Here is a 113116-nt window from a genome sequence, read left to right on the forward strand (position 1 = left end):
TACGAAGACCTGATGAAGGTTGCGTCCAGCCATTGCGCACCGAAGGAAATGGGCGCCGAAGAGGCGCTGTTCATCCTTTATACCTCCGGCTCCACCGGCAAGCCCAAGGGGGTGCTGCACACCACTGGCGGTTACATGGTGTATGCCGCATTGACTCACGAGCGGGTGTTCGACTACCGCCCAGGCGAAGTCTACTGGTGCACCGCGGATGTGGGCTGGGTCACCGGCCACAGCTACATTGTCTATGGCCCGCTGGCCAACGGTGCGACCACTGTGCTGTTCGAAGGTGTGCCGAACTACCCGGATATCACCCGCGTGTCGAAGATCATCGACAAGCACAAGGTCAATATCCTCTATACCGCGCCGACTGCCATCCGCGCGATGATGGCCGAAGGTCAGGCCGCCGTCGCTGGCGCTGACGGTTCAAGCCTGCGCCTGTTGGGTTCGGTGGGTGAGCCGATCAACCCGGAAGCCTGGAACTGGTACCACCAGACCGTCGGCAAAGGGCGTTGCCCGATCGTCGACACCTGGTGGCAGACCGAGACCGGTGGCGTGCTGATCAGCCCGCTGCCAGGTGCGACTGCGCTCAAGCCGGGGTCTGCGACCCGTCCGTTCTTTGGCGTGGTGCCGGCACTGGTGGATAACCTTGGCAACCTGATCGAGGGCGCCGCTGAAGGTAACCTGGTGATCCTCGATTCCTGGCCGGGCCAGTCGCGTTCGCTGTATGGCGACCACGACCGCTTCGTCGACACCTACTTCAAGACCTTCCGTGGCATGTACTTCACCGGTGACGGTGCCCGTCGCGACGAAGACGGCTACTACTGGATCACCGGCCGGGTCGACGATGTGCTCAACGTTTCCGGCCACCGCATGGGTACCGCCGAGATCGAAAGCGCCATGGTTGCCCACCCGAAAGTCGCCGAGGCCGCCGTGGTGGGTGTGCCGCACGACATCAAGGGGCAGGGTATCTATGTCTACGTCACCCTCAATGGTGGCGAAGAGCCGAACGAGGCGCTGCGCCTGGAGCTGAAGAACTGGGTGCGCAAGGAAATTGGCCCGATTGCTTCGCCGGATGTCATCCAGTGGGCGCCTGGACTGCCGAAAACCCGTTCGGGCAAGATCATGCGCCGTATCCTGCGCAAGATCGCCACGGCCGAGTACGACGGCCTGGGTGATGTCTCGACCCTGGCTGATCCGGGTGTAGTGCAGCACCTGATCGATACCCACAAGGCCATGAACCTGGCCTCGGCCTAAAGAGTGATCGCGGGGCAAGTCGAGTCGTCGCACCGCCGCTCCCACAGTGGGAGCGGGCTTGCCCCGCGATCTGGTCCACGCAAAGCCCTGCCGGCTGACTTCGGCGGGGCTTTGTGCATTCTGTTACTTCGACAATCATCGGTAACCCTTCTGTCACCGCTTTCGCACAAAAGCGGGGCAAAGCGAAACGCCCGGGTGCCTTTTCTGTGCATTTTTGCGCGGATTTCCCACCTGCTGAAACGCTACGCTTGCCGGATTAGAAGGCTTTGCCAATAATAGGCCCGCTTATTGCTTCATTGATTGGTTATTTGTCTTTTGCTTTTGCATATTCCGTGAAAGCTGTCAATATCTCCGCCCCCGCGTTCCTGCGCTTCTGTAACTAGTTGTCGCATTGAAGAAATATCGGCTTCGGAGCTGTCGTTAAAATGCCGATCACTCGCTCGTCGCGTCTGCTTCAATGCCGACCCTGCGCAGCTCGCGTTGTACCCATTTGCATGCCGGGCAGTCGCTAACCCTGCCTTGTCTTGCCCTTTACCGATGGAGTTCCAGATGAAGAAACTCGCACTGCTTGGCGCCCTGGCGCTGTCCGTGTTTTCCCTGGCGGCGCTGGCTGATGAGAAACCGTTGAAAATCGGGATCGAGGCCGCCTACCCACCGTTCGCATCGAAAGCACCGGACGGCAGCATCGTCGGCTTCGACTACGACATCGGCAACGCCTTGTGCGAAGAGATGAAGGTCAAGTGTACCTGGGTCGAGCAAGAGTTCGACGGTCTGATCCCGGCACTCAAAGTGCGCAAGATCGACGCCATCCTGTCGTCCATGTCGATCACCGATGATCGCAAGAAGTCCGTGGACTTCACCGGCAAGTACTACCTGACCCCGGCGCGCCTGGTGATGAAGGAAGGTACTGCTGTCAGCGACAGCCTGACCGAGCTCAAGGGCAAGAAGATTGGCGTTCAGCGTGGTTCGATCCATGACCGCTTCGCCAAGGAAGTCCTGGGTGCACAGGGCGCCACCATCGTGCCGTACGGCACCCAGAATGAAATCTACCTGGACGTCGCCGCTGGTCGTCTGGATGGCACCGTGGCCGATGCTACGCTGTTGGAAGACGGTTTCCTGAAAACTGATGCTGGCAAGGGCTTCGCATTTGTCGGCCCGGCCTTCACCGACGCCAAGTACTTCGGTGACGGCATTGGTATCGCTGTACGCAAAGGCGACGCGCTGAAAGACAAGATCAACGCTGCCATCGCCGGCATCCGTGCCAACGGCAAGTACAAGCAGATTCAGGACAAGTACTTCAACTTCGACATCTACGGCCCAGAAGCCAAGTAAATCGTCGACGTTTCACCTGTTCAATGGTGCAAGCAGCAGAGACTCTGAGGTTTGCACCATTTTTTCATCCCTAAGGTCGAGGACCTCATCATGTTGAAAGGCTACGGGGCAGTCATCCTCGACGGAGCGTGGCTGACGCTACAGCTCGCCTTGTCGTCCATGGCCCTGGCCATCGTGCTCGGTCTGATCGGTGTGGCGCTGCGTTTGTCGTCAGTGCGCTGGCTGGCCTGGCTCGGCGATCTGTATTCCACCGTGATCCGCGGGATTCCCGATCTGGTGCTGATCCTGCTGATCTTCTACGGCGGTCAGGATTTGCTCAACCGCGTCGCGCCGCTGCTCGGCTTTGACGATTACATTGACCTCAATCCGCTGATGGCGGGTATCGGCACCCTGGGTTTCATTTTTGGTGCCTATCTGTCAGAAACCTTCCGCGGTGCGTTCATGGCCATTCCCAAGGGGCAGGCCGAGGCCGGTATGGCCTATGGCATGAGCAACCTGCAGATTTTCTTCCGGGTGCTGGTGCCGCAGATGATTCGCCTGGCGATTCCTGGCTTTACCAACAACTGGCTGGTCCTGACCAAGGCTACCGCACTGATTTCGGTGGTCGGCTTGCAGGACATGATGTTCAAGGCCAAGCAGGCGGCAGATGCCACCCGCGAGCCTTTCACCTTCTTCCTGGCGGTAGCGGCGTTGTACCTGGTGATCACCAGTGTTTCGCTGCTGGCCCTGCGTTACCTCGAGAAGCGCTACTCGGTAGGCGTAAAGGCGGCTGATCTATGATTTTCGACTACAACGTCATCTGGGAGGCGCTGCCGCTGTACCTGGGCGGCCTGCTGACCACCCTCAAGCTGCTGGCCCTGTCGCTGCTGTTCGGTTTGCTGGCGGCGATCCCGCTGGGGCTGATGCGGGTCTCCAAGCAGCCGCTGGTGAACATGAGCGCCTGGCTCTACACCTATGTGATCCGTGGCACGCCGATGCTGGTGCAGCTGTTCCTGATCTACTACGGCCTGGCCCAGTTCGAAGCGGTGCGCGAAAGCTTCCTCTGGCCGTGGCTGTCGAGCGCAACCTTCTGCGCCTGCCTGGCCTTCGCCATCAATACCAGTGCCTACACCGCCGAAATCATCGCCGGCAGCCTCAAGGCCACGCCCCATGGCGAGATCGAGGCGGCCAAGGCCATGGGTATGTCGCGGGTCAAGATGTACCGGCGCATCCTGCTGCCATCGGCCCTGCGCCGCGCGCTGCCGCAGTACAGCAACGAAGTGATCATGATGCTGCAGACCACCAGCCTGGCGTCGATCGTGACCCTGATCGACATCACTGGTGCGGCGCGCACGGTCAACGCTCAGTACTACCTGCCGTTCGAGGCTTACATCACTGCCGGCGTGTTCTACCTGTGCCTGACCTTTATTCTGGTGCGCCTGTTCAAGCTGGCCGAACGCCGCTGGCTCGGCTACCTGGCGCCGCGCAAGCACTGAGCCTGCGCCCACTTTTTCGCCCCGAGCGTTAGCTCAAGACTGACTGCTTTGTGAGAATCGACAGCATGTACAAACTCGAAGTCCAAGATCTGCATAAACGCTACGGCAGTCACGAAGTGCTCAAGGGCGTGTCCCTGGCGGCCAAGGCAGGCGACGTGATCAGCATCATCGGTTCCAGCGGTTCGGGCAAAAGTACCTTCCTGCGCTGCATAAACCTGCTCGAGCAGCCGCATGCGGGCAAGATCCTGCTCAACAACGAAGAGCTCAAGCTTGTCGCCAACAAGGACGGCGCGCTCAAGGCCGCTGATCCCAAGCAGTTGCAGCGCATGCGTTCGCGCTTGTCGATGGTGTTCCAGCATTTCAACCTGTGGTCGCACATGACCGCGCTGGAAAACATCATCGAGGCGCCGGTGCACGTGCTGGGCATGTCGAAAAAAGATGCCCTGGAGAAAGCCGAGCACTACCTGGCCAAGGTCGGTGTAGCCCACCGCAAGGACGCCTATCCTGGCCATATGTCGGGCGGTGAGCAGCAGCGTGTGGCGATTGCCCGGGCGCTGGCCATGGAGCCGGAGGTGATGCTGTTCGACGAACCGACCTCGGCGCTGGACCCTGAGCTGGTGGGTGATGTGCTCAAGGTCATGCAGTCGCTGGCCCAGGAAGGCCGGACCATGGTTGTGGTGACCCATGAAATGGGCTTTGCCCGCGAGGTCTCGAACCAGTTGGTGTTCCTGCACAAGGGGCTGGTGGAAGAGAGCGGCAACCCGCGCGAGGTGCTGGTCAACCCGCAATCGGAGCGCCTGCAGCAGTTCCTTTCGGGCAGCTTGAAGTAAGATTGCCGCTTTGCACCAAAATGGGTCATGCTGCGTCATAAGCGCAGCCTGACCAGGCTCTAACGTCTTGACCTCTCTCAGGTTTCGGATCGCACCCCATGACCACCCAGCGAATCGGTTTTCTCATCTGGCCAAGCACCAAAGCCCTGACCCTGGCGCTGGCTGAAGAGGTTTTGCGGGTTGCCCAGAAGGTCCACCCGGAGGTGGTCTACGAGCTGTCGTTCCTCCAGGCCGAAGCACCTGGCGAAGAGGAGTGGCGTCTGCCCGGCGAGCCCTGGGCCGGCAAGCTTGAGGGCTGCCAGAGGTTGTTCCTGCTGGCTGACGAACCGCCAGCGGCGGTGGGGTCGAGCCTGGCCAGCGCGCTCAAGCAACTGGTCCGCTCCGGGTGTGTGGTTGGCGGGCTGTCGGCCGGGGTCTATCCGTTGGCGCAACTGGGTTTGCTCGACGGTTATCGGGCCGCGGTGCACTGGCGTTGGCAGGACGATTTCGCCGAGCGTTTTCCCAAGGTCATCGCCACCAGCCATCTGTTCGATTGGGACCGTGATCGCCTGACTGCATGCGGTGGCATGTCGGTGATCGATCTGCTGCTGGCGGTGCTGGCCCGTGATCACGGCGCCGAGCTGGCCGGCGCGGTCTCCGAAGAGCTGGTGGTCGAGCGGATTCGCGAGGGCGGCGAGCGCCAGCGCATTCCGCTACAGAATCGCCTCGGCTCCAGCCATCCGAAGCTGACCCAGGCGGTGTTGTTGATGGAAGCCAACATCGAAGAGCCGCTGACCACCGACGAGATTGCCCAGCATGTCTGTGTCTCGCGTCGCCAACTGGAGCGTATCTTCAAGCAGTACCTCAATCGCGTGCCGAGCCAGTATTACCTGGAGCTGCGCCTGAACAAGGCGCGGCAGATGCTGATGCAGACCAGCAAGTCGATCATCCAGATCGGCTTGTCCTGTGGCTTCTCTTCGGGGCCGCACTTCTCCAGCGCCTATCGCAATTTCTTTGGCGCAACACCGCGCGAAGACCGCAACCAGCGACGTAGCAGCAGCCCGTTCGAGCTGTCTTCGGTGCCGGCCGAGCGCGGCTGATTTTTGCTCGCGCATCCCCCGCACCGTTTAAACTGCGCCTTTGCGACCCTATTTGTCGCATTGCCGAAAGCCTTGGTAAAACAGGGTTTGGCGCTATAAGAAGTTGTCGCTTGGCGGCAAGGCCAGGCGCCGATCTGTCCTTACAATCCCCCCATCGCTCGCCAGTTTCAGGCAGGCGTTCCTCTTCAGGAGACTCCGATGTCCGCTCCGCACGATCCGGTACAACGCGCCGATTTCGACCAGGTGATGGTCCCCAACTATGCACCGGCGGCTTTCATTCCCGTCCGTGGGGCGGGCTCCCGCGTCTGGGATCAGGCGGGCCGCGAGCTGATCGATTTCGCTGGCGGCATCGCCGTGAACGTCCTGGGCCATGCTCATCCGGCGCTGGTTGGCGCCCTGACCGAGCAGGCCAACAAGCTGTGGCACGTGTCCAACGTGTTCACCAACGAGCCGGCCCTGCGCCTGGCGCACAAGTTGGTCGATGCGACCTTCGCCGACCGCGCGTTCTTCTGCAACTCTGGTGCCGAAGCCAACGAGGCCGCATTCAAGCTGGCCCGTCGTGTTGCCCACGACCGTTTCGGCCCAGAGAAGCACGAGATCATCGCCACCGTTAACAGTTTCCACGGTCGTACCCTGTTCACCGTCAGTGTCGGTGGCCAGCCTAAGTACTCCGACGGTTTCGGGCCGAAAATCACCGGCATCAGCCATGTGCCGTACAATGACCTCGAGGCGCTGAAAGCGCAGATCTCCGACAAGACCTGCGCCGTGGTCATCGAGCCGATCCAGGGCGAAAGCGGTGTGGTCCCGGCTGACGTTGCCTACCTGCAAGGTGCCCGCGAGCTGTGCGACAAGCACAACGCGCTGCTGATCTTCGACGAAGTGCAGACCGGCGTTGGCCGTACTGGCGAGCTGTTCGCCTACCAGCACTATGGCGTGACCCCGGACATCCTTTCCAGCGCCAAGAGCCTGGGCGGCGGTTTCCCGATCGGCGCCATGCTGACCACCAACGAGCTGGCCAAGCACCTGACCGTCGGCACCCACGGCACCACTTACGGTGGCAACCCGCTGGCTTGTGCTGTGGCCAACGCGGTGCTGGATGTGGTCAACACCCCTGAGGTGCTGGCTGGCGTCAAGGCCAAGCATCAGCAGTTCAAGACGCGCCTGGAGCAGATCGGCGAGAAATACGGCCTGTTCACCCAGGTGCGTGGCGTTGGCCTGCTGATCGGTTGTGTGCTGTCCGAGGCCTGGAAAGGCAAGGCCAAGGACGTCTTCAATGCCGCTGAGAAAGAAGGCCTGATGGTGCTGCAAGCCGGCCCTGATGTGGTGCGTTTCGCCCCGAGCCTGGTGGTTGAAGAGGCTGATATCAAAGAAGGCCTGGATCGCTTCGAACGTGCAGCGGCAAAACTGACTCAGGCCTGATTTGCCTGCAGTCCTGTCACCGGCCCTGTGGGGCCGGTGAACCGAATTCCAGAGCAGGTGCCTGCGGGCGCCTGTTGTTTTCTCTGTGCCGACAGATGTCGGCCTGTTTTCCCGAAAGGAGTGACACCATGCTGGTGATGCGCCCCGCGCAAATGGCTGATCTGGGCGAAGTACAGCGTCTTGCCGCAGACAGCCCCATTGGTGTCACGTCCTTGCCGGATGATGCCGGTCGTCTGAGCGACAAGATTGCCGCCTCAGAAACCTCCTTCGCTGCCGAAGTCAGCTTCAACGGTGAAGAGAGTTATTTCTTCGTCCTTGAAGACAGCAGCAGCGGCAAGCTGGTCGGCTGTTCGGCCATCGTTGCCTCGGCCGGTTACTCCGAGCCGTTCTACAGCTTTCGTAACGAGACCTTCGTGCATGCGTCGCGGGAGCTGAAGATCCACAACAAGATTCACGTGCTCTCGCAGTGCCACGACCTCACCGGCAACAGCCTGCTGACCAGCTTCTATGTGCTGCCGGAACTGGTCGGCAGCGGCTGGTCCGAACTCAACTCCCGTGGCCGCCTGCTGTTCATGGCCGCCCACCCGGAGCGCTTTGCCGAGTCGGTGGTGACCGAGATCGTCGGCTACAGCGACGAGCATGGTGAATCGCCGTTCTGGGACGCCATCGGCCGCAACTTCTTCGACCTCAACTACGCCGCGGCCGAGCGTCTGTGCGGGCTCAAGAGCCGGACCTTCCTGGCCGAACTGATGCCCCATTACCCGATCTACGTGCCCTTGCTGCCGGATGCTGCGCAGGAGGCCATGGGGCAGGTGCATCCGCGGGCGCAGATCACCTTCGACATCCTGATGCGCGAAGGCTTCGAGACCGACCACTACATCGATATTTTCGACGGCGGCCCGACCCTGCATGCGCGGGTTTCCGGCATCCGTTCGATTGCCCAGAGCCGGGTGATGCCGGTCAAGCTGGACGATACCGCGAGCAAAGGCGGGCGCCCCTACCTGGTCAGCAACGGCCAGTTGCAGGACTACCGCGCGGTGCTGCTGGAGCTCGATTGGGCACCCGGCAAGCCGGTCAGCCTGAGTCATGAAGCCGCCGAAGCCTTGGGCGTCGGTGAAGGCGCCAGTGTGCGCCTGGTCGCGGTTTGATCCCTGCGGTTCGATAACCGAGCACCCAGGTCGAGTTTTGCGGCAGGCCCCAGGCCGCCGCCCGAGGAGATAGCATGATCGTTCGTCCCGTACGCAGCAGCGATTTACCCGCGCTGATCGAGCTGGCGCGCAGCACCGGCACCGGCCTGACCACCTTGCCGGCCAATGAGGAGCGCCTGTCGCACCGGGTCAGCTGGGCCGAGAAGACCTTTCGTGGCGAAGCCGAGCGTGGCGATGCCGACTACCTGTTCGTGCTGGAAAACGACGAAGGCGTGGTGGTGGGGATTTCTGCCATCGCAGGTGCCGTCGGCCTGCGCGAGCCCTGGTACAACTACCGGGTCGGCCTGACCGTCAGCGCTTCCCAGGAGCTGAATATCTACCGGGAAATCCCCACCCTGTTCCTGGCCAACGACCTGACCGGCAATTCCGAGTTGTGCTCGCTGTTCCTGCGCGCCGATCACCGCAGCGGCCTCAATGGCCGTCTGCTGGCCAAGGCGCGGATGCTGTTCATTGCCGAATTCCCGGAGCTGTTTGGCAACAAGATCATTGCCGAAATGCGCGGCATGTCAGATGAGCAAGGCCGCTCGCCGTTCTGGGAAAGCCTGGGCCGACACTTCTTCAAGATGGAGTTTAGCCAGGCCGACTACCTCACCGGGGTCGGTAACAAGGCATTCATTGCCGAGCTGATGCCCAAGTTTCCGCTGTACACCTGCTTCCTCTCGGAAGCGGCGCGCAACGTCATTGGCCGGGTGCACACCGACACGGAGCCGGCGCTGGCGATGCTCAAGGGCGAAGGTTTCAGCTACCAGGGCTATGTCGACATCTTCGACGCAGGCCCGGCGGTAGAGTGCGAGACCGCCAAGATTCGTGCGGTGCACGACAGCCAGGCGCTGGTGCTGGCGGTCGGTACGCCGGGCGACGACGCTACCCCCTTTATCATCCATAACCGCAAGCGCGAAGACTGCCGCATCACCGCCGCACCTGCGCGGCTTGCTGCCGGTACCCTGGTGGTCGATCCACAGACCGCTAAACGCCTGCGCCTGAGCGCCGGTGACCAGGTGCGTGCGGTACCCCTGTCTGCAGCCCGGGAGGCCAAATAATGACGACTCACTTTATCGCCGGCAGTTGGCAGGCAGGGCAGGGCGAGGCGCTGCAATCGCTCGATCCGGTCAGCCAGAAGGTTGTCTGGCAGGGCCAGGGCGCCAACGCCGAGCAGGTCGACGAGGCGGTCAAGGCTGCCCGTCAGGCATTTGCCGGCTGGGCGCTGCAATCGCTGGAAGCGCGCATCAGCGTGCTCGAGGCCTTCGCCGCCGCGCTCAAGGCCAATGCAGACGAACTGGCGCACTGCATCGGTGAAGAAACCGGCAAGCCGCTGTGGGAAGCTACTACCGAAGTGACCAGCATGGTCAACAAGGTGGCGATCTCGGTGCAGAGCTACCGCGAACGCACGGGCGAAAAGAGCGGCCCGCTCGCCGACGCCACTGCCGTGCTGCGCCACAAGCCCCATGGTGTGGTTGCCGTGTTCGGCCCGTACAATTTCCCGGGTCACTTGCCCAACGGGCACATCGTGCCGGCGCTGCTGGCGGGTAACACCGTGGTGTTCAAACCCAGCGAGCTGACCCCGAAAGTCGCCGAGTTGACGGTGAAGTGCTGGATCGAGGCTGGTTTACCGGCCGGCGTGCTCAACCTGGTCCAGGGCGCCCGTGAAACCGGCGTGGCCCTGGCGGCCAACCCGGGCATCGATGGTTTGTTCTTCACTGGCTCCAGTCGCACTGGCAACCTGTTGCATCAGCAGTTCGCCGGGCGTCCGGACAAGATCCTCGCGCTGGAAATGGGCGGCAACAACCCGCTGGTGGTCGATGAGGTCAAGGATCTGGACGCGGCGGTCTACACCATTATCCAGTCGGCGTTCATTTCCGCCGGCCAGCGCTGCACCTGCGCGCGCCGCTTGCTGGTGCCGCAAGGCGCCTGGGGCGATGCGCTGCTCAAGCGCCTGGTTGAGGTGTGCCGAAACATCTCGGTTGGTGCTTTCGATCAGCAGCCAGCGCCGTTCATGGGCTCGGTGATTTCCCTGGGCGCCGCCAAGGCATTGCTCGATGCCCAGGCCCGGTTGCTGGCCAACGGTGGCCTCTCGTTGCTGGAGATGACTCAGCCGCAGGCTACTGCCGCGTTGCTGACCCCTGGCATCATTGATGTCAGCGCAGTCGCCGAGCGTCCGGACGAAGAGTTCTTCGGCCCGCTGCTGCAGGTGATCCGCTACAGCGATTTCGATGCGGCCATTGCCGAGGCCAACAACACCCAGTACGGCCTGGCGGCTGGCTTGCTGTCCGATTCCCATGCACGCTATCAGTACTTCTGGCTGCAAAGCCGCGCCGGCATCGTCAACTGGAACAAGCAGCTGACTGGCGCTGCCAGCAGTGCGCCATTTGGTGGTGTGGGTGCCAGCGGCAACCATCGCGCCAGCGCCTACTACGCCGCCGATTACTGCGCCTACCCGGTAGCCTCGCTGGAGACCGCCAGCCTGACCCTGCCTGCGACACTGACGCCAGGCGTCTCCCTATAACAAAAGGTCTACGGAGCCTTGCCGATGAAATCGTTTGAAGTGAATTTTGATGGTCTGGTCGGACCGACGCATAACTACGGCGGGCTGTCTTACGGCAACGTTGCTTCGCAAAGCAACAGCCAGCAGGCGTCCAACCCACGCGAAGCCGCGCTTCAGGGCTTGGCGAAAATGAAAGCGCTGATGGAAATGGGTTTCCAGCAGGGCGTGCTGGCCCCGCAGGAGCGTCCGGATGTCGCTGCGCTGCGCCGCCTGGGCTTTGCCGGCACTGATGCGCAAGTGATCGAGCGGGCTGCCAAGGAGGCCATGCCGCTGCTGGTTGCCAGCTGCTCGGCGTCTAGCATGTGGGTGGCCAATGCCGCCACTGTCAGCCCGAGTGCTGACACCGCTGACGGTCGTGTGCATTTCACCGCTGCCAACCTCAATTGCAAGTACCACCGTAGCATCGAGCACCCGACCACCAGCCGTGTGCTTGGGGGCATGTTCGCCAATCAGCAGCACTTCGCTCACCATGCCGCCTTGCCGGCAGTGGCGCAGTTCGGCGATGAAGGGGCGGCCAACCATACGCGTTTCTGCCGCAGCTACGGTGAGCCCGGCGTCGAGTTTTTCGTCTATGGTCGCAGCGCGTTCGACGCTCGCTACCCAGCACCGCAGAAGTACCCGGCACGCCAGACCCTCGAAGCTTCGCAGGCGGTTGCTCGCCTGCACGGCTTGAGTGAGGAAGGTGTGGTCTACGCCCAGCAGAACCCGGCAGTGATCGACCAGGGCGTGTTCCATAACGATGTGATCGCGGTGGGTAACGGCGAAGTGCTGTTCTACCACGAAGACGCCTTCCTCGAGACCGAGGCGATGCTTGGCCAACTGCAGGCTAAACTGGCTAAACGGGGCGGCAACTTCAAGGCGATCTGCGTGCCGCGCTCGGCTGTCACGGTAGAGGACGCAGTGCGTTCGTACCTGTTCAACAGCCAGTTGCTGTCTCGCGCCGATGGTTCGATGCTGCTGATCGTGCCCGAAGAGTGCCGCAACAACGAGCGGGTCTGGGCGTACCTGTCGTCGCTGACCCGCTCTGGCGGCCCGGTCGGCGAGGTCAAGGTCTTCGATCTCAAACAGAGCATGCAGAATGGCGGCGGGCCGGCATGCCTGCGCTTGCGCGTGGCACTGAATGAAACGGAACTGGCGGCGGTCAATCCAGGCGTTATCATGACCGCACCGCTGTACGACACCCTGACCCAATGGGTCGAAAAGCACTACCGCGATCGCCTGAGCGAAACCGACCTTGCCGATCCGCAGCTGTTGCTGGAGTGTCGTACGGCACTGGATGAACTGACCCAGATCCTCAAACTGGGTTCGGTCTATCCATTTCAACTCCAACCTTGAGAGAGAATTCGACTATGTCCGACGCCCTGCAGCTGATCCTTGAAGATGACGATGGTACCCAGCTGGAAACTTCCTGCACCCGCTTTGCGGTGGTCTGGCAAGGCAAGGAGGTATGGATTCAGCAGGATGGCCGCGGTCAGTTGCTGATCGGCGTCGATGTCGAAGAAGGCGACGCCGAATACGCCAACCTGTTGCTGCGTCCGCTGGCCACCAACCTGGTAAGCCTGCAGCTGGAAATGGAACCGGCCGATGCCGGCGACGATGAAGATCACGTCCATGGTCCCGATTGCGGCCACCATCACTAAGGAATAGCCCATGCTCGCCCTCGGCAAACTGCTTGAACTGACCCTGGCCGGTCGCGAACCGGCAGAGAAGACCCAGCTGACTGTCGACGGCGTGCGCATGCGCTGGCTCGGCGAGGGCGCCCTCGAAGTGCGCCCGCCCGAAGCTCGTGATAATGGTCTGGACCTGCTGCTGTCAGCGGGTATCCATGGCAACGAAACCGCACCGATCGAGCTGCTCGACCGGTTGCTGCACGACATTGCCAGCGGCGATCTCAAGCCGCGGGCACGTATTCTTTTCCTGTTCGGTAACCCCGAGGCGATCCGCCGCGGTGAGCGTTACCTCGAGCTGGACGTCAACCGCCTGTTCAATGGCCGTCACGATCAGGTCAGCGGTGCCGAGGCACTGCGCGCCTGTGAGCTGGAGCGCCTGGCAGCGACCTTCTTCAGCATCCCTGGGCGCACCCGCCTGCATTACGACCTGCACACCGCCATTCGCGGTTCGAAGATCGAGCAGTTCGCCCTCTATCCCTACAAGGAAGGCCGCCAGCATTCACGTCGCGAACTGGCACGCCTGCATGCGGCCGGTATGGATGCAGTGCTGCTGCAAAGCAAGGTGTCGGTCACCTTCACCGCCTATACCTATGAAACGCTCGATGCCGAAGCCTTTACCCTGGAGCTGGGCAAGGCGCGGCCGTTCGGGCAAAACGCCCAGGTCAATGTCGAGCGCCTGGAAACTCGCCTCAAGCAGATCATTGAAGGCAACGAGCCCGAGCAGCCAGAGGCGCTGGACGGTTTGCAACTGTTCAGTGTGGCGCGCGAAATCATCAAGCACAGCGACAGCTTTCAGCTGCACCTGGCTGCCGATATCGAGAACTTCTCTGAGCTTGAGCCAGGCTATTTGCTGGCCGAGGACATCGCTGACACCCGCTGGATCGTAGAGGAAGAGGGCGCCCGCATCATCTTCCCCAACCCCAAGGTCAAGAATGGCTTGCGGGCGGGGATTCTCATTGTGCCTGTCACGGTTGAGCGGTTGGACGCAAGTACCTGACACAAGGCCAGGTATCAACGAAGGGGAAGGGGCGGCGCTTTGGGCTATGGGTAGCTTATGCGGGGCGCGAGGCCGAGCTCTTTGCGCAAGGCATTTTCATTGAAAGGCGCAGGGTTGGTGTTGGTGGGCGGGGTCGACGGATCGGCGTCGAAATCAAACGGCGATTCCCCGGTTGGTAACCCTACAGCCTGCCGTTCATGATCGCTCAGTACAGTGCCGTAGGCATGGTTCCAGGCATGGCAGAGCTCGTGATAGAGCATGACAATCGCCGGTGTCTGGTCCCTCATGGCTGCCGGATTGTAGTGAATGACGGCAGTCTTTACAGCGATTCCCGGGTTGCCATTGCTGATGTGCGGGTCGCCTCGGGTCAGGTCCGGGTCATAAAACGCGTTGTCTGGTGCCGGGCTTTCGACGATCTGGATCGATGTACCGGAGTCGTCCAGGGAGCGCAGGAGGGTGTAGGCAGTCGGACTGGTTCTGAGGGTGCGAAGGTCATCTTCCACCAGGGCCTTGAATTTGACTGTGCCGTCCACGCGTAAGGCGCGGGTGCCCGCGTCGTTGTCTGCGATCAGTGTATGCCGATGGGCAAGGTGTCTGGCTGCTTCTGGTGGTTCGACAACACTCGTGCGGGCCGCTGGGGGGAGGTGGGCATATACATCATCCTGCTCATTGGCGCCGATGACCTCGCCGAAGTCCGTGTCCAGATAGAGAACGTCCTTGCCCGGGCCGGCAACGATCAGGTTCTCTCCACTCAGGGCTTCGACGTCGCTGGTGCCGCCGCCAATGATGAGTGTGTCATTGCCAGTTCCTGCTTGCAGGAAATTATGCTCGGCAGCACTGTAGATGAAGTCATCGCCAGCGCCGCCATGGATGATTGCCTGCTTCTGGCCAATTGCCAGAACGCGATCATTGCCTGGGCCCGCGTCTATCCAGGTGCTGCCGTTGGTAATACGTACAGAGTCATCGCCCGGGCCACTCATTACGAGCGAGGTTGTGCCCTCCACATGGATGGTGTCGTCGCCCGGCCCGGTATCAATGATGATCCGGTTGCTGAGGGCTGACTCGACACGCACCGTGTCATTGCCTTCTGCGGTGCTGATCGTGAGCGATTGCTCAGGTAGTAGAGAAAACTCATAGTTGTATTCGCCCACCTGCATCAGCAGGCCTGAGGCGCTGTCATGGATGCGCAGGTCAGCGGGAGTGGCTGTTGCGCTAATGGACAGGCAGTCGTCTTGGCGGATGATATGGATGCGTGCGTCGCGAAACGGTAACCGATGGTCGACGGGCTCCGGACGCAGGCGGCTGGAAATTTTGATGATGTCAGGGGCTATCATGGTGTTTGTCCTCAAGGTTCGAAGGTCAGCAGCGTGGCTGAGGTTCGACTATGGCGAGGGGCAAACTCCGGGGTGTGGTAGTTGTGTATTGCCCGGACGCAGTTGCAAGCAACTGGCCGGGCAGCAGGTGATTAGCCCGCGCGCTGCTGTGGCGCGTTCCCTCGGCGCAGGCCGCGCAACTTGAACAGGGTATCAGCGCAGGTGCGTGCCGCTTCGGCGCCCTTGACCAGGAAGTGCTCGAAGTAGAAGTTCTGATGTTCGTCGCCGGCATGGAAGTGGTGCGGGGTCAGTACCACCGAGAATACCGGTACTTCGGTTTCCAGTTGCACTTGCATCAGGCCGCTGATCACTGACTGGGCGACGAACTCATGACGATACAGGCCGCCATCGACCACCAGGCCGGCGGCAACGATACCGGCATAACGGCCGCCTCGGGCCAGCAGCTTGGCATGCAGGGGGATTTCGAAGGCGCCGCCGACTTCGAAGAAGTCGATATCACCGGCCTGATAGCCTTGTTTACCCATTTCCTCGACAAAGGCCTTGCGCGCCTGGTCGACAATATCCTTGTGCCAGCAGGCCTGGATGAATGCGATGCGCTCGTGGGTAGGGTGCTTGCTATCGATTGCGGTAGGTTGCATTGAAACGGACTCCTGTTTGGATAAGAAACAGGGCGCTGGATCGAAAGGGATTTCGCCATGAAAGACGTAGGCGCAACGCCGCCTATCCCGTTCTCTCTTTATCCGGACTATGACCGTCGGCCCCGGAATCACACCGGGTCTGCTGACCTTGCAGGCAGGCCTGCAAGCGCTCGCGGGCTATGCGCAGTGCGCGCAATTACCGCCGGTGGGGAATTGCACCCCGCCCTGAGAACGTTGCCATCGTTTGGCCGATGGCGAGGAATTATTAGCACAGATGTCAGGTAAACGTATAGGCTGCTAACGATTTTTTCAGGATGAACGACGTTTCATCCGGGAAACCTTGCCAATTGCTTTGTGCGGCCCCAGTAATACCGTGTCACTAGATAAAAACAGGCCCTGAGAGGCTGGGTAGGCTGGCTGTGGGCGGCTTTACGCTGTCGTTGTCGTAACAGGCCGTCCAATTGACGGCTTCTATAGCATAAACACACTGCATCCAAGCCTAAGGCCCGATATAATGCGGCCCTTTGCCGTCGTTTCGTCAATTTGCCGCAAGCATTTGCCTTAAGGCCGCCGTTTCCGTGGAAGAACCTATGAAAAGCGCAGAAATCCGTGAAGCCTTCCTTCGCTTCTTCGAAGAGCAGGGACACACCCGAGTTGCCTCCAGCTCCTTGATCCCGGGCAACGACCCGACCCTGCTGTTCACCAACGCGGGGATGAACCAGTTCAAGGACTGCTTCCTTGGCCAGGAAAAACGCGCCTACACCCGCGCGACCAGTAGCCAGAAGTGCGTGCGCGCCGGTGGCAAGAACAGTGACCTGGAAAACGTCGGCTATACCGCACGTCACCACACCTTCTTTGAAATGCTGGGCAACTTCAGCTTCGGTGACTACTTCAAGAAGGACGCCATCACCTACGCCTGGACCTTCTTGACCGGCGTGCTGCAACTGCCGAAAGACAAGCTGTGGGTCACGGTCTATGCCACCGACGACGAGGCGTACGATATCTGGACCCAGCACATCGGCGTTCCGCCTGAGCGCATGGTGCGCATCGGCGACAACAAGGGCGCGCCGTACGCTTCCGACAACTTCTGGACCATGGGCGACACCGGTCCGTGCGGCCCGTGCACCGAGATCTTCTATGACCACGGCGCTGACATCTGGGGCGGCCCACCCGGCTCGCCGGAAGAAGACGGTGACCGTTACATCGAGATCTGGAACAACGTCTTCATGCAGTTCAACCGCACTGCCGACGGTGTGCTGCACCCGCTGCCGGCGCCGTCGGTGGACACCGGCATGGGCCTTGAGCGCATCAGTGCGGTCATGCAGCACGTGCACTCGAACTATGAGATCGACCTGTTCCGCAGCCTGCTCGACGCCTCTGCCGCCGCTATCGGTTGCAAGAACGAAGAACAGTCGTCGCTCAAGGTGGTATCCGACCATATCCGTTCCTGCGGTTTCCTGATTGCCGACGGCGTGCTGCCGTCCAACGAAGGCCGTGGTTATGTGCTGCGCCGCATCATTCGCCGCGCCTGCCGTCACGGCAACAAGCTCGGTGCCACCGGCAGCTTCTTCTACAAGATCGTCGCCGCCCTGGTGGCCGAGATGGGTGAAGCCTTCCCCGAGCTCAAGCAGCAGCAAGCCAACATCGAGCGCGTGCTCAAGGCTGAAGAAGAGCAGTTCGCCAAGACCCTGGAGCAGGGCCTGAAGATCCTCGAACAGGACCTGGCCGAACTCAAGGGCAGCGTAGTGCCGGGTGATGTGGTGTTCAAACTGTATGACACCTACGGCTTCCCGATGGACCTGACCGCCGACATCGCCCGCGAACGCGAGCTGACCATCGACGAAGCAGGCTTCGAGCGCGAGATGGAAGCCCAGCGTGAGCGTGCCCGCTCCGCCAGCGCTTTCGGCCTGGACTACAACACCCTGGTCAAGGTCGATGTCGCCACCGAGTTCACCGGGTACAGCGCCACTGCAGGCAGCGCCAGCATTGTTGCCCTGTACAAGGGCGGCAAGGTTGTTGAGCAGTTGGGTGAAGGCGAGGAGGGTGTAGTGATCCTCGACCGCACACCGTTCTATGCAGAATCCGGCGGCCAGGTGGGTGACACCGGCTACCTGCAGGCCGGCAACGTGCGTTTCGACGTGCGTGACACCACCAAGACCGGTGGTGCCTTCCTGCATCACGGGGTGGTTGCCAGCGGCACCCTGACAGTCGGCGCCCAGGTGCAGACCCAGGTAGACGCCGACGTCCAGCACGCCACCTCGCTGAACCACTCTGCCACTCACCTGCTGCACGCGGCGCTGCGTCAGGTGCTGGGCGATCACGTACAACAGAAGGGCTCGCTGGTCGACAGCCAGCGCCTGCGCTTCGACTTCAGTCACTTTGAGGCTGTCAAACCAGAGCAGCTCAAGGCCCTGGAAGACATCGTCAACCGCGAAGTGCGCAAGAACTCCGAGGTGCAAACCGAAGAGACCGATATCGAAACTGCCAAGCGCAAAGGCGCCATGGCGCTGTTCGGTGAGAAGTATGGCGACAGCGTGCGTGTGCTGAGCATGGGCGGCGATTTCTCCGTCGAACTGTGCGGCGGCATCCATGCCAAGCGTACCGGTGATATCGGCCTGCTCAAGATCATCAGCGAAAGCGGCGTGGCCTCCGGTGTGCGCCGGATCGAAGCGGTCACTGGTGCTGCCGCGCTGGCTTACCTGAACGCTGCTGAAGAGCAGCTCAAGGAAGCTGCGCAACTGGTCAAGGGCAGTCGCGACAACCTGATCGACAAGCTCTCGGCAGTGCTTGAGCGCAACCGCCAGCTGGAAAAACAGCTGGAGCAACTGCAGGCCAAGGCTGCCAGCGCCGCAGGCGACGATTTGTCCAGTGCGGCGGTCGAGGTCAAGGACGTCAAGGTCCTGGCCGCACGACTCGATGGCCAGGACGGCAAGGCGCTGCTGGCGCTGGTTGATCAACTGAAGAACAAACTCGGCCGCGCAGTGATCCTGCTCGGCAGTGTCCATGAGGAAAAGGTCGTACTGGTTGCCGGTGTGACCAAGGACCTGACTGGCCAACTCAAAGCCGGTGATTTGATGAAGCAAGCCGCTGCTGCAGTGGGTGGCAAGGGCGGTGGTCGTCCGGACATGGCGCAAGGTGGTGGCGTAGACGCCGCCGCGCTGGACAACGCGCTGGCCCTGGCCGTGCCATTCGTGGAGCAGGGCGTTTAAGGCGGGCATCGGCCCGTCGTCTAGTGGCGGGCCATGGCGCCGTTTGAATGTTTATTGGGTGCCCTTCATGGGCTGAGGCGGCTTTGAAATGGCGTTGATCGTACAGAAATTTGGCGGTACCTCGGTCGGCACAGTCGAGCGAATCGAGCAGGTTGCCGACAAGGTCAAGAAGTTCCGTGAAGCCGGCGATGACCTGGTGGTTGTGTTGTCGGCGATGAGCGGTGAAACCAATCGCCTGATCGAGCTGGCCAAGAAGATCACTGATCAGCCGGTTCCGCGTGAGCTGGATGTGATTGTCTCCACCGGCGAGCAGGTGACCATTGCCTTGTTGGCCATGGCCTTGATCAAGCGCGGTATTGCGGCGGTGTCCTACACCGGTAACCAGGTGCGGATTCTCACCGACAGCGCACACAACAAGGCGCGCATCCTGCAAATCGATGATCAGAAGATTCGCGGCGACCTCAAGGCCGGTCGCGTGGTTGTGGTCGCAGGTTTCCAGGGTGTCGACGAGCACGGCAACATTACCACCCTTGGTCGTGGCGGTTCCGACACCACCGGCGTGGCCCTGGCGGCGGCGCTCAAGGCCGACGAATGCCAGATCTACACCGATGTCGATGGTGTCTACACCACAGACCCGCGCGTGGTAGCCCAGGCCCAGCGCCTGGACAAGATCACCTTTGAAGAGATGCTGGAAATGGCCAGCCTCGGTTCCAAGGTGTTGCAGATCCGCGCCGTCGAGTTCGCCGGCAAGTACAACGTCCCGCTGCGCGTGTTGCACAGCTTCCAGGAGGGTCCGGGTACCCTCATTACCATTGATGAAGAGGAATCCATGGAACAGCCGATCATTTCCGGCATCGCCTTCAATCGCGATGAAGCCAAGCTGACCATTCGTGGCGTACCGGATACTCCGGGCGTTGCATTCAAGATCCTCGGGCCTATCAGTGCCGCGAACATCGAGGTCGACATGATCGTGCAGAACGTTTCGCACGATAACACCACCGACTTCACCTTCACCGTGCACCGCAACGACTACGACAAGGCCCACAAGGTCCTGGACAAGACTGCTCTCGAGCTGAACGCGCGCGAAGTGGTCGGTGACACCAACATCGCCAAGGTCTCGATCGTTGGCGTCGGTATGCGTTCCCACGCCGGCGTGGCCAGTCGCATGTTCGAAGCACTGGCCAAGGAGAGCATCAACATCCAGATGATCTCCACCTCCGAGATCAAGGTTTCGGTGGTTATCGAAGAGAAGTACCTGGAGCTAGCGGTGCGCGCCCTGCACACCGCGTTCGAGCTGGACGCCCCTGCCCGACAGGGCGAGTAAGGCGGCTGCCTCAGGGGGCGCGGCTTGGCCGCGCCCTTCGTTTTTCTGGCTGGCGTGAGAAATCTGTGCTTTTGCTCGCGCTAGTCAATACTTAGGCATAGGTCAGCAGCCGTCACGGGTTGTAGGCTGAAGCCCTTTTTTTTGCAGACTGTTATCCCTGAACTGAATTGCGTGAGGAGAAAGCTATGTTGATTCTGACTCGTCGGTGCGCCGAGAGCCTGATCATTGGCGACGGCGAAATCACCGTGACCGTGCTCGGCGTCAAAGGAAACCAAGTGCGGATAGGGGTAAACGCCCCTAAAGAAGTGGCCGTTCACCGCGAGGAAATCTACCTGCGGATCAAGAAAGAGAAGGACGAAGAACCAACCCATTAATTTTTATCGAGTTTTTTTCAAAAAAGAGTTTGCAAACGGGGAAGGGTCTGGTTATTATACGCCCCGTGTTGCGGAGAGGTGGCCGAGTGGCCGAAGGCGCTCCCCTGCTAAGGGAGTATACCTCACAAGGGTATCGGGGGTTCGAATCCCCCCTTCTCCGCCATTATTCATGTAGGACGCTGTAATCTGCCTTAATCGCCTAAGCCGTTGAAATTAAACGAAAAAGTGGTTGGCAAAATGATTTAGCGGCCTATAATGCGCGGTAACAAATGCACTCATAGCTCAGCTGGATAGAGTACTCGGCTACGAACCGAGCGGTCGGAGGTTCGAATCCTCCTGAGTGCACCATACGACGAAGCAGTTTTCAACGTGAATACTGCTTCAGCTGCAACCAGAGGTGATCTGGTCTATCAAGCGCCAACCCTGCACTCATAGCTCAGCTGGATAGAGTACTCGGCTACGAACCGAGCGGTCGGAGGTTCGAATCCTCCTGAGTGCACCATACATCGAAGCAGTTTTCATTTTGAAAGTTGCTTCTGCTGTAACCAGAGGTGATCTGGTCCATCAAGCGCCAACCTGCACTCATAGCTCAGCTGGATAGAGTACTCGGCTACGAACCGAGCGGTCGGAGGTTCGAATCCTCCTGAGTGCACCATACAACAGAAAGCCCGCCTATCAAGGCGGGCTTTTTGCTTTCCGGCTTTCATCTTCCGGTAAGGCGTGATGAATAAACTGTCATCACTGCCGTGCCGGCCTCGCGCTATTTTCTGCCGACCCTGATGTGTTTTTTTTCGCGTAGCCGCCGTCGCACTGTTGCCTGTATACGTTGTCACAAGTATGTCGCGCAAACGATTGTTCTAGCCGCGATTTTTTCAGCACCCAGACAGCTCAAGCGGTGTATGATTGCGCCCGTCAGCCCCGCCGGGGCTTGTGGAATACCACCATGGACTTACCCAGTAGTTACTCAATAGCAAGTTTTGCCAATCAAGAATTGACTGATTGATCCTCCCGGCGTGCTCCGCTGCTGGGAGTGGAGTTCGCCTATGACTGAAATCGAAGTAAAAAAGACTCAAGATAGCCTGCAGGATCGCCTGGCCCAGGTGGTCGAACTGCTGCAGCGTCAACGCGTGGTCGAAGACCTGACCCACCGTCAGGAAGGTCATCACCATGACCTGGTAGAAAACCTCGTTCACCGCCAGAACCTGGTCGAGCTGCAGCGCAAGCTCGACGATCTGCACTCCGCCGACGTCGCCTATATCCTAGAAGCCTTGCCCCTGGACGATCGTCTGACCGTCTGGCAGCTGGTCAAGGCCGAGCGCGACGGTGACATCCTCCTGGAAGTGTCCGACTCGGTCCGTGAGACCCTGATCGCTGACATGGACGATCACGAGCTGCTCGCCGCCGCCAAGGAAATGGACGCCGACGAACTGGCTGACCTTGCGCCTGAGCTGCCCCGTGACGTCGTCCACGAGCTGATGGAAAGCCTCGATGCCCAGCAGCGCGAGCGCGTGCGTTCGGCCCTGAGCTACGACGAGGACCAGGTCGGTGCGCTGATGGACTTCGAGATGGTCACCATTCGCGAAGACGTCAGCCTGGAAGTGGTCCTGCGCTACCTGCGCCGGCTCAAGGAGCTGCCAGGCCACACCGACAAGCTCTTCGTGGTCGATTACGACGGCATCCTCAAGGGCGTGCTGCCGATCAAGCGCTTGCTGGTCAATGACCCTGAGAAGAAAGTCGCCGAGGTTATGGCCAGCGATCCGGTGAGCTTCCATCCGGACGAAAACGCCTACGATGCCGCTCAGGCGTTCGAGCGATACGACCTGATTTCTGCCCCTGTGGTGGACAAGAGCGATCGCCTGATCGGCCGTCTGACCATTGACGAGATGGTCGACCTGATCCGTGAAGAGAGCGAAAGCGAAGTACTGAGCATGGCCGGTCTGCGCGAAGAAGAAGACATCTTCGCCTCGGTTTGGCGCTCGCTACGTAACCGCTGGGCGTGGCTGGCGATCAACCTGATCACCGCCTTCGTCGCCTCGCGGGTGATCGGCCTGTTCGAAGGTTCGATTGAAAAGCTGGTGGCCCTGGCGGCGCTGATGCCGATCGTTGCCGGAATTGGCGGCAACTCCGGTAACCAGACCATCACCATGATCGTGCGCGCCATGGCCCTTGACCAGGTCAGCCCCGGTAACACCTCGCGGTTGATGCGCAAGGAACTGGCAGTGTCATTGATCAATGGCCTTATCTGGGGTGGGGTGATTGGCCTGGTCGCCTACCTGCTGTACGACAGCTGGTCGCTGGGCGTGGTCATGACCGGGGCCATGACCCTCAACCTGCTGCTGGCGGCATTGATGGGGGTGCTGATCCCGATGACCCTGGTACGCATGGGGCGCGATCCGGCGATGGGCTCCAGCGTGATGATCACGGCGGTGACCGACAGCGGTGGCTTCTTTATCTTCCTCGGCCTTGCGACCATCTTCCTGCTCTGACTACTTGTAGGAGCGGGTTCGCCCCGCGATGAGGCCAGTGCAGCCACCAGGCTGGCATTGAGCGCATGGCGGTTAAGCAGCCAATAAAAAAGGCCAATGCGCAAGCATTGGCCTTTGATGTTTGTGCCCCGGAATCAGGAAGCGTCAGCTGCCATCTCGGCGTCATGGGCAATCAACGACACCAGCGCATTCTGCTGGCGATGGGAAAGCTGGCGGAAACGTTGCAACAGTTCGCGCTCGTGCAGGGACAGTTCCGGGCTGTCCAGGCGCATGCTCAGTTCTTCACCCAGCGCACCTTCCTGAATAAGGCTCTGTTCCAGGCGAGCGATGATCTCCGAGTTCATGCTGCGATGGTGGTTGCGCGCTACCTCGGCAATGCGCTCACGCATTCCGTCGGGGAGGCGAACGACGAATTTGTCAGCGGTGCGGCTTGAGTAAATAGCCTGTTTCATTGGGCGCATATAATTGACCGGTTTAGTTCAGGGGAAGCGGTTCTCGAAATTGGCCGCACGATGTCACTACGACCATCCCGGCGTCAAAATGTTCAACCTGAATTGTGAATGAGGTGTGAATCATGCCTCATTCTCGCCGGTTCCTTGGCGTCAATTCTGTGACAAATATTGAACCGGATAAAGGCTTTTTGCCAGTACCAATTATCAGAAATGAGCACTGGTTTGAAAAGTTTTCATTTTATCAATTTCCGGTTTTGCAAGCCTTCGTCGGCAACCGCAAGCTTCAGGCAGAAAAGGCCCTGGAAAGCGTCTAGAATGCGCGTGCTTTCCTACCATTGAGCATAGTGGCTATGCAGCATGACGCAAGCGCATCGCAGCGTACAGCGAACCGGGGTCGTCTGGTGTACCTGATGGGACCTTCGGGTGCCGGAAAAGATTCGCTGCTTGATGCGGCGCGCTCAGCGCTGCAGTGCCAGCATGTCGAAATCGCTCGCCGGGTCATCACCCGTTCAGCTGAGGCCAAGGGTGAAGACGCACTGGCAGTTTCCCCTGAACAGTTCGAGCAGATGAGTGCCGGGGGTGCTTTCGCCTTGCAGTGGCGGGCCAATGGCCTGGCGTATGGCATCCCGGCGCAAATCGATGCCTGGCTAGCCGAGGGGCGCACCGTGGTGGTCAATGGCTCGCGGGCGCATTTGCCGTTGGCGCGTGAGCGTTATCCGCAGTTGCTGCCGGTACTGCTGAGTGTTGCGCCACAGGTGCTGCGCCAGCGTTTGCTGAGCCGTGGGCGGGAAAGCCAGGAGGACATCGAGCGGCGCCTGGAGCGTGCGCAGCAGGTGCAAGTGGCCGACTGTGATGTACAGGTGCTGGATAACTCCACGTCGCTGAGCGCTGCGGTACAAGGTTTGTTGGCGTTGTTGCGTGAACAGGGCTTGCTCGGCGCTGGCTAGAACACTAGCCGTTCGTCATCGGCCACCGCTGTGCTGTGGCTGGCGAACACTGCCAATTGCGCCTGGGCTGTCGACGTTGCAGGTGCCTGCACTGACACGGCATTGCTGTCCGGTTGCAGTGCCAGGCCAACCAGGATGGCCAGTGCCAAGGCATTGAGCAGAAGCAGGATGCTGTTCATGGGCACACTCCGCAAAAGTTGGGGCTGACCCCGCGCCGCGTTTTATGAAATGCGCGATGCACACCCTGTGCCAGTGAATTTTCCCTTTTAAATCAGCTATTCATGACCATTTTTCGAACGTTTGTCCGGGCAGTCTGCAAGGCTAGCCGACTGTCTCATTGCAGATTGCACGATTAAGCCGTCGCGGTGCACAAAGCCCACAGGCAAAAAGCCCCACGGATGACATGACAAACGCCGGCTTGGTGGTTAACATGCACGCCGTCCCTGCCGCGCGACGCTCGTTGCCGGCCCTGCGTCTCAGTAGCTCAATTGGATAGAGCATCCCCCTCCTAAGGGGAAGGTTGGCAGTTCGAACCTGCCCTGGGACACCACGCTTTCCCCCTACCAATCCTGCCTCAACGGCAACGCCCCCTCGTGGGACGAAAACAGCGGCAGCACCTCTTCTGCCAGCTCCTGAATCACCTCGGCCGCTGGCCGCTGGCAGAACTGAATGCCCAGCGCCGCATGATTGACCCCGGCGTCTTGCCATTCTCCCAGCAGATCAATCAGGCCCTTGCGCCCGGTTTTCAGCACGTACCCGCTTTGCATGGCCGTACGTGGAAAATCGGGGTCGGCATCCAGGTCGATCCACTCGTTGGTCACGTGCGGGCGAAAGCCGCCACCGGGAATGCAGTCGCGCCAGGCACGGACTTTCTCGGCCAGGCGCCGTGGGCCAAGGATGTTTTCGGTGGTATCAGGAAAGGTCAGCCATCCGTCAGCCTGTTCGCCCAGCCACTGCATGGATTGGCGCGAGCTGCCGGTGACCAGCAGGGGGATGTTGCCGGTGGCGGGTTTGGGCAGCAATTGTGCGCCGCTCAGTTGGCCTAGGGTTGATTCAATTGGCCGGTCGCCAACCTGCAGCAGTTGGCGGAAGTAACGCACGGTCTCGGCAAAGCGTTCGCCACGCTCACTGTGCGCCAGGCCATAGGCCGGAAATTCTATGGGACGGTCCCCTGAAGCGATGCCCATCACCAGGCGCCCGCCTGACAGCTGGTCGAGGGTGGTCGCGGCCTTGGCCAGGTCGATCGGGTGGCGCAAGGTGAAGATTGCGCTTCCCGTCGCCAGGGCGATGCGCCTGGTTTGCGCGGCCAGGTAGCTCAGGTAGGCAAAGGGGTCGAACAGCTGGCCGGCATCGCCAAAGTGCGGGTCGTACAGCGGCACATCCCGTACCCAGATGCCGGCAAAGCCCAGACGATCGATCTCGCTGACCAGCGCGGCCTGCCCGTTGAGCACTGCTATGTCGCCACGGTAGAAACGCAGGGGCAGGAAGACACCCAAGGTCAGTTTGTCCGGGGCGAACATGCGCTGATAGCCAGGATGGTGGGCAAATGCATGGGCGCTGGCGCCGAGGAGGTTGGGGTTCATAGGCAAGTTCCTTTTGGCGGTTCAGGGGCCAGTGGCAGGGGCTGGTAGACGGATGCCACGTTGCACAGCCGGGCGCTGGGTGACCCGGTCATGCCAGGCAGTCAGGTGTGGGTACTGGCTGAAATCGAAGTCGATGATTCGCAGGATATGGGTCCAGCCGAAGGTGGCGATGTCGGCGATCGAGTAGCTGTTGCCCGCGAGCCAAGGATGATCGGCCAGGCGCTGGTCGAGGGTGCTGAACAGTTCTTCGCTCAGGCGCCGGTAACGGGTGATGGCCTCGGGGCAGGTCTGCTCGGCGAACAGTTCGAAATGCACGCGCTGGCCCAGAATCGGCCCCATGCTTGCGGCGTGAAACTGCAACCAGGTAATGGCCGCCCAGTGTTCGCCGGGGTGCTCTGGCAGCAGGCGTCCGCTTTTTTGCGCCAGGTACAGGAGGATCGCCGCTGACTCGAACAGGGTGATATCGCACTCGTTATCAACCAGTACCGGGATGCGGCCATGGGGGTTGAGCTTGAGAAACTCAGCCTGACGATGTTCGCCGTGGTCGATCTGCACGTGCTTGAGGGTATAGGGCAGCCCGAGTTCTTCCAGGGCGATGGTGATCTTGAAGCCATTAGGAGAGCTATCGCTATAAAGAATCAACGGCATGTGCCTTCTCTTCAGGAGTGTTCAGAGAGGGGTTATGCTAGGGCGGTCTTGATTGGTTGAAAAACGATCAGTTCTGCCGTTATGAAATAGATTTTCTAAACCATGGAGGGGGTAACATGGGCGCGGTTCTACCGTTGCTGGCATTGCGGGCCTTCACTGAGGCCGCGCGTCTGGGCAGCCTCAAGGCGGCTGCCGCGCACATGGGCGTCACGCCGGGGGCGGTCAGCCAGCAGGTGCGCCTGCTCGAGGAGCGCATGGGTGTGGTGCTGTTCGTACGTGGTCGCCATGGCGTGCACCTGAGTGAAGCCGGCGCACGGGTGTATCCGGGGCTGCTCAAGGCCTTTGAGCAGATCGAGGCATCGTTGGCCTTGCTGGAGCAACTGGCGCCGGGCAAGACCTTGACCATCAGCACCGTGCCGTCGTTTGCGGCGTCGTGGCTGGTGCCGCGCCTGGGCCGGTTCAATGCCCTGCACCCGCAGATCGAAGTGCGCGTTGAGGCCTCGGCCAAACTGGTGGATTTTCAACGTGAGCGCATCGACGTCGCCTTGCGTCATGGGCTTGGGCAGTATCCGGGGCTGGAGTCTGTGCGCCTGATGGCCCCGGTTCTGCTACCGGTCGCCAGCCCGCAGTTGCTGGCGCAAGGGCCGGCCTTGAAGCGGCCCGCCGATTGCTTGAAGTACCCGCTGTTGCACGATGCCGATCGCGCCGACTGGATGCTCTGGTTGCAAGCTCACGGGGTTGTCGACGACCCGCGCACAGCACGCGGGACGAGTTTCGAGGATGACTTGCTGTTACTGCGTGCAGCGGCTGCAGGCCAGGGCATCGCCCTGGTGCAGGACACTCACGCAGCCGAGGACCTGGCCAGCGGCAAGCTGCAGCTGGCCCTCGACAAACCCTGGCCTGCGCGTTTTGCCTACTACCTGGTATGCCGTCAGGACGCCTTGCAGCGCCCCGAGGTTCAGGCCTTCGCCGATTGGGTCAGGGCTGAGGCGGACGCCAGGTCCTGATCCTGACCGTCAGCGCGGCCACCCTGGGTTGCGGTCAGGTTGGCCACCAGCTTGGCTGAAACCGCCGGGTCTTGCAGGTGGGCATTAAGGCTGGCGAGCGACTCCAGTTCGGTTTGCTTCTTCATCTGCTCGGCGATCTTGCGTTCGATCTTGTCCTTGTCGGCAGGTGGCAAGGCCTCGAACTCTTCCTGGGTGATGCCCAGTTCGTTCAGCAGCTTGAGCTTGATTTTCTCCGCCGGGCTCAAGGCCATGTAGTCGCGAAATTCCTGGGCCGCGCTCTTGCCGGTTTCGCTGGTTCCGATGCTGGCCTGCTCGCGCATTTGCACATCGGGGTTCTGCAACTGTACCTTGAGCTTGGCGAAGGCTTCCTCGCGAGCGTCGTCGGCACTTTGCTGCGAAGTGTTGGCCTGGCTGTGCTGTTGACGATTGCTGCTGCTGACCGGGACCGGCGGGCGGAACTGCGCCTGCTCGGTGGCGGCTTCAGTCACGCTACGGGTCGGGGGGATGGCTGGCGTCTGGATGCCGACCGCGTTGATGCTACTCACTTGATCTCTCTCCTTGATGGATGCAAGTTGACCTCTGATCTCTCCCTCTCCAATGGCAAGTCTTGTGCCAGCTCGGCTGGCTGGGCCACGCCCTAGTATTTCCGGGGTTGGCGCTGTACGGCGGGTAAGGATTTGGCGCATGCTTTGCCCTGAAGAGGAAAACCCTTGCCGCCAGCGGCAAGTCCATTCAAGCCGGCAGCACCAACTTCCAGCTGGGGCGCAGTTGCCTGGACCAAGGAGAATGTCCATGACTCAATCGTCAGATGCCCCCCCTTTGCAGGCCCCGCTGGGCGACTTTGCCGAACAACAGTTGCAAACCCTGCTGGAGCTGATCAGCGACGGGATCTGGGACTGGAATGCCAATACCGGTTACGTCTACCGCAACCCGGGCTGGTACAGGATGCTGGGCTACCCCAGCCATTCGCTGGACAACACTGTCCTGACCTGGGAAAGCGTGATTCACCCGCAGGACTATCCGCAGGTAATGGCGCATTTTGAAGACTACATCACCAGTCGCAGCGCCCGGTACTGCATCGAGTACCGCTGCCGTTGCCAGGATGGCAGTTACCTGTGGATCGAAGACAGCGGCCATATCATCGCGCGCAACGAGGACGGCTCGGTGGCACGCATGCTCGGTGCGCACCGCAATATCGATGACACCCGACGCCTTCTCGAGCGGCTGGAGCAGGAGAACCTGTCCCTGGAGGCGCAGATCGCCGAGCGTACCCGCGAGTTGTCGTGGGTCAACCAGCAACTGCAACGCCAGCTCGATGAGAACCGCGACCTGGCCGAGCGTGATGCGTTGACACTGGTGGCCAACCGTTACCGCCTGGAAAAGGTCCTGGAGCAGGAGTGCGAGCGGGCCCGGCGCTTTCGTCAGCCGTTGGCGCTGATCATCATGGACATCGACGATTTCAAGCCGATCAATGATCAGTACGGTCATGCCCAGGGCGATCGCGTCCTGATCGATTCGGTGGAGCGGATCAAACTGTGCTTGCGCGCGGGTGAGCTGCTGGCGCGATGGGGCGGCGACGAGTTCGTGGTGGTGTTGCCGGGCGCCCAGCGTGATGCAGCCTTGCACCTGGCACGGCAGATTCGTCAGGCGCTGGAGTTGGCACCGCCGGTAGGCGAGCGCGTGTTGACCATGAGCTACGGCGTGGTCGAGTGGCTGGAGGGAGAAGGGCAGGCGCAGTTGCTGTGCCGGGCGGACCAGGCGCTGTACCGGGCCAAGGCGGCCGGCAAGGATGAGATTGGTGAGTAAAAAGGACCCGCTGCACGGGGCAGCGGGTCAAATCGGCCTCAGCCGCTTCAGTGTCTACAGGTGCAGGGCGTGACCCAGGGCGCGTAGCGCCGCTTCCTGCACCGCTTCACCCAAGGTCGGGTGAGCGTGGATGGTGCCGGCGATGTCTTCCAGGCAAGCGCCCATCTCCAATGACTGGGCAAAGGCGCTGGACAGCTCCGAGACGCCAACGCCGACCGCTTGCCAACCGAGGATCAGGTGGTTGTCACGACGGGCCACCACGCGCACGAAACCGCTTTTCGATTCCAGGGTCATGGCCCGGCCATTGGCGGCGAACGGGAACTGCGCAACGATGCACTCCAGGCCCGCCTGCTCAACCTGCTCCGGGGTCTTGCCGACCACTACCAGCTCCGGGTCGGTGAAGCACACTGCGGCAATTGCCGTCGGCTCGAAGCGCCGTGACTTGCCGGCAATCAGTTCGGCGACCATTTCACCCTGGGCCATGGCCCGGTGAGCGAGCATCGGTTCACCGCTGATATCGCCGATGGCCCAGACGTTGAGCATGCTGGTTTTGCACTGCTCATCGATGGCCACGGCCGAGCCGTTCATCTTCAACGCCAGGCTTTCGAGGTTGAAACCCTGGGTGCGCGGCTTGCGGCCTACCGCAACCAGCACCTGGTCAGTGGTCAGTTGTAATAGCTCGCCTTCGCCGGTACGTACCTGCAAGGCCTGATGGCCGGCATCGAAACCTTCGACGCTGTGCTTGAGGTAGAGCTTGATCCCCAGCTTCTTGATCGACTCGGCCACCGGTGCGGTCAGTTCGCTGTCGTAGGTCGGCAGGATGCGCTCGCGCGCCTCCACCACGCTGACCTCGACGCCCAGCTTGCGATAGGCGATGCCCAGCTCCAAGCCAATGTAGCCGCCGCCCACCACGCACAGGTGCTTGGGCAGGGCTTTGGGCGCCAGGGCTTCGGTGGAGGAGATGATTGGCCCGCCCAGCGGCAGCATCGGCAGTTCGACGCTACTGGAACCGGTGGCCAGCAGCAGGTGTTCGCACTGAATGCGCTGGCCGTCGACTTCGACGAGCTTGCCATCGAGAATCTTCGCCCAGCCATGGATCACCTTGACCCCGTGCTTTTTCAGCAAGGCGGCAACGCCGCTGGTCAGGCGATCGACGATACCGTCTTTCCAGGCCACGCTCTGGGTGATGTCCAGGCTTGGCGGCGCGACCTTGATGCCCAGGTTCGAGTGCTGGCTGTGCAACTGGGTCTGGTGGAACTGCTCGGCGACATGGATCAGTGCCTTGGACGGAATGCAGCCGATGTTCAGGCAGGTGCCACCCAGTGCCTGGCCTTCGACCAGCACGGTGGGGATGCCCAGTTGGCCGGCGCGAATGGCGGCGACATAGCCGCCGGGGCCACCGCCGATGATCAGCAGGGTAGTGTTGAGCGTCTGTTGCATGGTCACTCCACAAACAGGCTGGCAGGTTGTTCGAGCAGGCCGCGGATGGCCTGGATGAAGAGTGCCGCGTCCATGCCATCGACCACCCGGTGATCGAACGAGCTGGAGAGGTTCATCATCTTGCGAATGACGATCTGGCCATTGATGACCATCGGCCGTTCAACCATGCGGTTGACCCCGATGATCGCCACTTCCGGGGTGTTGACCACCGGTGTCGAGACAATGCCACCCAGGGCGCCGAGGCTGGTCAGGGTGATGGTTGAGCCCGACAGTTCTTCGCGGCTGGCCTTGTTTGCGCGCGCAGCGTTGGCCAGGCGCACGATTTCGCCGGCATTGCCCCACAGGCTGCCAGCTTCGGCGTGACGCAGCACCGGTACCATCAGGCCGTTGTCACCCTGGGTGGCGATGCCGACATGCACCGCGCCGTGGCGGGTGATGACCTGGGCTTCGTCGTCGTAGGTGGCGTTGATTTGCGGGAACTCGCGCAGGGCCACGACCATGGCGCGTACCAGCAGCGGCAGCAGGGTCAGCTTGCCGCGGCTGTCGCCCCACTTCTTGTTCAGGTGCTGGCGCAGCTCTTCCAGGGCGGTGACGTCGATTTCCTCGACGTAGCTGAAGTGGGCGACGCGGCGCTTGGCGTCCTGCATGCGCTGGGCAATCTTGCGACGCAGGCCGATGACCGGAATCTGCTCGCTGTCGTTGCGCTTGGCATAGCCACCCGGGCTTTGCGTGGCGCGGGTCGGCTGGGTCAGGAAGGCATCCAGGTCTTCATGCAGGATGCGTCCGGCCGGGCCGCTACCGTGCACGTAGCGCAGTTCGATACCGGCATCCAGGGCGCGCTTGCGCACGGCCGGCGAGGCCAGGGGGCGCTCGTTGGCTTCGCGCGGGACGATGGCGGCGCTCTGGTGGGCCGATGCTGTAGCGGGTTTTACGGCAGGCTCTGGGGCCTTGGCGGTGATTGCCGGGGCCTCTTCGCGGGGCAAGCCCGCTCCCACAGGGGTAGGTGCGGGTGCAGAGGTACCTTGTTGAAGGTTGCCGGCGCCTTCGACTTCGATGCGGATCAGTTCGCTGCCGACTGCCATGACTTCGCCAGGCTGACCGCCCAGGGCCAGGACCTTGCCGCTGACCGGCGAAGGGATTTCCACGGTGGCCTTGTCGGTCATGACATCGGCCACGACCTGGTCTTCGGTGACGGTGTCGCCGACCTTGACGAACCATTCCACCAGTTCAACTTGTGCGATGCCTTCACCGATATCCGGCATCTTGATGACGTGCGTGCCCATTCAGACCTCCATGACCCGTTTCAATGCCGCGCCCACTCGCGAAGGGCCGGGGAAATACGCCCACTCCTGTGCGTGCGGATAGGGGGTGTCCCAACCGGTGACGCGCTCGATCGGGGCTTCGAGGTGATGGAAGCAGTGTTCCTGAACCAGTGCGATCAGCTCTGCGCCAAAACCGCAGGTGCGCGTGGCTTCATGGACCACGACGCAACGTCCGGTCTTCTTCACTGACTCGACGATGGTGTCCAGGTCCAGCGGCCAGAGGCTGCGCAGGTCAATGACTTCAGCATCGACACCGGTTTCTTCGGCCGCGACTTGCGAGACGTAGACGGTGGTGCCGTAGGTCAGCACGGTAACGTCCTTGCCCGGGCGGGTGATCGCCGCCTTGTCCAGCGGTACGGTGTAGTAACCCTCCGGCACAGCGGCGGCCGGGTGTTTCGACCACGGGGTTACCGGGCGGTCGTGGTGGCCGTCGAACGGGCCGTTGTACAGGCGCTTGGGCTCAAGGAAGATCACCGGGTCGTCGTTTTCGATCGAGGCGATCAGCAGGCCTTTGGCGTCGTAAGGGTTGGAGGGCATCACGGTACGCAGGCCGCAGACCTGGGTGAACATCGCTTCGGGGCTCTGGCTGTGGGTCTGGCCACCATAGATACCGCCACCGCAGGGCATGCGCAGGGTCAACGGCGAGACGAACTCGCCGGCCGAGCGGTAGCGCAGGCGGGCCATTTCCGAGACGATCTGGTCGGAGGCCGGGTAGAAGTAGTCGGCGAACTGGATTTCCACCACCGGGCGCAGGCCATAGGCACCCATACCCACGGCAGTGCCGACGATGCCACTTTCGGAGATCGGTGCATCGAAGACCCGCGACTTGCCGTACTTGGCCTGCAGGCCTTCGGTGCAACGGAAAACGCCGCCGAAGTAGCCGACGTCCTGGCCGTACACCACGACGTTGTCATCGCGCTCTAGCATGATGTCCATGGCCGAGCGCAGGGCCTGGATCATGGTCATGGTGGTAGTGGCCATGGCGGTTTCCAACTGGATTGAAGTGTTGTGATCGTTCATGTCAGATCCCCAGCTCCTGGCGCTGCCGGCGCAGGTGCTCCGGCATCTCCTTGTAGACATCCTCGAACATCGAAGCCGGGCTCGGCATCTGGCCGCCAGCCAGGGTGCCGTACTGCTCGGCTTCTTTCTGCGCCGTGATGATCTCGGCTTCGAGCTCGGCGGTGACCGCCTGGTGCTCTTGCTCGGACCAGTGACCAATGGCGATCAGGTGTTGTTTGAGGCGGGCGATCGGGTCGCCCAGGGGGAAGTGACTCCAGTCGTCGGCCGGGCGGTACTTGGACGGATCGTCCGAGGTCGAGTGCGGGCCGGCACGGTAAGTCACCCACTCGATCAGCGTCGGGCCCAGGCCACGGCGGGCGCGTTCGGCAGCCCAGCGCGAAGCGGCGTACACGGCGATGAAGTCGTTGCCGTCGACCCGCAGCGAAGCGATGCCGCAACCTACGCCACGGCCGGCGAACGTAGTCGATTCACCACCGGCGATGGCCTGGAAGGTCGAGATCGCCCACTGGTTGTTGACCACGTTGAGGATCACCGGTGCGCGGTAGACGTGGGCAAAGGTCAGGGCGGTGTGGAAGTCCGACTCGGCAGTGGCGCCGTCGCCGATCCAGGCCGAGGCAATCTTGGTATCGCCCTTGATGGCCGAGGCCATGGCCCAGCCCACGGCCTGGACGAACTGGGTCGCCAGGTTGCCGCTGATGGTAAAGAAACCGGCCTCGCGTACCGAGTACATGATCGGCAACTGACGGCCTTTGAGCGGATCGCGCTCGTTGGACAGCAGTTGGCAGATCATCTCGACCATCGACACATCGCGGGCCATGAGAATGCTTTGCTGGCGATAGGTCGGAAAGCACATGTCGCTGCGGTTCAGGGCCATGGCCTGGCCGCTGCCGATGGCTTCTTCGCCCAGGCTCTGCATGTAGAAGGACATTTTCTTCTGCCGCTGGGCAACCACCATGCGGCTGTCGAACAACCGGGTCTTGAGCATGGTGCGCATACCCTGGCGCAGGATCTCGGGGCTTACGTCCTCGGCCCATGGGCCCAGGGCGTTGCCTTGGTCATCCAGCACCCGGATCAGGCTGGAGGAGATGTCGGCGGTATCAGAGGCTTCTACATCGATGGGAGGTTTACGGACCTTACCGGCATCGTTCAGACGCAAGTAGGAAAAATCAGTCTGGCAGCCTGGCCGGCCTGTAGGCTCGGGCACATGCAAACGCAGGGGGGCGTACTCGTTCATGCTTTTTTACGCTCGCTCTGTCTTGTGTTTTTGTTGAGCTTTGAAGCGGTCGCTACTGACCCCCGGCTTGTGACCAGAGAGTCAGTCTTGTCCTACATGATATTCCGGCGCCTGAAGAATATTTTTCTCAAGTTCGTTGCCTTTGCTGCGGCTTGCGGATAAACATTCCTTATAAAGACAAAAAACAGGTGATTTTCTCTGATGCGCAAACTGGATCGTACCGATATCGGCATTCTCAACAGCCTGCAGGAAAATGCCCGCATCACCAACGCCGAACTGGCGCGCTCGGTGAACCTGTCGCCGACCCCCTGCTTCAATCGGGTCAAGGCCATGGAAGAGCTGGGGGTGATTCGCCAGCAGGTGACCTTGCTGGCGCCGGAGGTGCTGGGCCTGGATGTGAACGTGTTCATTCATGTCAGCCTGGAGAAGCAGGTCGAGCAATCCTTGCATCGATTCGAAGAGGAAATTGCCGAGCGCCCGGAGGTGATGGAGTGCTACCTGATGACCGGCGACCCCGATTACCTGCTGCGGGTGCTGTTGCCGAGCATCCAGGCGCTAGAGCGCTTTCTCGATTACCTCACCCGTTTGCCGGGGGTGGCCAACATCCGTTCGAGCTTTGCTCTCAAGCAGGTGCGCTATAAGACTGCGCTGCCGCTGCCGGCCAATGGCCTGACCTTGCCAGGCTGAGTGCTGTAGAAAATTACGATCACATGAGTAGCAGGCGCTTGAAATTTCGAACGCCGGGTGCCTATGTTGTCACCGTCGCCGTTCCCGGCATGCGAAAACAACAAGGATAGCGTCATGACGACCCATGGCCAAAGCTCTCTCGCCGAGCGATTGACGGGCATCGATGAGATCGAGTGCATTACCCCGGACCTCAATGGTGTGCCGCGCGGCAAGGTGATGACTGCCGAAGGTTTTGTCCAGGGCCGCCGCCTGCAGATGGCTCGCGGCGTGCTGTTGCAATGCATCATGGGCGGTTATCCGGCAGCGCGTTTTTATGGCAGCGATGATGGCGACCTGGCCCTGGTGGCCGATCCTCAGCATATCTATCGACTGCCGTGGAGCGATGAGCCCAGGGCCCTGGCCATTTGTGACGCGGTCGAGCTCAATGGTGAAAGCTCCGGGCTGTCCAGCCGTGGCCTGCTCAAGGCGGTGATCGCCCGGTACGTCGCCCGTGGCCTGGCGCCGGTGGTGGCGACCGAGCTCGAGTTCTTTGTCTTTGCCCCTAACCCCGACCCCGGCCAGCCGTTCCTGCCGCCGCTGGGCAAAGACGGTCGCCGCGAAGACGGCCAGTCGGCGTTCAGTGTCAGCTCCAACAATGGCCTGCGACCATTTTTCAACGAGGTCTATCGCTGCATGGCTGCCTTGGGGTTGCCACGCGATACCTTCATGCACGAGATGGGCGTCAGCCAGTTCGAGATCAATCTGCTGCATGGCGACCCGCTGCTGCTGGCCGACCAGACCTTACTGTTCAAGCATCTGCTCAAAGAGGTCGCGCTCAAGCATGGTTTGACGGTGGTGTGCATGGCCAAGCCGCTGGCGCATACACCGGGCAGTTCCATGCACATTCACCAGAGTCTGGTAGAGATTGGCAGTGGGCATAATGTCTTCAGCGATGCCGAGGGCAAGCCGACGCCAGCTTTCTATCACTTCATCGGCGGCCAGCAGGCGTGTATGGCTGACTTCACTGCCTTGTTCGCGCCGAACGTCAACTCTTATCAGCGCCTCTGCCATCCCTACGCCTCGCCCAACAATGCCTGCTGGTCCGAAGACAACCGCGCCGCTGGCTTGCGCATCCCGGCCAGTGCGCCAGTGGCGCGGCGGGTCGAGAACCGGCTGCCGGGCGCCGACAGCAACCCGTACCTGGCGATAGCCGCAAGCCTGGCGGCGGGTCTGCACGGTATCGAGCAGCAACTTGAACCGACCCCGGCGATTCAGGGTGAGTTCGAGGTGCCGGAACATTTGAGCCTGCCCTGTACCTTGCATGCAGCCCTGGAGCGTCTGAAACGAAGCCACTTGGCGCAGGAACTGTTTGGCAAGGAGTTCATCGAAGGCTACATCGCCACCAAGACCCTGGAGCTGACCAGTTTCTTCGATGAAATCACCCCGTGGGAGCGCCGCGTGCTGGCTGCCCAGGCATAACCGACGCGCTCGGTTTCAAGACAGGTGGCAGACATTTTCGACAATCGTCTGCCACCTGTTTTTTTATCCCCGACGCCTGCAAGGCCGTTATTTTCACTTATGCTTTCAAGCAGTTTTTCCACCAGCTCAAGGAGCCGTTCGGGACGCTGATGCGACAGATCTGGAAGTCTTTTCGCGCGCTGTATTTTGCCGCGCTGATGATGTTGATCGGCTCTGGCCTGTTGAGCACCTACCTGGCCTTGCGCCTGGCGGCCGACCATGTCGACAGCCTGTGGGTGGGTGCGCTGATGGCCGCCAACTATTTCGGCCTGGCTTTGGGCGGCAAGATCGGTCACCGGCTGATTGCCCGGGTCGGGCATATCCGCGCCTATGCCACCTGCGCCGGGATTGTCGGTGCGGCGGTGCTCGGTCATGGCCTGGTCAGTTGGCTGCCAGCCTGGGTGGTGCTGCGGGTGATTGTCGGTTTGGGGATGATGTGCCAGTACATGGTCATCGAGAGCTGGCTGAACGAGCAGGCCGACGCCAAGCAGCGCGGGGCGGTGTTCAGCGGCTACATGATTGCTTCTTACCTGGGGTTGGTGCTGGGTCAGTTGATCCTGGTGGCGCATCCGCAACTGGGCCTGGAACTGCTGATGCTGGTGGCCATGTGTTTTGCCCTGTGCCTGGTACCGGTGGCGCTGACCCGACGTATTCACCCGGCGCCGCTCAGGCCGGCACCCATGGAACCACGCTTCTTCATCAAGCGGGTGCCGCAGTCGCTAAGTACCGTGCTCGGTGCCGGGCTCATCGTCGGCTCCTTCTACGGCTTGGCGCCACTGTACGCAGCCAAGCAGGGGTTGAGTACCGAGCAGGTGGGGCTGTTCATGGGCTGCTGCATCTTCGCCGGTCTGTTGGTGCAGTGGCCGCTGGGCTGGTTGTCCGATCGCTACGACCGGGCGGTATTGATCCGCAGCGTTGCGGTGGGCCTGGCAATCGTGGCCTTGCCGTTGGCGATCATGCCGACCGTGCCGCTGGAGGTGCTGTTTGCCGCCGGTTTTGCCGTATCGCTGCTGCAGTTCTGTCTGTACCCATTGGCGGTGGCGTTTTCCAATGACCACGTCGAGAGCGAGCGCCGGGTTTCACTCACGGCGATGTTGCTGGTGACCTATGGCGTGGGCGCGAGTATCGGGCCGTTGGTGGCCGGGGTGCTGATGAAGGTGCTGGGCAATCAGATGCTCTATGCCTTCTTCGTATTTTTTGCCCTGGTGCTGGTCTGGCGGATTCGGCCGAAGGCGGTGACCGGCTTGCACCAGGTCGACGATGCGCCGCTGCATCACGTGGCCATGCCGGCGGCAGGTTCGCCACTGTCGGCAGCACTGGACCCACGGGTTGACGAGCAGGTGGTGCAGGATCAGATGCAGGCGCCGGTGGCAGCTGAGGATACCGAGGGGGAGGAGGGGGCTGAAGCTGAAGCGGTCAAGCCGACTCAGGTGTGATGCTATCGCGGGGCAAGTCGAGGCGTCGCACCGCCGCTCCCACAGGATCTTGTTGAACAGTGGGAGCGGGCTTGCCCCGCGATGGGCTACAACTCAGTAATCGTCTTTATCGAAGCGGCGCGCTTCACGCTGCAGTTGATAGACAAAGGTCTCGATCTTGCGCTGCATCTGCCCGTTGAGGTTGTGAAAGCGTACGCCGGCAAAGGTAGCGTTGATGCGTTCTTCGAAATGCAGATGGCGCAACTCCACCTCGACCATGGACAGGCCCAGCGGATTGCCGGTCCCGAACTTTTCATAGACCTGGCCCAGTTGCAGGCGCTCTTCAACGTTGCCTTCAAAGCGCAGCTTGCAGCCCGTGGCGGAAATATCCAGCAACTTGCCACGCATTTCGCCATTGCCCTTGAGCTTATCTCCGTCGAGCTTGACGTCTACCAGTTGGGTTAGCTTCAGTGCCGCGCGAAAGGCATTACGGCGTTGATGGTAGGCAATTTCAGTGGGCAGGCTGCCGTGGTAGCTGCGATGGCCGTCGGCCTCGACAATCTTCAGTGAGGTGTTGCACTCCCAGGCGATGCGTACACCATCATGAAAGCCTTCGACGCGAAACGGCTCACCATTTTCCAGGTAGCGCTCGCCGTCGCGGGGGATCATTTCATCAAGGGCCAGGCGGTTGCCTTCGCGGTCGACTTCGACCACATAGCTTTGAAAACGCTGGTTGCGTTCGTGGAAAGTGATGATCAGCGGGTCATGGCTCTCTTGCAGCGACCGCAAGTTGGCGGCAATTTCCAAAGGGGTAGTGAGCACCTTCGGAGGATGCGGAGCTTCTGCTTCATTGAACACGGTTAATCATTCTCCAGGCAAAAACGTCACACGCAAGTTACGGCATTTTGCCAGTATGTTCCGTGCCTTGATACAGGGAATCAAGCCTGGCTCAACGCCCGTGGCTTGTCGAGGGGAGAGGTGGCGCCGCGGCTGTCATAGAGCGAGGGTGCTTCGCCGCCCATGAGGATTCTGATCTGGTTGGCGGTGGTGCTCTGCTGGAGCTGGATCGAGCGGCCGTTGCGCTCGTTGACTGCCTGGCAATCAGCCATCAGTTGGCCCAGTACATCCAGTTGTTGCAGTAGCAGTTCGCCGAAAGATGAGTTGCTGGCCAGTTGGGCAACGCCTTCGCGGTCCTGGGACAGGCCCAGGCCGGCAAGCAGTTCACTGCGCTGGCGGCCATGCTGATCGAGAAGGATCACCAGCGACTGCTTGCGCGCCAGGATGTTCTCCAGCAGCGGCATGTCGCGACCGTGCAGGGCGACGTTCTCGGTCTGCAGCAGACCGAGCAGTTCTTGCGCTGGAGCAATATCGTTTTCGATCAGTTGCAGCAGAGTAGTGTCGTGCATGGCTGGCTCTTTGGTTCAAGCGTCCTGAAGTCAGCGCGCCAGTGGCTAGCGCTGGGCTTCGAAATTAAGCAGTTTGCTGGCGACGCGATTGCTGTCGACCTGGTAGCTGCCGTCGGCGATAGCCTGTTTCAACTCGGCCACCCGGGCGCTGTTGACAATCGGCTGGTCGCGCAGCTTGTCGCTGACCTTTTGCAACTGCTGTGCCTCGTGGCTCAGGTGTACGGTTTCCCCGCTGGCGCTGCTCTGGGCGACGCTGCCAGCCTTGGTGGAAGCCATGCTGGCGGTGCTTTCCTGGCTGCTGCCAGTGCGCACGCCGCCGGCAACGGACGGGGAATTATTCAAACGACTGAAGTCGATGACCATGATCAGAAAACCTCTGGGTGTTTGGACGCTTGCCTTGTTTTCGGCCAGCCCGAAAGAAACTTTAGGCGCAAATGCTCAACGGCATGCACGCCCGGTTCGGGGCATCCAATGGGACACAGTTTAGGAAAAGCAGTTCCTGATCGCCAGCGTTGTTATCGATTCAATTGCTTACATGGCCACTTCCACCTGGCCCGGCCCAGTCACCCTGGCCTTGACCACCCGTTTGGAGTTGAGGTTGCGCACTCGAATCTGTTCGCTCAGGCCGCCCTTGCTCAGGGCTTCGCCGGGCATGCGCACCGCCAGGCTTCCGCTGCGCGCGGTGATCACCACCTGATCGCCCTTGCGGACCACCTCGGCCTGTTCCAGGTGCTGAGGGGTAAGCACCTGGTCCATGACCGTTGGTCGGATAACCTTGAGCCCCACCGCCTGATCGAGGCTGCCCAGAAAACCCTGCTTGAGCATGCCTACGTCGCGCTCTCGCAGGGCTACGTCCTGTTCGCCGACGACGCTATCGCGCTTCAGTGGGCGGACGACGGTCACGACATTGCGAAAAAGACGTACCTGGGCGGGCACGAACACCGTCCATGGTGAACTGCCGTCGCAACGAACCCGCACGGTGACGCGGCCCATGGGCTGTGCCGGGCTCTCCAGCGAGGCGCCCAGTTGCTGGTCGCACAGCGGCATGCGCAGGCGCGGGTCGAGGTTGTTGACCTGGATCTCGTAACGACCCTCGGTCTGGCTGGTGGCCAGATAGTCTTCTACGGTGAATTCAAGAAACCCCTGGGTGACACCGATAAGCTGTTCGGGCAAGGTGAAAGCGTCAGCCAGAGTTCGAGCGCCAGGGGCCAGCAGGCACAGCGCAGCAAGGAAGCCGGGCAGGTGGCGGGTCAGGCGTCGGGAAAATGTCGTTTTCATGTTCATACGATTAAAAAAAGCAAAGCGCGTGCCGACTGGGTACGAAGCTCGAAGCGTTTGGTGAAGGAGTCTGGCATGGCTGGTGTAATGGATTCGGTAAACCAGCGCACGCAACTGGTAGGGCAGAACCGTCTGGAGCTGCTGCTGTTTCGCCTCAATGGCGAGCAGCTCTACGGGATCAACGTGTTCAAGGTGCGGGAAGTGTTGCAGTGCCCGAACCTCACCGTGATGCCCAAGTCCAGTCCCGTCGTGCGCGGTGTCGCGAATATTCGTGGGGCAACCATTCCGATCCTCGATCTGGCAATGGCGACCGGGATGCCCGGTCTGAGTGAAGAAACAAGCAAGAGCTTCGTCATCATCACCGAGTACAACACCAAGACCCAGGGGTTTCTGGTGCATTCGGTGGAGCGCATCGTCAACATGAACTGGGAAGAGATCCATCCGCCACCCAAGGGTACCGGGCGCGATCACTACCTGACGGCGGTGACCCGGGTCGACAACAAGATGGTCGAGATCATCGACGTGGAGAAGATCCTCGCCGAAGTAGCGCCAACCTCCGAGGCGATCTCCGCCGGTGTGGTCGATGCCGAGGTGCAGGACAAGGCCGTGATGCTGCGGGTGCTGACCGTCGATGACTCGTCGGTGGCGCGCAAGCAGGTCAGCCGTTGCCTGCAGACCGTCGGCGTCGAGGTGGTGGCGCTCAACGACGGCCGCCAGGCGCTCGAATACCTGCGCAAGCTGGTCGACGAAGGCAAGCGTCCGGAGGAAGAGTTCCTGATGATGATCTCCGATATCGAGATGCCGGAGATGGACGGTTACACCCTGACTGCCGAGATTCGCAGCGACCCGCGCATGCAAAAGTTGCACATCATCCTGCATACTTCGCTGTCCGGGGTGTTCAACCAGGCGATGGTCAAGAAGGTCGGCGCGGATGACTTTCTGGCCAAATTCCGCCCGGACGACCTTGCTCAGCGCGTTGTTGATCGGATCAAGGCCACGCACTAACGGCCAGGGGTATCGGCCCCTGGCAGTACATACGATTTAAGAGGCGGCATCAGTGTCTACGGGTAATTTGGATTTCGAACAGTTCCGGGTATTCCTGGAAAAAGCCTGTGGCATCCTGCTGGGCGAAAATAAGCAATACCTGGTCTCCAGCCGTCTCAACAAGCTGATGGAACAGCAGGGCATCAAGTCCCTGAGCGAGCTGGTGCAGCGTATTCAGAGCCAGCCGCGCAGCGGTTTGCGCGAGCAGGTCGTCGATGCCATGACCACCAACGAAACCCTCTGGTTTCGCGATACCTATCCGTTCGAGGTGCTGAAGAACAAGGTGCTGCCAGAGCAGATCAAGGCCAACCCCGGCCAGCGTCTGCGCATCTGGTCGGCAGCCTGTTCCTCAGGGCAGGAGCCGTACTCCATCTCCATGGCTATCGATGAGTTCGAGCGCAGCAACATCGGCCAGTTGAAGATGGGTGCGCAAATCGTTGCCACCGACCTGTCCGGTTCGATGCTGAACAACTGCAAGACCGGTGAGTACGACAGCTTGGCGATTGCCCGTGGGCTGTCCCAGGAGCGTCTGCAGCGTTACTTCGACGTCAAGGCGCCAGGGCGTTGGGCGGTCAAGGCGCCGATTCGCAGCCGCGTCGAGTTCCGTTCGTTCAACCTGCTCGACAGTTACGCGAGCCTGGGCAAGTTCGACATCGTGTTCTGCCGCAACGTGCTGATCTACTTCTCGGCCCAGGTCAAGAAGGACATCCTGATGCGCATCCACGGTACGCTCAAGCCGGGCGGCTATCTGTTCCTCGGCGCATCGGAAGCGCTCAATGGTTTGCCGGACCATTACCAGATGGTCCAGTGCAGTCCGGGGATTATCTATCAGGCAAAGTAAGCCGGCTAAATTGCCGCTTTGCTGACGCCAGGCGGAAACCCTTTGCCGCTTTTCTGGCATTGCCGCTGCCGGCAACCCCCTCAAAGCCCCGTATTTACGGGGTTTTGTTTTTTGGCATGGCTCTTGCTCTAGCTCAGTCAACGAAAAACCTTCGAAGGTTTCCCCGACATGAGCATCAGCTTCGACAAAGCGCTCGGCATCCACGAAAAGGCATTGGGCTTTCGCGCCCAGCGTGCCGAGGTGCTGGCCAACAACATTGCCAACGCCGACACGCCGAACTACAAGGCGCGCGACATGGACTTCGCTTCAGTCCTGGCAGCCCAGGCCGAGCAGACCAGCAAGGGTCATTTCTCGCTCGACCGGACCAATAGCCGGCACATCGAGGCAGAAGGCCTGAGCATGGGTGACGAAGCCCTGCAGTACCGCACACCCATGCAGCCGTCGATCGACCAGAACACCGTCGATGCCCAGCTCGAGCAGTCGAGCTACGCGGAAAACGCCGTGGGTTTCCAGGCCAGCTTTACGCTGCTCAACAGTAAATTCAAAGGGCTGGTATCGGCCCTGCGCGGAGAGTAATTCATGTCCCTCGCCAGTGTCTTCAACATTGCCGGTAGCGGCATGAGTGCCCAGACCACACGTCTGAACACCGTCGCTTCGAACATTGCCAACGCCGAAACCGTCTCGTCGAGCATCGACCAGACCTACCGTGCCCGTCACCCGGTGTTCGCCACCACCTTCCAGCAGGCCCAGGCCGGTGTCAGCCAGTCGCTGTTCCAGGACCAGGACGCCGCAGGACAGGGTGTGCAGGTGCTCGGCGTGGTGGAGGATCAGAGCAACCTTGAGGCGCGCTACGAGCCGAATCATCCGGCGGCGAACAAGGACGGCTACATCTACTACCCCAACGTCAACGTAGTGGAGGAGATGGCCGACATGATTTCCGCCAGCCGCTCGTTCCAGACCAACGCCGAACTGATGAACACGGCTAAAACCATGATGCAGAAGGTCCTGACCCTGGGTCAGTGATAAAGGACGAAGCCAATGGCAAGCGTTAACGACACCACTGCCGGCGTAAGCCTGAACGACGTCATCAAGGCGTCGGGCAAGAAGAACAGCGAAACCACCGCTAATAATGCCGCCGGTATCGCTGCGGCCACCAACAGCAAGACCGGCACCAACAAGCAGGCGCTGGGCAAGGACGCGTTCCTGCAGTTGCTGGTGACCCAGATGAAGCACCAGAACCCGCTCGATCCGCAGGACAACAGCGAGTTCGTGGCGCAGCTGGCGCAGTTCAGCAGCCTGGAAGGCATCACCTCGCTCAATGAATCGGTGACAGCGATTTCCGGCAACTACAAATCGTCGCAGGCGCTGCAGGCCTCTTCGCTGGTCGGTCGCTCGGTGATTGCCCAGACCGACAAGGCTGTGGTCGATACCACCAAGAGCTTCAATGGCTCGGTAGTGGTCCCTCAGGCGCTGAGCAACGCTACTGTCACCATTACCGACAAGGACGGCAAGGTGGTCAAGACCATCGACATGGGTGCACAGAAGGCCGGTAACGCTGCGTTCGTCTGGGACGGTACCAATGACAAGGGCGACAAGGTCGATCCGGGTACCTACACCTTCGCCGCCAAGACCACGATCGATGGCAAGAAGCTGGACATGTACACCATGCTGCCGGCCACCGTCAGCAGCGTCACCATCAGTCAGACTGGCGGCGAGATGATGCTCAATCTCGCAGGCCTGGGCAGCATTGCCCTGTCCAAAGTCCAAACCATCGGTATATAGAGCCGGCTAACGCGGCACAAGGAGTGAAAGATGTCATTCAATATCGGCCTTAGCGGTCTCTATGCAGCCAACAAACAACTGGACGTGACCGGCAACAACATCGCCAACGTCGCGACCACCGGTTTCAAGTCGTCGCGCGCAGAATTCGCTGACGTCTACTCGGCCAACAAGCTGGGTGTTGGTTCCAGCAACATTGGTAACGGTGTGCGCCTGGCGGCGGTATCGCAGCAGTTCACCAACGGCGATATCAACAACACCGGCAACGTGCTGGACATGGGTATCCAGGGGCAGGGCTTCTTCGTCCTTAGCGACAACGGCGCGCTCAGCTATACCCGTGCCGGTGCCTTCCAGACCAACAAGGACAACTATGTCGTCACCGCCGATGGCCTGCGTCTGCGCGGCTATGGCGTGGACGCAAACGGCAAGGTCATCAATGGCGTGCTGACCGACCTGAAAATCGATACCTCGGCGCTGGCGCCCAAGAGCACCACCGCGATTGATCAGGGCCTGAACCTGAACTCGTCGGACAAGACCATTCCGGCGACCGTCACCTTCAGTCCGACTGACGAAAACAGCTGGAACAAGACCTTCGCCACCAAAATCTATGACAGCCAGGGTAATGAGCACGTCATGGATCAGTACTACGTCAAGACCGGGACCAATACCTGGAAGTCGTACACCCTGGTCGATGGTCGCAACCCGCTGAACCCGGCTCAGGAGCCGCCACAACCGCTGGTGGGCAACATCGAGTTCAACTCCGATGGCAGCGTCAAGACCATGACCGCTGGTGCGGCAGGTTCGGGTTACGAAGTGGTGAACAAGGTCTTCAAACTGACGGGCTGGGTGCCTGCGACCGTGACCAATCCGAACGCCACGCCGCCGGTCTGGGGTTCCAATGGTTCGGCCGCCAATGCCGGTGGCATTTCCATCGACATGACTGCGACCACGTCCTACAACACCCCGACCACGCGCCTGTCGCAAAGCCAGGACGGTTACGCTACCGGTATCCTGTCGAACCTGAGCATCGACTCCAGTGGCGTAATGTTCGCAAGCTTCAGCAACCAGCAGTCTCGTGCCATCGGCCAGGTCGCGATCGCCAGCTTCGCCAACGAGCAAGGCCTGCAGCCAATGGGTGGTACCCGCTGGACTGAAACCTACTCCTCGGGCATTCCGGGTATCGATGCGCCGAAGACTGGCACCCTGGGTTCTATCCAGTCCAACTCGCTGGAGGCGTCCAACGTCAACCTGACCAATGAGCTGGTCGAGCTGATCAAGGCGCAGAGCAACTACCAGGCCAACGCCAAGACCATCTCGACCCAGAGCACCATCATGCAGACCATCATTCAGATGACCTGATGCGGGTTTGAAGTAGTCGGTGTGAATAGGCCCCTTTCTCGGAAGGGGTCTTGCATTTCAGGGGTATCGATCATGTTGCAACGATTGCTGATGGCGCTGTTCGCCGTTTTGCTGGTGGGGCAGGTCTGGGCTGATGCCGCGCCCTGGTATCGCTGGGAAAGTCAGGTGAGCGGTCGCCTGGTGTGCGCGCAATTCTCACCGGGGGAGGGCTGGAGGCGTTTTGCCGGTCCTTTCAATAATGCCGCCTGCCGCGACTATTGAGCTTGCCGCTAGCGGCAAGCCGGCGCCGTATTTTCGACGGCGTTTCTTTGGAGTGAGTGCTTTGGTGCGCCTCAAGCCCTTGTGAATCGGGGCTTTTCCGTCTTTTTTGAAAGTTGGTTTGAAACTTGCTAAAGACACTGCAGAGCAGCGGCGAACGGCAAGTGTTCGCCAGCGCAGCGGAGGATGACTGTGGACAAGATGCTATACGTGGCCATGACCGGCGCCAGCCAGAACGCGCTGGCGCAGAAGGCCCATGCCAACAACCTGGCGAACATTTCCACCAGCGGGTTTCAGCGCGACCTGGAGCAGGCACGTTCGATGCCGGTGTTCGGTGACAGCTTTCCGGCGCGGGCCTACGCCATGACCGAGCGCCCGGCCACCGATTTCAGCCCGGGTTCGATGCAGGAAACCGGTCGTGACCTGGACATCGCCATCGGTGGTGACGGCTTCATTGCCGTACAGACCCCGGATGGCGGCGAAGCCTATGTGCGTACCGCCAGCCTGAATATTGACGGCCTGGGTGTGCTGCGTGCCGGCAACGGCATGCCGGTGATGGGCAATGGTGGGCCGATTGCCGTGCCGCCAGAGCAGAAGGTCGAGATCGGCCAGGACGGCACCATCAGCATTCGCGCCATGGGCGAGGGGCCGCGGGTGATGGCCGAAGTTGACCGCATCAAGCTGGTCAATCCGGACCTCAAGACCATGACCAAGGGCCTGGACGGCATGATCCACACCAAGGACGGTCAGCCCGCCGTGGCTGATGCCAACGTTCAGGTGGTTTCCGGTTTCCTGGAGTCGAGCAACGTCAACGCGGTCGAGGAAATGACCTCGGTGCTGGCGCTGTCCCGTCAATTCGAATTGCACATCAAAATGATGACCACGGCCAAGGAAGGCGACGAAGCCATGGCTCGGGTTTTGCAAATCGGCTAATTACACAGACGTAGCGCCGTAAAACAGGCGCGCGAGGAGAACAGCATGCTTCCGGCTCTTTGGGTCAGTAAAACCGGTTTGTCCGCCCAGGACACCAACCTGACGACCATTTCCAACAACCTGGCCAACGTATCGACCACCGGCTTCAAGCGCGATCGCGCCGAATTCCAGGACCTGCTCTACCAGATCAAGCGTCAGCCAGGCGCCCAGTCGACACAGGACAGCGAACTGCCGTCGGGTCTGCAAGTGGGTACCGGTGTGCGTATTGTCGGCACCCAGAAAAACTTCAGTACCGGTAGCCTGCAGACCACCGATAACCCGCTGGACATGGCGGTCAACGGCCGTGGTTTCTTCCAGATCCTGCAGCCCGATGGCACCGTCTCCTACTCCCGTGACGGTACCTTCCACCTGAACTCCGATGGCCAGATCGTCACCGCCAACGGGTTTGCCCTGGAGCCTGCGATCGTCGTGCCGCCAGAGGCGAAGACCTTCACCGTTGGCCAGGACGGCACCGTGTCGATCACCACTGCCGGTAACCCGGCTGCGCAGGTCATCGGCAACATCCAGACCGCCGACTTCATCAACCCGGCCGGCCTGCAGGCCATGGGCAGCAACCTGTTCCTGGAAACCGCCGCCAGCGGCGCGCCGCAAATCGGTACCCCGGGCCTCAACGGTTTTGGTGTGATGCAGCAGCAGACCCTGGAAAATTCCAACGTCAGCACCGTGGAAGAGCTGGTCAACATGATCACTACCCAGCGTGCCTATGAAATGAATTCCAAGGTCATTTCCACTGCCGACCAGATGCTCTCGTTCGTTACCCAGAACCTGTAAGTAAAGTCTTCGAGGTCGCTTGAACGGCGCCTGTTTCACCGTGAGGTCAGAGTCATGAGTCGTGTGTTATCCGTACTTGCCCTGAGTGGGATCGCCTTGTTGGCCGGTTGCGTCGCGCCGACGCCCAAGCCCAACGATCCCTACTACGCGCCGGTATTGCCGCGAACGCCCTTGCCGGCGGCGGCCAACAACGGCTCGATCTACCAGGCCGGTTTCGATCAGAACCTGTACAGCGACCGCAAGGCTTTCCGGGTCGGTGACATCATCACCATCACCCTCAACGAGCGCACTCAGGCGAGCAAGAACGCCAACTCGCAGATCGCCAAGAACAGCAAGGCCGAACTTGGCCTGACTTCACTGTTCGGCAGTAGCGTGACCACCAACAACCCGTTTGGTGATGGCGACTTGAGCCTCAGTGCCGGCTACAACGGTGATCGTGCCACCAAAGGCGACAGCAAGGCGGCTCAGGGCAACACCCTGACAGGTTCGATCACCGTGACGGTGGCCGACGTGTTGCCCAATGGCATCATTGCCGTGCGTGGCGAGAAATGGCTGACCCTCAATACCGGCGATGAACTGGTGCGAATTGCCGGGATGATCCGTGCCGATGACATCGCCACCGACAACACCGTGCCTTCTACCCGTGTTGCCGATGCACGCATCACCTATTCGGGTACCGGCTCGTTCGCCGATGCCAGTCAGCCGGGTTGGCTTGACCGGTTCTTCATCAGCCCGCTTTGGCCTTTCTAGGTTCGGATGACCATGTTCAACTTCAAGCAGCTGATTGCCGCTACGATTCTGCTGTCCACTGCGTTCGCCGTGCAGGCCGAGCGTCTGAAGGACATCGCCAGTATTTCCGGCGTGCGTACCAACCAGCTGATCGGCTATGGCCTGGTGGTGGGGCTCAACGGTACGGGTGACCAGACCACCCAGACACCGTTCACCCTGCAGACCTTCAACAATATGCTCTCGCAGTTCGGCATCAAGGTGCCACCGGGGTCGGGCAACGTACAGCTCAAGAACGTCGCTGCGGTGTCGGTGCACGCCGACCTGCCAGCGTTCGCCAAGCCGGGCCAGGTGGTGGACATCACCGTCTCCTCGATCGGTAACTCCAAGAGCCTGCGTGGCGGTAGCCTGCTGATGACCCCGCTCAAGGGTATCGACGGCAACGTCTATGCCATTGCCCAGGGCAACCTGGTGGTGGGCGGCTTCGATGCCGAGGGTCGCGATGGTTCGAAGATCACCGTCAACGTACCGTCGGCCGGTCGCATCCCTGGTGGTGCTTCGGTCGAGCGCTCCGTGCCCAGCGGTTTCAATCAGGGCAACAGCCTGACCCTGAACCTCAATCGCCCGGACTTCACCACCGCCAAGCGCGTCGTCGATAAAGTCAACGAACTGCTCGGTCCTGGTGTTGCCCAGGCCCTGGATGGTGGCTCGGTGCGGGTTACCGCGCCGCTCGATCCAAGCCAGCGGGTCGACTACCTGTCGATTCTCGAGAACCTCGAAATCGATCCGGGCCAGGCGGTGGCCAAGGTCATCATCAACTCGCGCACCGGTACCATTGTGATCGGCCAGAACGTCAAGGTGTCGCCAGCGGCGGTCACCCACGGCAGCCTGACCGTGACCATTACCGAAGACCCGATCGTCAGCCAGCCGGGGCCATTCTCCAATGGTGAGACCGCAGTGGTGCCGCGTTCGCGGGTCAATGCCGAGCAGGAAGCCAAGCCGATGTTCAAGTTCGGCCCGGGTACTACCCTGGATGAAATCGTCCGGGCGGTGAACCAGGTGGGCGCAGCGCCCGGCGACCTGATGGCAATCCTCGAAGCCCTGAAACAGGCCGGCGCCTTGCAAGCCGACCTGATCGTGATCTGAGGGGGCTGGCCATGGATATGCCGAAAAGTGCATTCAATGCCGCCGACACGGGCGCCTATACCGACCTCAATCGCCTGAACTCGCTGAAGGTCGGTGATCGCGACAGCGATGCCAACCTGCGCAAGGTGGCCCAGGAATTCGAGTCGCTGTTCCTCAACGAAATGCTCAAGTCGATGCGCTCGGCCACTGATGTATTAGCCAAGGACAACCCGCTCAACACCGAGACCACCAAGCAGTACCAGCAGATGTACGACCAGCAACTGGCGGTGAGCATGTCCCGCGAAGGTGGCGGTATCGGCCTGCAGGAGGTGCTGATGCGTCAGCTGTCCAAGCAGAAGGCCAGCGCTGCGACGAACAACAGTCCGTTCCCGCGGGTGGATGTCGAGCAGCGTCCGTTGTGGGCGGCCAAGGTTGCCGAGCCTGTGCGCAGTGAAGAAACCGCCAGCACCCGCAATGACATGGCGGAGCTCAATTCACGCCGCCTGGCGCTGCCGGGCAAGCTCACCGATCGCCTGCTGGCAGGCATCGTGCCGTCGGCCGGCGCCGCCCCGGCCACCACCAATGCCGCGGCCATACCACAGCGCACCACGGCCATGACCGATGCCGTGGTCAAGGGCGACTGGCAGTCGGCGCAAAGCTTCGCAGCGCCAGGTTCGATGCGCATCTATGGCCGCGCCGTGGCGCAGCCGCCGCTGGCACCGGCCAAGCGGGCGTTCGGTAATTCCGATGAGTTCGTCGCCACCATGCTGCCAATGGCTGAGCAGGCCGCCAAGCGCATCGGTATCGATCCGCGTTACCTGGTGGCCCAGGCGGCGCTGGAAACCGGCTGGGGCAAGTCGGTCATGCGTCAGGCTGATGGCAGCAGCAGCCACAACCTGTTCGGCATCAAGGCCACCGGCAACTGGCAGGGTGGCCAGGCGCGGGCGATCACCAGCGAGTTCCGTGACGGCCAGTTCGTCAAGGAGACGGCGGCGTTCCGCTCCTACGACTCCTATCAGGACAGTTTCCACGACCTGGTCAGCCTGCTGCAGAACAACGCCCGCTATAAAGAAGCGGTCAAGTCTGCCGATAAACCGGAACAGTTTGTACGCGAGTTGCAGAAAGCCGGTTACGCAACCGACCCGGACTACGCGAGCAAGATTTCGCAGATCGCCAAGCAGATGAAATCGTACGAAAGCTACGCAGCGATTGGCACTACAACGAAACTATAAGGTTTGAACCATGGCGAGTTTGATCAACATCGGGATGTCGGGCATCAACGCCAACCAGGCGGGCCTGCACACCACGGGTAACAACATTGCCAATGCCGATGTTGCCGGTTATTCGCGCCAGCAGAACGTGCAGCGGTCCAACGGTGCCCAGCAGGTGGGCAACGTCTTCATTGGTACCGGCACGACCCTGTCCGATGTACGTCGGGTGTACAACAGCTACCTTGAAAACCAACTGCGCACCACCACCTCGTTGAGCAGCGATGCCGCCTCGTACCTGAAGCAGGTCGGGCCGGTCGACGAGCTGTTGTCCGGTGCCGATACGGGCATCACCGGCGCGCTGAAGAGTTTCTTCAGTGCTCTGCAGAGCTCTGCGGCCAAGCCTAATGAAGATGCTTCGCGTCAGTTGCTGCTGACCAGTGCGCAATCGCTGAGCAAGCGTTTCAATACCATCGCCAACCAGCTCAACGAGCAGAACCGCAACATCAATGGCAACCTCGCTTCCATGGCCGATCAGGTCAACAAGCTGACGGCGACCATTGCTCAGTACAACGACCAGATCTCCAGGGTAGCGGTGGTGCAGGGCTCCCCGAACGACCTGCTCGATCAACGCAACGAAGCCGTGCGCCAGCTTTCCGAGCTGGTCGGTACCCAGGTGGTCGAGCGCGAAGGCAACATCGACATCTATCTGGAAAACGGCCAGCCGCTGGTGTTGGGCAAGACCACCAACAACCTTGAGACTGCACCGAGCAAGACCGACCCGACTCGCTTCGTCGTCCAGCTCAATCGTGGCAGCACCACTATGGACGTCACCTCCAGCCTCAAGGGCGGCGAGATCGGCGGCCTGTTGCGTTATCGCAGCGAAGTGCTGGACCCGTCGCTGAACGAGCTGGGGCGTGTGGCCCTGGTCATGGCCGACCGCATCAACAGCCAGCTGGCCCAGGGTATCGACAAGAACGGCGAGTTCGGCGCGGCCTTGTTCAACAACATCAACAGCCCCGAGCTGATCAGCCAGCGCAGCATTGCCCAGGCGGGCAACAGCGTAGGCTCCGGCAACCTTGATGTGACTATCAAGGACACCGGCAAGCTGAGCATCAGTGACTACCAGGTAACCTTCACCAGTGCCACCGGCTACAGCGTCAAGAAGCTGCCGGAAGGTAACACCATCGGCTCGTACAATCTCAACGACGATCCGGCACCGGTCATCGACGGCTTCAGCCTCAACCTCAAAGGCGGTGCGGTACAGGCGGGTGACACCTTCAAAATCACCCCGACCCGCAATGCCGCGACCAACCTGGACACCGTCCTCACCGACCCCAAGCGCCTGGCGATGGCCTCGCCGCTGACCTCCACCAGCGGTTCGGGCAACGAGGGCACCGGCATCATCGGTCAACCTAACCTGACCTCGACCCTGGATATCTACGATCCGGTCCAGCGTCTTGACCTGCAGAACGGTCTGAAGTATTCGACCCCGGTCAAACTGGTATTCGGTGACGAAAAGGTCACCCCGCAAACCTACAAGTTGCTCGACGCCAAGGGTGATCCGCTGGGCAGTGGCACGATCATTCCGGGCCAGGAAAACAAGTTGCAGTTCTCGGTGCCGATGGTCAATGCCGCCGGCGCGCCGATCAACGACGCCAACGGCAATCAGAAATCCTTCACCTTCGAGATGAGCGTGTCCGGTGCGCCGAAGAAAGGTGACAACTACGTCATCGGCATGACCGGCTCGGGCTCGGACAACAATCGCAATGGTCAGGCGGTAATCGACCTGCAGACCAAGGGCACCGTCGAAGTTGGCGCCAATGGCAAAGGCATCAGCCTCACCGACGCTTACGGCAAACTGGTGGAAAACGTCGGCGGCAAGACCGCGCAGGCGAAGATGGACGTTGACTCCACAGGTGCGCTGCATACCGCGGCCAAAACTTCGCGCGATTCGTTGTCGGGCGTTCTGCTCGATGAAGAAGCCAGCAACCTGATCAAATACCAGCAGTACTACACGGCCTCGTCGCAGATCATCAAGGCGGCACAGGAAATCTTCTCCACGCTGATCAATGCCCTTTAAGGAGTGGTAGACCGTGCGTATTTCTACTTCCCAGTTTTACGAAACCAGTACCTCGAATTATCAGCGCAACTTTTCTAATGCGGTCAAGACCGGGCAGCAGGCCAGCGATAACATCCGCGTGCGTACCGCAGCCGATGATCCGGTGGGCGCCGCGCGCCTGCTGCAGTTGCAACAGCAGAGCAACCTGCTCGAGCAGTACAACGGCAACATCACCAATGTGCGCAACAGCCTGGGTACCTCCGAGTCGACCCTCAACGGCATCACCAATGTTCTGGCGCGGGCGAAGGAGCTGGCCATCAGCGCCGGTAGCGGTGGTTATACCGACGCCGACCGCAAGGCTGCCGCCCAGGAACTGACCCAGCTCGAAGAGCAGCTGTACAACCTGATGAACAGCCGCGACGAGAACGGCAAGTACCTGTTCGCAGGTTCGCGTGGCGACACTCAGCCGTATGTGCGAAATGCCGACGGTACCTACAGCTACCAGGGCGACCAGAGCACCTTGAATCTGCAGGTCGGCGATATGCTCAACATGGCCGCCAATGAAAGCGGTTACAGTGTGTTTGAGCAGGCCCTGAATACCAGCCGCAGCCAGACTAAACTGACCTCGCCGGCGGTGGATGATGGCCGAGTACACCTGTCCAATGGCCAGGTCTCCGGCAGCACCCAGTACAACGATCGTTTCCGGGGCGGTGAGCCTTATACCGTCACCTTTACCAGCAGCACGCAGTTCAAGATCACCGATGCGGCCAACAACGATGTGACACTGGAAACCACCGGCAACGGCGCTTTCGACCCGAAAAATCCGGGTAGCATCACCTTCCGTGGTGTCGAGATGGCGCTGGATATCAACCTCTCGGAGGCCGACAAGGCCAACCCTGATGCGGTGATCGCCGGCCATACCTTCACCCTGGCCTCAAAGCCCGACCAGGTCGGTGGATCGCGTAGCCCGGGCAACACTTCAATGGCGCAGATCAGCAGTGCCAACATCAGCAACCAGACCGACTACGAGAATGCCTTCCCGGGTGGCGGTGCAATTATCAAGTTCACCAGCCCAGGCGCCTATGAAGTATACGCCCAGCCCATGAACGCTGATGCGCGTCCGGTTGCCAGCGGCAACTTGACCGGCACGCCAGCGACCAAGGCGACCATTGCTGGTGTGGATTTTGATTTCTCGTCGGTGCCGGCTGCGGGTGATCAGTTCGCGGTCAAGGTCGATACCCACCAGACCCAGAACATCCTCGACTCCATCTCGGAGTTCCGCAAGGCGCTGGAGTTGCCGGTCGATAAAGACCTGCCATCGCGGCAGAAGTATCAGGCCGCCCTGCAGTCGGCGCTTGGCAATCTGGACAGTGGCGCCAACAAGGTCGCCGAGGCCATCAGCTCGATTGGTGCCCGCGGCGCGGCCCTGGATGTTCAGGCCGAAACCAACGAAAGCCTGAAAATGGCCAACACCAAGACCCAGAGTTCGATCCGTGATGCCGACCCGGCCGAAGTGCTGATTCGCCTCAACCTGCAGCAGACCATGTTGCAGGCCTCGCAACTGGCGTTTACCAAGATCTCCTCGCTGAGCTTGTTCAACCGGCTCTGATACATCTTCGCCCCACATCTGCGGGTGACGCCCATTGCCGGCGTCACCCGCATGCCTCTCCGGGTTTACCTCCATGATCGAACAGCCGCTCGTCAGTATCGCCATTCCTGCCTTCAACCCTGAGTTCTTCAGTCGTGCGCTGCTCAGCGCCATTTTCCAGCGCTACGCCAACCTGGAAGTCATTGTGTGCGATGACAGTCAGGGTGACGAGATCAAAACCATTTTCGATGAGTGGGCCGGGCAGGCGAAGTGCGAACTGCGTTATGTGCGCAACCCTGGGACACTGGGTTTTGCCGGCAACCTGTTGCAGTGCCTTGAGCATTCTCGGGGTGCCTACATCAAGTTTCTCTGCGATGACGACTGGTTGATCGATGGCTGTATTGAGCGGCAGGCACAAGTCATGTCCGATTGCCCGGAAGTCAACCTGGTAGTCAACCATCGGCTGATTTGCGCAGCGGATGAGACGATTTTGCCGTCACGCCCGGACAACTGTCTGATCGCCCCCTGCAGCGCGATTCTCAATGGCGGTGATTTGCTCGATGCAGTCGCCAGTAAGGTGCCCAACCTATTTGGTGGCATCAGCCATATGCTCATGCGCCGGGGCCCGGTAGAGCAATACCTTCCCCAGTTGGCACAGCCGGGTGCAGGATTTGTTGCGCGCCTGGATATGGCGCTTTACATCTGCCTGTTGCGTCACGGGCACTTGGCTTGCTTGTCCGACATGCTCAGTCTTGAGCGCGTTCACGCAGGTCGCCTGAGTCACCAGGCGGGTATGACCCTGGCCCAAAAGAGCGAGAGTGAATGGCTGCAGCAGATGCTCGAGGCGCGCACCTGCGAGCCGCCGCCCGCCGTTGGCTGGGTTCGCTATGTAGCGCTTGAGGACTATCGTTCGGGCCAGGCGCTGGAGTGGGAAGAATACGAACTGACCCGCCTGTATGCCGGGCAGTTGGGCAACTATCAACAACAGGTCGGCACCTATAGCCTGAGTTTTGCCGAGCTCTACGCCGAGTGGCTTGACTGTCGCACCTTGTCAGAGGCTCAGGTCCGGCTGTTGCCCAAGCGCATCGAGCAGTGGCCATGTCAGCCGCGCATCGTGATGGTGGTGTTCGATCCGCAAGCAGAGGCGCATGCACTGAAGGCGACGCTCGACAGCCTGGCCTGTCAGTCCTATCCAGCGCATCAGGTCTGGGTACTCGGTGCCCACGAGCAACGCGTGGATGACGCCGGCGTCGAGTGTATCCAGCTGCACGGCAATGGTTTTGAGCAATTGAATGCACGGATCGCGAGCGCCGAGACGGCGGACTGGGTCTTTCTCCTGCAGGCTGGTGATCGCCTGCATCCGCATGCGCTGGTGATCATGGCCGAGCGTATGGCCCTGCATCCGGACAGGTTGTGCCTGTACACCGACGAGGGTAGCGACGACAACCTGCAGGTCGGGCAACCGATCTTCAAGCCCGACTTCAATCTCGACCTGATGCGCAGTTTTCCCTTTGTCGGGCGCATGCTGGCTTTCCAGCGTACTCAGTTGCTCGCGTCAGGCGGATTCGCCACCGACTACGATGTGCTTGCACCTCAGGACCTGCTCTGGAGGCTGGTTGAGGCTCATGGTCTGCAGGTGGTCGAGCATGTGGCCGAACTGCTGGTGCAGTGTCAGTACAACTATACCGCTTGGCAGTCAGCGCCAGCCTGCATTGCCCAAGCGCCACGTATCCTGCAGGCGCACCTGCAACGGCTGGGTGTCGAGGCTGAACTGGTATCGGCGCAGAACAGCATGCTGACCCGGGTACTTTACCGGCACGGCGATACACCGGCGGTCTCTATCATCATCGCCGCCGGCCAGCATTTGCAGCCGTTGCGCCGCTGTGTCGAGTCGATTTTCGAACACACCGCATATCGCAACTATGAAGTCCTGATTGCGGTCAATGGCGAGGAGCCTGAAGATCTGCAGGGCTGGCTGGGTGCTATGAGTGAGCTCGGCAGTGACCAACTGCGCATCATCCGGATCAATGCCGTTGGCGGGCCACAACTGTATAATCTGGCTGTTGAACAGGCACGTGGCAACTATCTGCTATTGCTCGATGCTGGCTGCGTGATGTTTGACGCTCAGTGGCTGACTGAGATGATGAGCCAGGCTCAGCGCCCGGAAGTTGGTGTGGTCGGGCCGAAGATATGTAACAGCTCCGGCATGGTTGTCAGTGCTGGGTTGTTGCTCGGTTTGCACGGGCCGGCGGGGAGTCCCTTTTATGCCCAGTTGGTCGACAGCAGCGGATACATGAATCGTCTGGTAGCGGTACAGAACCTCAGTGCTGTCAGCGATGACTGCCTGCTGGTAAGACGTGAACTGTTCGTGGAGTTGGGTGGCCTGGCTTCAGAGGTGTTCAAATCCCAGCTCTTGGATGCCGATCTTTGCTTGCGAGTGCGGGATCAGGGTTACTTGGTGGTATGGACACCCTTTTCGCTAGTAGCGCACATGTCTGCCGATGTAAGCGCCGACCCCTCGCTCAAAGAGCGGGATCAGCATGCGTTCTATCAGCGCTGGCTGGCGCGAGTGGCCAATGACCCGGCCTACAACCGCAACCTCAGCCTGAAGCTTTCAAGCTACTACCTGGACCCAGGCTTGCGTACCGGTTGGGATCCGTTCATCGGCCGCCCGTTACCCTTTGTGCTGGGATTGCCGATCAACACCACAGCGGTCGGGCACTATCGGGTGGTCCAGCCTTTTATCGAGCTGGAGCGCGCAGGCTGGATTCAGGGGCAACTGGATTACTCCACCCCCAGCACGATCGAATTGGAGCGCTGCAAACCGGATTCCATCATCCTGCAGTGCCGCTATATGACCGCTTCAGCCCGGCAGATCGAGCTCATCAAAGAGTTCTCCAATGCCCGGCGTATTTACGAGATCGACGACTACATCATCGATGTGCCGCTAAAGAACGCACACAGACGAAACATGCCGGAGAACATCCGAGAGCTGGTGAGCTTTGGCATCGCCCTTTGTGACCGCGTGGTGGTTTCCACCCAGCCGCTGGCCGATGCACTGTCGAGCCTGCACCACGATATCCGGGTGGTGCCGAACATGCTTGCGACACAAATGTGGAGCGGCTTGAAGAGCTATCGCCAGACCTCCCTCAAGCCGCGCGTTGGATGGGCGGGTGGCACCAGCCATCGAGGCGATCTGGAGCTGATCGCCGATGTGGTGAAGGCGCTGGCGAATGAAGTGGACTGGGTGTTCTTCGGCATGTGCCCGGATCTCCTCAAGCCCTACGTCAAGGAGTTCCATACCGGTATCGCAATGTCGCTGTACCCGCAGAAATTGGCAAGCTTGAACCTGGACCTGGCGCTGGCACCGCTTGAGTCCAACTTGTTCAACGACTGCAAGAGCAACCTGCGCTTACTTGAGTATGGCGCGTGCGGTTTCCCGGTGGTTTGTGCCGATACCAAGGCCTATCAGGGCTACTTGCCTTGTACACGGGTGGTTGGCAACTCGACGCAGGCCTGGCTGGACGCGATCCGCATGCATCTGGACGATCCCCAGGCCAGTTATCGCCAGGGCGATGCCTTGCGCGAAGTGGTGTTGCGCGACTTCATGCTGACACCTGACAAGCTTCAGCACTGGGCTAACGCCTGGTTGGCCGATTAACGACAATGGCCGGCATTTTTGCCTGCCCATGACAAAAAATATGAGAACTAGGTGCACTATGGGCGAACAAGCAATCGGTTGTGCGGCGCTGCTGGATGACGTGACCGTCGTCTTGCTTGGTCAGGATGAGCCTGGCTATGCAGGGCGTGCCGCTCACTACTATCAGGCGCGCTTTGCGCATCTACGGACACTCGCTGCACCTTCGTCGCAAGGGGCAGTCGGTATCTGGTCCGAGCAGTTGCTGCAGGCCCTGGAGCAGGTCGATACCGGGTATGCGGTGCTGACTCTGGAGTGCGATTTTCTGCTGACCACTGGCATTGCCGGGGCGGTTGAAGCCTTGCGCGCCGACGCCGACTACGTGATGGCTCAAGGTTACTCGCTGGGTTACCAGCCCGGTAATGGTGAGGTGGCCTACTACAAGATCGGCTCGGCGCCCAAGGCGCAACTGCACGCCAGCAGCGCCCTGGGGCGTATTGGCGTGCATGCCGAGTTCGGTCTGCAGGCGTGGCGGGCAGTGGTCAGGATCGAAGTGTTGAAAGCTGCGGTGCGCAGTGTGCCGGCGCACCTGTCGTTCGATAGCTGGTGCATTGCGGTTTCCTACGCGCTGTTGGCCCAGGGCGCTTCCCGTTTACTGGCTCACACCAGTGTGATGGTCGAGTACCGTCCCTGGACGCTCTCTGAGCAGGCCTGCGAAGAGCTGCTGAGTCAGACTGTGCGCCAGCTCCAGCAGTGGGATAGCGAGCAGGCAGCGGTATTCGCCAGTGCCAGGGGGTTCGAGGTCCTCAATGCCTTCGTGCGCAATACCCACGAGCGCTGCGAGGCGCCGTTGCTGTTCACTTCGCGCTGGAACAGCCTGTCCTCCGAGCCGCAGCTGACGTTCGAGCCAACACAGTTTGTCGATATGCCGTACTACAACGCCGGCGTGTTCGGTCAACTGCGCTCGAGCGAGTTTATCCTGCATGCCTGGCCCGCCGGCCAAATCCACAGCCGGGCGCTGGAAGGTACCTGGGTGCAGCAACAGGCATTGCTCACCGAGCATTCCAACGATACTGCCGAGAGCCTGATGGCGCGCTACTGGCAGGCGTTTGCACTGGGTGTGTTCAACCCGCAGGTATGCCAGCACCTGCTGGCAGGTCTTGGTGAACAGGACCAGGGGCTGCGTCGCGACTTGGGTATCTGGCTGGAGCAGCTTGATTTGCTGCCGGCAACGAGCGTAGAGGCACAGCTGGCGAGCACGCCTTCGGGCAAGGTGCTCGAGGCAATCGCCGCTGCCAGCCCGAACAGCGCTGCCCGTGAGCGTATTTTTGCCCACCTGGGCAAGAATCCGGCGCCGCAGATGGCCTTTGTGGTGATCGATCTGGAGGACAACAACACCGGTTTGCAGAATACCTTCGACAGCCTGGTCGCCAGCGGTTTGCGCAACTTCAAGATTGTCGTGCTCAAGGCTGGCGAGTTGCCAGCTATTACCACGGCCAGGGATGCCCTGCACTTTATCAAGGTTACGCCCGCCAACATGGTTGCTCACCTGAATCAGGTGGTACGCCAGCTTTCCAGTGAATGGTTGCTGATGTTGCAGGCAGGCGATGTACTGGCCACCGGTGGCCTGCTGCGTTTGCAAGTCGAGCTGTCCGGCGCCCAGGCGTGCCAGGCTATCTGTGCCAACGAAGTCCAGCGCGACAGCGATGGGCGCTTGCTCAGTGTCGTGCGTCCTGGTTGCAGCCTTGACCTGTTGCGCAGCCGGCCTGACCTGATGGCGCAACATTGGCTGGTGCGTCGTCAAGCCATCATCGACCTGGGCGGCTACAGCGACGGTTGTGCGCAGGCGCTGGAATTTGATTTGCTTTTGCGTCTGGTCGAAGCCAATGGTATTGGCGGCATGGCTCATATGGATGAGTACCTGGTGGTTGGTCAGCAATCGCCCGCGTCGATGGCCGCAGATGCCCTGACTACCCTCAAGCGCCATTTGAGCGCACTGGGTTACCGTGGTCAGGTCAACGAAAGTGCTGACGGTACGTTCCAGGTTGACTACCGTCATCCGCAGACACCGCAGGTGAGCATCGTACTGGTCGCTGATTCCGATCTCGAGCAGCTCAAGCAAAGCCTGGCAAGCGTGGTCCAGCGTACTCGCTATGGCCGCTACGAGGTCATCGTCACCTGCGAGTCTGCCAATGCTGAGGCGGTTGCCGCAGGTCTCGCCACAGTCCAGGGGCTGGGCTCACGCGTCCGCTTGTTTGCCTGTGAGTCTTCGGTGCGGGCACAGATGGTCAATCAGGCTGCGGCTCTGGCTCAGGGCCAGTATCTGGTACTGATGTCCAGCCGCAGCGAGGTGGTGTCGCCGGCCTGGATCGAGTCCCTGCTCAACCAGGCTCAGCGTCCTGAGGTGGGGATTGTTGGTTGCCAGATGTTTGATCGCGATGGCGTCATCAGTCATGCCGGTTACGAGTTGCTGGGTAGCGGCCTGGTGAGCAATGCCAGGCAGGGCGCTTCGCGTCTGCAGGTGACGTTGCCGGGGCTGGAGGCGGTAAGAAGCTGCCAGGCAGTGTCGGCTGACTGCCTGATGGTGGGCAAGGCCCTGTTCGAACAGTGTGCCGGGCTGGATGAGCAACTCGCTGGCGGTGTTGATGTCGACATGTGCCTGAAGGCTGCGCAAGCTGGTTTGCTGGCGATTTGCGTACCTCAGGCGCAAGTGCTCAATAGCGCAGTGCCATTGCCGGCACCGGAACAGTGCCTGGCACTCGTCCAGCGGTGGCCGTCAGCCTTCAGCACCCGTGTTGTTGTCGATATCCAGCATGGCGTGGACGTTTCGCGTACGGCGGATGTCGCTGGCAATGTCGTGTTGGAGTGGTTGCCTTAACGGGCCACTGGCGCGAAAAATGCAGAGCCGGGCGCAAGGCCCGGCTTTTTTTTGCCCGCCCATTCGCCAAACCCAGAGTGTAGAGCCTTGCGCGCAGGCACTGGCAGGGTGGCGATGGCAGATTATTGACAGTTCGCCTTGATGGCCGCAGCCGTTGCCTGCTCAACGTGCTGGGGGTTGTCGGGTTTCTAACGAATACTGGAGTTTGAAGATGTCGAATACCCTGGGAGTCGATGGGTATAAGCTTGAGCAGGCGATGTCTCGCTTGCAACTGATCTATACCAAGCCGGCGCATCCCTACTATATCGCGGCGCCGGATTACCGGGAGACGTCTTCAGGAGTCTGCACGCTTCATTACCTGTGCCACGCTTTAAATCTGAGCGGGCGAGAGGCTTATATCTGTGGCGGCAAGGTGGTCAATCCCGAGCTGAAAACGCCGCTGCTCGACCAGGCCACTGCTGATCGCCATATCGCCAGTGGCAAGGTACCCATCACCGTCTATCCAGAAGTCACCAGCGGCAACCCTCTCAGCGGCAAAGTGGTCGTGCGCTACCTTTTGAACGTCGAAGGTTTCCTGACTGGCAGGGCGATGGATGAGGAGCCAGATGACCTGCTGTTCTATTACGATGCCCGGATCGCCGCCAAGAAGGGGGTTAGCGTCGCCGACCTGTTGTGCTTCCCGATTATCGATATCTCCCTGTTCAATGCTCCTGACCCGAGCGTGCAGCGCCAGGGGCATTACCTGTACCAGAACCGTCATCCACTGGATCAAGTGGACTATGCGTCCCTACCAGCAGACATCCGCCTGCTCAGTGTTGCCAACCCGCTGTCGTTGAGCGAGCTGGCCAAGGTTCTGCGCAGCGCCGAAGTGTTATACAGCTATGAGTGGTCGATGACCTGTGCTATCGCGGTGCTATGCGGTTGCCCAGTGATCTTTTTGGCCGGTCACGGTGTCGATCAGATGTTTCTCGACGGTATTTTCTTCGGCAGGCATGGCTTTGCCCTCTCGGATGAGGTTGATGCGCTGGAAGTCGCCCGTGCCGGGTTAAAGGGAGCCCTGCAACGTTACGTGGCGGTAACCGAGCCGTTCTGGCAACAGCTGGATGTCTTCATTGAGAAAACCCAGGCCGCAGCAGTACGGCAAGCGTTGGCAGACAAGCAGGGCATGCTGGCCTGGCTTGAGCAGCGCCGCCCTGATGAGCAGCAGCGTGCGGCATTGATGAAGCGCTTGGCAACTGGCCAGCCGCCGATGCTGGGGGTGTTGGTAGTCGATAATGGCGACGCTGGCCAGGCGTTGACGCGTACCCTTGAAAGTCTTGCGCCTACACAGTGCCTTTATCACAGCCTGCAGGTGGTGACCCTCGGGGGCGCGACACCTGCGGCACATGTGCCGGGCCTTTCGGTGCGCCACCTGCCTTGCCAGGCAGCGCAGCGTAGCGAGGTCATCAACCAGGTCGTGGCTGATAGCGACTTTGACTGGTTCGTGGTGGTCGAGGCGGATGTCGAGTTCACGTCTGGCGGTTTGCTGCTTGTGGCCCTGGAGCTTGCCAATGCGGCGGATGACTGTGTTGCCGTCTACGCCGATGAAGCCATGCGCATGGGCAATGGGGCATTGGGCATTTCGCTTCGGCCTGACCTTAACCTTGATCTGTTGTTGAGTCTGCCGGCCAGCGTCTCGTCGCACTGGTTGTTTCGGCGTAACGAGTTCCTGGCACAGGGCGGCTTCGATACCGGTTGTGGCGAGGCGTTCGAGCTGGAGTACCAGCTGCGTCTGATCGAACAGCGGGGCTTGAGTGGTATCGAACATATCAGTGAGCCACTGTTGGTCAGTGAGGCGTTGTGCTTCGTCGACTGTGCCAGCGAGCACGAGGTAATAGAGCGGCATCTCCAGGCTCGGGGTTATGGCCAGGCGCACGTCAATACACACCTTCCTGGCCACTATCAGCTGGACTATGGGCATGCGGATCAGCCCTTGGTGAGTGTTGTGATACTGCTCGACGGTTCAATAGAGCAGTTCCAGCGCAGTATCGAAGCGCTGTTGCAGCACACCGATTATCCCTACTACGAGATCCTGCTGCTGGATTCGGGTAGTCACGATCCGCAACTGCGGCAATGGCTGCAGGGAATCGAGCAGATTGGTGGCGATCAGTTGCGCGTGCTGTCTTTTGCCGCTGACCAGCCCGCGGCGGTATCGCGCAATGAAGCAGGCCGTCTAGCGCGCGGAGAGTACCTGCTGTGGCTGGATGCGGCGGCGGCGCCGATTGCCAAGGGGTGGTTGCAGCAGTTGCTAAATCACGCTCAGCGGCCTGAGGTGGCGGCAGTGGGCGGTAAGTTGCTGTCAATGAACGGCAGGATTCATCACGCTGGCCTGGTACTAGGCTTGCGCGGGCCGGTCGGTCACGCTTTTGCCGGATATTCCCATAGCGATGCTGGTTACATGCAGCGGCTTGCGGTCGATCAGGATTACTCGGCGCTCAGTGGCGAGTGCCTAATGTTGCGCCGCGACTTGTTTGTTGAGATCGGCGGGTTTGACGAAATGCCCTTGCTTGCGCGCTGGATAGATGTCGACCTGTGCTTGCGCCTGCGCCAGGCCGGTTACCTGAACGTCTGGACGCCTCATGCGCAACTGTTGACCGACAGGCTGCCATTGGTCGATGCCAGTGTTGACGAAGAAGACGCCCTCTACGCACGCTGGTTGCCAGTGCTGGCACATGATCCGGCCTACAATCGCTCTCTGTCTCTGGCTCATGCCGGCGGTTTCATGATTGCCAGCCTGCAGTCGAGCTGGCTGCCGCGGCAGGGGCAGCGTGAGGTGCCGGTGCTGCTGGTGCATCCGCTTGATCAGGGTGACCTGGGCTATTCGCGTGTTGTCCGTCCATTCCATGCATTGAAGGCTGCCGGTTGCATCGATGGCAGCGTGTCACCGGGGGTGGCGCAACTGGTCGAAGTTGCGCGGCTGGCAGCGGACGTGGTGGTGTTTCAGGGTGGGCTCGACGCCCCGCGTCTGGAGGCCATGCGGCGGGTTCAGGCATTCTCGCGTGCTTTCACCGTTCTTGACCTGAGCGACTACTTGCCGGATCTGCCGTTGGGCAGCGCTCGGCGTGAGAGCATGGGAGAGGACATTTTCCACAACCTTCAGCGAGCTCTGGGGTACGTGAACCGCTTGGTAGTGCCAACGGCGGCATTGGCGCAGGCGTTTACTGGTCTGCACGCTGATATCCGAGTGGTCGAGACGCGCTTGCCGATCGAGGCCTGGAGCCATGTCCGGGGACGGCGGCGAGCGAGTGCCCGGGCTCGCCTGGGTTGGGTCGGCAGCAGTGAGCAGGCAGGTGATCTAGAGGTTATCGCGCCCGTGATCAAGGCCTTGGCTGCGGATGTTGAATGGGTCTTCTTCGGCTTCTGCCCGAACAGCTTGCGGCCCTATGTGCACGAGTACCATGAAGGCGTCGATGTACAGCAATACCCGCAGAAGCTGGCGGGGTTGAACCTGGACCTCGCCCTGGTGCCGCTGGAGCAGAGCCTGTTCAATGTTTGCAGGGGCAACCAGCGTCAACTGGAGTTTGGCGCGTGTGCTGTGCCGGTGATCTGTAGTGACATCGGTCAGGATCAGGATAACTTGCCTGTTTCGCGTGTGCACAACAGTTGCGAGCACTGGATCGAGGCAATCGGCCTGCACCTGGCTGATCCTGAAGCCGCCCAGCGCCGCGGTGATGAACTCAAGAATGCCGTTCATCGGTACTGGATGCTCGACGAGGAGCATCTACAGCGTTGGTGCAGCGCCTGGTTGCCGGTCTGATGACCTCCTGACCCCCGCATCCGCCGCGCTGCCGAGTCGATCGGTAGCGCGGCGGCTGGCGGGCTCTACCAGCGCCGCCGCCCTCCTGTGTTGCCCCTGCGGCGCTGGCGTCAATCGATGAAGCCAATCCTTGGTACCCGCAAAATGGCAAAGGCTGACATTTGTGATGGGTAATCTTTGTGCAACAGTGACTTGGCAGTCGAAACGGGCATCTTTAATCTATTGAGTCGTCGGGCGGTACTGGCGGGCGGGGTGCGCGCAGGCTCGCAAGCCCTTGGTTACCAGGTTCCAGTGCCCGTGAAAATCCGCATTTCTATCGGGAAGCCACAATGATTGGCATCAAAAGCATTGCGAGTTACGTACCAGTCGAGGGTGTGGACAACTACGCCCAGGGTGCGAAGTTCGGCAAGGACGAAGAGTTCATTCTCGGCAAGATCGGCTCGACGTTCCTGCCGCGCAAGGAGGCAGGCCAGGAAACCTCCGACCTGTGTGTGGAGGCGGCAAATGCCCTGTTCGCTGCCAATCCGGATTTGGAGCGTGAATCCATCGATGCCCTGATCGTCGTCACCCAGAATGGCGACGAAGAAGGTTTGCCGCATACCGCTGCTATCGTTCAGAGCAAACTGGGTTTGCCGACCCACGTTGCGGCATTCGACATTTCCCTGGGCTGCTCGGGCTACGTCTATGGCCTGTATGCCATGAAGGGCTTCATGGAGGCGGCGGGGCTGAAGAACGGTTTGCTGATTACCGCTGACCCGTATTCGAAGATCGTTGACCCGGAAGATCGCAACACCACCATGCTGTTCGGTGATGCAGCGACCGTTACCTGGATGGGTGAGAGTGCCCAGTGGCAGTTGGGCAAGGCCAAGTTCGGTACCGACGGTGGTGGCGCCGCGCACTTGAAGGTCAGCGATGGCGTGTTCTTCATGAATGGTCGCCAGGTGTTCAACTTCGCCTTGCTCAAGGTGCCGGCGCATTTGCATGAGTTGCTGGGCGAAAGCCAATTGACGCCGTCGGACATTGACCTGTTCTGCATTCACCAGGGCAGTGCGGCTATTGTTGATGCGGTGGCGCGGCGTTTCGAGGATGACCCGGACAAATTCGTCAAGGACATGGTCGAGACCGGCAATACCGTGTCGTCGAGCATTCCGCTGCTGCTGGAGAAGCATGTGCTGGGTTCGCAACACCAGCGCGTTGCCCTGAGTGGTTTTGGTGTGGGTCTGTCGTGGGGCTCGGCGATTATCGAGCGCAAGGATTGATGTAGATCCTTATTGTTAAAGAGCGCTGCCGGTTGTACCGGTGGCGCTTTTTTTATGCCTGCCGTTTGTATGTGAGTGGTTTTTCTGGCGTCAAACCCTTGATTTCATTGGGGTGGCAGGGTGCCATTAAAAAATTTGCAAAAAGCCCTAAAGCAACCGAGCCAGACGACGATAACTATTACGAAGGTTCTCTAGGCCACACCCGGCGGATGCCAGGGCCGGAAGCCGCAGTATCCCAAACACGAGGAATTCGTCATGGCATTAACCGTTAACACCAACACTACCTCCCTGGGCGTTCAGAAGAACCTGAACCGCGCTTCCGACGCTCTGAGCACTTCGATGAGCCGTCTGTCCTCCGGCCTGAAAATCAACAGCGCCAAAGACGACGCCGCCGGCCTGCAGATCGCTACCCGTATGACCTCGCAAATCCGCGGTCAGACCATGGCAATCAAAAACGCCAACGACGGTGTTTCGATCGCTCAGACCGCTGAAGGCGCGATGCAAGAGCAGACCAACATTCTGCAACGTATGCGTGAACTGGCTCTGCAATCGCGAAACGACTCGAACGATACCACCAACCGTACTTCGCTGGACAACGAGTTCAAGCAGATGGCGGCGGAACTGACCCGTATCGCTCAGTCCACCCAGCTGAACGGCAAGAACCTGCTGGACGGTTCGGCTAGCGTCATGACCTTCCAGGTTGGTTCCAACACTGGCGGCGAAAACCAGATCAAGATCGACCTGAGCGGCAAGTTCCTGGCCAGCGACCTGGGTATCACTACCGCCATCACCATCGCCGGTAGCGACAGCGCCACCGCTGAAACCAACTTCTCGGCTGCCATGGTTGCAATCGACAAGGCTGTTGCCACCATCGGTGACTCCCGTGCTGCGCTGGGTGCTGTACAAAACCGTATGACCAGCACCATCAACAACCTGCAAAACATCAACGAGAACGCCGAAGCTGCTCGTGGTCGCGTACAAGATACCGACTTCGCCGCTGAAACTGCTCAGATGACCAAGCAGCAAACCCTGCAACAAGCTTCGACTTCGGTTCTGGCCCAGGCTAACCAACTGCCTTCCGCCGTACTGAAACTGCTGGGCTAATCGCTCGACAGTTGTTGGCGGGGGAGTGCACGTAGTGCGCTCCCCCGCTTTTTTCATTGAGAGGTGGTAGACATGGATATGAGCGTAAAGCTGAACCTGTCCTATCCGACGGTGAAGCCGGTCGAACAGGCCGTCGAGCGTCCTGCGGTCAAGCCCGTAGAGGATGTCAAGCCGGCGAGGGATGCCACCGAAAGTGGTATGTCCGAAGCTGAGAAGGTGAAGAGCGCGGTCAAGGATATCGAGAAGTTTCTCGCCTCCTCGCGACGTAACCTTGAGTTTTCCACGGATGAAGAATCCGGCAGAATTGTAGTTAAAGTCATCGCCAGCGAGACCGGTGAATTGATTCGCCAGCTTCCTTCGGAAGAGGCGTTGAAGATTGCCCACAGCCTGAGCGATGTGAATAGCCTGTTGTTCAATGCCAAGGCCTAAGCTGGCGATGAAACGGCAAGTTCGCTAGTCTGGCCAGGTCAGGGCGGCGCGTAACCAAGAGGGAGTAGCAATGGCGAGTACTATTTTACCGAGTGTCGGTCTGGGTTCCGGTGTAGACATCAACAAGATCGTTGATGTGCTCGTCAAGGCCGAAACCGACCCCAAGGCGAACCAGATCAAGCGCCAGACCGCCAACAACACGGCCATGCTTTCCGGGGTTGCCTCGCTCAAGAGCGCGCTGGCTGAATACCAGGCGGCGATGAAGAAGCTCAATGATCCCAAGGCGCCGGCGTTCAGTGCCTTCAGCGCCACATCGAGCAGCGAAACCACGATCAAGGCCACCTCGAACAATACTGCCGTTCCGGGTAGTTACCAGATCAAGATCACTGATCTTGCCACTTCGTCCAAGGTTGCCAGTCAGGCGTTCGCAACCGGTGCCGAAACCCCGATCCCTGAAGGCGACCTGACGATTACCCAGGACGGCAAGGTGTATACCGTCAAGGTCGGCCCAGGCGCCACGTTGCAGACTGTGCGCGACTCGATCAACACCTCGCTGGCTGAAAAAGGCATCACTGCCAACATCGTCAACGGCAAGGATGGTTCGCGCCTGGTGTTCGGTTCGACCACGACCGGCAAGGGTACCGATATTTCGGTAGACGGCATTGCCGCGCTGAAGATCAACGGTACCGAAAAGATGAACGGTTCGGGCGCAGGTTACATCGATGGCCTGGCCAAGGATGCGCTGTTGACTGTCGATGGCCTTGAGGTCACCAGCAAGAGCAACACCGTCGACAAGGCGATTAGCGGTTTGAGCCTGGACCTGCTCAAGGCCTCCAGTGATACCATTACCGTCACTGTGGGTGAGAATAAGGAAGGGCTGAAGACCTCTGTCCAGTCCTTTGTCGATGCCTATAACACCCTGGTCAAGACTGCTGCCAAGCTCACTTCGGTGAGCAAGGACGAGAAGGGTAATCCAGTGCTGGGTCCGCTGACGGGTGATTCGACTACCCGCTCGATGCTTAGTGATCTGCGCACGCAACTGGCTACCCTGGGTTCGGGAAATCGCCTGACCACTCTGGGGCAGTTGGGTATGAACACTGCTAAAGACGGTACGCTCGAGTTCAACTCGACCAAGTACGACAATGCCATGAAGGAGAAGAAGCTCGGCCCTGAGGTGCAGGAGTTGTTCACTGGCACCAATGGTGTGTTCGAGCGCATGAACAAGGCCATCAATCCGTACCTGGAAACCGGCGGAATACTTGATTCGCGCAAGAAGGGCCTGGACAAGCTGCAAAGTGACCTGGGTAACCAGCAACTGGCTCTGGATCGGCGTATCAAGTCACTGACCGAGTCGCTGACCAAGCGCTACGTGGCCATGGACACGCTGGTTGGCAAACTTGAGGCGCAGCGCAAGAACATTGCTTCGATGTTCGCCTCGATCGAGGCTCAGCAGAAAAACTCCTGATCGCCCGATACGCCAGAAGCCCGGCAGTACCCTCAGGGGTTCTCCGGGCTTTTTGCTGTGTGCGCTAAAGTTTTTTGACGTGCGGGCGATACAGGCGGTATATGAACCTTTTTTGCGGTGACGAGGTAGAACATGAATCCGATGTTGGCCCTTCGGCAGTACCAGAAAGTCAATGGCGTGGCCCAGACCTCCGAGGCCAGCCCGCACCGTCTGGTGCAAATGCTGATGCAGGGTGGCCTTGATCGAATTGCCCAGGCCAAAGGCGCCATGGCGCGCAACGATGTGCCCCAGCGTGGCATCCTGATTGGCAAGGTGATCGGTATTGTCGGTGGTTTGCGTGAAGGCCTGGACCTGGAAAACCATGCTGATTCGCTGACTGACCTGGATAATCTGTACGCCTACATGAGCAAGCGTCTGATTGAGGCGAATGTGCAGAATGATCCGGAGATCCTCAACGAGGTGGCTCGACTGCTGATTACCGTCAAGGAAGGCTGGGACGCTATCGGCGATCAACTCACCGACGCCTAGGAGATTGCAATGAGTGTCGTGCTCGAACGTATCGAACAAACCCGCGAGGCATTGCTGGGTGCCCTGGCCAGTCGCGACTGGGAGGCGATCAGCGAGCTCGACGTCAGTTGTCGACTGTGTGTCGATGATGTGCTGGCCGAGGCATCTGTCGATGAGCTGACGCTGCGCAGCAAACTTGAAGAGTTGCTGGGTGTCTACAAGGAATTAATCGAAGTTGCAAGCGGGGAGCGTCAATCAATAGTCGATGAGATGTCGCAGATCCGACAAGCCAAAAACGCGGCAAAGGTATACCATTTGTTCAGCTGAAACTGGGCAAAACCAAAAAGCAGTGCGCCATAAATTTGACTATGTACGGTTTTTTGACTTAACTAGTGGCTGTTTTCTAATTTCAGACGTCCGAACACTGACCGTTCAGTCGGAATGATGTCGAGCTTGCCCTCGCGGGGGCGCCGAGATGACTAGGGAAGTTGTTATTGCATGTGGCGTGAAACCAAAATTCTCCTGATCGATGACGATAGCGCTCGCCGCCGTGATCTGGCGGTAGTGTTGAATTTTCTTGGCGAAGAAAATCTGCCCTGCGCAAGCCATGACTGGCAGCAGGTTGTCGAGTCGTTGTCATCCAGTCGTGAAGTGCTCTGTGTCCTGATCGGGACCGTGAATGCTCCGGCAAGTCTGTTGAGCTTGCTTAAGACAGTGGCTGGGTGGGATGAGTTCCTTCCGGTTCTGCTTTTGGGCGAAGTTTCTTCTGCCGAGCTGCCGGACGACCTGCGCCGCCGTGTGCTCTCCAACCTTGAAATGCCGCCGAGCTACAGCAAGTTGCTCGACTCGCTGCACCGTGCCCAGGTCTATCGCGAGATGTACGACCAGGCCCGCGAGCGCGGCCGCCAGCGTGAACCCAACCTGTTCCGCAGCCTGGTTGGCACTAGCCGGGCCATCCAGCATGTGCGGCAGATGATGCAGCAGGTAGCGGATACTGATGCCAGCGTGCTGATCCTCGGCGAGTCGGGTACTGGCAAGGAAGTGGTCGCGCGTAATCTGCATTACCATTCCAAGCGTCGTGAAGCGCCGTTTGTGCCGGTCAACTGCGGGGCGATCCCGGCCGAGTTGCTCGAGAGCGAGCTGTTCGGCCATGAGAAGGGCGCTTTCACCGGAGCTATCACCAGCCGTGCCGGGCGTTTCGAGTTGGCCAACGGCGGTACCCTGTTCCTCGACGAGATCGGCGACATGCCGCTGCCGATGCAGGTCAAGCTGCTGCGCGTGCTGCAGGAGCGTACCTTCGAGCGGGTTGGCAGCAACAAGACCCAGAGTATCGATGTGCGCATCATCGCCGCGACTCACAAGAACCTCGAAAGCATGATCGAGGTGGGCACCTTCCGCGAAGACCTGTACTACCGTCTCAACGTATTCCCCATCGAGATGGCCCCGCTGCGCGAGCGCGTCGAGGATATCCCGCTGTTGATGAACGAGCTGATCTCGCGCATGGAGCACGAGAAGCGTGGCTCGATCCGTTTCAATTCGGCGGCGATCATGTCGCTGTGCCGCCACGGCTGGCCAGGCAACGTCCGCGAGTTGGCCAACCTGGTCGAGCGCATGGCGATCATGCACCCTTACGGGGTGATTGGCGTGTCGGAACTGCCGAAGAAATTCCGTTACGTTGACGACGAAGACGAGCAGTTGGTCGACAGCCTGCGTTCGGACCTGGAAGAGCGCGTGGCAATCAACGGCCATACGCCGAACTTTGCCAGTCACGCGATGCTGCCGCCCGAAGGCCTGGACCTCAAGGACTACCTCGGTGGCCTGGAGCAGGGCCTGATCCAGCAGGCGCTGGACGACGCCAACGGCATCGTTGCACGCGCCGCCGAACGCTTGCGCATCCGTCGGACCACCCTGGTCGAGAAAATGCGCAAGTACGGCATGAGTCGTCGTGAAGGGGATGAACAGGCGGAGGATTGACGCCTGCCTGGCCATGATGAGCGGAGCAGTGCGTTCATCATGGCTAATAACCCTATCTTTGAAAGGGCTGTAATGCCCGCCCCATCGGCCTTTGCCGGCCCCGAGCAGCACCAGCCGCCGACCTTTCAAAACTATCCGGCACGGCTATTGCTATGTCGCTGACACCATACCGTTTTATGACGGTCAGTCACGCGAGAGAGCACGATGCCCCAGGCTGCCACCATCTCCTGTGTCCCTGAGCCGAAGGGGCCCAACGCCGCCGAGCAGGAAAGCCGTCTTGGTCTAGAGCAGGCGTTTGCCATGTTCGATCAGGTATCCAGCCAGCTCAGTGAGTCTTATAGCCTGCTCGAAGCTCGGGTCACCGAACTCAAGGGTGAGTTGGCAGTGGTCAGTGCCCAGCGTATGGCCGAGCTTGCCGAGAAGGAGCGCCTGGCCAATCGCTTGCAGAACCTGCTCGACTTGTTGCCTGGCGGGGTCATCGTCATTGATGGCCAGGGCCGAGTGCGTGAAGCCAATCCTGCTGCCAGCGACCTGCTTGGCGAGCCGTTGATGGGGCAGTTGTGGCGTGAGGTGATCGCTCGCAGCTTTGCCCCGCGCGAAGATGACGGTCACGAGGTGTCGCTGCGTGATGGCCGGCGCCTGTCGATTGCCACCCGCTCGCTGGATGCCGAGCCTGGACAGTTGGTGCTGCTCAATGACCTGACCGAAACCCGTCACCTTCAGGATCAGCTGGCACGCCATGAGCGCTTGTCATCGCTGGGCCGCATGGTTGCTTCGCTGGCTCACCAGATCCGCACGCCGTTGTCGGCGGCGATGCTCTATGCCAGTCACCTGGCCGAGCAAAGCCTGCCGTTGGAAACCCAGCAGCGCTTCGCGGGTAGTCTCAAGGAGCGCCTGCATGAGCTCGAGCATCAAGTGCGCGACATGCTGGTGTTCGCCCGTGGCGAGTTGCCGTTGACCGATCGGTTAACCCCAAAAGCGCTGTTTCAGGCATTGCAGCAGGCGGCGCACACCCACGTGCAGGGGCATTCGGTGCGCTGGCAATGCGACAGTCACCTGGGTGAATTGCTGTGCAATCGCGACACCCTGGTCGGGGCGATGCTCAACCTGATTGAAAACGCTGTGCAGGCCAGTGACGAGCCTGCGCGCCTGAAGGTTCATCTGTACCGGCGCGAGCAGGTCCTGCACCTGTGTGTCAGTGATGCTGGCGGCGGTATCGACAGCGCTTTGCTGGTGCGTCTGGGTGAGCCTTTCCTGACCACCAAGGCTACCGGTACCGGGCTGGGGCTGGCGGTGGTCAAGGCGGTGGTGCGGGCGCATCAGGGCTGTTTGGATTTACGTTCGCGACCTGGTCGCGGTACCTGTGCACGGATCAGCCTGCCGCTGATCGGCGCACAGTTGGTGGAGACAGTGTAATGAAAGCAATCAAGGTGCTGCTGGTCGAGGATGACCGCGCGCTGCGTCAGGCCCTGGCTGACACCCTAGAGTTGGGCGGCTTTGCCCATCAGGCTGTGGGTTCGGCCGAAGAAGCACTGGATAGGGTTGAGCGCGAGGCGTTCAGTCTGGTGGTCAGCGATGTGAACATGCCGGGTATGGATGGGCACCAGTTGCTCGCCCTGTTGCGCGAGCGTCAGCCACAGTTGCCGGTGTTATTGATGACCGCCCATGCCGCGGTCGAGCGTGCTGTCGAGGCGATGCGTCAAGGTGCAGCTGATTATCTGGTCAAGCCGTTCGAGCCCAGGGCCCTACTTGAGCTGGTAGCACGGCATGCCACGGGTGCGGTCAGTGCGGGTGAGGGTGAAGGCCCGGTAGCCAGTGAGCCTGCCAGTGCGCAACTGCTGGAATTGGCGGCGCGGGTCGCGCGCAGTGAGTCGACCGTGCTGATCTCTGGTGAGTCGGGCACCGGTAAGGAAGTATTGGCGCGTTACATCCACCAGCAATCACCGCGAGCTGAGCAGCCATTCGTGGCGATCAACTGTGCAGCGATCCCTGACAACATGCTCGAAGCGACTTTGTTCGGTCACGAGAAGGGTTCGTTCACGGGCGCCATTGCTGCCCAGGCGGGCAAGTTCGAGCAGGCTGACGGCGGCACGCTGTTGCTCGACGAGATTTCCGAAATGCCCCTGGGGCTCCAGGCCAAGCTGCTACGGGTGCTGCAGGAGCGCGAAGTGGAGCGGGTCGGTGGGCGCAAGCCGATTGCCCTGGATATCCGTGTCGTTGCCACCACCAACCGTGACCTGTCTGGCGAGGTGGCGGCCGGGCGCTTCCGGGAAGACCTGTTCTATCGTCTGTCGGTGTTTCCACTGTCCTGGAAGCCGCTGCGCGAACGCAGCGCCGATATTCTGCCGCTGGCCGAGCGCTTGCTGGCCCGGCACGTCAATAAAATGAAGCATGCTCCGGTGCGTCTCTCGGCTCAGGCGCAGGCCTGCCTGCAAGGGTATGCCTGGCCGGGCAACGTGCGCGAGTTGGATAACGCCATCCAGCGTGCGTTGATCCTGCAGCAGGGCGGGGTGATCGAAGCGGCGGATTTTTGTCTAGCCGGTGCCTTGCCGGTGTTCGCCGCAGCGCCTGTCGCGGCGGCAGCGCCGATCGAGGCCGAGTCCGCAAGCGGCTTGGGCGATGACATGCGTCGCCATGAATTCCAGATGATCATCGACACCCTGCGCGCCGAGCGCGGCCGCCGCAAGGAGGCCGCTGAGCGCCTGGGCATCAGTCCGCGCACCCTGCGCTACAAGCTGGCGCAGATGCGTGATGCGGGCATGGACGTCGAGGCCAGCCTGTACGCCAGCTGACAAGCTGATCAATTAGAGTTTTTGTTCGGGCTGCGGGCAGAGCTGGCACTCTTGTTGCTATGTCCTGCCTATCCGCTGCGTGAGTGTCAAAAAAATGCGGGCCGTCGGAGAGAGAAGTCCATGAGCCAAGGTGTTGAATTTAATCGATTGATGTTGGACATGCGGGCCATGCAAATGGACGCCATGTCGATGCCCAAGGCTGCTGCCGCGCCTGAGCTCGGCTCCAGCAGTTTTGCCGACATGCTTGGCCAGGCCGTGAACAAGGTCAATGACACCCAGCAGGCTTCCTCGCAGTTGGCGAATGCCTTCGAGATCGGCAAGAGCGGGGTCGACCTGACCGACGTGATGATCGCATCGCAGAAAGCCACTGTATCGTTCCAGGCCTTGAGCCAGGTGCGTAACAAGCTGGTGCAGGCTTATCAAGACATCATGCAGATGCCGGTATAAAGGGCGAGATTGAGTCATGGCCGAAGCAGTCGTCGATAACGTGCCCGCTAAAAGCAGCGCAGCAGCGCCCAAGCCGCCGTTGTTCGGCATGTCGTTCCTGGAAAACATTTCGCAGATGCCCATGCTGCGTCAGGTCGGCCTGCTGGTCGGGCTGGCGGCGAGCGTGGCGATCGGCTTTGCCGTGGTGCTGTGGTCGCAACAACCTGACTACCGTCCGCTGTACGGCAGCCTGGCAGGCATGGACACCAAGCAGGTCATGGATACCCTGGCCGCTGCCGACATCCCTTACAACGTCGAGCCCAATTCCGGCGCCTTGTTGGTCAAGGCGGACGATCTTTCTCGTGCCCGCCTGAAACTGGCCGCTGCAGGCGTTGCGCCGAGCGATGGTAATGTCGGTTTCGAGATCCTCGACAAGGAGCAGGGCCTGGGTACCAGCCAGTTCATGGAGGCCACGCGTTACCGTCGTGGCCTGGAAGGTGAGCTGGCGCGGACCATCTCCAGCCTCAATAACGTCAAAGGTGCTCGCGTGCACCTGGCGATTCCGAAGAGCTCGGTATTTGTGCGTGACGAGCGCAAGCCAAGTGCTTCGGTGCTGGTCGAGCTGTACTCGGGCCGCTCCCTGGAAGCCGGTCAGGTGACAGCCATTGTCAACCTGGTGGCGACCAGCGTACCGGAGCTGAACAAGTCCCAGGTCACCGTGGTCGACCAGAAGGGTAACCTGCTGTCCGATCAGGCCGAAAACTCCGCGCTGACCATGGCCGGCAAGCAGTTCGACTACAGTCGCCGCATGGAAGGCCTGCTCACCCAGCGGGTGCACAACATCCTGCAACCGGTTCTGGGCAACGACCGTTACAAGGCGGAAGTGTCGGCCGACGTCGATTTCAGCGCCGTCGAATCGACCTCCGAGCAGTTCAACCCTGACCAGCCAGCGCTGCGCAGTGAACAGTCGGTCAATGAACAACGCTCCAGCAGCATGGGTCCGCAAGGCGTGCCGGGTGCCTTGAGCAACCAGCCACCTGGCCCGGCCTCCGCGCCGCAGACCACGGGTGGCACGCAAACCGCCGCCAGTGCCATTCAGCCAGGCCAGCCACTGCTCGATGCCAACGGCCAGCAGATCATGGACCCGGCCACCGGCCAGCCAATGCTTGCGCCGTACCCGGCCGACAAGCGTCAGCAATCGACCAAGAACTTTGAGCTGGATCGCTCGATCAGCCATACCCGTCAGCAGCAAGGTCGCCTGACCCGCCTGTCGGTTGCTGTGGTGGTCGATGACCAGCTCAAGCTCGACCCGGCCACCGGTGAGGCTGCGCGCACGCCGTGGGCTGCCGAGGATCTGGCGCGCTTCACTCGCCTGGTGCAGGACGCGGTGGGCTTTGACGCCAGCCGCGGCGACAGCGTCAGTGTGATCAACGTGCCATTCGCCGCTGACCGTGGCGAAGTGATCAGCGAAATTCCGTTCTACTCGCAGCCGTGGTTCTGGGACATCATCAAGCAGGTCATGGGCGTGCTGTTCATCCTGGTCCTGGTGTTCGGCGTGCTGCGTCCGGTCCTTAACAACATCACCGGCAATGGCAAGCAAGGCGCTGGTGCCGATGGCGACATGGAGCTAGGTGGCATGCTCGGCCTGGATAGCGAACTGTCCAACGACCGCGTCAGCCTGGGTGGTCCGCAAAGCATTCTGCTGCCTAGCCCGAGTGAGGGTTATGACGCACAGCTCAATGCAATCAAGAGCCTGGTGGCCGAAGACCCGGGTCGTGTGGCCCAGGTCGTGAAAGAGTGGATCAACGCCGATGAGTGATAACCGAGCCCTTACCGCCAAACTGACCCGTGTCGACAAGGCTGCGATTCTGCTGCTGTCGCTGGGTGAAACCGATGCTGCGCAGGTGCTGCGGCACATGGGCCCCAAGGAAGTGCAGCGGGTCGGTGTGGCCATGGCGCAGATGGGCAACGTCCATCGCGAGCAGGTCGAGCAGGTGATGAGCGAGTTTGTCGAGATCGTCGGCGACCAGACCAGTCTGGGCGTCGGTTCCGACGGCTACATCCGCAAGATGCTTACCCAGGCTCTGGGCGAGGACAAGGCCAACGGCCTGATCGACCGCATCCTGCTCGGTGGCAACACCAGCGGCCTGGACAGCCTCAAGTGGATGGAACCGCGTGCGGTAGCCGACGTCATCCGCTACGAGCACCCACAGATCCAGGCCATTGTGGTGGCGTACCTGGACCCGGACCAGGCCGGTGAGGTGCTGGGCAACTTCGACCACAAGGTACGCCTGGACATCATCCTGCGCGTCTCGTCGCTCAATACCGTCCAGCCAGCAGCGCTCAAGGAACTGAACCAGATCCTCGAGAAGCAGTTCTCCGGCAACTCCAACGCCGCGCGGACTACCCTGGGTGGTATCAAGCGGGCTGCAGATATCATGAACTTCCTCGACAGTTCCGTGGAAGGCCAACTGATGGATGCGATCCGCGACATCGATGGCGAGCTCTCCGAGCAGATCGAAGACCTGATGTTTGTCTTCAACAACCTGGCCGATGTCGACGATCGCGGCATCCAGGCGCTGTTGCGCGAAGTTTCCTCCGATGTGCTGGTGGTGTCGCTCAAGGGTGCCGACGAGAAGGTCAAGGAGAAGATCTTCAAGAACATGTCCAAACGTGCCTCGGAGCTGCTGCGCGACGACCTCGAGGCCAAGGGCCCGGTACGCGTCAGCGACGTCGAGACGGCGCAGAAGGAAATCCTCACCATCGCCCGCCGTATGGCCGAAGCCGGAGAAATCGTCCTCGGCGGCAAGGGCGGCGAAGAGATGATCTAAGACCTTGTCGCGGGGCAAGCCCGCTCCCACAGAGATTCTGTAGGAGCGGGCTTGCCCCGCGATGTTTTGTGAGTGCGTGCAATCATGTCAACCAACGAGCACCTGAGTGAGCTGATTCGCGCCAACGAGGTCGAGGACTTCGATCGCTGGGCGCTGCCCAGTTTCGACCCGGAGCCCGAGCCTGAGCCGGAGCCCGAGCCTGAAGCGCTTCAGGACGAGATCGAAGAAGTGCCGCTGGAAGAAGTCCAGCCGCTGACCCTCGAAGAGCTCGAAAGCATCCGTCAGGAAGCCTACAACGAAGGTTTCGCCACCGGTGAGCGCGAGGGCTTTCACAGCACTCAGCTCAAGGTTCGCCAGGAAGCCGAACAGGCCCTGGGCGCCAAGCTTGCCAGCCTCGAGCAGGTCATGGCGCACCTGCTCGAGCCGATCGCCGAACAAGACAGCCAGATTGAAAAGGCAGTGGTGCATCTGGTCGCTCATATCGCCCGGGAGGTGATTGGCCGTGAGTTGCGCAGCGACTCCAGCCATATCAGCCAGGTGCTGCGTGAAGCCCTTAAACTGCTGCCCATGGGCGCCGAAAACATCCGCATCCATATCAATCCGCAGGATTTCGAGCTGGTCAAAGCCCTGCGCGAGCGGCACGAGGAGCGCTGGAAGCTGCTCGAGGACGAAGATTTGCTGGCGGGCGGCTGTCGTATTGAAACCGACCACAGCCGCATCGACGCAACCATGGAAACCCGTATGGAAAAGGCCGTGGCGCAATTGTTCGATCAGCTCCACGATCAAGGCCTGCACCCGGCCGCGCCGGACCTGCAGGTCGAACTGGACAGCTTAGATGCGCCTTGAGCGAACCAGCTTCGGCAAGCGCCTGGGCGGCTATGCCGATGCCGTCAATTTACCGGCTCAACCGGTGGTCGAGGGCCGTCTGCTGCGCATGGTCGGCCTGACACTGGAGGCTGAAGGCCTGCGCGCTGCGGTGGGCAGCCGTTGCGTGGTGATCAACGATGACAGCTACCACCCGGTTCGGGTCGAAGCCGAAGTCATGGGGTTTGCCGGCGGCAAGGTGTTCCTTATGCCGGTTGGCAGTGTCGCTGGCATTGCCCCGGGCGCCCGCGTGGTGCCGCTGGCTGACAGCGGCCGCTTGCCCATGGGCATGAGCATGCTCGGGCGGGTGCTCGATGGCGCCGGGCGCGCCCTGGATGGCAAGGGCGGGATGAAAGCCGAAGACTGGGTGCCGATGGATGGTCCGACCATCAACCCGCTCAATCGCGATCCCATCAGCCAGCCGCTGGATGTTGGTATTCGCAGCATCAACGGTTTGTTGACGGTCGGTCGTGGCCAGCGCCTGGGGCTGTTTGCCGGTACCGGCGTCGGTAAGAGTGTGCTGCTGGGCATGATGACCCGCTTCACCGAGGCGGACATCATTGTCGTCGGCCTGATCGGTGAGCGGGGTCGTGAGGTCAAGGAATTCATCGAGCATATTCTCGGCGAAGAGGGTCTCAAACGCTCGGTGGTGGTTGCCTCGCCGGCTGACGATGCGCCGCTGATGCGCTTGCGCGCGGCAATGTACTGCACGCGTATCGCTGAGTATTTTCGCGACAAGGGCAAGAACGTTCTGTTGCTGATGGACTCGCTAACCCGCTTCGCCCAGGCCCAGCGGGAAATCGCCCTGGCCATCGGTGAACCGCCGGCGACCAAGGGCTATCCGCCGTCGGTGTTCGCCAAGCTGCCCAAGCTTGTGGAGCGCGCCGGTAATGGTGAGGCTGGTGGTGGCTCGATCACTGCGTTCTATACAGTGCTCTCCGAGGGCGATGACCAGCAGGATCCGATCGCCGACTCGGCGCGGGGGGTGCTCGACGGGCATATCGTGCTGTCCCGGCGCCTGGCCGAGGAAGGGCATTACCCGGCGATCGATATTGAGGCCTCGATCAGCCGGGTCATGCCGCAGGTGGTCAGCCCCGAGCAAATGACCGAAGCGCAGCAGTTCAAACAGTTGTGGTCGCGCTTGTCGCAGAGTCGTGACCTGATCAGCGTCGGTGCCTATGTGGCCGGTGGCGATGCTGAGACCGACCTTGCCATTGCCCTGCAGCCGCGCCTGGTGCACTTCTTGCGCCAGGCCCTGAACGACAATGTTGGCATGCAGCAAAGCCGCGAGCACCTGGCAGGCGTGTTTGCCCCTTTGCCCGCGGCAGGCGGCTGATAGGCCGTGGCCCAGCCCAGCCGTGCCGCGCGTCTGACGCCAGTGGTGGAAATGGCGGAAAGCGCAGAGCGCCAGGCCGCCAAGCGCCTGGGGCAATTCCAGCAGCAGGTGAGCCTGGCCGAGGCCAAGCTCAGCGAACTCGACCGCTTTCGCGCAGACTACCAATTGCAGTGGATCGCCCGGGGCGGGCAGGGCGTGTCCGGTAGTTGGCTGGTCAGCTATCAGGGCTTTCTCGCTCAGCTGGAGACCGCCATGACCCAGCAGCGCCAGAGCCTGGCCTGGCACCAGAACAACCTCAAGAACGCCCGTGGCACCTGGCAGCAGGCCTATGCCCGGGTCGAGGGTTTGCGCAAGCTGGTACAGCGCTACATTGACGAGGCGCGGATGATCGAGGACAAGCGCGAGCAAAAGCTGCTCGATGAGCTGTCCCAGCGTCTGCCGCGTCACGACCGCTATTGACCTGTACATTGATCGGCACGGCTTGCTGGCGGGTGGCCGGGCTGCTAAACCTTCTAGATGTCTGCAATCGTCGCAATGGAAGGAATCATCGACATGGCAGTTGTATCTGAAGTATCCCCGGATGGGAAAAAACTGACGATAAAGGTCAAAGGCCGGTTTGACTTCGGCAAGCATCAGGAGTTTCGCGAGGCTTACGAGCGCAAGCCGAAGATGCCGGACTCGGTGGTGGTCGACCTCAAGGAAGCCACTTACTTGGACAGTTCGGCGCTGGGCATGCTGCTGCTCCTGCGCGATCATGCTGGCGGCGACGATTCGGAAATACGCGTGGTCAACACCAGCTCCGATGTCCGAAAAATCCTCGCCATCTCCAATTTCGACAAGCTGTTCGACATCACTTGAGCCAGTTCGCCCATGATCTGGAAGCGCTCACCGTACTGATCGCCGAGGATGGTGCGGCTGATCGCCTGCTGCTTGCCACCATCGTGCGCAAGCAAGGGCACCAGGTGCTTACTGCCGAGAACGGCGAGCAGGCCGTGGCGCTGTTCGCGCAGCAGCGCCCCAGCCTGGTCTTGCTTGATGCCTTGATGCCGGTCATGGACGGTTTCGAGGCGGCGCGACAGATCAAGGCGCTGGCGGGTGAGGCCCTGGTGCCGATCATTTTTCTGACCTCATTGAGTGAAGAGCATGCACTGGTGCGTTGCCTTGAGGCGGGTGGTGACGATTTTCTGGCTAAGCCCTACAGTCCGGTGATCCTTGCCGCCAAAATCAAGGCGATGGACCGGTTGCGTCGACTGCAGGCTACGGTGCTGGAGCAGCGTGACCAGATTGCCCGCCATCACAATCACCTGCTCAACGAGCAGCGAGTGGCCAAGGCGGTGTTCGATCAGGTGGCGCACGCCGGGTGCCTGAGTGCGTCGAATATCCGCTACCTGCAATCACCCTACGCCTTGTTCAACGGTGACTTGCTGTTGGCGGCCTTTACCCCGGCGGGTGATATGCACGTGTTGCTCGGCGATTTTACCGGGCACGGTTTGCCGGCAGCGGTGGGGGCGATGCCCTTGGCGGAGGTGTTTTATGGCATGACCGCCAAGGGCTATGGCCTGGCCGAAACCTTGCGCGAGATGAATGCCAAGCTCAAGCGCATCCTGCCGGTGGGTATGTTCTGTTGCGCCTTGCTGCTCAACTTGAGTTTTCAGCGGCGGGTGGTCGAGGTGTGGAATGGCGGCATGCCGGATGGCTATCTGCTGCCGGCCGGTGGCGGCGAGCCATTGCCGTTGATTTCGCGTCATTTGCCATTAGGTGTTCTGGCGCCGGAGCGCTTCAATGACACCACTGAGGTCTTGCCTCTGGCGTTGGGCGAGCGCTTGTTTCTGCTATCTGATGGCGTCGTCGACACCAGTGATGAGCATGATCAGTTGTTCGGCGTCGAGCGGTTGCGTCGGGTGTTGAGCGCCAACCGCCAGCCAGCGCTGTTGTTCGAGGAGGTGCTGCAGGCGCTGGAGCAGTTTCGCGGGCGTTCCCGGGATGACGTCAGCCTGCTCGATATCGAAGTGGTCGAGCCGCAGGTGTTGTCACCGCCACCGGTGATCTACTCTGATAGTGGCCAGTCCAGCCCGCTGGACTGGTCATTGCAGTTCGAGTTTCGTGCCGAAACGCTAAAGCGTTTCAATCCGTTACCGTACCTGCTGCAACTGCTGCAAGAAATTCATGGTCTGCGGGCCCAGGGCGGGGCGTTGCACAGCGTGCTCACCGAGCTGTATTCCAATGCCCTGGAGCACGGCGTGTTGGGCCTGGACTCTGCGCTCAAACGCGATGCGCAGGGCTTTGCCGCCTATTATCAGGTGCGCAATGAGCGCCTGCAGGCGTTGTGCGATGGGTTTATCCGTGTGTCTTTGCGGGTGGAGCCGGATCGTCAGGGCGGGCGTCTGATTATCGAGGTCGAAGATAGCGGCCAGGGCTTCAATGTGAGTAAAGTGCTGGCCAGGTCGGTGTCCGAACAAGGGTTGTGCGGGCGCGGGCTGAATCTTGTACGCCGGTTGAGCCGGCGCGCCGAATGGGCCGACGAGGGGCGTCGCGCATGCGTGGAGTTCGCCTGGGAGGCTCTGGCATAATCCAACTTGATCAAGGAGTGAGCAAGTGTCCGACAGTCACATCGATCGCGAGGTGCTCAGCGACCTGCAGGAGGTCATGGAAGATGGCTACCTGCAATTGCTGGAGACCTTTCTTGAAGATTCCGAAAAACGCCTCAGCCAGTTGCATGAAGCCAAGAGTGCCGATGAACTGGCGCATGCTGCGCACAGCTTCAAGGGCAGTAGCAGCAACATGGGGGCTGTGGCGTTGGCCGAGCTGTGCCGGCAACTGGAGGATCGAGTCAACCAGGGGCCCTTGCAGGGTATCGAGGATCTGATCAACCAGATCGATCGTGAGTACAGTGCGGTGCGTGCCCTGTACCGCGCTGAATGCCAGCGCGTGTCGAGTGAATAGGCAAAGCTGGCGCTAATTTTGCTTGGTCTTCGCTAATTCACGTTTACGACCCCTGTAGCGGAGACTCCTACATGCCTGTCGCCTCCAATCCCCTGCTGCAAACCAGTGCCGTGGCAAAGCCTTCGCGTGCCGCTGGCGGTGCGCCGGATAAACCGCTGCAGGCTAGCAACGACAAGGCTTCGGGCTTTTCCGAAGTGTATGCCAAGCAATCGCGTGAGGCCGCCCCGGCTGCCGCCGATAGCGCGGTGCGCGACAAGCCCGCAGCGCCAACACCTGCTTCGGATAGCGGCAGCAATACGCCGAAGGTTGCCGGCAGCGGCAAGAACTTGCCAGACGATCAGGGCAGTCCCGAGGTCGATCCCGCACTGGTGCCTGATCCTACGTTGCTCGATCCCAGTCTGGTGGCAGGTCAAGTGACCGATGCCCAGCCGGGGGCGCAGTTGATCCAGGCCCAGGCCGAGGCAGTCGCGCCAGTGGTTCAGGCCGCTGTGGCGCAGTTGCAGGCGCAGGCTGCGGTGGTGAGCCCGCCGGTGGCCGAAGCACCCGAGTTCGATCCTGAGGCCGATCCACTGGCCGATCTGCCTGCCTTGCGCATGGCCCTTGAGCAAAGTGCCCAGGCCCAGGGCACTACGTCTGCCCATGCCGCCAGCAAAGTGGGCAATGCCCAGCCTGAAGCGTCAGCCGCGCAGCCTGCCGTCAATACACTGGCGGCCTTGCTTGACAAGCCGGGCGCGGATGCCGAACAGGGTGAGCCAGGCGAGAAGGCCTTCGCGGGTCTTATCGACGATGGCCTGAAGGATCTGAAAAGCGCATCGAGCGATACCCGTGTCGACAACTTTGCCGAGCGCCTGAGCCACCTGACCCAGGCAGCTACGGCCAAGACGGCCAATGCTGTGCCGGTCGCGACTCCGCTCAATCAGCCGTTGGCGATGAATCAGGGTGGCTGGACCGAAGGCTTGGTCAACCGGGTCATGTACCTGTCCAGCCAGAACCTGAAGTCGGCGGACATCAAGCTTGAGCCAGCGGAGCTTGGGCGCCTGGATATTCGTGTCAACCTGGCGCCGGAGCAGCAGGCCCAGGTGACCTTCATCAGTGGTCACGTTGGTGTACGCGAAGCGCTGGAAAACCAGGTGCACCGCCTCAAGGAAATGTTTGCCCAGCAGGGGTTGGGGCAGCCGGACGTCAACGTTGCCGATCAGTCCCGTGGCGGCCAGCAGCAGGGCGCCCAGGACACGCCGAAGCTCAGTGGCGTGGCAGCGCGACGCAATGAGGCTGCTGAATCTACTGAAATCGCACCCGGTGCAATGCCGGTCGAGCAACAGTCGGTTGTGGGTTCAAGTGCCGTGGATTTCTACGCCTGATTGCGGGGCAAGTCGCACCCCAGGCAAATCTGGCATAACACTTGCTCAACCCTCGCCATGTGACTGAAATCTCCGATGAATGACGGATTATTGGCATGGCGAAGAGCGAAGTAGAAAAAGACCCCGCCGCTAAAGGCAAACTCAAGCTGATCCTGCTGGTGGTGCTGGCATTGCTGCTGGCCATCGGTCTGTCGGTTGGCGCCACCTGGTTCTTCCTGCACAAGTCCGAGGACAAGCCTGCGGTCGATCCGGCCCTGGCCAACCTCAAGCCTGCAGCGATCTACGAGCCCCTGGCGCCGGCTTTCGTGGTCAACTTCAACCAGAACGGTCGCCAGCGCTACATGCAGGTGAGCATTACCATGCAGGGTCGTGATCAGGCGGCGCTGGATGCGCTCAAGGTGCACATGCCGGTGATACGCAACAACCTGGTGATGCTGTTCTCAGGGCAGGGTTTTGACACTTTGTCGAGCCCAGTGGGCCAGGAAATGCTCCGCCAGAAGGCCACTGCCAGTGTTCAGGAAGTGGCGCAGAAGGAAGTCGGCAAGCCGGTCGTCGACCAGTTGCTGTTCACCAATTTCGTATTGCAGTAGGAGCCCCAGATGGCCGTGCAGGACCTGCTGTCCCAGGATGAAATCGATGCCTTGTTGCATGGTGTCGACGATGGTTTGGTGCAAACTGAAAGTAATGCCGAGCCCGGCAGTATCAAAAGTTATGACCTGACCAGCCAGGATCGGATCGTCCGCGGACGCATGCCGACCCTGGAGATGATCAACGAGCGCTTTGCCCGCTATACCCGCATCAGCATGTTCAACCTGCTGCGTCGCTCAGCCGACGTGGCGGTAGGTGGCGTGCAGGTGATGAAGTTTGGTGAGTACGTGCATTCGCTGTACGTCCCCACCAGCCTCAACCTGGTGAAGATCAAGCCGCTGCGCGGTACCTCGTTGTTCATTCTTGATGCCAAGCTGGTGTTCAAGCTGGTGGACAACTTCTTCGGTGGCGACGGTCGTCACGCCAAGATCGAAGGGCGGGAGTTCACGCCGACCGAGTTGCGGGTGGTGCGCATGGTGCTGGACCAGGCGTTCGTCGACCTCAAAGAAGCCTGGCAGGCGATCATGCCGGTCAACTTCGAGTACATCAACTCGGAGGTCAACCCGGCCATGGCCAACATCGTCGGCCCGAGCGAAGCGGTGGTGGTCTCGACCTTCCACATCGAGCTCGATGGTGGCGGTGGTGACCTGCACGTGACCATGCCGTACTCGATGATCGAGCCGGTGCGCGAGATGCTCGATGCCGGTTTCCAGTCCGACCTGGACGACCAGGACGAGCGCTGGATCAAGGCCCTGCGCGAAGACGTGCTGGATGTCAGCGTGCCGCTGAGCGCCACGGTTGCCCGTCGCCAGCTGAAGCTGCGCGACATCCTGCACATGCAGCCGGGCGATGTTATTCCGGTCGAGCTGCCGGATGAGCTGATCCTGCGGGCCAACGGCGTGCCGTCGTTCAAGGCCAAGCTGGGTTCGCACAAGGGCAACCTGGCCCTGCAGATTATCGATCCGATCGAGCGCCGCTGAGGCGCTTGCGGTTCCAACTCCGAATTGATTGCCCGTCGAGGACAAAATGGCTAACGAAAACGAAATCACCTCCCCGGAGGAGCAGGCGCTGGCCGATGAGTGGGCTGCGGCCCTGGAAGAAACCGGCGACGCCGGTCAGTCCGACATCGATGCGTTGCTGGCAGCCGACAGTGGCATGCCTGCATCCGACCGCCTGCAAATGGAAGAATTCGGCAGCTCGCCGCGCAGCAACGAGCAAGTGACCCTCGATGGTCCGAACCTGGATGTGATTCTGGACATTCCGGTGAGTATTTCCATGGAAGTCGGTAGCACCGAGATCAACATCCGCAACCTGCTGCAGCTCAACCAGGGTTCGGTGATCGAGCTCGATCGCCTGGCCGGTGAGCCGCTCGACGTTCTGGTCAATGGCACACTGATCGCTCATGGCGAAGTGGTGGTGGTCAACGAAAAGTTCGGCATTCGCCTGACCGACGTGATCAGCCCAAGCGAACGTATCAAGAAGCTGCGCTGAGTGAACAGGCTCCTGCGCAATGGCATGACCCTGGCCTGCGGCCTGTACGTGGATGTCGCACTGGCAGCCACCCAGCCGGCGGCTGCGGTTGTGGCGCCAGCGGCGGCCACTGGTAGCGCGGCGGGGCAGTTGACCCAGCTGGTGTTGGGCTTGCTGCTGGTGCTGGGGCTGATTTTTGTCCTGGCCTGGCTGCTGCGTCGGCTGCAAAACGCCGCGCCCTGCAGTGGCCAGGTCATCGAGATCCTCGGTACCCGTTCGCTGGGGCCGCGTGATCGGCTTCTGCTGATTCAGGTCGGCAAGGAGCAGATTCTCATCGGTCATTCCCCGGGCACCATTGAGGCCCTGCATGTCATGGCCGAGCCGATTGAAGTGCCCGCCAGTGCGCGCCAGGCAACACCAGAATTCGCCCAACGGCTCCTGGAGCTGATGGGCAAGGATCAGAAGGGACGATCGTGATGGGCGCATTGCGCATGATGTTGACGCTGCTGTTGGTGCTGGCAGCGCCGATGGCGTTGGCGGCCGATCCGCTGTCGATCCCGGCGATCAGCCTGACCAGTGGGGCGGACGGACAGCAGGAATACTCGGTCAGCCTGCAGATCCTGCTGATCATGACGGCGCTGAGCTTCATTCCGGCGTTCGTTGTGCTGATGACCAGCTTTACCCGCATCATTATCGTCTTCTCCATTTTGCGCCAGGCTCTGGGCCTGCAGCAGACGCCGTCCAACCAGATTCTCAACGGCATGGCGTTGTTTTTGACCTTGTTCATCATGGCGCCGGTGTTCGACCGTATTAACCAGGAGGCTGTGCAGCCGTACCTGGCTGAGAAGCTCAGTGCCCAGGATGCAATCAGCAAAGCGCAGGTGCCACTGAAGAATTTCATGCTGGCGCAGACCCGCGAGAGCGACCTGGACCTGTTCATGCGCCTGTCCAAGCGCACTGACATCGCCAGCCCTGATCAGGCGCCGTTGACCATTCTGGTGCCGGCGTTCGTCACCTCGGAGCTCAAGACTGCGTTCCAGATCGGCTTCATGATCTTCATCCCGTTCCTGATCATCGACCTGGTGGTCGCCAGTGTGCTGATGGCCATGGGTATGATGATGCTCTCGCCGCTGATCATTTCGCTGCCCTTCAAGATCATGCTGTTTGTACTGGTCGATGGCTGGGCGCTGATCATGGGTACCTTGGCCGGCAGTTTCGGCGGCGTCTGAAGCCGCGAGGAGAAGTAGTCCATGACCCCGGAAGTGGCTGTCGACCTGTTTCGTGATGCGTTGTGGCTGACCACCCTGATGGTTGCCATCCTGGTGGTGCCGAGCCTGCTGGTGGGCCTGGTGGTGGCCATGTTTCAGGCTGCCACGCAGATCAACGAACAGACCCTGAGCTTTTTGCCGCGCCTGCTGGTGATGCTGGTGACCCTGATTGTGGTCGGGCCTTGGCTGGTGCAGAAGTTCATGGAATACATCCTGTCGTTGTACGGCAGTATTCCGCAGTTGATCGGCTGAGTCGGTCATGCTTGAGCTTACCGATGCGCAGATCGGTGCCTGGGTGGCCAGTTTCATCCTGCCGCTGATTCGCGTCACTGCGGTGGTGATGACCATGCCGATATTTGGTACCACCCTGTTGCCGGCGCGTATTCGCCTGTACTTCGCCCTGGCAATCACGGTAGTGATCGTGCCGGGATTGCCGCCGATGCCAGTGGTCGAAGCGCTGGATCTCAGGGCGATGTTGCTGGTGGCTGAGCAGATCATCATCGGTGCTGTGTTCGGTATGGCGCTGCAGCTGTTCTTCCAGATATTCGTGATTGCCGGGCAAATCGTCGCGATCCAGATGGGCATGGCGTTCGCCTCCATGGTCGACCCGGCTAACGGCGTCAGTACGGCGGTAATCAGTCAGTTCCTGACCATGCTGGTCACCTTGCTGTTCCTTGCCATCAATGGCCATCTGGTGGTTTTTGAAGTGCTGACCGAGAGCTTCACCACATTGCCAGTGGGCGGCGGTGTGCTGGTCAATCATTTCTGGGACCTGGCCGGGCGCCTTGGTTGGGTGCTGGGTGCGGCCTTGCTGCTTGTGTTGCCGGCGATCACCGCGTTGCTGGTGGTCAACATCGCTTTTGGCGTCATGACTCGGGCGGCGCCGCAGTTGAACATCTTCTCCATTGGTTTTCCTCTGACTCTGGTGCTGGGTCTGGTGATTTTCTGGATCACACTGGCCGATATTCTTCCTCACTATCAGTCGCTGGCCTCTGAGGCCCTGCAGTGGCTGCGTGAGCTGGCGCGGGCGAGCTGAGCATGGCAGAGAGCGAAAGCGGTCAGGACAAGACAGAAGACCCCACCGAGAAACGCAAGAAGGACGCTCGCGAGAAGGGCGAGATTGCGCGTTCCAAAGAGCTCAATACTGTGGCGGTGACCCTGGCGGGTGCCGGTGCGCTGTTGGTCTTTGGCGGTGGTCTGGCGCAAACCTTGATGGAGTTGATGCGCATCAACTTCACCTTGTCGCGTGAGGTGCTCATTGATGAGCGCTCCATGAGCATCTTTCTCATGGCCTCCGGCAAGATGGCGCTGCTGGCTACCCAGCCAGTGCTGTTGGTGTTACTGCTCGCAGCGATTATCGGTCCGGTTTCGCTGGGCGGCTTCTTGTTTTCCAGTAGCTCCCTGGCGCCGAAATTCAGTCGGATGAACCCGCTTTCGGGGATCAAGCGGATGTTCTCGGCCAATGCCTTGTCCGAGTTGCTCAAGGCGTTGGCCAAATTCTTCATGATTCTTATCGTTGCCCTGGCGGTGCTTTCAGCCGATCGTGATGATTTACTGGCAATTGCCAACGAGCCGCTGGAGCAGGCGGTCATCCATAGTGTGCAGGTGGTTGGCTGGAGTGCGTTGTGGATGGCTGCGGGGCTGTTGCTGATTGCCGCGGTGGATGTGCCGCTTCAGCTCTGGCAGGCGCACAAGAAGCTGTTGATGACCAAGCAGGAGGTGCGTGACGAGTACAAAGACTCCGAGGGCAAGCCCGAGGTCAAGCAGCGTATCCGTCAGTTGCAGCGTGAAGCCTCGCAGCGGCGAATGATGGCAGCGATCCCGGAGGCGGATGTCATTATCACCAACCCGACCCACTATGCCGTGGCGCTCAAGTACGATCCGCAGAAGGGCTCGGCGCCGCTGCTGCTGGCCAAGGGCGCCGATTTCATCGCCCTGAAAATTCGCGAGATTGCCAACGAGCACAAGATCCAGGTGCTCGAATCGCCGGCACTGGCGCGCTCGATCTACTATTCCACCGAGCTTGAAGAAGAGATTCCTGCCGGTTTGTACCTGGCGGTGGCCCAGGTGCTGGCCTATGTCTATCAGATCCGCCAGTACCGCGCCGGCAAGGGCAAACCCCCGGAACCGCTCAAGGATCTGCCGATTCCGCCAGATTTGCGGCGCGACTCCTGAGGCTGTGGGAGCGGCGGTGCGACGACTCGACTTGCCCCGCGATGAGATGTGCGCCAATCCCAAAGTTGGAAAGCTTCTTGCAAAGGCAGCGCTGCGCGCCCAAAACGCGTCAAAGTTTTGCTTGAGCTAACGAGGAATACCGGTGGATCGCTCTCAGTTAATCAACAGTGCCCGTAGCAACCTGGTCGGTCTAGGCCGGGGTAACCTGGGTGTGCCGCTGTTGCTGCTGGTGATGCTGGCAATGATGATGTTGCCGATCCCGCCGTTCCTGCTCGACGTGTTCTTCACCTTCAACATCGCCTTGTCTATCGTGGTCCTGCTGGTCTGCGTCTACGCCTTGCGTCCGCTCGACTTTGCCGCGTTTCCGACCATCCTGCTGGTGGCGACACTGTTGCGCCTGGCCCTCAACGTGGCTTCCACGCGGGTGGTGATGCTCCATGGTCATGACGGCCACGAGGCCGCTGGTAAGGTGATCCAGGCCTTCGGTGAGGTGGTGATCGGCGGTAACTATGTGGTCGGTATCGTGGTGTTCGCGATCCTGATGATCATCAACTTCGTGGTGGTAACCAAAGGTGCCGGGCGGATTTCCGAGGTGAGCGCACGCTTTACCCTCGACGCCATGCCCGGCAAGCAGATGGCCATCGACGCCGACCTCAATGCCGGGCTGATCGATCAGGCTCAGGCCAAGGCGCGCCGCGCCGAGGTGGCCGGCGAGGCCGAGTTCTATGGCTCGATGGACGGTGCCAGCAAATTCGTTCGCGGCGACGCCATCGCCGGCCTGTTGATCCTGTTCATCAACCTGATCGGCGGCATGGCGGTCGGTATTTTCCAGCACAACATGACCTTTGGCGACGCTGGCAAGGTGTACGCCCTGTTGACCATTGGTGACGGTTTGGTGGCGCAGTTGCCATCGCTGTTGCTGTCCACTGCCGCAGCGATCATGGTCACCCGTGCCTCGGGCTCCGAGGACATGGGCAATCAGATCAACCGGCAGATGTTCGACTCGCCCAAGGCCCTGGCGGTGTCCGCTGGCATTATGATCGTTATGGGCCTGGTGCCAGGCATGCCGCACTTTGCCTTCTTGAGCCTTGGTCTGGTGGCTGCGGGCGGTGCTTACCTGGTCTGGCGCAAGCAGAACCAGGTCAAGGTCAAGGCCTTGGCGGAAGTCCAGCGCCAGCAGGATTTGCTGCCATCGCCGCAACGGGCCATGGAAACCAAGGAGCTGGGCTGGGATGACGTCACCCCGATCGACATGATCGGCCTGGAAGTCGGCTATCGCCTGATTCCGCTGGTGGATCGCAACCAGGGTGGGCAGTTGCTTGCGCGGATCAAGGGTGTGCGCAAGAAGCTGTCCCAGGACCTGGGCTTTCTCATGCCCACGGTACATATTCGCGATAACCTTGATCTGGCGCCGAGCGCCTACCGCTTGACACTGATGGGGGTGATCCTGGCCGAAGCCGAGATTTACCCCGATCGTGAGCTGGCGATCAACCCGGGGCAAGTGTTCGGCACCCTCAACGGCATTGCCGCCCGCGATCCGGCCTTTGGTCTTGAGGCGGTGTGGGTTGACGTCAATCAGCGCAGCCAGGCGCAGTCGCTGGGCTACACGGTGGTCGATGCCAGTACCGTGGTCGCCACGCACCTCAACCAGATCCTGCACAAGCATTGTCACGAGCTGATCGGCCACGAAGAAGTGCAGCAATTGCTGCAAGTGCTGGCCAAAGCCTCGCCCAAGCTTGCCGAAGAGCTGGTGCCAGGCGTCATTTCGTTGTCGGGGTTGCTCAAGGTCCTGCAGGCGCTGCTCTCTGAACAAGTTCCGGTGCGCGACATTCGCAGTATTGCCGAAGCCATCGCCAACAACCCGGGCAAGAGTCAAGATACCGCCGCGCTGGTGGCGGTGGTGCGCGTCGGATTGTGTCGCGCAATCGTGCAAAGCATTGTCGGCGTTGAGTCCGAGCTGCCTGTCATCACCCTTGAGCCAAGATTGGAACAGATTTTGCTCAATAGTTTGCAAAGGGCTGGGCAAGGCCAGGAAGATGGTGTTCTTCTTGAGCCGAGCATGGCCGAAAAGCTTCAGCGTTCGTTGATCGAAGCCGCCCAGCGTCAGGAGATGCAAGGGCAGCCGGCGATCCTCCTGGTCGCAGGACCGGTACGAGCCATGCTGTCGCGCTTCGGTCGCCTGGCTGTACCGAATTTGCATGTTTTGGCGTATCAGGAAATACCTGACAACAAGCAAGTTACCATCGTCGCCACAGTGGGCCCGAACGGCTGAGGTAGTGGGTTATGCAAGTTAAGCGTTTTTTCGCCGCCGATATGCGTCAGGCCATGAAGCTGGTTCGAGATGAGCTGGGCGCCGAAGCCGCCATCATCGGCAACCGCCGGATTGCTGGCGGTGTCGAGCTGACGGCTGCGCTGGACTATAAGCTGTCCGCCCTGGCGCCGCGGGTGCCGAATATCGAGCTCGAAGACGAGTTGCGCAAGACCCAGTCGCGCATCGTTACCGCCCAGGCGGAGCTGAGCACCCGCAGCGAGAGCGAGGACGCCAACCGTCAGCTGTTCGCCGGGCTGCCGTTGACCGCTTCCGAGCCGCTGGTAGATCCTGAGGTTGAAGCACCGCTGGCGCCGGCGGCACCGGTTGCCGCGCCGATTGATCAGCGCTTGTTCGACTCGATGCGTTCGGAACTGTCGGGCCTGCGTGAGCTGCTTGAAGTGCAGCTCGGTTCGCTGGCCTGGAGCCAGTTGCAAGGAAACAAGCCGCAGCAGGCCAATCTCTGGCGGCGCCTGCAGCGCATTGGCCTGTCCGGGCCAATTGCCCGTGAGCTGCTCGATCTTACGACCGGTATCGAAGAGCCTCGGCAAGCCTGGCGCATGCTGCTGGCCCATCTGGCGCGGATGATTCAGGTGCCGGAAATCGAACCGATTGAAGAAGGCGGTGTCATTGCCATGGTCGGTCCGGCCGGCATGGGCAAGACCACCACCCTGGCCAAACTGGCTGCGCGCTACGTGCTCAAGTACGGTGCGCACAACTTGGCCCTTGTGAGCATGGACAGTTTCCGTATCGGTGCCCAGGAGCAACTCAAGACCCTGGGGCGGATCCTCAATGTCTCGGTCACTCATGTCGATCCGGGTCAGTCGCTGGCCCAGGCGCTCGACCCGCTGCTGCGCAAGCGCGTGGTACTGATCGACACCGCTGGCCTGCAAGCCAGTGACCCGGCCTTGCGTATGCAGCTCGAAACCCTTGCCGGGCGCGGGATTCAGGCCAAGAATTATCTGGTACTGGCAACCACCAGCCAGAAGCAGGTGCTGACCGCCGCCTACCACAGCTACAAGCGCTGTGGTCTGGCCGGTTGCATCCTGACCAAGCTAGATGAAACCGCCAGCCTCGGCGAAGTATTGAGCCTGGCAATCAGTCATGAACTGCCTGTGGCCTATCTTACCGATGGCCCGCGCATTCCTGACGACCTGCACCTGCCGCGCCGGCACCAGTTGGTCAGCCGCGCAGTGAGCGTGCAGATGCAGGACGAGCCCAGCGAAGAGGCCATGGCCGACATGTTCGCTGATCTCTACCACAGCCCTGGCAAACGCGTGGGCTGAGGTGAATATGAATACGTTGCAAAGTACCTACATCAATGGTCTGCCAGGCATTTTTCAGGTGTTGAAAGCGCAGCCCAGTCATGTGGCCTCGGTCTAAGTAAGACAAGGTAAAGAACAAACATGGGTAGCATGCATCCCGTACAGGTGATCGCCGTGACCGGTGGCAAAGGTGGCGTCGGCAAGACTAACGTGTCAGTGAACCTGTCGCTGGCGCTGGCTGAGCTTGGCCGTCGGGTCATGCTGCTGGACGCCGACCTGGGCCTGGCCAACGTCGACGTGCTGCTGGGCCTGACGCCCAAACGTACCCTGGCCGACGTCATCGAAGGCCGCTGCGAGCTGCGCGAAGTACTGCTGCAGGGCCCCGGTGGCGTGCGCATCGTGCCGGCGGCTTCGGGTACGCAAAGCATGGTGCACCTGGCGCCGGCGCAGCATGCCGGGCTGATCCAGGCCTTCAGCGAGATCGGCGACAACCTCGATGTGCTGGTGATCGACACCGCTGCGGGTATCGGTGACTCGGTAGTCAGTTTTGTCCGCGCCGCCCAGGAAGTGTTGCTGGTGGTGTGCGACGAGCCCACCTCGATCACCGATGCCTATGCCCTGATCAAGCTGCTCAATCGCGATTACGGCATGAACCGCTTCCGCGTCCTGGCAAACATGGCTCAGAGCCCTCAAGAGGGGCGCAACCTGTTCGCCAAGTTGACCAAGGTCACTGATCGCTTTCTGGATGTCGCCCTACAATACGTCGGTGCGGTGCCTTACGACGAATGCGTGCGCAAGGCGGTGCAGAAGCAGCGTGCAGTCTATGAAGCCTTCCCGCGTTCCAAGTGCGCGCTGGCATTCAAGGCCATTGCCCAGAAGGTCGACACCTGGCCGCTGCCTGCCAACCCACGGGGTCACCTGGAGTTCTTCGTCGAGCGCCTGGTGCAACCGACGAGTGCGGGTCCGGTGCTATGAACGCCAGCGGTTATCGGATGTACAGCAAGGCCTCGCGTGACGCCCAGTACGAGTTGATCGAGCGTTACGCGCCGTTGGTCAAACGCATCGCCTACCACTTGCTGGCGCGTCTGCCGGCCAGTGTTCAGGTCGAAGATCTGATCCAGGCCGGGATGATCGGCTTGCTCGAAGTCGCCAACAAGTACGATGCGAGCAAAGGTGCCAGTTTCGAGACCTATGCCGGCATCCGTATTCGCGGGGCGATGCTCGATGAAGTGCGCAAGGGCGATTGGGCGCCGCGTTCGGTACACCGCAATACCCGCATGGTCAGTGACGCGATTCGTGCAATTGAAGCAAAAACCGGCCGTGACGCTAAAGATCACGAGGTTGCTGCCGAACTTCAATTGAGTCTCGATGATTATTACGGGATTTTGAATGACACCCTGGGCAGCCGCCTGTTCAGTTTCGACGACCTGCTGCAGGACGGCGAACATGAAGGTCTGCACGAGGGAGGTGCCAGTTCCCAGCTCGAGCCTTCGCGCGATCTGGAAGACGAGCGTTTTCAGGCAGCCTTGGCCGATGCCATTGCCAACCTGCCCGAACGCGAGCGTCTGGTGCTGGCGCTGTACTACGACGAAGAGCTCAACCTCAAGGAGATCGGTGAGGTCCTGGGGGTGAGCGAATCGCGCGTCAGCCAGCTGCACAGCCAGTGCGCGGCACGTTTGCGTGGTCGCCTGGGGGAATGGTGGGCGCGTTGAACACCGGTTCAATGCAGTCGTGAAATGCAGTACCGAATTGATTGAATGCGCGTTCCGCGCTGAACGCGTTAAAGACTGCTTGGAGGTCTAATTGAACAAAGACATGAAAATCCTCATCGTGGACGACTTCTCGACGATGCGGCGGATCATCAAGAACCTGTTGCGTGATCTGGGCTTTACCAACACCCAGGAAGCCGACGACGGCAACACCGCGCTGCCGATGCTCGAAAGCGGCCACTTCGATTTTCTGGTCACCGACTGGAACATGCCTGGCATGTCCGGCATCGACCTGCTGCGCAAGGTGCGGGCCGATGAACGCCTCAAGCACCTGCCGGTGCTGATGGTGACCGCCGAAGCCAAGCGCGAGCAGATCATCGAAGCCGCCCAGGCCGGAGTCAACGGCTATGTGGTCAAGCCGTTCACTGCCCAGGTGCTGAAAGAAAAAATCGAAAAAATCTTCGAGCGCGTCAATAGCTGAGGTACGCCACGGGGGCGCTATGGAGCAAACACAATCATCCTTGGGCGAGTTCGAGTCAACACTCAAGAAACACGCCAAGGAACTGGTCGACAGCCTTGAAAAAGGCAAGTTCGGCGACGCGGTGCAACTGATCCATCAGCTGAACCAGACCCGTGACCTAGGCCTGTATCAGGAAGTCGGCAAACTTACCCGCGAGTTGCACAGTGCGATCGTCAGCTTCCAGATCGACCCGCACATGCCGCAGGCCGAGGAAGTGTCGCAGATTACCGACGCGACCGAACGCCTGTCCTACGTGGTCAAACTGACCGAGGGCGCGGCTAACCGCACCATGGACCTGGTCGAAGCCAGTACGCCGGTACTCAACGCGTTGAGCGACGAAGCCCGCGAGCTGAGCGTCGACTGGCAGCGCTTCATGCGCCGCGAAGTGGCGGCACCGGAGTTTCGTGAGCTGGCCAAGCGTGTCGACAGTTTTCTGACGCGCAGCGAGGAGGGCAACCGCAAGGTCGCCGGGCACCTCAATGACATTCTTCTGGCTCAGGACTACCAAGACCTGACCGGCCAGGTGATCAAGCGCGTCACGACGCTGGTCACCGAAGTAGAAAGCAATCTGCTCAAGCTCGTGCTGATGGCAAGCCAGGTCGACCGTTTTGCCGGTATCGAACATGACCACCAGCAGCTGCGCGCTGAAAAAGATCAAGAAAAACATCCGACTCGGGGTGAAGGTCCGCAGATTCATGCCGATAAGCGTGAAGACGTTGTGTCCGGTCAGGACGATGTCGACGATCTGCTGTCCAGTCTGGGTTTTTAGGGAGCACGTTTAATGAGCTTCGGCGCCGATGAAGAAATCCTTCAGGATTTCCTGGTAGAAGCCGGCGAGATTCTTGAGCAACTGTCCGAGCAACTGGTCGAGCTGGAAAGCCGTCCGGATGATGCCGATTTGCTCAATGCGATCTTTCGCGGTTTTCACACTGTAAAAGGGGGCGCCGGCTTCCTCCAGCTCAACGAGCTGGTGGAGTGCTGCCATATCGCCGAAAACGTCTTCGACATCCTGCGCAAGGGTGCCCGGCGTGTTGATGCCGAACTGATGGACGTGGTCCTGGAAGCGCTGGACACGGTCAACAGCATGTTCGGCCAGGTGCGCGAACGTACCGACATCACCCCAGCCACCCCTGAGCTGCTGGCGGCGCTGTCGCGCCTGGCCGAGCCTGCCGCGCAGGACGAGGCACCTGCGCCTGAGCCAGAAGTGCTCGAAGCGCCTGCGGCCGAAGCCGACATCACCGACACCGAGTTCGAGCAGTTGCTCGACTCGCTCAGTGCGGTCAAGGCCGAGGCCGAAGCCCAAGTGGCCGAGCCCGCCGGTGATGAAATCTCCGATGCCGAGTTCGAGTCGCTGCTTGACCAGTTGCATGGCAAGGGTCAGTTCGCCGCCGATAACCTCGGCGCCAGCGCCGAGGCGCCGGTTGCGGTAGCTGCGCCGGGCGTTGCCAGCGGCGATATCACCGACGACGAGTTCGAGGCGCTGCTTGATCAGTTGCACGGCAAGGGTACCTTTGCCGTCGATGCACTGCCGGGCGCCGCTACCGCTGCCGGGGAAGACGCCGCGCCTGCTGTACAGGGCGATCATATTTCCGAGCACGAGTTCGAAGCACTGCTCGACGAGTTGCATGGCAAGGGCAAGTTTGCTGCTGACGCCGTCGCCACTGCTGCGCCTGCTGCTGCCGCGCCGGTCAAGGCCAAGCCTGCGCCTGCGCCAGCACCCGTGGCCAAAGCCGCCGTACCTGCTGCTGCGCCAGCAGTGGCCGCCAAGCCCGCCGCGCCAGCCCCGGCGCGTCAGCCTGCGGCGGCTGCAGAAAAACACCCGACCAACGAAACTGAAACCACCGTACGGGTCGATACCGCGCGGCTCGATGAGATCATGAACATGGTCGGCGAGCTGGTGCTGGTGCGTAACCGCCTGGTGCGTCTGGGCCTGAACAGCGGCGATGAGGCCATGTCCAAGGCCGTGTCGAACCTCGATGTGGTTACTGCCGACCTGCAGACCGCGGTCATGAAGACCCGCATGCAGCCGATCAAGAAGGTCTTCGGGCGCTTCCCGCGCCTGGTTCGCGACCTGGCCCGGCAGTTGAAGAAAGAGATCAACCTGGAGCTGGTCGGGGAAGAAACCGACCTCGACAAGAACCTCGTCGAGGCCCTGGCCGACCCGTTGGTGCACTTGGTGCGCAACGCCGTCGACCATGGCGTCGAAACCCCGGAAGAGCGCGAAGCCTCGGGCAAGTCCCGCGGCGGCAAGGTAGTGCTCTCGGCCGAACAGGAAGGCGATCACATCCTGCTGTCGATCTCCGACGACGGCAAGGGCATGGATGCTGACGTGCTGCGCGCCATCGCGGTCAAGCGCGGGGTGATGGACAAGGATGCTGCCGACCGCCTGAGCGAGACCGAGTGCTACAACCTGATCTTCGCCCCGGGCTTCTCGACCAAGACCGAGATTTCCGACGTGTCCGGGCGTGGCGTGGGCATGGACGTGGTGAAAACCAAGATTTCCCAGCTCAACGGCTCGATCAACATCTACTCGACCAAGGGCCTGGGTTCGAAGATCGTCATCAAGGTGCCTTTGACCCTGGCGATCATGCCGACGCTGATGGTCATGCTTGGCAACCAGGCGTTCGCTTTCCCGCTGGTCAACGTCAACGAGATCTTCCACCTCGACCTGTCGCGCACCAACGTGGTCGACGGCCAGGAAGTGGTGATCGTGCGTGACAAAGCCTTGCCGCTGTTCTACCTCAAGCGCTGGCTGGTCAGTTCTGCCGCTCATGAAGAGCAGCGCGAGGGCCACGTGGTGATCCTTTCGGTGGGTACCCAGCGTATCGGCTTCGTCGTCGATCAGTTGGTGGGCCAGGAAGAAGTGGTCATCAAGCCGCTGGGCAAGATGCTCCAGGGCACCCCGGGCATGTCGGGCGCCACCATTACCGGTGACGGGCGCATTGCGCTGATCCTCGACGTACCGAGCATGCTCAAGCGTTACGCCGCCCGGCGTATTTGATTCTGGTGGCGCGGCGTATCAGCCGCGCCCCCTAATGGAGTGTTTATGGCAGTCAAGGTCCTGGTGGTGGATGATTCCGGTTTCTTCCGCCGCCGCGTCTCGGAAATTCTTTCAGCGGACCCGACTATCCAGGTCGTGGGTACCGCGACCAACGGCAAGGAAGCGATCGACCAGGCGCTGTCGCTCAAGCCCGATGTCATCACCATGGACTACGAAATGCCCATGATGGATGGCATCACTGCTGTGCGTCACATCATGCAGCGTTGCCCGACCCCGGTGTTGATGTTCTCGTCGCTGACCCACGAAGGCGCCCGGGTTACCCTCGACGCCCTGGATGCCGGTGCGGTGGACTACCTACCGAAGAACTTCGAAGACATCTCGCGCAACCCCGAGAAGGTCAAGCAGTTGCTGTGTGAAAAGGTTCATACCATTTCGCGCAGCAACCGTCGCTTCAGTGCTTACTCAAGCCCGGCGCCAGCCCCAGCTCCGCAGCCGAGCGCCCAGCCAGCGGTCAGCAGCTTGGGTAGTTCGCCTGCGCCACGCGCTGCGGCGCCAGTGCGTGCAACGGCAACGCCTGCGTCCAGCACTTCGCCTGCACCCAAGCGCAAGCCGTACAAGCTCGTGGCTATTGGCACCTCTACCGGCGGCCCGGTTGCCTTGCAGCGGGTTCTGACCCAGTTGCCGGCCAATTTCCCGGCGCCGATCGTACTGATCCAGCACATGCCGGCGGCGTTTACCAAGGCCTTTGCCGAGCGCCTCGACAAGCTGTGCAAGATCAGCGTCAAGGAAGCCGAGGATGGCGACATGCTGCGCCCGGGCCTGGCCTTGCTGGCCCCTGGCGGCAAGCAGATGATGGTCGACGGCCGTGGCACGGTGAAAATCCTCCCGGGGGATGAGCGCCTGAACTACAAGCCGTGCGTGGACATCACCTTTGGTTCTGCAGCCAAATCCTATGGCGACAAGGTGCTCTCGGTGGTGCTTACCGGCATGGGCGCCGATGGTCGTGAAGGCGCGCGCCTGCTCAAGCAGGGCGGCAGTACGGTGTGGGCCCAGGATGAAGCCAGCTGCGTGATCTATGGCATGCCCATGGCGATCGTCAAGGCCAACCTGGCAGACGCCGTGTATGGCCTGGACGAGATTGGCAAACACTTGGTCGAGGCCTGCGTCTGATGGATGTTCTGAGCCTTATCGGGATCATCCTGGCCTTCGTTGCCATCGTTGGTGGCAACTACCTCGAAGGCGGGCACCTGTCGGCGCTGCTCAACGGCCCGGCAGCGTTGATCGTGCTTGGTGGCACCCTGGCGGCGGCACTGCTGCAGTCGCCGATGAGCTCTTTCAAGCGTGCGCTGATTATCGTGCGCTGGATTATCTTCCCGCCACGGATCGACCTTGCCGGCGGCATCGACCGGGTGGTGAACTGGTCGCTGACCGCGCGCAAGGAAGGCCTGCTGGGCCTGGAAGGCGTGGCCGATGCCGAGCCGGACCCTTACGCGCGCAAAGGTTTGCAGTTGCTGGTCGACGGTGCTGAGCCCGAGGCTATCCGCAGCATCCTTGAAGTGGATTTCTACACCCAGGAAAGCCGCGATGTGCAGGCGGCCAAAGTGTTCGAGAGCATGGGCGGCTACGCGCCGACCATCGGTATCATCGGTGCGGTGATGGGTCTGATCCATGTCATGGGCAACCTGGCCGATCCGTCGCAGTTGGGGAATGGCATTGCCGTGGCCTTTGTCGCCACCATCTATGGTGTGGCCAGTGCCAACCTGATCCTGCTGCCGGTCGCCAACAAGCTCAAGGCTCTGGCCTTGCGCCAGTCGCGCTACCGGGAAATGCTTCTGGAAGGGTTGCTGTCGATCGCCGAAGGCGAAAACCCGCGCTCGATCGAGCTGAAGCTTCAGGGCTTCATGGAGTAACACATGGCGCGTCGTCGACAACCTGAAGAACATGAAAACCACGAACGCTGGCTGGTGTCCTACGCCGACTTCATCACCTTGCTGTTCGCCTTCTTCGTGGTCATGTATTCGATCTCCTCGATCAACGAGGGCAAGTACAAGATCATTTCCCAGGCCCTGATCGGCGTGTTCAACGACCCTGAGCGTAGCCTGAAGCCGATCCCCATCGGCGACGAGCGCCCGCTCAGCGTCAAGCCGGCCGAGCCATTGATCAAGGACAGCGAACAGGTTGATGCGGGCCTGGCGCAAACCACCAGCGACCCGTTGAAGACCATCACCGATGACGTTCGCGACGCCTTCGGCGACTTGATCAAGTCCGATCAGATGACCGTGCGCGGCAACGAACTGTGGGTCGAAATCGAGCTCAATTCCTCGCTACTGTTCGGCAGTGGCGATGCCATGCCCAGTGATGTCGCGTTCAACATCATCGAGAAGGTGGCGAAGATCCTCAAGCCGTTCGCCAACCCGGTGCACGTCGAAGGTTTTACCGACGACCTGCCGATTCGTACCGCGCAGTATCCGACCAACTGGGAACTGTCTTCGGCGCGAGCGGCAAGTATCGTCCGCCTGCTGGCCATGGAAGGGGTGAACCCGTCGCGCATGGCGTCGGTCGGCTACGGCGAGTTCCAGCCGATTGCCGGCAATGACACGGCCGAAGGCCGCGCACGTAACCGGCGGGTGGTGCTGGTGATTTCGCGCAACCTTGAAGTACGTCGCAGCCTGACCGGTTCCGGTAGCGCCAATGCCACGCCGGATGCGGCGATGAAGCGGGCTGGCACACAAACTGCACCTGCTGCGGTAGCACCGACGGTGGGCGACAATCGCGTCAATTCCCCGTCACCGACCCTTTAACCGATCCCGGCTGGGCAGGCTGCCGTACCGGGAGGAAGCAACGCAATGAGAGTCTGGGCAGTAGCCAATCAAAAAGGTGGAGTCGGCAAGACCACCACGTCCATCGCCCTGGCCGGCCTGCTGGCCGAGGCGGGCAAGCGCGTGGTGGTTGTCGACCTTGACCCGCACGGGTCGATGACCAGCTATTTCGGGCACAACCCCGATGCGCTGGAGCACAGCTGCTACGACCTGTTCCTGCACAAGGGTACGGTGCCTGAAGGCTTGCCTGGGCAATTGCTGCAGCCGACCAGTGACGACAATATCTCGTTGCTGCCGTCGAGCACCGCGCTGGCTGTGCTCGAGCGCCAGTCGCCAGGCCAGAGTGGCCTGGGCCTGGTGATCGCCAAGTCTCTGGCGCAACTGTGGCAGGACTTCGACTACGCGATCATCGACAGCCCGCCGTTGCTTGGCGTGCTGATGGTCAATGCCCTGGCGGCCAGTCAGCAACTGGTGATCCCGGTGCAGACCGAGTACCTGGCGGTCAAGGGCCTGGAACGCATGGTCAGCACCCTGGCAATGGTCAACCGTTCGCGCAAGCAGGCCTTGCCTTATCACATCGTGCCGACCTTGTTCGACCGCCGCACCCAGGCTTCGATGGGCACCTTGCGCGTACTGCGCGACGCCTATCCCGAACATATCTGGCAAGGCTACATTCCGGTCGACACGCGCCTGCGCGATGCCAGCCGGGCCGGGCTGACCCCTTCACAGTTCGACGGCAAAAGCCGCGGCGTGGTGGCCTATCGGGCCTTGCTCAAGCACCTGCTGACGCAGAACCTTGCCGTGCAGGTGGCCTGATGAATCGCCCTCAACAGCTGGCCAGCCGGCCGCAACTGGCCCTGCAGAACTACCTCGATGGTTTGCTCCAGGAGGCGACTGAAGAGCCCGACGAAGTGCTCGTCGAAGCGCCGACGGTATCGGTCGAGCAGGACGAGTTTCAGGCGGCGGTACGCGAAGAACAGGCGCGTGATGCCCAGGTTGCCGCTCAGGCGGTGATCAAGGCTGAACCGCTACCCTTTGCCGAGCCAGTGCGACCGGTGCTGGCGCTGACCTTGCCGCCGGTGGTCGAGCCTGTGATCGAGGCGCCGGAGCCGGTTTTGGAGCCGGTGCACAGCGTGCCTGTCGAGCCATTGGTGCAAGTGCACTTGCCGCCGGCACCCAACCAGCCGGTACCACCGGCCACCGTCGACGGTCGCCCGGCCTGGGCTGCCGAGCCATTCGAATGCCTGCTGTTCGACGTTGCCGGCCTGACCTTGGCCGTGCCGTTGGTATGCCTGGGTTCGATCTACCCGCTGGCGGGCCACGAGCTGACGCCATTGTTCGGCCAGCCTGACTGGTTTTTGGGCATCCTGCCAAGCCAGAGCGGCAACCTCAAGGTACTGGACACTGCCCGCTGGGTGATGCCCGACCGTTACCGGGACGATTTTCGCCAGGGCCTGCAGTACGTGATTTCGGTTCAGGGCTATGAATGGGGCCTAGCGGTGCATCAGGTCAGCCGCTCGCTGCGCCTGGACCCCAATGAGATCAAGTGGCGCAGCCAGCGCGGCCAGCGGCCATGGCTGGCCGGCACCGTTATCGAACACATGTGCGCATTGCTCGATGTCGCTGAACTGGCCGAGTTGATCGCCAGCGGTGCAGTCAAGCAACTGCACGACACCCATAAATAATCGGCCGCATCTGCCGCGACCGTACTGAGCACACCGCCGATGGCGGATTTTGAGGGATAGGGGAATGAAAAAATCGTCTGCACAAGGTTCCGAAGATCCGATCCTGCAGTGGGTGACCTTCAAGCTGGACAACGAGTCCTACGGCATCAACGTGATGCAAGTGCAGGAAGTCCTGCGCTACACCGAGATCGCACCGGTCCCGGGTGCCCCCAGCTACGTACTGGGCATCATCAACCTGCGCGGTAACGTGGTCACCGTAATCGATACCCGCCAGCGCTTCGGCCTGCTGTCGAGCGAGATCACCGACAACACCCGTATCGTCATCATCGAGGCCGACAAGCAGGTCGTCGGCATCCTGGTCGACAGCGTCGCCGAAGTGGTTTATCTGCGTCAGTCGGAAATCGAGACCGCGCCGAATGTCGGCAACGAGGAATCGGCCAAGTTCATTCAGGGCGTGTGCAACAAGAACAACGAACTGCTGATCCTGGTCGAACTGGACAAGATGATGACCGAGGAAGAGTGGTCCGAGCTGGAGAACATCTGAGTTGATCCTCGAGGTTGCAGTCATATTTCTGGCGCTGCTGTGGGCGGTCAGCCTGTGGTTCTTCCTGAACTACAGCAAGCGCCAGCGAGAGCTGGCCGCGCAACAGGCCCAGGGCGATGCGCTGCGTGATCAGCGCATCAAGGATTTGGGCAAGCGCCTGGACGACTACCAGAACGGCAGCGTGCGCATGGGCGAAGCCTTGCACGAGCTGCGCGCGGTGGTTGCGCCCTTGCCGGACAAGCTCCTGCAACTGGAGCAGCGTGACCCCAACAGCCTGTCGTTCGCGCAAGCGGCGCGGCTGGTGGGCATGGGTGCCAGTGTCGATGAGCTGACTCAGTCCTGTGGTTTGACCCAGGCCGAGGCGGAGTTGATGAGCAAGTTGCACCGTAGCTGACATCGATCGCGGGGCAAGCCCGCTCCTACTGGCGTTGTAGGAGCGGGCTTGCCCCGCGATGCTTTTCAGGCACCGGGCAATCTCAGGTCGGTGGGCGTGATGTCGCGTTCCTGTGGCCCCTTATCGTCAAACCCTACCGGCACCTTGCCCTTGAGCTGCCAGGCAAAGGCAATGATTTCGGCGATGGTCAGGTACAGGGCCTCAGGGATCTGGTCGCCCAGCTCCATACGCGCCAGCAGGCGCACCAGTTCGGCGTTCTCGTAGATCGGTACTTCGTGCTCGCGGGCGATCTTCAGGATGGCCTCGGCCAGCTCGTCATCGCCCTTGGCACTGAGGGTAGGTGCCTGTTGGCCATCATAGGTCAGGGCAATGGCCTGGCGTGGGTTCTTGTCGATCATGCTTGTTCATCCACCCAGCGCTGTTCCAAGTGCGTGCGCGGCCCCTGAGGCGGTGTGCCGTGATGGCAGTGCAGCTCAGTGACATTCAGGCCGCGCGCAAGCAGACGCTCGCGCAAGTGGCCAAGCTGGCTTTCGATCAGTTGCGCGGTGCTGGGCAACTCAGCCCACAGCTGGCTCGACAGGCTGCCCTGGCTGATTTGCGCCTGCACCTGCAAAGGCCCCAGCGGATGCAGGTCGAAGGCCAGTTCGATGCGCCAGAGCATTTCCAGCGGATCGCGACGTTCGCGCTCCGGGTCGCTTTGCTGCTCCGGGGTTTCCTCGCGCTGCAGCTTCATCTGCAGCGGCATGAAATCCTGACCAGTGCGCAAAGGGATCTCCAGTTGCCAGGTGGTCTGCAGGTTGCCATCGGCGCTGGTGCCGGTCTTTTCCAGGCTCGCCAACTGATGGCTTTGCAGGCGCGAAATGGCCGCGGCGGCCAGGCGCAACAAATGCTCCAGGTCGCCTTCACCATCCTTGCTCTGCAATAGCCGTGAGGGCAGGGGAAAGCCTCCGGGCTGAGGGCGCGGGCTGACCTGGCCGAGCATGCCCAGGGCATTGCGGACCATGCCGGGCATGACCTGGGCCAACGTGCTGGCGGCCGCCGCCGGGTTGAAGGTGGTGTTAGCAGGCAACCCTGGCAGCAGTTGTGCCACCAGGCGCACCACTTGGGCCTTGAGGTCAGGGGCCAGTGCCGCAGGCAGGCCGGCCAGCAATTTGGCCTCAAGAAACACGCCGCTGTTGTTCAGGGCCTGGGCCAGGCCCTTGGGGTCGCTGAGCTGGCGCACATCCGGCAGGCTGGTCAACAGTTTGTCTACCGTGGCGCGCAGCTCGGTGCTCTGATTGCTGTCGCTGCGCAGCTGTTGCAAGGCATTGAGCAAGCCGGGCAGGGACGCCTGGCGACTCTGCTGGGTGCTCAGTTGCTGGCTGACCGCCAACTGCTCCTGGCGCCCGCTCAGTGGCACAAAGCTTAAGGAATGATCACCCTGCACCCGCGCGCTGAGCAGGCTGCCCACCGTAAGCGGGCGCGGGCTGTCGATGGCCAGGGTGGCGCCGGCCTGGGGGCCGCCGAGCAGCGTCACCAGCGAGCGGAACTGGGCCAGTTGGCCGGCCGCTTGCGGCAGTGCCTGGCTGGTGACGACTTTGCCTTGCAGCAAGGTGCCCACCGGCAGTTGGCGAGTGTCGATACGGGTCAGGGTGGCGACGCTGCTGGCGATGGCCTGCTGCACGGTGATGGTCAGGTTGGCGCTGCTGTTCTGGCTCACCGCCAGCTGGCTGCCTTGGGCCAGGGGCAGGGGGCTGCTGGCCTGGACGTTGGTCTGTTTGCCGTTGTCCTGGGTCAACTTGAGCAGCATCTGGAAATCCTGGCCGACCTGACGCAGGGCCATTACCTCGGCCTTGGCGGTTTCACCCGGGGCCAGCAACGTCTGTTGCGGTTGCAGCAGGCGCAGCAGTTCGCCGGTCATCGCCGAGCGCAATTGCGGGTTGGCCGGGATCTGTGGGCCGAGGTTGTTGATTTCGCCTGTCATCCGCTCGCAACCTATTGAAATAGCCCTCTTTGCAGTAGGACATCACATGTATAATGCCGCCCGATCTTTGGCGATCAGCGCGGCCGGGCCACATCGTCGTTGCCAGTATAACGGCAAGGCCGGGACCGACTTGAGACAGGCATCCCAAGCATAAGGCGAAACCGTGACCCCTCATCTCCAAGCCGTGGGCCTGGCCTGCGAGCGCGATTGGCGAATGCTTTTCGAAAACCTCGAGTTGCACCTGGGTGCAGGCGACATGCTGCAGGTCAGCGGCCCCAACGGCAGCGGCAAGACCAGCTTGCTGCGCCTGCTGGCCGGCCTCATGAGCCCCACCGCCGGGCAGATCATGCTCAACGGCAATCCCTTGGTCGAGCAGCGCAACCAATTGGCCCGGATCCTCCTGTGGATCGGCCACGCCGCCGGTATCAAGGACTTGCTCAGCCCTGAAGAAAACCTGGCCTGGCTCTGCGCCCTGCATCGCCCGGCCGCGCCGGCTGCGATCCGCAAGGCCCTGGAAGCGGTGGGCCTGCGTGGTTTCGAAGATGTTCCCTGTCATACCCTGTCAGCCGGCCAGCAGCGCCGCGTAGCACTGGCCCGCCTGTACCTGGACAGCCCGCCGCTGTGGATCCTCGACGAGCCTTTCACGGCCCTCGACAAGCAGGGCGTGGCCCAGCTTGAAGCGCACCTGGCCGGCCATTGCGAGCGCGGTGGCATGGTCGTGCTGACCACCCACCATACGCTGGAGCGCAAGCCGTCCGGTTACCGTGAAATCAACTTGGGGCAGTGGGCCGCATGAGTGTGTTTGTGCTGTTGTTGCGTCGCGAGGCTCGCCTGTTGTGCCGGCGCCCGGCCGAACTGGCCAACCCGCTGGTGTTCTTCGCCATCGTTGTCGCGCTGTTCCCGTTGGCGGTGGGGCCCGAGACTCAATTGTTGCAAACCTTGTCCCCAGGGTTGGTCTGGGTAGCCGCACTTTTATCGGTTCTGCTCCCGCTGGACGGGCTTTTCCGCAGTGATTTCGAGGACGGATCGCTCGAACAGTGGGTCCTTTCGTCGCACCCCTTGCCACTTCTGGTATTGGCAAAAGTGCTGGCACACTGGGCCTTTTCCGGGCTGGCACTGGTATTGTTGGCACCCTTGCTGGCGCTGATGCTCGGCCTGCCTGCGGAGTGCCTGCCGGTACTGGTGGCATCGCTTTTGCTCGGTACTCCGGTATTGAGCCTGTTGGGTGCGGTGGGTGCGGCCCTGACAGTCGGCTTGAAACGTGGCGGCCTGCTGCTGGCGCTACTTATTTTGCCGTTATATATCCCGGTATTGATCCTGGGCAGTGGCGCCTTGCAGGCGGCATTGCAAGCTATGCCGGCGACCGGTTATCTGCTCTGGCTTGGCAGCCTGACCGCCTTGGCAGTAACTCTGGCACCCTTTGCAATAGCGGCTGGCCTGAAGATCAGCGTCGGCGAATAATGAGGTCTGGGCACAGCCCAGCAAAGACCCTGGATGTACCGTGATGAAAAGCAGCGCAATCAGCTGGACGTGGTTTCACAAGCTGGGTTCACCCAAATGGTTCTATTCCATCAGCGGGCGCATGCTGCCCTGGCTGGCGATCTCAGCCGTGCTGCTGATCGCCATCGGCGTCGTCTGGGGCCTGGCCTTCGCGCCCCAGGACTACCAGCAAGGTAACAGCTTCAGGATCATCTACATTCATGTGCCGGCGGCAATGCTTGCCCAATCCTGCTACGTGATGCTGGCGGTGGCCGGGGTGGTGGGGCTGGTGTGGAAGATGAAGATTGCCGACGTCGCCCTGCAGTGCGCAGCGCCCATCGGTGCCTGGATGACTGCCGTGGCGCTGGTCACCGGGGCCATCTGGGGCAAGCCGACCTGGGGCAGTTGGTGGGTCTGGGATGCACGGCTGACGTCGATGCTGATCCTGCTGTTTCTGTACTTCGGCCTGATTGCCCTGGGCCAGGCGATCAGCAATCGCGAGAGCGCGGCCAAGGCCTGCGCGGTGCTGGCCATTGTCGGGGTGATCAACATCCCGATCATCAAGTACTCGGTGGAGTGGTGGAACACCTTGCACCAGGGCGCCACCTTCACCCTCACCGAAAAGCCGGCAATGCCCGCCGAAATGTGGCTGCCGCTGCTGCTGACCGTGCTGGGCTTCTATTGCTTCTTCGGCGCCGTGCTGCTGCTGCGCATGCGCCTTGAAGTACTCAAGCGCGAGGCACGCGCCAGTTGGGTCAAGGAGGAGGTATTGAACAGCCTGGGTCGGGAGGCGGCACGATGAGCTTTGCCTCCTTCAGTGATTTTCTCGCCATGGGCCATCACGGCCTGTACGTCTGGTCGGCCTACGGCATCTGCCTGCTGGTGCTGGCCTTCAACGTCGCCGCGCCCGTGCGCGCCAAGCGCCGTTACCTGCAAGAACAGGCGCGCCGTCTGCGCCGGGAGAACAAACCGTGAATCCGCAGCGTAAGAAGCGTCTGTTCATCATCCTCGGCCTGCTGGCCGGTATCGGTATCGCTGTCGGCCTGGCCCTGAGCGCTCTGCAACAGAACATCAACCTGTTTTACACCCCGACCCAGATCGCCAATGGCGAAGCGCCGCTGGACACCCGCATCCGCGCCGGTGGCATGGTCGAGAAAGGCTCGCTGCAACGCTCCGGCGATTCGCTGGACGTGCGCTTTGTGGTGACCGACTTCAACAAGTCGGTGCCGATCACTTACCGTGGCATCCTCCCGGACTTGTTCCGTGAAGGGCAGGGCATCGTCGCCCTGGGCAAGCTCAATGCTGAAGGCGTGGTGGTGGCCGATGAAGTGCTGGCCAAGCACGACGAGAAGTACATGCCGCCGGAGGTCACCAAGGCCCTCAAGGAAAGCGGCCAGCTCGCCACCGATGCCGGAGCCAAGCCATGAATGCGGCATTGATCATTCCCGAACTGGGCCAACTGGCGATGATCCTGGCGATCTGTTTCGCCTGTGTCCAGGCCACCGTCCCGCTGCTCGGCGCCTGGCGCGGCGACAGCCTGTGGATGAGCCTGGCGCGCCCGGCGGCCTGGGGCCAGTTTGCTTTCCTGGCATTCGCCTTCGCCTGCCTTACCCATGCCTTCATGACCGACAACTTCTCGGTCGCCTATGTCGCCAACAACTCCAACAGCGCCTTGCCCTGGTACTTCAAGTTCAGCGCCGTGTGGGGTGCACACGAAGGTTCGCTGCTGCTCTGGGCGATGATCCTCGGCGGCTGGACTTTCGCCGTGTCGATCTTCTCCCGGCAATTGCCGCAGGTGATGCTGGCGCGGGTACTGGCGGTAATGGGCATGATCAGTGTCGGCTTCCTGTCGTTCCTGATCATCACCTCCAATCCGTTCAAACGCTTGTTGCCGCAAATGCCGAGCGATGGCGCCGACCTCAACCCGCTGCTGCAGGACATCGGCCTGATCGTCCACCCGCCGATGTTGTACATGGGCTACGTGGGCTTCTCGGTGGCCTTTGCCTTCGCCATTGCCGCCTTGCTCGGCGGCCGTCTGGACGCCGCCTGGGCCCGCTGGTCGCGGCCGTGGACCATCGTTGCCTGGGCCTTCCTCGGCATCGGTATCACCCTCGGATCGTGGTGGGCTTATTACGAACTGGGCTGGGGCGGCTGGTGGTTCTGGGACCCGGTCGAGAACGCCTCGTTCATGCCCTGGCTGGTCGGTACCGCGCTGATTCACTCGTTGGCGGTCACCGAGAAGCGTGGCGTGTTCAAGAGCTGGACGGTGTTGCTGGCCATTGCCGCCTTCTCCCTGAGCCTGTTGGGGACCTTCCTGGTGCGCTCCGGGGTGCTGACCTCGGTGCATGCTTTTGCCTCGGACCCCGAGCGCGGCATTTTCATCCTGATCTTCCTGCTATTCGTGGTCGGTGGTTCGCTGACCCTGTTCGCCCTGCGCGCACCGGTGGTCAAGAGTCAGGTCGGTTTTGCCCTGTGGTCGCGGGAAACCCTGCTGCTGGCAAATAACCTGGTGCTGGTGGTAGCGGCGTCGATGATTCTGCTCGGCACCTTGTACCCGTTGATCCTCGATGCCCTGACCGGCGCCAAGCTGTCGGTCGGCCCGCCGTACTTTGACGCGCTGTTTATTCCGTTGATGGCGCTACTGATGGTGGTGATGGCGGTGGGCGTGCTCGTGCGCTGGAAAGACACCCCGAGCAAATGGCTGCTGGGCATGCTTACCCCGGTGTTGATCGGCAGTGCGGTGCTGGCGCCGATCGGCGGCCTGCTGGTGGATGATTTCGACTGGCAGGTGCTGACCACCTTCGCCCTGGCCGCCTGGATCATCCTCGCCGGTGCCCGCGACATCCTCGACAAGACTCGCCATAAAGGCCTGTTCAAGGGCCTGCGTGGCCTGAGCCGCAGCTACTGGGGCATGCATGTCGCGCACCTGGGCATGGCGGTGTGCGCCCTGGGCGTGGTGCTGTCGAGCAACAACAGTGCCGAGCGCGACCTGCGCCTGGCACCGGGCGAGTCGGTGGAACTGGCCGGTTATCAGTTCATCTTCGAAGGTGCCAAGCATTTCGAAGGGCCGAACTTCACCTCCGACAAGGGCACCGTGCGGGTGGTCGAAAACGGCCGCGAGATCAGCGTGCTGCACCCGGAAAAACGTCTGTACACGGTGCAGCAGTCGATGATGACCGAAGCCGGTATCGATGCCGGTTTCACCCGTGACCTCTATGTCGCCCTCGGCGAGCCGCTGGATAACGGTGCCTGGGCGGTGCGGGTGCACGTCAAGCCATTCGTACGCTGGATCTGGCTGGGCGGTTTGCTGACCGGCCTGGGCGGCTTGCTGGCGGCACTGGACGGGCGCTATCGAGTCAAGGTGAAAACCCGTGTGCGTGAGGCACTGGGCATGTCTGGAGCAACTGCATGAAGCGTTGGATCATGGTGCTGCCGCTGGCGGTGTTTCTGCTGGTGGCGGTGTTTCTCTACCGCGGCCTGTTTCTCGACCCGAGCGAGTTGCCGTCGGCAATGATCGGCAAGCCGTTCCCGGCCTTTGCCCTGCAATCGGTCGACGGCAAGCCGCTGACCGAGGCCGACCTGCTCGGCAAGCCGGCGCTGGTCAACGTCTGGGCCACTTGGTGCCCGTCGTGCAAGGTCGAGCACCCGTACCTGAACAAGTTGGCCGAGCAGGGCGTGGTGATCCACGGGGTCAACTACAAGGATGACAACGCCGCCGCATTGAAATGGCTGGCCGAGTTCCACAACCCCTACCAGCTCGACATCCGTGACGAGCAGGGCAGCCTGGGCCTGGACCTGGGGGTGTACGGCGCGCCGGAAACCTTCCTGATCGACGCCAAGGGCATCATCCGCTACAAGCACGTCGGTGTCGTCGACGCCACCGTCTGGCGCGAGCAGTTGGCGCCGCAGTACCAGGGCCTGGTCGATGAGGCCAAGCCATGAAGCGCTGGCTGGCAGCCGTCGTGCTCGGCCTGAGCCTGGCCGGAGTAACCCAGGCGGCGATCGATACCTATCAGTTTGCCGATGAAGCCGAGCGTGCGCGTTATCACGATCTGACCAAGGAACTGCGCTGCCCCAAGTGCCAGAACCAGGACATCGCCGACTCCAACGCACCGATCGCCGCCGACCTGCGCCGGGAGATCTTCCGCATGCTCGGCGAAGGCAAGAGCAATCAGCAGATCATCGACTTCATGGTCGATCGCTACGGTGACTTTGTGCGCTACAAGCCGGCCCTGAGCGCCCGCACCTGGCTGCTGTGGTTCGGCCCGGGGGCGTTGCTGCTGGGTGGCTTTACCGTGCTTGCACTGATCGTGCGCAAGCGCCGTGGCCAGGCTGCTGCAGGTTCTGCCGACCTTTCCGCCGAGGAGCGTGAGCGCCTCGCCAAATTGCTGGACAAAGAACAGACCCATGACTGATTTCTGGCTTGCTGCAGGCCTGCTGTTGCTGGTGGCCCTGAGCTTTTTGCTGATCCCGGTGTTGCGCGGCCGTCGTGCGCAACAGGAAGAAGACCGTACCGCCCTCAACGTTGCCCTGTACCAGGAACGCGTGGCCGAGCTGGCTGCCCAGCAGGCGGCCGGGGTGCTCGATGCCGAGCAGTTCGGCAAGGGCCGTGACGAGGCCGCCCGCGAGTTGCTGGCCGATACCGAGGGCGCCGAACCGCAACGCCTGGGCCGCCTGGGCAAACCGTTGCCGCTGCTTGCGGCGGTGCTGGTGCCGCTGATGGGCCTGGGCCTGTACCTGCACTTTGGCGCCAGCGAGCAGGTCGAGCTGACCCAGCAATTTGCCAAGGCGCCGCAGTCCATGGAAGAAATGACCCGCCGCCTGGAGTTGGCGGTGCAGGCCCAGCCAGACTCGGCCGAAGGCCTGTACTTCCTCGGCCGTGCCTACATGGCCCAGGAGCGTCCCGCCGATGCGGCCAAGGTCTTCGAACGTGCGGTGGCGGTTGCCGGGCGTGAGCCGGAGCTGCTCGGGCAATGGGCCCAAGCGGTTTACTTTGCCAATAACAAACAGTGGAACGCCCAGACCCAGGCCCTGACCGACGAAGCACTCAAGGCCGACGCGAACGAAGTCACCAGCCTGGGCCTGCTCGGCATCGCTGCTTTTGAGTCCGAGCACTACCAGCAAGCCATCGACTACTGGAACCGCCTGTTGACTCAACTGCCTGACGGCGACGCTTCGCGGGCAGCGCTGCAAGGCGGCATCGACCGGGCCAGCGACAAGCTCAAGGCCGGCGCAGGCAAGCTCGCGCCAGCGCTTGCCGAGCAAGCCACGGCACGCCTGAAGGTGCGGGTGGAACTGGCGGCGGCGCTCAAGGACAAGGTCAAGGCCGATGACACCGTGTTCATCTTCGCCCGGGCAAGTTCCGGCCCGCCGATGCCGCTGGCAGCCAAGCGGGTTACCGTGGCCCAGCTGCCGATCGAGGTCGAGCTGAGCGACAGCGACGCGATGATGCCGAACATGAAACTGTCGAGCTTCCCTGAAGTCCAACTGGTTGCGCGCATCTCTCGCGCTGGTCAGCCGACCCAGGGCGAATGGATTGGCAAGGGGGCTCCGCTGGCCAGCAGCACTACCGCTGCGCAACACCTGACCATCGACAGCCCGGACCAGTAAGAGAGCGCCTATGAACAGCATCGCCCGCCTGACCCTTCTTTGCCTGGTT

The 113116-nt window shown here is 61.0% G+C and carries 109 protein-coding genes, 5 tRNA genes and 1 riboswitch (2 of these 115 cut by a window edge); of the genes, 97 read left to right on the forward strand and 17 right to left on the reverse strand.

The window, feature by feature from the left end:
• The 13 genes from acs to astE all read left to right on the forward strand — a co-directional run.
• On the forward strand, positions 1 to 1254 hold the 3' portion of the coding sequence (gene acs / locus M5G17_RS05265) for an acetate--CoA ligase (protein ID WP_273891965.1). It extends 708 nt beyond the left edge of the window; 1254 of the gene's 1962 nt are visible here — the last part of the coding sequence; its start codon lies beyond the left edge, outside the window; it ends in the stop codon at positions 1252 to 1254.
• 549 nt (positions 1255 to 1803) lie between these two features.
• Positions 1804 to 2586, forward strand: coding sequence for an ABC transporter substrate-binding protein (locus tag M5G17_RS05270; protein ID WP_273891966.1), 783 nt, complete (start codon positions 1804 to 1806; stop codon positions 2584 to 2586).
• 90 nt (positions 2587 to 2676) lie between these two features.
• Positions 2677 to 3366 (forward strand): ABC transporter permease, encoded by a 690-nt coding sequence (locus tag M5G17_RS05275; RefSeq protein ID WP_273891967.1) that lies wholly within the window; start codon positions 2677 to 2679, stop codon positions 3364 to 3366.
• On the forward strand, positions 3363 to 4061 hold the full coding sequence (locus M5G17_RS05280) for an ABC transporter permease (protein ID WP_130263707.1): 699 nt from the start codon (positions 3363 to 3365) through the stop codon (positions 4059 to 4061). Before M5G17_RS05275 ends, M5G17_RS05280 begins: the two co-directional genes overlap by 4 nt.
• Positions 4062 to 4126: 65 nt before the next feature.
• Entirely contained in the window at positions 4127 to 4891 is a 765-nt protein-coding gene (locus M5G17_RS05285; RefSeq protein WP_010226650.1) for an ABC transporter ATP-binding protein, read from the forward strand.
• 98 nt (positions 4892 to 4989) lie between these two features.
• Complete coding sequence (gene argR / locus M5G17_RS05290; protein ID WP_273891968.1) at positions 4990 to 5970, forward strand: transcriptional regulator ArgR; 981 nt, start codon at positions 4990 to 4992, stop codon at positions 5968 to 5970.
• 198 nt (positions 5971 to 6168) lie between these two features.
• Positions 6169 to 7389, forward strand: a complete 1221-nt coding sequence (locus M5G17_RS05295) for an aspartate aminotransferase family protein (protein ID WP_273891969.1) — start codon at positions 6169 to 6171, stop codon at positions 7387 to 7389.
• Positions 7390 to 7517: 128 nt separating this feature from the next.
• Positions 7518 to 8537, forward strand: a complete 1020-nt coding sequence (aruF, locus tag M5G17_RS05300) for an arginine/ornithine succinyltransferase subunit alpha (RefSeq protein ID WP_273891970.1) — start codon at positions 7518 to 7520, stop codon at positions 8535 to 8537.
• A 74-nt stretch (positions 8538 to 8611) separates the two neighbouring features.
• Positions 8612 to 9637 (forward strand): arginine N-succinyltransferase, encoded by a 1026-nt coding sequence (astA, locus tag M5G17_RS05305; protein WP_273891971.1) that lies wholly within the window; start codon positions 8612 to 8614, stop codon positions 9635 to 9637.
• Positions 9634 to 11100, forward strand: a complete 1467-nt coding sequence (gene astD / locus M5G17_RS05310) for a succinylglutamate-semialdehyde dehydrogenase (RefSeq protein ID WP_273892061.1) — start codon at positions 9634 to 9636, stop codon at positions 11098 to 11100. The genes astA and astD overlap by 4 nt, the downstream gene beginning before the upstream one ends.
• Before the next feature lie 24 nt (positions 11101 to 11124).
• Positions 11125 to 12474: an N-succinylarginine dihydrolase gene (astB, locus tag M5G17_RS05315; RefSeq protein WP_273891972.1), complete on the forward strand. Its 1350-nt coding sequence runs from the start codon at positions 11125 to 11127 to the stop codon at positions 12472 to 12474.
• Between the two features lie 14 nt (positions 12475 to 12488).
• On the forward strand, positions 12489 to 12779 hold the full coding sequence (locus M5G17_RS05320; protein WP_273891973.1) for a topoisomerase II: 291 nt from the start codon (positions 12489 to 12491) through the stop codon (positions 12777 to 12779).
• Between the two features lie 10 nt (positions 12780 to 12789).
• Complete coding sequence (astE, locus tag M5G17_RS05325) at positions 12790 to 13806, forward strand: succinylglutamate desuccinylase (protein WP_273891974.1); 1017 nt, start codon at positions 12790 to 12792, stop codon at positions 13804 to 13806.
• A 44-nt stretch (positions 13807 to 13850) separates the two neighbouring features.
• On the opposite strand, the gene M5G17_RS05330 is transcribed toward astE, so the two are convergent.
• On the reverse strand, positions 13851 to 15140 hold the full coding sequence (locus M5G17_RS05330; protein WP_273891975.1) for a M91 family zinc metallopeptidase: 1290 nt from the start codon (positions 15138 to 15140) through the stop codon (positions 13851 to 13853).
• Between the two features lie 131 nt (positions 15141 to 15271).
• On the reverse strand, positions 15272 to 15778 hold the full coding sequence (locus M5G17_RS05335; protein WP_273891976.1) for a 6,7-dimethyl-8-ribityllumazine synthase: 507 nt from the start codon (positions 15776 to 15778) through the stop codon (positions 15272 to 15274).
• Positions 15779 to 15863: 85 nt separating this feature from the next.
• A riboswitch (FMN riboswitch) is annotated at positions 15864 to 16015 on the reverse strand.
• A gap of 353 nt (positions 16016 to 16368) precedes the next feature.
• On the opposite strand from M5G17_RS05335, the gene alaS reads away from it, so the two are divergent.
• The 8 genes from alaS to mgtE all read left to right on the forward strand — a co-directional run bounded on the left by alaS (position 16369) and on the right by mgtE (position 23171).
• Positions 16369 to 18987 carry an alanine--tRNA ligase gene (alaS, locus tag M5G17_RS05340; RefSeq protein ID WP_273891977.1) on the forward strand — a complete coding sequence of 873 codons (2619 nt, stop codon included), beginning with the start codon at positions 16369 to 16371 and terminating at the stop codon, positions 18985 to 18987.
• Positions 18988 to 19075: 88 nt separating this feature from the next.
• Complete coding sequence (locus M5G17_RS05345) at positions 19076 to 20311, forward strand: aspartate kinase (RefSeq protein ID WP_273891978.1); 1236 nt, start codon at positions 19076 to 19078, stop codon at positions 20309 to 20311.
• Positions 20312 to 20496: 185 nt separating this feature from the next.
• Positions 20497 to 20685 carry a carbon storage regulator CsrA gene (csrA, locus tag M5G17_RS05350; RefSeq protein WP_010226667.1) on the forward strand — a complete coding sequence of 63 codons (189 nt, stop codon included), beginning with the start codon at positions 20497 to 20499 and terminating at the stop codon, positions 20683 to 20685.
• A 72-nt stretch (positions 20686 to 20757) separates the two neighbouring features.
• Positions 20758 to 20848: transfer RNA gene (locus M5G17_RS05355), tRNA-Ser, on the forward strand.
• Positions 20849 to 20956: 108 nt separating this feature from the next.
• Positions 20957 to 21033 (forward strand) — tRNA-Arg (locus tag M5G17_RS05360).
• 77 nt (positions 21034 to 21110) lie between these two features.
• Positions 21111 to 21187, forward strand: a tRNA-Arg gene (locus M5G17_RS05365).
• A gap of 76 nt (positions 21188 to 21263) precedes the next feature.
• Positions 21264 to 21340: transfer RNA gene (locus tag M5G17_RS05370), tRNA-Arg, on the forward strand.
• Positions 21341 to 21728: 388 nt separating this feature from the next.
• Entirely contained in the window at positions 21729 to 23171 is a 1443-nt protein-coding gene (gene mgtE, locus M5G17_RS05375; protein WP_273891979.1) for a magnesium transporter, read from the forward strand.
• A gap of 134 nt (positions 23172 to 23305) precedes the next feature.
• On the opposite strand, the gene M5G17_RS05380 is transcribed toward mgtE, so the two are convergent.
• Complete coding sequence (locus M5G17_RS05380) at positions 23306 to 23632, reverse strand: Arc family DNA-binding protein (RefSeq protein WP_010226671.1); 327 nt, start codon at positions 23630 to 23632, stop codon at positions 23306 to 23308.
• A 113-nt stretch (positions 23633 to 23745) separates the two neighbouring features.
• On the opposite strand from M5G17_RS05380, the gene M5G17_RS05385 reads away from it, so the two are divergent.
• Positions 23746 to 23937, forward strand: a complete 192-nt coding sequence (locus M5G17_RS05385) for a hypothetical protein (protein WP_273892065.1) — start codon at positions 23746 to 23748, stop codon at positions 23935 to 23937.
• A 36-nt stretch (positions 23938 to 23973) separates the two neighbouring features.
• Positions 23974 to 24570 carry a phosphonate metabolism protein/1,5-bisphosphokinase (PRPP-forming) PhnN gene (gene phnN / locus M5G17_RS05390; RefSeq protein ID WP_273891980.1) on the forward strand — a complete coding sequence of 199 codons (597 nt, stop codon included), beginning with the start codon at positions 23974 to 23976 and terminating at the stop codon, positions 24568 to 24570.
• Here phnN and M5G17_RS05395 read toward each other — a convergent pair.
• Positions 24567 to 24749 (reverse strand): hypothetical protein, encoded by a 183-nt coding sequence (locus M5G17_RS05395; protein WP_273891981.1) that lies wholly within the window; start codon positions 24747 to 24749, stop codon positions 24567 to 24569. The genes phnN and M5G17_RS05395 overlap by 4 nt on opposite strands.
• A 294-nt stretch (positions 24750 to 25043) precedes the next feature.
• On the opposite strand from M5G17_RS05395, the gene M5G17_RS05400 reads away from it, so the two are divergent.
• A tRNA-Arg gene (locus M5G17_RS05400) sits at positions 25044 to 25120 on the forward strand.
• A gap of 10 nt (positions 25121 to 25130) precedes the next feature.
• Here the strand turns inward: M5G17_RS05400 and M5G17_RS05405 are convergent.
• Entirely contained in the window at positions 25131 to 26153 is a 1023-nt protein-coding gene (locus tag M5G17_RS05405; protein WP_273891982.1) for an LLM class oxidoreductase, read from the reverse strand.
• Between the two features lie 21 nt (positions 26154 to 26174).
• Entirely contained in the window at positions 26175 to 26801 is a 627-nt protein-coding gene (locus tag M5G17_RS05410) for a glutathione S-transferase family protein (RefSeq protein WP_273891983.1), read from the reverse strand.
• A 116-nt stretch (positions 26802 to 26917) separates the two neighbouring features.
• On the opposite strand from M5G17_RS05410, the gene M5G17_RS05415 reads away from it, so the two are divergent.
• Positions 26918 to 27808: a LysR substrate-binding domain-containing protein gene (locus M5G17_RS05415; protein ID WP_273891984.1), complete on the forward strand. Its 891-nt coding sequence runs from the start codon at positions 26918 to 26920 to the stop codon at positions 27806 to 27808.
• On the opposite strand, the gene M5G17_RS05420 is transcribed toward M5G17_RS05415, so the two are convergent.
• Positions 27760 to 28353 carry a hypothetical protein gene (locus M5G17_RS05420; protein ID WP_273891985.1) on the reverse strand — a complete coding sequence of 198 codons (594 nt, stop codon included), beginning with the start codon at positions 28351 to 28353 and terminating at the stop codon, positions 27760 to 27762. The genes M5G17_RS05415 and M5G17_RS05420 overlap by 49 nt on opposite strands.
• A 247-nt stretch (positions 28354 to 28600) precedes the next feature.
• On the opposite strand from M5G17_RS05420, the gene M5G17_RS05425 reads away from it, so the two are divergent.
• On the forward strand, positions 28601 to 29614 hold the full coding sequence (locus tag M5G17_RS05425; RefSeq protein ID WP_273891986.1) for a sensor domain-containing diguanylate cyclase: 1014 nt from the start codon (positions 28601 to 28603) through the stop codon (positions 29612 to 29614).
• A 54-nt stretch (positions 29615 to 29668) separates the two neighbouring features.
• On the opposite strand, the gene lpdA is transcribed toward M5G17_RS05425, so the two are convergent.
• The 4 genes from lpdA to M5G17_RS05445 are packed head-to-tail and all read right to left on the reverse strand — an operon-like array spanning position 29669 to position 34630.
• Positions 29669 to 31054, reverse strand: a complete 1386-nt coding sequence (lpdA, locus tag M5G17_RS05430; RefSeq protein WP_273891987.1) for a dihydrolipoyl dehydrogenase — start codon at positions 31052 to 31054, stop codon at positions 29669 to 29671.
• A gap of 2 nt (positions 31055 to 31056) precedes the next feature.
• Positions 31057 to 32337: a dihydrolipoamide acetyltransferase family protein gene (locus M5G17_RS05435; RefSeq protein ID WP_273891988.1), complete on the reverse strand. Its 1281-nt coding sequence runs from the start codon at positions 32335 to 32337 to the stop codon at positions 31057 to 31059.
• Positions 32338 to 33396 (reverse strand): alpha-ketoacid dehydrogenase subunit beta, encoded by a 1059-nt coding sequence (locus M5G17_RS05440; protein ID WP_273891989.1) that lies wholly within the window; start codon positions 33394 to 33396, stop codon positions 32338 to 32340.
• 1 nt (position 33397) lies between these two features.
• The gene (locus tag M5G17_RS05445; protein WP_273891990.1) at positions 33398 to 34630 is read right to left on the reverse strand and encodes a 3-methyl-2-oxobutanoate dehydrogenase (2-methylpropanoyl-transferring) subunit alpha; all 1233 of its coding nucleotides are present in this window, start codon (positions 34628 to 34630) and stop codon (positions 33398 to 33400) included.
• 201 nt (positions 34631 to 34831) lie between these two features.
• On the opposite strand from M5G17_RS05445, the gene bkdR reads away from it, so the two are divergent.
• From bkdR to M5G17_RS05460, 3 genes are all read left to right on the forward strand, one after another.
• Positions 34832 to 35317: a Bkd operon transcriptional regulator BkdR gene (gene bkdR, locus M5G17_RS05450; RefSeq protein ID WP_045189126.1), complete on the forward strand. Its 486-nt coding sequence runs from the start codon at positions 34832 to 34834 to the stop codon at positions 35315 to 35317.
• A 216-nt stretch (positions 35318 to 35533) separates the two neighbouring features.
• Complete coding sequence (locus M5G17_RS05455) at positions 35534 to 36775, forward strand: glutamine synthetase family protein (protein ID WP_273892062.1); 1242 nt, start codon at positions 35534 to 35536, stop codon at positions 36773 to 36775.
• 149 nt (positions 36776 to 36924) lie between these two features.
• Positions 36925 to 38250, forward strand: coding sequence for an MFS transporter (locus M5G17_RS05460; protein WP_273891991.1), 1326 nt, complete (start codon positions 36925 to 36927; stop codon positions 38248 to 38250).
• Between the two features lie 93 nt (positions 38251 to 38343).
• Here the strand turns inward: M5G17_RS05460 and M5G17_RS05465 are convergent, their stop codons facing one another.
• The 4 genes from M5G17_RS05465 to flgA form a co-directional block, all read right to left on the reverse strand.
• Positions 38344 to 39087 (reverse strand): flagellar brake protein, encoded by a 744-nt coding sequence (locus M5G17_RS05465; protein WP_273891992.1) that lies wholly within the window; start codon positions 39085 to 39087, stop codon positions 38344 to 38346.
• Between the two features lie 80 nt (positions 39088 to 39167).
• Positions 39168 to 39635: a flagella synthesis protein FlgN gene (locus M5G17_RS05470; protein ID WP_273891993.1), complete on the reverse strand. Its 468-nt coding sequence runs from the start codon at positions 39633 to 39635 to the stop codon at positions 39168 to 39170.
• 45 nt (positions 39636 to 39680) lie between these two features.
• A complete protein-coding gene (gene flgM / locus M5G17_RS05475) occupies positions 39681 to 39998 on the reverse strand; it encodes a flagellar biosynthesis anti-sigma factor FlgM (protein ID WP_273891994.1) in 318 nt (105 codons plus the stop codon).
• A gap of 168 nt (positions 39999 to 40166) precedes the next feature.
• Positions 40167 to 40919: a flagellar basal body P-ring formation chaperone FlgA gene (flgA, locus tag M5G17_RS05480; RefSeq protein WP_273891995.1), complete on the reverse strand. Its 753-nt coding sequence runs from the start codon at positions 40917 to 40919 to the stop codon at positions 40167 to 40169.
• A gap of 69 nt (positions 40920 to 40988) precedes the next feature.
• Between flgA and M5G17_RS05485 the strand changes: the two genes are divergently transcribed.
• From M5G17_RS05485 to M5G17_RS05770, 58 genes are all read left to right on the forward strand, one after another.
• A complete protein-coding gene (locus tag M5G17_RS05485) occupies positions 40989 to 41918 on the forward strand; it encodes a chemotaxis protein CheV (protein WP_273891996.1) in 930 nt (309 codons plus the stop codon).
• 52 nt (positions 41919 to 41970) lie between these two features.
• Positions 41971 to 42798 carry a protein-glutamate O-methyltransferase CheR gene (gene cheR / locus M5G17_RS05490; RefSeq protein ID WP_130263737.1) on the forward strand — a complete coding sequence of 276 codons (828 nt, stop codon included), beginning with the start codon at positions 41971 to 41973 and terminating at the stop codon, positions 42796 to 42798.
• 168 nt (positions 42799 to 42966) lie between these two features.
• Positions 42967 to 43374 (forward strand): flagellar basal body rod protein FlgB, encoded by a 408-nt coding sequence (flgB, locus tag M5G17_RS05495; RefSeq protein WP_130263738.1) that lies wholly within the window; start codon positions 42967 to 42969, stop codon positions 43372 to 43374.
• A 3-nt stretch (positions 43375 to 43377) separates the two neighbouring features.
• Positions 43378 to 43821: a flagellar basal body rod protein FlgC gene (flgC, locus tag M5G17_RS05500; protein WP_273891997.1), complete on the forward strand. Its 444-nt coding sequence runs from the start codon at positions 43378 to 43380 to the stop codon at positions 43819 to 43821.
• A gap of 15 nt (positions 43822 to 43836) precedes the next feature.
• The gene (gene flgD / locus M5G17_RS05505) at positions 43837 to 44580 is read left to right on the forward strand and encodes a flagellar hook assembly protein FlgD (RefSeq protein WP_273891998.1); all 744 of its coding nucleotides are present in this window, start codon (positions 43837 to 43839) and stop codon (positions 44578 to 44580) included.
• A 30-nt stretch (positions 44581 to 44610) separates the two neighbouring features.
• On the forward strand, positions 44611 to 45936 hold the full coding sequence (flgE, locus tag M5G17_RS05510; RefSeq protein ID WP_273891999.1) for a flagellar hook protein FlgE: 1326 nt from the start codon (positions 44611 to 44613) through the stop codon (positions 45934 to 45936).
• Between the two features lie 72 nt (positions 45937 to 46008).
• Positions 46009 to 46197, forward strand: a complete 189-nt coding sequence (locus tag M5G17_RS05515; RefSeq protein ID WP_476453922.1) for a hypothetical protein — start codon at positions 46009 to 46011, stop codon at positions 46195 to 46197.
• A gap of 189 nt (positions 46198 to 46386) precedes the next feature.
• On the forward strand, positions 46387 to 47127 hold the full coding sequence (locus tag M5G17_RS05520) for a flagellar basal body rod protein FlgF (protein ID WP_130263741.1): 741 nt from the start codon (positions 46387 to 46389) through the stop codon (positions 47125 to 47127).
• A 45-nt stretch (positions 47128 to 47172) separates the two neighbouring features.
• Positions 47173 to 47958 (forward strand): flagellar basal-body rod protein FlgG, encoded by a 786-nt coding sequence (gene flgG / locus M5G17_RS05525; RefSeq protein WP_130263742.1) that lies wholly within the window; start codon positions 47173 to 47175, stop codon positions 47956 to 47958.
• A 54-nt stretch (positions 47959 to 48012) separates the two neighbouring features.
• The gene (gene flgH, locus M5G17_RS05530; protein WP_130263743.1) at positions 48013 to 48708 is read left to right on the forward strand and encodes a flagellar basal body L-ring protein FlgH; all 696 of its coding nucleotides are present in this window, start codon (positions 48013 to 48015) and stop codon (positions 48706 to 48708) included.
• Between the two features lie 12 nt (positions 48709 to 48720).
• Complete coding sequence (locus M5G17_RS05535; RefSeq protein ID WP_273892000.1) at positions 48721 to 49830, forward strand: flagellar basal body P-ring protein FlgI; 1110 nt, start codon at positions 48721 to 48723, stop codon at positions 49828 to 49830.
• A gap of 11 nt (positions 49831 to 49841) precedes the next feature.
• Positions 49842 to 51041 (forward strand): flagellar assembly peptidoglycan hydrolase FlgJ, encoded by a 1200-nt coding sequence (flgJ, locus tag M5G17_RS05540; protein WP_273892001.1) that lies wholly within the window; start codon positions 49842 to 49844, stop codon positions 51039 to 51041.
• A 10-nt stretch (positions 51042 to 51051) separates the two neighbouring features.
• Positions 51052 to 53100: a flagellar hook-associated protein FlgK gene (gene flgK, locus M5G17_RS05545; protein ID WP_273892002.1), complete on the forward strand. Its 2049-nt coding sequence runs from the start codon at positions 51052 to 51054 to the stop codon at positions 53098 to 53100.
• 13 nt (positions 53101 to 53113) lie between these two features.
• Complete coding sequence (locus M5G17_RS05550; protein WP_273892003.1) at positions 53114 to 54688, forward strand: flagellar hook-associated protein 3; 1575 nt, start codon at positions 53114 to 53116, stop codon at positions 54686 to 54688.
• Between the two features lie 73 nt (positions 54689 to 54761).
• Complete coding sequence (locus tag M5G17_RS05555; protein WP_273892005.1) at positions 54762 to 58328, forward strand: glycosyltransferase; 3567 nt, start codon at positions 54762 to 54764, stop codon at positions 58326 to 58328.
• A 58-nt stretch (positions 58329 to 58386) separates the two neighbouring features.
• The gene (locus tag M5G17_RS05560) at positions 58387 to 61182 is read left to right on the forward strand and encodes a glycosyltransferase family 2 protein (RefSeq protein WP_273892006.1); all 2796 of its coding nucleotides are present in this window, start codon (positions 58387 to 58389) and stop codon (positions 61180 to 61182) included.
• Between the two features lie 211 nt (positions 61183 to 61393).
• Positions 61394 to 64978, forward strand: a complete 3585-nt coding sequence (locus M5G17_RS05565; RefSeq protein WP_273892007.1) for a glycosyltransferase family 2 protein — start codon at positions 61394 to 61396, stop codon at positions 64976 to 64978.
• Between the two features lie 329 nt (positions 64979 to 65307).
• Positions 65308 to 66237 (forward strand): ketoacyl-ACP synthase III, encoded by a 930-nt coding sequence (locus M5G17_RS05570; RefSeq protein ID WP_273892009.1) that lies wholly within the window; start codon positions 65308 to 65310, stop codon positions 66235 to 66237.
• Positions 66238 to 66492: 255 nt separating this feature from the next.
• Complete coding sequence (locus M5G17_RS05575; protein ID WP_273892010.1) at positions 66493 to 67341, forward strand: flagellin domain-containing protein; 849 nt, start codon at positions 66493 to 66495, stop codon at positions 67339 to 67341.
• Positions 67342 to 67413: 72 nt separating this feature from the next.
• Positions 67414 to 67770 (forward strand): flagellar protein FlaG, encoded by a 357-nt coding sequence (locus M5G17_RS05580; RefSeq protein WP_273892011.1) that lies wholly within the window; start codon positions 67414 to 67416, stop codon positions 67768 to 67770.
• Between the two features lie 70 nt (positions 67771 to 67840).
• Positions 67841 to 69235, forward strand: coding sequence for a flagellar filament capping protein FliD (gene fliD / locus M5G17_RS05585; protein WP_273892012.1), 1395 nt, complete (start codon positions 67841 to 67843; stop codon positions 69233 to 69235).
• Between the two features lie 132 nt (positions 69236 to 69367).
• Positions 69368 to 69763, forward strand: coding sequence for a flagellar export chaperone FliS (fliS, locus tag M5G17_RS05590; protein ID WP_273892013.1), 396 nt, complete (start codon positions 69368 to 69370; stop codon positions 69761 to 69763).
• Positions 69764 to 69772: 9 nt separating this feature from the next.
• Complete coding sequence (gene fliT / locus M5G17_RS05595; RefSeq protein WP_130263758.1) at positions 69773 to 70069, forward strand: flagellar protein FliT; 297 nt, start codon at positions 69773 to 69775, stop codon at positions 70067 to 70069.
• A 171-nt stretch (positions 70070 to 70240) separates the two neighbouring features.
• A complete protein-coding gene (fleQ, locus tag M5G17_RS05600; RefSeq protein ID WP_273892014.1) occupies positions 70241 to 71716 on the forward strand; it encodes a transcriptional regulator FleQ in 1476 nt (491 codons plus the stop codon).
• A 204-nt stretch (positions 71717 to 71920) separates the two neighbouring features.
• Entirely contained in the window at positions 71921 to 73132 is a 1212-nt protein-coding gene (locus M5G17_RS05605; protein ID WP_273892015.1) for a sensor histidine kinase, read from the forward strand.
• Positions 73132 to 74508 carry a sigma-54-dependent transcriptional regulator gene (locus tag M5G17_RS05610; protein WP_273892016.1) on the forward strand — a complete coding sequence of 459 codons (1377 nt, stop codon included), beginning with the start codon at positions 73132 to 73134 and terminating at the stop codon, positions 74506 to 74508. Before M5G17_RS05605 ends, M5G17_RS05610 begins: the two co-directional genes overlap by 1 nt.
• A 120-nt stretch (positions 74509 to 74628) precedes the next feature.
• On the forward strand, positions 74629 to 74955 hold the full coding sequence (fliE, locus tag M5G17_RS05615) for a flagellar hook-basal body complex protein FliE (RefSeq protein WP_273892017.1): 327 nt from the start codon (positions 74629 to 74631) through the stop codon (positions 74953 to 74955).
• A 16-nt stretch (positions 74956 to 74971) separates the two neighbouring features.
• Positions 74972 to 76753, forward strand: coding sequence for a flagellar basal-body MS-ring/collar protein FliF (gene fliF / locus M5G17_RS05620; protein WP_273892018.1), 1782 nt, complete (start codon positions 74972 to 74974; stop codon positions 76751 to 76753).
• Positions 76746 to 77765, forward strand: coding sequence for a flagellar motor switch protein FliG (gene fliG / locus M5G17_RS05625; RefSeq protein ID WP_010224997.1), 1020 nt, complete (start codon positions 76746 to 76748; stop codon positions 77763 to 77765). The genes fliF and fliG overlap by 8 nt, the downstream gene beginning before the upstream one ends.
• 84 nt (positions 77766 to 77849) lie before the next feature.
• Complete coding sequence (gene fliH / locus M5G17_RS05630) at positions 77850 to 78611, forward strand: flagellar assembly protein FliH (RefSeq protein ID WP_273892019.1); 762 nt, start codon at positions 77850 to 77852, stop codon at positions 78609 to 78611.
• The gene (gene fliI / locus M5G17_RS05635; protein ID WP_130263764.1) at positions 78601 to 79965 is read left to right on the forward strand and encodes a flagellar protein export ATPase FliI; all 1365 of its coding nucleotides are present in this window, start codon (positions 78601 to 78603) and stop codon (positions 79963 to 79965) included. The genes fliH and fliI overlap by 11 nt, the downstream gene beginning before the upstream one ends.
• Before the next feature lie 6 nt (positions 79966 to 79971).
• Positions 79972 to 80424, forward strand: coding sequence for a flagellar export protein FliJ (gene fliJ, locus M5G17_RS05640; protein ID WP_273892020.1), 453 nt, complete (start codon positions 79972 to 79974; stop codon positions 80422 to 80424).
• Between the two features lie 93 nt (positions 80425 to 80517).
• Positions 80518 to 80823: an STAS domain-containing protein gene (locus M5G17_RS05645; protein WP_273892021.1), complete on the forward strand. Its 306-nt coding sequence runs from the start codon at positions 80518 to 80520 to the stop codon at positions 80821 to 80823.
• Positions 80820 to 82535 carry an ATP-binding SpoIIE family protein phosphatase gene (locus M5G17_RS05650; protein WP_273892022.1) on the forward strand — a complete coding sequence of 572 codons (1716 nt, stop codon included), beginning with the start codon at positions 80820 to 80822 and terminating at the stop codon, positions 82533 to 82535. Before M5G17_RS05645 ends, M5G17_RS05650 begins: the two co-directional genes overlap by 4 nt.
• A gap of 25 nt (positions 82536 to 82560) precedes the next feature.
• On the forward strand, positions 82561 to 82908 hold the full coding sequence (locus M5G17_RS05655; RefSeq protein ID WP_273892023.1) for an Hpt domain-containing protein: 348 nt from the start codon (positions 82561 to 82563) through the stop codon (positions 82906 to 82908).
• 71 nt (positions 82909 to 82979) lie between these two features.
• Positions 82980 to 84269 (forward strand): flagellar hook-length control protein FliK, encoded by a 1290-nt coding sequence (locus tag M5G17_RS05660; RefSeq protein ID WP_273892024.1) that lies wholly within the window; start codon positions 82980 to 82982, stop codon positions 84267 to 84269.
• A 95-nt stretch (positions 84270 to 84364) separates the two neighbouring features.
• Positions 84365 to 84859 carry a flagellar basal body-associated protein FliL gene (gene fliL, locus M5G17_RS05665; RefSeq protein WP_273892025.1) on the forward strand — a complete coding sequence of 165 codons (495 nt, stop codon included), beginning with the start codon at positions 84365 to 84367 and terminating at the stop codon, positions 84857 to 84859.
• A gap of 9 nt (positions 84860 to 84868) precedes the next feature.
• Positions 84869 to 85837, forward strand: a complete 969-nt coding sequence (fliM, locus tag M5G17_RS05670; RefSeq protein WP_273892026.1) for a flagellar motor switch protein FliM — start codon at positions 84869 to 84871, stop codon at positions 85835 to 85837.
• A 46-nt stretch (positions 85838 to 85883) separates the two neighbouring features.
• Entirely contained in the window at positions 85884 to 86348 is a 465-nt protein-coding gene (gene fliN / locus M5G17_RS05675) for a flagellar motor switch protein FliN (RefSeq protein WP_273892027.1), read from the forward strand.
• A gap of 24 nt (positions 86349 to 86372) precedes the next feature.
• On the forward strand, positions 86373 to 86804 hold the full coding sequence (gene fliO, locus M5G17_RS05680) for a flagellar biosynthetic protein FliO (RefSeq protein ID WP_420793337.1): 432 nt from the start codon (positions 86373 to 86375) through the stop codon (positions 86802 to 86804).
• Positions 86804 to 87556 (forward strand): flagellar type III secretion system pore protein FliP, encoded by a 753-nt coding sequence (gene fliP, locus M5G17_RS05685; protein WP_273892029.1) that lies wholly within the window; start codon positions 86804 to 86806, stop codon positions 87554 to 87556. Before fliO ends, fliP begins: the two co-directional genes overlap by 1 nt.
• A gap of 21 nt (positions 87557 to 87577) precedes the next feature.
• Positions 87578 to 87847 (forward strand): flagellar biosynthesis protein FliQ, encoded by a 270-nt coding sequence (gene fliQ / locus M5G17_RS05690; RefSeq protein ID WP_045200304.1) that lies wholly within the window; start codon positions 87578 to 87580, stop codon positions 87845 to 87847.
• Between the two features lie 7 nt (positions 87848 to 87854).
• Positions 87855 to 88631: a flagellar biosynthetic protein FliR gene (gene fliR / locus M5G17_RS05695; RefSeq protein WP_273892030.1), complete on the forward strand. Its 777-nt coding sequence runs from the start codon at positions 87855 to 87857 to the stop codon at positions 88629 to 88631.
• Positions 88632 to 88633: 2 nt separating this feature from the next.
• Positions 88634 to 89770 carry a flagellar biosynthesis protein FlhB gene (gene flhB / locus M5G17_RS05700; protein ID WP_273892031.1) on the forward strand — a complete coding sequence of 379 codons (1137 nt, stop codon included), beginning with the start codon at positions 88634 to 88636 and terminating at the stop codon, positions 89768 to 89770.
• 142 nt (positions 89771 to 89912) lie between these two features.
• Positions 89913 to 92042 carry a flagellar biosynthesis protein FlhA gene (gene flhA, locus M5G17_RS05705; protein ID WP_273892032.1) on the forward strand — a complete coding sequence of 710 codons (2130 nt, stop codon included), beginning with the start codon at positions 89913 to 89915 and terminating at the stop codon, positions 92040 to 92042.
• A gap of 11 nt (positions 92043 to 92053) precedes the next feature.
• Positions 92054 to 93364, forward strand: coding sequence for a flagellar biosynthesis GTPase FlhF (gene flhF, locus M5G17_RS05710; RefSeq protein ID WP_273892033.1), 1311 nt, complete (start codon positions 92054 to 92056; stop codon positions 93362 to 93364).
• A 120-nt stretch (positions 93365 to 93484) separates the two neighbouring features.
• Complete coding sequence (gene fleN, locus M5G17_RS05715; protein ID WP_130263779.1) at positions 93485 to 94318, forward strand: flagellar synthesis regulator FleN; 834 nt, start codon at positions 93485 to 93487, stop codon at positions 94316 to 94318.
• Positions 94315 to 95055 carry an RNA polymerase sigma factor FliA gene (gene fliA / locus M5G17_RS05720; RefSeq protein ID WP_273892034.1) on the forward strand — a complete coding sequence of 247 codons (741 nt, stop codon included), beginning with the start codon at positions 94315 to 94317 and terminating at the stop codon, positions 95053 to 95055. Before fleN ends, fliA begins: the two co-directional genes overlap by 4 nt.
• 103 nt (positions 95056 to 95158) lie before the next feature.
• Positions 95159 to 95533 (forward strand): chemotaxis response regulator CheY, encoded by a 375-nt coding sequence (locus tag M5G17_RS05725; protein WP_036990294.1) that lies wholly within the window; start codon positions 95159 to 95161, stop codon positions 95531 to 95533.
• A 19-nt stretch (positions 95534 to 95552) separates the two neighbouring features.
• Positions 95553 to 96341, forward strand: a complete 789-nt coding sequence (locus M5G17_RS05730; protein ID WP_130263781.1) for a protein phosphatase CheZ — start codon at positions 95553 to 95555, stop codon at positions 96339 to 96341.
• Between the two features lie 12 nt (positions 96342 to 96353).
• Entirely contained in the window at positions 96354 to 98573 is a 2220-nt protein-coding gene (locus tag M5G17_RS05735; RefSeq protein WP_273892035.1) for a chemotaxis protein CheA, read from the forward strand.
• A 45-nt stretch (positions 98574 to 98618) separates the two neighbouring features.
• Positions 98619 to 99743 (forward strand): protein-glutamate methylesterase/protein-glutamine glutaminase, encoded by a 1125-nt coding sequence (locus M5G17_RS05740; RefSeq protein WP_273892036.1) that lies wholly within the window; start codon positions 98619 to 98621, stop codon positions 99741 to 99743.
• The gene (locus M5G17_RS05745) at positions 99743 to 100483 is read left to right on the forward strand and encodes a flagellar motor protein (protein WP_273892037.1); all 741 of its coding nucleotides are present in this window, start codon (positions 99743 to 99745) and stop codon (positions 100481 to 100483) included. Before M5G17_RS05740 ends, M5G17_RS05745 begins: the two co-directional genes overlap by 1 nt.
• Positions 100484 to 100486: 3 nt before the next feature.
• Positions 100487 to 101374: a flagellar motor protein MotD gene (gene motD, locus M5G17_RS05750; RefSeq protein ID WP_273892038.1), complete on the forward strand. Its 888-nt coding sequence runs from the start codon at positions 100487 to 100489 to the stop codon at positions 101372 to 101374.
• Between the two features lie 45 nt (positions 101375 to 101419).
• Positions 101420 to 102208 (forward strand): ParA family protein, encoded by a 789-nt coding sequence (locus M5G17_RS05755; protein WP_273892039.1) that lies wholly within the window; start codon positions 101420 to 101422, stop codon positions 102206 to 102208.
• Positions 102208 to 103077 (forward strand): CheW domain-containing protein, encoded by an 870-nt coding sequence (locus M5G17_RS05760; protein ID WP_273892040.1) that lies wholly within the window; start codon positions 102208 to 102210, stop codon positions 103075 to 103077. The genes M5G17_RS05755 and M5G17_RS05760 overlap by 1 nt, the downstream gene beginning before the upstream one ends.
• Before the next feature lie 64 nt (positions 103078 to 103141).
• Positions 103142 to 103621, forward strand: coding sequence for a chemotaxis protein CheW (locus M5G17_RS05765; RefSeq protein WP_010225041.1), 480 nt, complete (start codon positions 103142 to 103144; stop codon positions 103619 to 103621).
• Position 103622: 1 nt separating this feature from the next.
• On the forward strand, positions 103623 to 104015 hold the full coding sequence (locus M5G17_RS05770) for a DUF2802 domain-containing protein (protein WP_273892041.1): 393 nt from the start codon (positions 103623 to 103625) through the stop codon (positions 104013 to 104015).
• A gap of 65 nt (positions 104016 to 104080) precedes the next feature.
• Here the strand turns inward: M5G17_RS05770 and M5G17_RS05775 are convergent, their stop codons facing one another.
• Together M5G17_RS05775 and fliK are read right to left on the reverse strand one after the other, a co-directional pair.
• Positions 104081 to 104413, reverse strand: coding sequence for an EscU/YscU/HrcU family type III secretion system export apparatus switch protein (locus tag M5G17_RS05775; RefSeq protein ID WP_273892042.1), 333 nt, complete (start codon positions 104411 to 104413; stop codon positions 104081 to 104083).
• The gene (gene fliK / locus M5G17_RS05780) at positions 104410 to 105978 is read right to left on the reverse strand and encodes a flagellar hook-length control protein FliK (RefSeq protein ID WP_273892043.1); all 1569 of its coding nucleotides are present in this window, start codon (positions 105976 to 105978) and stop codon (positions 104410 to 104412) included. The genes M5G17_RS05775 and fliK overlap by 4 nt, the downstream gene beginning before the upstream one ends.
• A 163-nt stretch (positions 105979 to 106141) precedes the next feature.
• Between fliK and ccmA the strand changes: the two genes are divergently transcribed.
• The 10 genes in view from ccmA to M5G17_RS05830 are tightly spaced (at most 43 nt apart) and all read left to right on the forward strand, a layout consistent with a single transcriptional unit that may run on beyond the window.
• Positions 106142 to 106774 carry a cytochrome c biogenesis heme-transporting ATPase CcmA gene (gene ccmA / locus M5G17_RS05785; protein WP_273892044.1) on the forward strand — a complete coding sequence of 211 codons (633 nt, stop codon included), beginning with the start codon at positions 106142 to 106144 and terminating at the stop codon, positions 106772 to 106774.
• Entirely contained in the window at positions 106771 to 107439 is a 669-nt protein-coding gene (ccmB, locus tag M5G17_RS05790; RefSeq protein ID WP_273892045.1) for a heme exporter protein CcmB, read from the forward strand. The genes ccmA and ccmB overlap by 4 nt, the downstream gene beginning before the upstream one ends.
• Positions 107440 to 107482: 43 nt before the next feature.
• Positions 107483 to 108259 (forward strand): heme ABC transporter permease, encoded by a 777-nt coding sequence (locus tag M5G17_RS05795; RefSeq protein WP_273892046.1) that lies wholly within the window; start codon positions 107483 to 107485, stop codon positions 108257 to 108259.
• The gene (gene ccmD / locus M5G17_RS05800; protein WP_123568063.1) at positions 108256 to 108432 is read left to right on the forward strand and encodes a heme exporter protein CcmD; all 177 of its coding nucleotides are present in this window, start codon (positions 108256 to 108258) and stop codon (positions 108430 to 108432) included. Before M5G17_RS05795 ends, ccmD begins: the two co-directional genes overlap by 4 nt.
• Positions 108429 to 108884: a cytochrome c maturation protein CcmE gene (ccmE, locus tag M5G17_RS05805; RefSeq protein WP_130263793.1), complete on the forward strand. Its 456-nt coding sequence runs from the start codon at positions 108429 to 108431 to the stop codon at positions 108882 to 108884. The genes ccmD and ccmE overlap by 4 nt, the downstream gene beginning before the upstream one ends.
• An 11-nt stretch (positions 108885 to 108895) precedes the next feature.
• Complete coding sequence (locus M5G17_RS05810) at positions 108896 to 110869, forward strand: heme lyase CcmF/NrfE family subunit (protein ID WP_273892064.1); 1974 nt, start codon at positions 108896 to 108898, stop codon at positions 110867 to 110869.
• The gene (locus M5G17_RS05815; RefSeq protein ID WP_130263795.1) at positions 110866 to 111399 is read left to right on the forward strand and encodes a DsbE family thiol:disulfide interchange protein; all 534 of its coding nucleotides are present in this window, start codon (positions 110866 to 110868) and stop codon (positions 111397 to 111399) included. The genes M5G17_RS05810 and M5G17_RS05815 overlap by 4 nt, the downstream gene beginning before the upstream one ends.
• Positions 111396 to 111872: a cytochrome c-type biogenesis protein gene (locus M5G17_RS05820; RefSeq protein WP_273892047.1), complete on the forward strand. Its 477-nt coding sequence runs from the start codon at positions 111396 to 111398 to the stop codon at positions 111870 to 111872. Before M5G17_RS05815 ends, M5G17_RS05820 begins: the two co-directional genes overlap by 4 nt.
• Positions 111865 to 113067, forward strand: a complete 1203-nt coding sequence (ccmI, locus tag M5G17_RS05825) for a c-type cytochrome biogenesis protein CcmI (protein ID WP_273892048.1) — start codon at positions 111865 to 111867, stop codon at positions 113065 to 113067. The genes M5G17_RS05820 and ccmI overlap by 8 nt, the downstream gene beginning before the upstream one ends.
• Positions 113068 to 113077: 10 nt before the next feature.
• Positions 113078 to 113116, forward strand: partial view of a hypothetical protein gene (locus M5G17_RS05830; RefSeq protein WP_273892049.1) — the beginning only. 375 nt of this gene lie beyond the right edge of the window; only the first 39 of its 414 coding nucleotides appear in the window; the start codon lies at positions 113078 to 113080; the stop codon falls past the right edge of the window.

This window comes from Pseudomonas rubra, assembly GCF_028656935.1.
Lineage (GTDB): Bacteria > Pseudomonadota > Gammaproteobacteria > Pseudomonadales > Pseudomonadaceae > Aquipseudomonas > Aquipseudomonas rubra.

Bases quoted from the DNA above. Each gene is read 5' to 3' on its own strand.
- M5G17_RS05575 (WP_273892010.1), top strand. From the start codon at position 66,493: ATGGCATTAACCGTTAACACCAACACTACCTCCCTGGGCGTTCAGAAG.
- fliE (WP_273892017.1), top strand. From the start codon at position 74,629: ATGAGCCAAGGTGTTGAATTTAATCGATTGATGTTGGACATGCGGGCC.
- M5G17_RS05565 (WP_273892007.1), top strand. From the start codon at position 61,394: ATGTCGAATACCCTGGGAGTCGATGGGTATAAGCTTGAGCAGGCGATG.
- M5G17_RS05440 (WP_273891989.1), bottom strand. From the start codon at position 33,396: ATGAACGATCACAACACTTCAATCCAGTTGGAAACCGCCATGGCCACT.
- M5G17_RS05455 (WP_273892062.1), top strand. From the start codon at position 35,534: ATGACTGCCGAAGGTTTTGTCCAGGGCCGCCGCCTGCAGATGGCTCGC.
- M5G17_RS05740 (WP_273892036.1), top strand. From the start codon at position 98,619: ATGGCAGTCAAGGTCCTGGTGGTGGATGATTCCGGTTTCTTCCGCCGC.
- bkdR (WP_045189126.1), top strand. From the start codon at position 34,832: ATGCGCAAACTGGATCGTACCGATATCGGCATTCTCAACAGCCTGCAG.
- M5G17_RS05765 (WP_010225041.1), top strand. From the start codon at position 103,142: ATGAAAAAATCGTCTGCACAAGGTTCCGAAGATCCGATCCTGCAGTGG.
- M5G17_RS05725 (WP_036990294.1), top strand. From the start codon at position 95,159: ATGAAAATCCTCATCGTGGACGACTTCTCGACGATGCGGCGGATCATC.
- astB (WP_273891972.1), top strand. From the start codon at position 11,125: ATGAAATCGTTTGAAGTGAATTTTGATGGTCTGGTCGGACCGACGCAT.
- fliF (WP_273892018.1), top strand. From the start codon at position 74,972: ATGGCCGAAGCAGTCGTCGATAACGTGCCCGCTAAAAGCAGCGCAGCA.
- flhB (WP_273892031.1), top strand. From the start codon at position 88,634: ATGGCAGAGAGCGAAAGCGGTCAGGACAAGACAGAAGACCCCACCGAG.
- M5G17_RS05555 (WP_273892005.1), top strand. From the start codon at position 54,762: ATGATCGAACAGCCGCTCGTCAGTATCGCCATTCCTGCCTTCAACCCT.
- M5G17_RS05760 (WP_273892040.1), top strand. From the start codon at position 102,208: ATGAATCGCCCTCAACAGCTGGCCAGCCGGCCGCAACTGGCCCTGCAG.
- flhF (WP_273892033.1), top strand. From the start codon at position 92,054: ATGCAAGTTAAGCGTTTTTTCGCCGCCGATATGCGTCAGGCCATGAAG.
- fliM (WP_273892026.1), top strand. From the start codon at position 84,869: ATGGCCGTGCAGGACCTGCTGTCCCAGGATGAAATCGATGCCTTGTTG.
- M5G17_RS05535 (WP_273892000.1), top strand. From the start codon at position 48,721: ATGTTCAACTTCAAGCAGCTGATTGCCGCTACGATTCTGCTGTCCACT.
- fliN (WP_273892027.1), top strand. From the start codon at position 85,884: ATGGCTAACGAAAACGAAATCACCTCCCCGGAGGAGCAGGCGCTGGCC.
- flgM (WP_273891994.1), bottom strand. From the start codon at position 39,998: ATGGTCATCGACTTCAGTCGTTTGAATAATTCCCCGTCCGTTGCCGGC.
- M5G17_RS05445 (WP_273891990.1), bottom strand. From the start codon at position 34,630: ATGAACGAGTACGCCCCCCTGCGTTTGCATGTGCCCGAGCCTACAGGC.
- flgH (WP_130263743.1), top strand. From the start codon at position 48,013: ATGAGTCGTGTGTTATCCGTACTTGCCCTGAGTGGGATCGCCTTGTTG.
- M5G17_RS05405 (WP_273891982.1), bottom strand. From the start codon at position 26,153: ATGAACCCCAACCTCCTCGGCGCCAGCGCCCATGCATTTGCCCACCAT.
- M5G17_RS05570 (WP_273892009.1), top strand. From the start codon at position 65,308: ATGATTGGCATCAAAAGCATTGCGAGTTACGTACCAGTCGAGGGTGTG.
- fliR (WP_273892030.1), top strand. From the start codon at position 87,855: ATGCTTGAGCTTACCGATGCGCAGATCGGTGCCTGGGTGGCCAGTTTC.
- M5G17_RS05605 (WP_273892015.1), top strand. From the start codon at position 71,921: ATGCCCCAGGCTGCCACCATCTCCTGTGTCCCTGAGCCGAAGGGGCCC.
- M5G17_RS05275 (WP_273891967.1), top strand. From the start codon at position 2,677: ATGTTGAAAGGCTACGGGGCAGTCATCCTCGACGGAGCGTGGCTGACG.
- M5G17_RS05470 (WP_273891993.1), bottom strand. From the start codon at position 39,635: ATGCACGACACTACTCTGCTGCAACTGATCGAAAACGATATTGCTCCA.
- flgJ (WP_273892001.1), top strand. From the start codon at position 49,842: ATGGATATGCCGAAAAGTGCATTCAATGCCGCCGACACGGGCGCCTAT.
- lpdA (WP_273891987.1), bottom strand. From the start codon at position 31,054: ATGCAACAGACGCTCAACACTACCCTGCTGATCATCGGCGGTGGCCCC.
- fliP (WP_273892029.1), top strand. From the start codon at position 86,804: ATGGGCGCATTGCGCATGATGTTGACGCTGCTGTTGGTGCTGGCAGCG.
- fliI (WP_130263764.1), top strand. From the start codon at position 78,601: ATGCGCCTTGAGCGAACCAGCTTCGGCAAGCGCCTGGGCGGCTATGCC.
- M5G17_RS05460 (WP_273891991.1), top strand. From the start codon at position 36,925: ATGCGACAGATCTGGAAGTCTTTTCGCGCGCTGTATTTTGCCGCGCTG.
- M5G17_RS05820 (WP_273892047.1), top strand. From the start codon at position 111,396: ATGAAGCGCTGGCTGGCAGCCGTCGTGCTCGGCCTGAGCCTGGCCGGA.
- ccmI (WP_273892048.1), top strand. From the start codon at position 111,865: ATGACTGATTTCTGGCTTGCTGCAGGCCTGCTGTTGCTGGTGGCCCTG.
- M5G17_RS05320 (WP_273891973.1), top strand. From the start codon at position 12,489: ATGTCCGACGCCCTGCAGCTGATCCTTGAAGATGACGATGGTACCCAG.
- M5G17_RS05425 (WP_273891986.1), top strand. From the start codon at position 28,601: ATGACTCAATCGTCAGATGCCCCCCCTTTGCAGGCCCCGCTGGGCGAC.
- flgB (WP_130263738.1), top strand. From the start codon at position 42,967: ATGAGCATCAGCTTCGACAAAGCGCTCGGCATCCACGAAAAGGCATTG.
- M5G17_RS05385 (WP_273892065.1), top strand. From the start codon at position 23,746: ATGCCTCATTCTCGCCGGTTCCTTGGCGTCAATTCTGTGACAAATATT.
- alaS (WP_273891977.1), top strand. From the start codon at position 16,369: ATGAAAAGCGCAGAAATCCGTGAAGCCTTCCTTCGCTTCTTCGAAGAG.
- fliH (WP_273892019.1), top strand. From the start codon at position 77,850: ATGTCAACCAACGAGCACCTGAGTGAGCTGATTCGCGCCAACGAGGTC.
- fleQ (WP_273892014.1), top strand. From the start codon at position 70,241: ATGTGGCGTGAAACCAAAATTCTCCTGATCGATGACGATAGCGCTCGC.
- M5G17_RS05270 (WP_273891966.1), top strand. From the start codon at position 1,804: ATGAAGAAACTCGCACTGCTTGGCGCCCTGGCGCTGTCCGTGTTTTCC.
- M5G17_RS05730 (WP_130263781.1), top strand. From the start codon at position 95,553: ATGGAGCAAACACAATCATCCTTGGGCGAGTTCGAGTCAACACTCAAG.
- flgK (WP_273892002.1), top strand. From the start codon at position 51,052: ATGGCGAGTTTGATCAACATCGGGATGTCGGGCATCAACGCCAACCAG.
- flgC (WP_273891997.1), top strand. From the start codon at position 43,378: ATGTCCCTCGCCAGTGTCTTCAACATTGCCGGTAGCGGCATGAGTGCC.
- aruF (WP_273891970.1), top strand. From the start codon at position 7,518: ATGCTGGTGATGCGCCCCGCGCAAATGGCTGATCTGGGCGAAGTACAG.
- fliO (WP_420793337.1), top strand. From the start codon at position 86,373: ATGACCCTGGCCTGCGGCCTGTACGTGGATGTCGCACTGGCAGCCACC.
- fliT (WP_130263758.1), top strand. From the start codon at position 69,773: ATGAGTGTCGTGCTCGAACGTATCGAACAAACCCGCGAGGCATTGCTG.
- csrA (WP_010226667.1), top strand. From the start codon at position 20,497: ATGTTGATTCTGACTCGTCGGTGCGCCGAGAGCCTGATCATTGGCGAC.
- M5G17_RS05755 (WP_273892039.1), top strand. From the start codon at position 101,420: ATGAGAGTCTGGGCAGTAGCCAATCAAAAAGGTGGAGTCGGCAAGACC.
- M5G17_RS05345 (WP_273891978.1), top strand. From the start codon at position 19,076: ATGGCGTTGATCGTACAGAAATTTGGCGGTACCTCGGTCGGCACAGTC.
- M5G17_RS05745 (WP_273892037.1), top strand. From the start codon at position 99,743: ATGGATGTTCTGAGCCTTATCGGGATCATCCTGGCCTTCGTTGCCATC.
- M5G17_RS05330 (WP_273891975.1), bottom strand. From the start codon at position 15,140: ATGATAGCCCCTGACATCATCAAAATTTCCAGCCGCCTGCGTCCGGAG.
- fliD (WP_273892012.1), top strand. From the start codon at position 67,841: ATGGCGAGTACTATTTTACCGAGTGTCGGTCTGGGTTCCGGTGTAGAC.
- fliG (WP_010224997.1), top strand. From the start codon at position 76,746: ATGAGTGATAACCGAGCCCTTACCGCCAAACTGACCCGTGTCGACAAG.
- astA (WP_273891971.1), top strand. From the start codon at position 8,612: ATGATCGTTCGTCCCGTACGCAGCAGCGATTTACCCGCGCTGATCGAG.
- fliA (WP_273892034.1), top strand. From the start codon at position 94,315: ATGAACGCCAGCGGTTATCGGATGTACAGCAAGGCCTCGCGTGACGCC.
- M5G17_RS05435 (WP_273891988.1), bottom strand. From the start codon at position 32,337: ATGGGCACGCACGTCATCAAGATGCCGGATATCGGTGAAGGCATCGCA.
- M5G17_RS05645 (WP_273892021.1), top strand. From the start codon at position 80,518: ATGGCAGTTGTATCTGAAGTATCCCCGGATGGGAAAAAACTGACGATA.
- M5G17_RS05335 (WP_273891976.1), bottom strand. From the start codon at position 15,778: ATGCAACCTACCGCAATCGATAGCAAGCACCCTACCCACGAGCGCATC.
- flgE (WP_273891999.1), top strand. From the start codon at position 44,611: ATGTCATTCAATATCGGCCTTAGCGGTCTCTATGCAGCCAACAAACAA.
- ccmD (WP_123568063.1), top strand. From the start codon at position 108,256: ATGAGCTTTGCCTCCTTCAGTGATTTTCTCGCCATGGGCCATCACGGC.
- phnN (WP_273891980.1), top strand. From the start codon at position 23,974: ATGCAGCATGACGCAAGCGCATCGCAGCGTACAGCGAACCGGGGTCGT.
- M5G17_RS05515 (WP_476453922.1), top strand. From the start codon at position 46,009: ATGTTGCAACGATTGCTGATGGCGCTGTTCGCCGTTTTGCTGGTGGGG.
- M5G17_RS05660 (WP_273892024.1), top strand. From the start codon at position 82,980: ATGCCTGTCGCCTCCAATCCCCTGCTGCAAACCAGTGCCGTGGCAAAG.
- M5G17_RS05580 (WP_273892011.1), top strand. From the start codon at position 67,414: ATGGATATGAGCGTAAAGCTGAACCTGTCCTATCCGACGGTGAAGCCG.
- ccmB (WP_273892045.1), top strand. From the start codon at position 106,771: ATGAGTGTGTTTGTGCTGTTGTTGCGTCGCGAGGCTCGCCTGTTGTGC.
- motD (WP_273892038.1), top strand. From the start codon at position 100,487: ATGGCGCGTCGTCGACAACCTGAAGAACATGAAAACCACGAACGCTGG.
- M5G17_RS05380 (WP_010226671.1), bottom strand. From the start codon at position 23,632: ATGCGCCCAATGAAACAGGCTATTTACTCAAGCCGCACCGCTGACAAA.
- fleN (WP_130263779.1), top strand. From the start codon at position 93,485: ATGGGTAGCATGCATCCCGTACAGGTGATCGCCGTGACCGGTGGCAAA.
- flgD (WP_273891998.1), top strand. From the start codon at position 43,837: ATGGCAAGCGTTAACGACACCACTGCCGGCGTAAGCCTGAACGACGTC.
- M5G17_RS05395 (WP_273891981.1), bottom strand. From the start codon at position 24,749: ATGAACAGCATCCTGCTTCTGCTCAATGCCTTGGCACTGGCCATCCTG.
- fliL (WP_273892025.1), top strand. From the start codon at position 84,365: ATGGCGAAGAGCGAAGTAGAAAAAGACCCCGCCGCTAAAGGCAAACTC.
- M5G17_RS05285 (WP_010226650.1), top strand. From the start codon at position 4,127: ATGTACAAACTCGAAGTCCAAGATCTGCATAAACGCTACGGCAGTCAC.
- fliK (WP_273892043.1), bottom strand. From the start codon at position 105,978: ATGACAGGCGAAATCAACAACCTCGGCCCACAGATCCCGGCCAACCCG.
- M5G17_RS05415 (WP_273891984.1), top strand. From the start codon at position 26,918: ATGGGCGCGGTTCTACCGTTGCTGGCATTGCGGGCCTTCACTGAGGCC.
- fliQ (WP_045200304.1), top strand. From the start codon at position 87,578: ATGACCCCGGAAGTGGCTGTCGACCTGTTTCGTGATGCGTTGTGGCTG.
- fliS (WP_273892013.1), top strand. From the start codon at position 69,368: ATGAATCCGATGTTGGCCCTTCGGCAGTACCAGAAAGTCAATGGCGTG.
- M5G17_RS05795 (WP_273892046.1), top strand. From the start codon at position 107,483: ATGAAAAGCAGCGCAATCAGCTGGACGTGGTTTCACAAGCTGGGTTCA.
- M5G17_RS05735 (WP_273892035.1), top strand. From the start codon at position 96,354: ATGAGCTTCGGCGCCGATGAAGAAATCCTTCAGGATTTCCTGGTAGAA.
- M5G17_RS05610 (WP_273892016.1), top strand. From the start codon at position 73,132: ATGAAAGCAATCAAGGTGCTGCTGGTCGAGGATGACCGCGCGCTGCGT.
- M5G17_RS05410 (WP_273891983.1), bottom strand. From the start codon at position 26,801: ATGCCGTTGATTCTTTATAGCGATAGCTCTCCTAATGGCTTCAAGATC.
- M5G17_RS05485 (WP_273891996.1), top strand. From the start codon at position 40,989: ATGGCTGGTGTAATGGATTCGGTAAACCAGCGCACGCAACTGGTAGGG.
- M5G17_RS05280 (WP_130263707.1), top strand. From the start codon at position 3,363: ATGATTTTCGACTACAACGTCATCTGGGAGGCGCTGCCGCTGTACCTG.
- flgA (WP_273891995.1), bottom strand. From the start codon at position 40,919: ATGAACATGAAAACGACATTTTCCCGACGCCTGACCCGCCACCTGCCC.
- mgtE (WP_273891979.1), top strand. From the start codon at position 21,729: ATGACTGAAATCGAAGTAAAAAAGACTCAAGATAGCCTGCAGGATCGC.
- M5G17_RS05815 (WP_130263795.1), top strand. From the start codon at position 110,866: ATGAAGCGTTGGATCATGGTGCTGCCGCTGGCGGTGTTTCTGCTGGTG.
- M5G17_RS05295 (WP_273891969.1), top strand. From the start codon at position 6,169: ATGTCCGCTCCGCACGATCCGGTACAACGCGCCGATTTCGACCAGGTG.
- argR (WP_273891968.1), top strand. From the start codon at position 4,990: ATGACCACCCAGCGAATCGGTTTTCTCATCTGGCCAAGCACCAAAGCC.
- M5G17_RS05775 (WP_273892042.1), bottom strand. From the start codon at position 104,413: ATGATCGACAAGAACCCACGCCAGGCCATTGCCCTGACCTATGATGGC.
- M5G17_RS05560 (WP_273892006.1), top strand. From the start codon at position 58,387: ATGGGCGAACAAGCAATCGGTTGTGCGGCGCTGCTGGATGACGTGACC.
- flgG (WP_130263742.1), top strand. From the start codon at position 47,173: ATGCTTCCGGCTCTTTGGGTCAGTAAAACCGGTTTGTCCGCCCAGGAC.
- astE (WP_273891974.1), top strand. From the start codon at position 12,790: ATGCTCGCCCTCGGCAAACTGCTTGAACTGACCCTGGCCGGTCGCGAA.